56 protein-coding genes, 1 rRNA gene and 2 pseudogenes are annotated in these 99,544 nt (G+C 59.8%); 46 read left to right on the top strand and 13 right to left on the bottom strand.

The window, feature by feature from the left end; all coding sequences use genetic code 11:
- Nucleotides 1–189 precede the first annotated feature (189 nt).
- Nucleotides 190–305 (top strand): 5S ribosomal RNA (rrf, locus tag HBO41_RS28625).
- A gap of 181 nt (nucleotides 306–486) precedes the next feature.
- On the opposite strand, the pseudogene HBO41_RS28620 reads toward rrf, so the two are convergent.
- A pseudogene (locus HBO41_RS28620) lies at nucleotides 487–669 on the bottom strand (hypothetical protein); the annotation flags it as partial.
- Between the two features lie 136 nt (nucleotides 670–805).
- Nucleotides 806–1,483 (bottom strand): annotated as a pseudogene (locus HBO41_RS28615) (FecR domain-containing protein); the annotation flags it as partial.
- Between the two features lie 382 nt (nucleotides 1,484–1,865).
- On the opposite strand from HBO41_RS28615, the gene HBO41_RS28610 reads away from it, so the two are divergent.
- Nucleotides 1,866–3,746 carry a methyl-accepting chemotaxis protein gene (locus tag HBO41_RS28610; RefSeq protein ID WP_017134438.1) on the top strand — a complete coding sequence of 627 codons (1,881 nt, stop codon included), beginning with the start codon at nucleotides 1,866–1,868 and terminating at the stop codon, nucleotides 3,744–3,746.
- Between the two features lie 38 nt (nucleotides 3,747–3,784).
- On the opposite strand, the gene HBO41_RS28605 is transcribed toward HBO41_RS28610, so the two are convergent.
- From HBO41_RS28605 to HBO41_RS28585, 5 genes are all read right to left on the bottom strand, one after another.
- Nucleotides 3,785–4,243, bottom strand: coding sequence for an SRPBCC family protein (locus tag HBO41_RS28605; RefSeq protein WP_017134437.1), 459 nt, complete (start codon nucleotides 4,241–4,243; stop codon nucleotides 3,785–3,787).
- An 11-nt stretch (nucleotides 4,244–4,254) separates the two neighbouring features.
- Entirely contained in the window at nucleotides 4,255–7,629 is a 3,375-nt protein-coding gene (locus HBO41_RS28600) for an amino acid adenylation domain-containing protein (RefSeq protein WP_169988656.1), read from the bottom strand.
- A complete protein-coding gene (locus tag HBO41_RS28595) occupies nucleotides 7,617–8,573 on the bottom strand; it encodes a diiron oxygenase (RefSeq protein WP_169988654.1) in 957 nt (318 codons plus the stop codon). The genes HBO41_RS28600 and HBO41_RS28595 overlap by 13 nt, the downstream gene beginning before the upstream one ends.
- On the bottom strand, nucleotides 8,570–9,328 hold the full coding sequence (locus tag HBO41_RS28590) for a DUF3050 domain-containing protein (RefSeq protein ID WP_017134434.1): 759 nt from the start codon (nucleotides 9,326–9,328) through the stop codon (nucleotides 8,570–8,572). The genes HBO41_RS28595 and HBO41_RS28590 overlap by 4 nt, the downstream gene beginning before the upstream one ends.
- 378 nt (nucleotides 9,329–9,706) lie before the next feature.
- Nucleotides 9,707–10,417 (bottom strand): GntR family transcriptional regulator, encoded by a 711-nt coding sequence (locus HBO41_RS28585; RefSeq protein ID WP_017134433.1) that lies wholly within the window; start codon nucleotides 10,415–10,417, stop codon nucleotides 9,707–9,709.
- Between the two features lie 318 nt (nucleotides 10,418–10,735).
- On the opposite strand from HBO41_RS28585, the gene lapG reads away from it, so the two are divergent.
- Together lapG and lapD are read left to right on the top strand one after the other, a co-directional pair.
- On the top strand, nucleotides 10,736–11,359 hold the full coding sequence (gene lapG, locus HBO41_RS28580; protein ID WP_370589355.1) for a cysteine protease LapG: 624 nt from the start codon (nucleotides 10,736–10,738) through the stop codon (nucleotides 11,357–11,359).
- Nucleotides 11,360–11,373: 14 nt separating this feature from the next.
- Nucleotides 11,374–13,320 (top strand): cyclic di-GMP receptor LapD, encoded by a 1,947-nt coding sequence (lapD, locus tag HBO41_RS28575; RefSeq protein ID WP_017134431.1) that lies wholly within the window; start codon nucleotides 11,374–11,376, stop codon nucleotides 13,318–13,320.
- Between the two features lie 81 nt (nucleotides 13,321–13,401).
- Here the strand turns inward: lapD and HBO41_RS28570 are convergent, their stop codons facing one another.
- Nucleotides 13,402–13,740: a hypothetical protein gene (locus tag HBO41_RS28570; RefSeq protein WP_017134430.1), complete on the bottom strand. Its 339-nt coding sequence runs from the start codon at nucleotides 13,738–13,740 to the stop codon at nucleotides 13,402–13,404.
- A gap of 152 nt (nucleotides 13,741–13,892) precedes the next feature.
- On the bottom strand, nucleotides 13,893–30,329 hold the full coding sequence (locus tag HBO41_RS28565) for a LapA family giant adhesin (RefSeq protein ID WP_169988652.1): 16,437 nt from the start codon (nucleotides 30,327–30,329) through the stop codon (nucleotides 13,893–13,895).
- Between the two features lie 345 nt (nucleotides 30,330–30,674).
- Here HBO41_RS28565 and HBO41_RS28560 point away from each other — a divergent pair, with 345 nt between their 5' ends.
- From HBO41_RS28560 to HBO41_RS28515, 10 genes are all read left to right on the top strand, one after another.
- Complete coding sequence (locus tag HBO41_RS28560) at nucleotides 30,675–32,033, top strand: TolC family outer membrane protein (RefSeq protein WP_017136621.1); 1,359 nt, start codon at nucleotides 30,675–30,677, stop codon at nucleotides 32,031–32,033.
- A 41-nt stretch (nucleotides 32,034–32,074) separates the two neighbouring features.
- The gene (locus tag HBO41_RS28555) at nucleotides 32,075–34,231 is read left to right on the top strand and encodes a type I secretion system permease/ATPase (RefSeq protein WP_026013663.1); all 2,157 of its coding nucleotides are present in this window, start codon (nucleotides 32,075–32,077) and stop codon (nucleotides 34,229–34,231) included.
- Nucleotides 34,221–35,585 (top strand): HlyD family type I secretion periplasmic adaptor subunit, encoded by a 1,365-nt coding sequence (locus HBO41_RS28550; RefSeq protein ID WP_017136619.1) that lies wholly within the window; start codon nucleotides 34,221–34,223, stop codon nucleotides 35,583–35,585. The genes HBO41_RS28555 and HBO41_RS28550 overlap by 11 nt, the downstream gene beginning before the upstream one ends.
- Before the next feature lie 214 nt (nucleotides 35,586–35,799).
- Complete coding sequence (locus HBO41_RS28545) at nucleotides 35,800–36,693, top strand: TauD/TfdA family dioxygenase (RefSeq protein ID WP_017136618.1); 894 nt, start codon at nucleotides 35,800–35,802, stop codon at nucleotides 36,691–36,693.
- A gap of 20 nt (nucleotides 36,694–36,713) precedes the next feature.
- Nucleotides 36,714–37,565 carry an ABC transporter ATP-binding protein gene (locus HBO41_RS28540; RefSeq protein WP_017136617.1) on the top strand — a complete coding sequence of 284 codons (852 nt, stop codon included), beginning with the start codon at nucleotides 36,714–36,716 and terminating at the stop codon, nucleotides 37,563–37,565.
- An 11-nt stretch (nucleotides 37,566–37,576) separates the two neighbouring features.
- Nucleotides 37,577–38,425 carry an ABC transporter permease gene (locus HBO41_RS28535; protein ID WP_017136616.1) on the top strand — a complete coding sequence of 283 codons (849 nt, stop codon included), beginning with the start codon at nucleotides 37,577–37,579 and terminating at the stop codon, nucleotides 38,423–38,425.
- Nucleotides 38,426–38,485: 60 nt separating this feature from the next.
- Complete coding sequence (locus HBO41_RS28530) at nucleotides 38,486–39,406, top strand: LysR family transcriptional regulator (protein ID WP_017136615.1); 921 nt, start codon at nucleotides 38,486–38,488, stop codon at nucleotides 39,404–39,406.
- Nucleotides 39,407–39,798: 392 nt separating this feature from the next.
- A complete protein-coding gene (locus HBO41_RS28525) occupies nucleotides 39,799–41,334 on the top strand; it encodes an MFS transporter (protein ID WP_017136614.1) in 1,536 nt (511 codons plus the stop codon).
- Nucleotides 41,335–41,349: 15 nt separating this feature from the next.
- Nucleotides 41,350–42,408, top strand: a complete 1,059-nt coding sequence (locus HBO41_RS28520; RefSeq protein WP_169988650.1) for an HlyD family secretion protein — start codon at nucleotides 41,350–41,352, stop codon at nucleotides 42,406–42,408.
- Nucleotides 42,405–43,856 (top strand): efflux transporter outer membrane subunit, encoded by a 1,452-nt coding sequence (locus tag HBO41_RS28515; RefSeq protein ID WP_169988648.1) that lies wholly within the window; start codon nucleotides 42,405–42,407, stop codon nucleotides 43,854–43,856. Before HBO41_RS28520 ends, HBO41_RS28515 begins: the two co-directional genes overlap by 4 nt.
- 116 nt (nucleotides 43,857–43,972) lie before the next feature.
- On the opposite strand, the gene HBO41_RS28510 is transcribed toward HBO41_RS28515, so the two are convergent.
- Entirely contained in the window at nucleotides 43,973–44,677 is a 705-nt protein-coding gene (locus tag HBO41_RS28510) for a DUF3142 domain-containing protein (RefSeq protein ID WP_099549584.1), read from the bottom strand.
- Entirely contained in the window at nucleotides 44,674–46,830 is a 2,157-nt protein-coding gene (locus HBO41_RS28505) for an outer membrane assembly lipoprotein YfiO (protein ID WP_169988646.1), read from the bottom strand. Before HBO41_RS28505 ends, HBO41_RS28510 begins: the two co-directional genes overlap by 4 nt.
- Nucleotides 46,831–46,994: 164 nt before the next feature.
- Between HBO41_RS28505 and HBO41_RS28500 the strand changes: the two genes are divergently transcribed.
- Genes HBO41_RS28500 through HBO41_RS28485 form a run of 4 tightly spaced genes read left to right on the top strand, consistent with a single transcriptional unit; the run spans nucleotide 46,995 to nucleotide 51,711 of the window.
- Nucleotides 46,995–47,768, top strand: coding sequence for an efflux RND transporter periplasmic adaptor subunit (locus HBO41_RS28500; RefSeq protein WP_026013662.1), 774 nt, complete (start codon nucleotides 46,995–46,997; stop codon nucleotides 47,766–47,768).
- A complete protein-coding gene (locus HBO41_RS28495; RefSeq protein WP_017136608.1) occupies nucleotides 47,765–49,084 on the top strand; it encodes an efflux RND transporter periplasmic adaptor subunit in 1,320 nt (439 codons plus the stop codon). The genes HBO41_RS28500 and HBO41_RS28495 overlap by 4 nt, the downstream gene beginning before the upstream one ends.
- Nucleotides 49,084–51,180, top strand: coding sequence for an HlyD family efflux transporter periplasmic adaptor subunit (locus HBO41_RS28490; protein WP_017136607.1), 2,097 nt, complete (start codon nucleotides 49,084–49,086; stop codon nucleotides 51,178–51,180). Before HBO41_RS28495 ends, HBO41_RS28490 begins: the two co-directional genes overlap by 1 nt.
- Nucleotides 51,181–51,195: 15 nt before the next feature.
- Nucleotides 51,196–51,711: a GNAT family N-acetyltransferase gene (locus HBO41_RS28485; protein ID WP_169988644.1), complete on the top strand. Its 516-nt coding sequence runs from the start codon at nucleotides 51,196–51,198 to the stop codon at nucleotides 51,709–51,711.
- Here the strand turns inward: HBO41_RS28485 and HBO41_RS28480 are convergent.
- Together HBO41_RS28480 and HBO41_RS28475 are read right to left on the bottom strand one after the other, a co-directional pair.
- Complete coding sequence (locus HBO41_RS28480; protein WP_017136605.1) at nucleotides 51,687–51,995, bottom strand: hypothetical protein; 309 nt, start codon at nucleotides 51,993–51,995, stop codon at nucleotides 51,687–51,689. The two genes, HBO41_RS28485 and HBO41_RS28480, sit on opposite strands and share 25 nt — an antisense overlap.
- A 49-nt stretch (nucleotides 51,996–52,044) precedes the next feature.
- The gene (locus HBO41_RS28475) at nucleotides 52,045–52,635 is read right to left on the bottom strand and encodes a phage tail protein (protein ID WP_017136604.1); all 591 of its coding nucleotides are present in this window, start codon (nucleotides 52,633–52,635) and stop codon (nucleotides 52,045–52,047) included.
- A 199-nt stretch (nucleotides 52,636–52,834) separates the two neighbouring features.
- On the opposite strand from HBO41_RS28475, the gene HBO41_RS28470 reads away from it, so the two are divergent.
- The 28 genes from HBO41_RS28470 to HBO41_RS28335 all read left to right on the top strand — a co-directional run.
- On the top strand, nucleotides 52,835–54,448 hold the full coding sequence (locus tag HBO41_RS28470; RefSeq protein ID WP_138449634.1) for a glycosyltransferase family 39 protein: 1,614 nt from the start codon (nucleotides 52,835–52,837) through the stop codon (nucleotides 54,446–54,448).
- Nucleotides 54,449–54,559: 111 nt separating this feature from the next.
- Nucleotides 54,560–55,399 (top strand): sulfotransferase, encoded by an 840-nt coding sequence (locus tag HBO41_RS28465; protein ID WP_017136602.1) that lies wholly within the window; start codon nucleotides 54,560–54,562, stop codon nucleotides 55,397–55,399.
- Between the two features lie 47 nt (nucleotides 55,400–55,446).
- On the top strand, nucleotides 55,447–63,348 hold the full coding sequence (locus tag HBO41_RS28460) for an Ig-like domain-containing protein (protein ID WP_169988642.1): 7,902 nt from the start codon (nucleotides 55,447–55,449) through the stop codon (nucleotides 63,346–63,348).
- Between the two features lie 40 nt (nucleotides 63,349–63,388).
- Nucleotides 63,389–64,903, top strand: a complete 1,515-nt coding sequence (locus HBO41_RS28455) for a TolC family protein (RefSeq protein ID WP_017136601.1) — start codon at nucleotides 63,389–63,391, stop codon at nucleotides 64,901–64,903.
- Nucleotides 64,904–64,993: 90 nt separating this feature from the next.
- Nucleotides 64,994–65,239 (top strand): DUF2789 domain-containing protein, encoded by a 246-nt coding sequence (locus HBO41_RS28450; RefSeq protein WP_017136600.1) that lies wholly within the window; start codon nucleotides 64,994–64,996, stop codon nucleotides 65,237–65,239.
- 392 nt (nucleotides 65,240–65,631) lie between these two features.
- On the top strand, nucleotides 65,632–66,048 hold the full coding sequence (locus HBO41_RS28445) for a MarR family winged helix-turn-helix transcriptional regulator (RefSeq protein WP_017136599.1): 417 nt from the start codon (nucleotides 65,632–65,634) through the stop codon (nucleotides 66,046–66,048).
- Nucleotides 66,045–68,123, top strand: coding sequence for an FUSC family protein (locus HBO41_RS28440; RefSeq protein WP_169988640.1), 2,079 nt, complete (start codon nucleotides 66,045–66,047; stop codon nucleotides 68,121–68,123). Before HBO41_RS28445 ends, HBO41_RS28440 begins: the two co-directional genes overlap by 4 nt.
- Nucleotides 68,120–68,329 carry a DUF1656 domain-containing protein gene (locus HBO41_RS28435; RefSeq protein WP_016969155.1) on the top strand — a complete coding sequence of 70 codons (210 nt, stop codon included), beginning with the start codon at nucleotides 68,120–68,122 and terminating at the stop codon, nucleotides 68,327–68,329. Before HBO41_RS28440 ends, HBO41_RS28435 begins: the two co-directional genes overlap by 4 nt.
- Nucleotides 68,326–69,216 carry an efflux RND transporter periplasmic adaptor subunit gene (locus HBO41_RS28430; protein ID WP_017136597.1) on the top strand — a complete coding sequence of 297 codons (891 nt, stop codon included), beginning with the start codon at nucleotides 68,326–68,328 and terminating at the stop codon, nucleotides 69,214–69,216. Before HBO41_RS28435 ends, HBO41_RS28430 begins: the two co-directional genes overlap by 4 nt.
- Nucleotides 69,213–70,655, top strand: a complete 1,443-nt coding sequence (locus tag HBO41_RS28425; RefSeq protein ID WP_099549575.1) for an efflux transporter outer membrane subunit — start codon at nucleotides 69,213–69,215, stop codon at nucleotides 70,653–70,655. The genes HBO41_RS28430 and HBO41_RS28425 overlap by 4 nt, the downstream gene beginning before the upstream one ends.
- Nucleotides 70,656–70,735: 80 nt before the next feature.
- Nucleotides 70,736–71,368 carry a hypothetical protein gene (locus HBO41_RS28420; protein ID WP_026013660.1) on the top strand — a complete coding sequence of 211 codons (633 nt, stop codon included), beginning with the start codon at nucleotides 70,736–70,738 and terminating at the stop codon, nucleotides 71,366–71,368.
- Between the two features lie 147 nt (nucleotides 71,369–71,515).
- Nucleotides 71,516–73,012 (top strand): YdgA family protein, encoded by a 1,497-nt coding sequence (locus HBO41_RS28415; RefSeq protein ID WP_017136594.1) that lies wholly within the window; start codon nucleotides 71,516–71,518, stop codon nucleotides 73,010–73,012.
- A gap of 297 nt (nucleotides 73,013–73,309) precedes the next feature.
- A complete protein-coding gene (gene pgaA / locus HBO41_RS28410; RefSeq protein WP_169988638.1) occupies nucleotides 73,310–75,790 on the top strand; it encodes a poly-beta-1,6 N-acetyl-D-glucosamine export porin PgaA in 2,481 nt (826 codons plus the stop codon).
- A 12-nt stretch (nucleotides 75,791–75,802) separates the two neighbouring features.
- Nucleotides 75,803–77,800: a poly-beta-1,6-N-acetyl-D-glucosamine N-deacetylase PgaB gene (gene pgaB / locus HBO41_RS28405; RefSeq protein WP_138449396.1), complete on the top strand. Its 1,998-nt coding sequence runs from the start codon at nucleotides 75,803–75,805 to the stop codon at nucleotides 77,798–77,800.
- A 2-nt stretch (nucleotides 77,801–77,802) separates the two neighbouring features.
- On the top strand, nucleotides 77,803–79,143 hold the full coding sequence (pgaC, locus tag HBO41_RS28400) for a poly-beta-1,6-N-acetyl-D-glucosamine synthase (protein ID WP_169988636.1): 1,341 nt from the start codon (nucleotides 77,803–77,805) through the stop codon (nucleotides 79,141–79,143).
- A 2-nt stretch (nucleotides 79,144–79,145) separates the two neighbouring features.
- The gene (gene pgaD, locus HBO41_RS28395) at nucleotides 79,146–79,628 is read left to right on the top strand and encodes a poly-beta-1,6-N-acetyl-D-glucosamine biosynthesis protein PgaD (RefSeq protein WP_099549572.1); all 483 of its coding nucleotides are present in this window, start codon (nucleotides 79,146–79,148) and stop codon (nucleotides 79,626–79,628) included.
- Between the two features lie 450 nt (nucleotides 79,629–80,078).
- Nucleotides 80,079–81,803 carry a ShlB/FhaC/HecB family hemolysin secretion/activation protein gene (locus HBO41_RS28390; protein ID WP_169988634.1) on the top strand — a complete coding sequence of 575 codons (1,725 nt, stop codon included), beginning with the start codon at nucleotides 80,079–80,081 and terminating at the stop codon, nucleotides 81,801–81,803.
- Nucleotides 81,804–81,834: 31 nt separating this feature from the next.
- Complete coding sequence (locus tag HBO41_RS28385; protein ID WP_169988632.1) at nucleotides 81,835–92,727, top strand: hemagglutinin repeat-containing protein; 10,893 nt, start codon at nucleotides 81,835–81,837, stop codon at nucleotides 92,725–92,727.
- 2 nt (nucleotides 92,728–92,729) lie between these two features.
- The gene (locus HBO41_RS28380; protein WP_169988630.1) at nucleotides 92,730–93,128 is read left to right on the top strand and encodes a hypothetical protein; all 399 of its coding nucleotides are present in this window, start codon (nucleotides 92,730–92,732) and stop codon (nucleotides 93,126–93,128) included.
- Between the two features lie 186 nt (nucleotides 93,129–93,314).
- On the top strand, nucleotides 93,315–94,013 hold the full coding sequence (locus HBO41_RS28375; RefSeq protein WP_169988628.1) for a transposase: 699 nt from the start codon (nucleotides 93,315–93,317) through the stop codon (nucleotides 94,011–94,013).
- An 88-nt stretch (nucleotides 94,014–94,101) separates the two neighbouring features.
- Complete coding sequence (locus HBO41_RS28370) at nucleotides 94,102–94,698, top strand: hypothetical protein (RefSeq protein ID WP_262380555.1); 597 nt, start codon at nucleotides 94,102–94,104, stop codon at nucleotides 94,696–94,698.
- A 465-nt stretch (nucleotides 94,699–95,163) separates the two neighbouring features.
- Nucleotides 95,164–95,742 (top strand): hypothetical protein, encoded by a 579-nt coding sequence (locus HBO41_RS28365; protein WP_169988624.1) that lies wholly within the window; start codon nucleotides 95,164–95,166, stop codon nucleotides 95,740–95,742.
- Nucleotides 95,743–96,027: 285 nt separating this feature from the next.
- Nucleotides 96,028–96,414, top strand: a complete 387-nt coding sequence (locus tag HBO41_RS29715; protein ID WP_346342995.1) for a DNA/RNA non-specific endonuclease — start codon at nucleotides 96,028–96,030, stop codon at nucleotides 96,412–96,414.
- Complete coding sequence (locus HBO41_RS28355) at nucleotides 96,414–96,743, top strand: hypothetical protein (protein WP_017135223.1); 330 nt, start codon at nucleotides 96,414–96,416, stop codon at nucleotides 96,741–96,743. The genes HBO41_RS29715 and HBO41_RS28355 overlap by 1 nt, the downstream gene beginning before the upstream one ends.
- 349 nt (nucleotides 96,744–97,092) lie before the next feature.
- Nucleotides 97,093–97,533, top strand: coding sequence for a transposase (locus HBO41_RS29620; protein WP_256349324.1), 441 nt, complete (start codon nucleotides 97,093–97,095; stop codon nucleotides 97,531–97,533).
- Nucleotides 97,534–97,887: 354 nt separating this feature from the next.
- Complete coding sequence (locus HBO41_RS28345) at nucleotides 97,888–98,667, top strand: DUF4225 domain-containing protein (RefSeq protein WP_017135224.1); 780 nt, start codon at nucleotides 97,888–97,890, stop codon at nucleotides 98,665–98,667.
- Between the two features lie 261 nt (nucleotides 98,668–98,928).
- Entirely contained in the window at nucleotides 98,929–99,126 is a 198-nt protein-coding gene (locus HBO41_RS28340) for a hypothetical protein (RefSeq protein ID WP_156526240.1), read from the top strand.
- A 215-nt stretch (nucleotides 99,127–99,341) separates the two neighbouring features.
- Nucleotides 99,342–99,544: transposase (locus HBO41_RS28335; protein ID WP_169988622.1), on the top strand; the 203-nt coding region annotated here is incomplete at its 3' end.

Below are 99,544 nucleotides of genomic sequence, written 5' to 3'. Positions count from 1 at the left end.
ATCCCGAACTCAGTAGTGAAACGATGCATCGCCGATGGTAGTGTGGGGTTTCCCCATGTGAGAGTAGGTCATCGTCAAGATTAAATTCCGAAACCCCTGATTGCTAACGCAATCAGGGGTTTTGTTTATGTAGAAGTCCATGAATTTCACCGGCACGTTGCAAGCGCAACGGGCTGGTACACAGAATTTCTTGACGACCATAGAGCATTGGAACCACCTGATCCCATCCCGAACTCAGCAGTGAAACGATGCATCGCCGATGGTAGTGTGGGGTTTCCCCATGTGAGAGTAGGTCATCGTCAAGATTAAATTCCAAAACCCCTGTCTGCTAACGCAGACAGGGGTTTTGTCGTTTAGGGGGGATGATAATGCCCCGGCTGCAGATCGCCCACATATACGTCTGGGCCGGACAAAGGCAACCTGACGACACCCACAAAAAAGCCGGCACCAGGAATCAGGCGCCGGCTTGTTAGAAGCTTTAACGGATCAGAACTGATAGCTGACCGTCGCACTGACATTACGCTCTTCACCCAGATAGCAAAAGTTCAGGCTGGCACAGGACGCCACATAACTCTCATTGGTCAGGTTGTTGGCATTGAGCCTTACATCCACACCCTTCAAGCCCACTTTGCCCAAGTCGTATCCTCCTGAAGCGTCAAACAACGTATGGTAGGAGGAGTCTGGTGAGTCGTTGAGAAAGCGCACAGTCATGATCAAGGTCCGTAGAGGCCGGTCAAGGCAGATAAAGAGGCTTACTGTCTAAGCCGGACTCACGGAAAAAAGCCGCCAACAAAAACTGAAAAAGTCAGGCCAGGCGTTCCAGGCTCACCCACCAACGTGTGCGATAGCGCACTTGAACTGGCAGTGTTTGCGCAACGATCGTCAGCAACTTGTCGGTGTCGTCCAAGCGGAAAACCCCTGATAGCCGCAAGTCGCCGATATCCGCCGCACAGCCCAGGTAACCCTGACGGTAGCGCTCCACATCCGACACCAAGTCAGCCTGGCGCATGTCTCGCGTCACAATCAGCCCATCGGCCGTCTGCGGTGAATGGATGACCACATTGCCGCTGACCACGCTCAAGCGTGTGCACTCGCTGTCTTGGCTAACGGTAAAACGCCCATCGATGCCTTCGAGCAAGCCGTGGCGAGTGTGTACCAGCAAAGGTGCTGACGATGGCGAACCGCAGGTCACCAGGATTTTCCCGCGCACCAATGTGATCAGGCGCTGTTGCGGATTGAAGGTGAGGTACACCGTACTGTCGGAGTTGAGTTGCAGGCGTGTGCCGTCCGGTAATTGCACGCTGCGCCGCTCGCCGGTGGCGGTTGCGAAATCGGAGGTCCAGCGCTGCCAGCCGGTCATGTCCCGGCTTATCCACGCCGCGGACCCCACCAACACCACACTCGACAACACCTTCAGTGCCCGTCGTCGGCCCAAGCCTTGTGCGACGTTTTCCAGTGCCGCATGCGCCCCAGGAATCGCCGCCCTTGCCCAAGCGACTGCGCAGACAAGTGTTGAGCCAGTTGTGGTGGGTGCTGCAAAGCGTGTGTACAACCCTTTCGCGCGCAATGTAGTCAGTAGAGGGCACTCACACAGGCCTGGCCAAGTGTCACAAATGACAATTAGTCGCATTGTCGCGAGGGCAGAAAAAATTTGCAGCGCCGAACCCTGAGCGTCTACCGCTGGTCGGTTTCCTACTCAAAATCAGGATGCTTCTCACAAATCTCTAAGATTTCTCCTGAAGTGGCCGAAAGCCTGACGAGCCATGCGTGCACCGAAATAGAGCGGCCGAAGAGTCCGCCTATCCCGTTACATGGAATGTTCCACTCGGCACGCTCACCCCCCTTTGGCAAAAGAAGTCGATGAAATGAATCTCAAGTTCAGTCATAAAATTCTACTGGCCGCGTCAGGCGTCGTGGTTCTGGCCTTCGCGCTATTTACCCTCTACAACGATTACCTGCAGCGCAGCACCATCAAACAAAACCTTGAGTCGTCCATTCAACAATCGGGCGAACTCACGGCCAGCAGCGTGCAGAACTGGCTCAGTGGCCGCATCCTGGTCCTCGAAAGCCTGGCGCAAAACGTTGCTCACCAGGGCAGCGGTGCTGACCTGCCAGGGCTGGTCGACCAGCCCGCGCTCACCTCGAACTTCCAGTTCACCTATGTCGGCCAAACCAACGGCGTATTTACGCAGCGCCCTGACGCCAAAATGCCCGACGATTACGACCCTCGTCAGCGCCCTTGGTACAAGCAGGCGGTCGCGGCCGATAAAACCATGCTCACTCCGCCTTATATGGCGGCGGTTGGCGGGCAAATCGTGACCATCGCCCTGCCGGTCAAAAAGAACGGCGAGCTGCTCGGCGTAGTCGGCGGTGACCTGAGTCTGCAAACCCTGGTGAAGATCATCAATTCGGTGGACTTCGGGGGTATTGGCCATGCGTTCCTGGTCAGCGCCGATGGCCAGGTCATCGTCAGTCCTGACCAGGACCAGGTGATGAAGAACCTCAAGGACATCTACCCGGGCACCAGCCTGCGTATCGAGAAGGTCAGCCAGGACGTTGTGCTCAACGGCCAGGACCGTATTCTGTCATTTACCCCGATCAGCGGTTTGCCGGGCGCGGATTGGTACATCGGCCTGTCGATCGACAAAGACAAAGCCTACGCACCACTGAGTAAATTCCGTACATCGGCACTGATCGCCATGTTGATCGCCGTGGTGGCGATCGCCGTGCTGCTCAGCCTGCTGATTCAAGTGCTGTTGCGCCCGCTGACCACTATGGGCGTGGCCATGCAGGACATCGCCCAGGGCGAAGGCGATTTGACCCGCCGCCTGGACGTGACCAGCAAAGATGAGTTCGGCGAAGTGGGCAGTGCGTTCAACCAGTTCGTCGAGCGCATCCATGCCTCGATTTCCGAAGTGTCTTCGGCTACGCGTCAGGTGCACGACCTGTCGCAGCGCGTCATGGCGTCCTCCAACGCTTCGATCATCGGCTCGGACGAGCAAAGCGCGCGCACCAACAGCGTGGCAGCCGCCATCAACGAGCTGGGCGCCGCCACCCAGGAAATCGCCCGCAACGCAGCCGACGCATCGCAACATGCCAGCGGTGCCAGCGAGCAAGCAGATGACGGGCGCAAGGTCGTGGAGCAAACCATCCTGGCCATGTCGGAACTGTCGCAAAAGATCAGCTTGTCCTGTACGCAGATCGAAACCCTCAACGCCAGCACCGATAACATTGGGCACATCCTGGATGTGATCAAAGGCATCTCTCAGCAAACCAACTTGCTGGCGCTCAACGCGGCGATCGAGGCTGCGCGTGCCGGTGAAGCCGGGCGCGGATTTGCCGTGGTTGCCGATGAAGTGCGCAACCTGGCGCACCGTACCCAGGAATCGGCCGAAGAGATCCACAAGATGATCACTTCGCTGCAAGTGGGCTCGCGTGAAGCCGTGACCACCATGAACGCCAGCCAGGTCTCCAGCGAAGAAAGCGTTGAAGTGGCCAACCAGGCGGGTGAGCGCCTGGTCAGCGTGACGCAGCGAATCGTCGAGATCGATGGCATGAACCAATCGGTTGCGGCGGCTACCGAAGAGCAGACCGCAGTGGTTGAAACCCTCAACGTTGATATCAACCAGATCAATCTGTTGAACCAGCAAGGTGTCGTCAACCTCAACGAAACGCTCAAGGACTGCGATGCGTTGTCGCAGCAGGCCAGTCGATTGAAGCAACTGGTCGACAGCTTCAAGATCTGACCCGGCTTGGCAGGAGCGAGGCCTCTCGCTCCTGCTGATCAGTCGAACATCCGGCGCACATTCTCCAAGGCGCTATCGGCAAAAGCCTGCGCAAACTGCTCGAACGCCGCCTGCGGTGTATCAACCGGTTCGCCAATCAGCGTCCAGGTCGCCCTGGCGTGTTTGGCGCCAAGTGCTTCCACACGCATGGCGGCCCATAGCCGCGCGACCCCCAAGGTGTTGTAGAGGGTGGTCCACGTCATGCACATCGCTTCGTCGTCACGGCTGTTGAGTTGCTCAACGACGCGATGCCCATCATGGAAAAATTTGGTGCGTAATGCGCCTACGCCGGTTCCCGTCATTTCGATGTGCGACAGGGCAGGAATGAAGGCATCAAAGCCTGCAAAATTTCCCACCACACTCCACAGGCTTGCGGCATCGCACGCGACGTCAACACACGCTATCAGCGGCGCGCCATTCGGGTTACGGATCAATGTATCGGGTTGCAGCGGTTCCATAAGGAGTCCTGTCAAAGAAAGCCAATAGCCTTGAGGTGGTCGCAGCCTTTGCGCAACAGCGCAGGGTCCTTTCGCGGGTACTGTTCGCCCATCGCTGCCACACCCTGGCGTGCGTTGTCGTGACAAATCATCGAGACGTCGCTGATATCTTCCGCGAGGTCATCCAGGTAAAAACCCAGTACGCCAAACAGCGCGTTATCAGGCCCCACCGTTGGCAGCATCTTTTGCCACTGCGCGATGCTCACCCGTTCGAAAAGATGGCCGGCCTGGCTGAACGCATCCAGGTAATGGTCCCAGCTCAAAGGCTGCGGGTTATGCAGGTTGAAGACGTTTCGCCGTGCCGCGAATTGACTGCAGTGAAACGCGACGAAACGTGCGAGAAAGTCCACCGGCATCAAGTCAAAATTCACTTCCAGGCTGGGCGCGAAGCCCAACTGCAGCGACCCCTTGAGCATCAGCATCAGGCGGTTGTTTTGCGGCTGGCAAACACCGTTGTGGCTGTTGAACGCAATATTCCCCGGTCGATGAATATTCACCCAGGCACCTTGTTCGACCGCACGCCCCAGCAGCCGCTCGGCAACCCACTTGGAAAGGTTGTAGCCATTCTTGAGGTAGAGCGGCAACGTGGCCACGGCCGGTGCTTCGAGGACGTGACCCTGAGCGTCGATGCTGCTGCAGGCTGACAGCGTCGAGATGAAGTTGAAGACTTTCTTGCTGTGGGTTTCACACAGGCGCAGGCACTCAAGCACGGGTTCGACGTTATCCCGGGCAAGTGAGGCATAGTCCAGCACATGGTTGACCCTGGCTGCGTTGTGCACCAACACACCATGGTTTCGGGCGAGGTGGTCATAGACATCGCAGGCCAGGCCCAGACGAGGCTGGCTCATGTCAGCGGCATAAACCTGCACACGGCTCAGGTCCAGATGCTCCAGGTGGTACTCGCGCAGTGCCTGTGCAAACCGCGCTGGCGCCGAGTGCCCCGGGCGTTCACGCACCAGGCATGCCACCTCCTGTGCTCCACCCGCCAACAACGCTTCGACCAGATGCACACCCACGAAGCTGTTTGCACCCGTGACGATCACCTTGCGCGGATCCCCAGCGGACCGCTCTGGCAGGATTTCTACATTCAGCGCCTGGCATGCGTCCTTTTCCATCTGGCATGACGGTGTGTAAGACGGTGCGGCGTCTTCCATCAGCAAGGCAAGCGAACGAATCGTCGGTGCTTCAAAAAAACGGTTCAAAGAAAGGCTGCGGCCAAACTGTTCGCGCAATCGCAGCAGCAAGGTCGACAGCAAGATGGAATGGCCGCCCAGATTGAAAAAACTCTCATCAATGCAAAGATCAACGCCAGGCACGCCCAACAACTCGCTCCACAGGGTCACCAGTTGCGTTTGCAGCGGCGTTTGCGCCGAGGCGCGGGCGGTGCGCGGCGTCGCGTGCCCGAGCACCGTCAGCAACGCCTGGCGGTCAATTTTGCCATTGCCGGTGCAGGGCATGCCCGGCAGCTCTGTCCAGCGCTCGGGTTGCATGTAAGCCGGCAACCACTGCTCTGCATGCTGCTTCAGATCCGTCACCGTTGTGTCGGCCTCGGGCTGGGCGGCAAAAGCTAAAATCCGTCGGTCACGGTCGATCACCACCGCCACTTGGCGAAATAGCCGACTGCTGCGCAGGCACTGTTCGATCTCCTGGGGTTCGACGCGAAAGCCCCGGATTTTCACCTGATCGTCCCGTCGTCCGCCCAGCTCTATACCGTCCGCCGTCCATTTGGCCCGGTCACCGCTGCGGTAGGCCCTCAGCGCTTGGCCGCCCGGCAACGTAAGCTCAACGAACGGGTTGCCCCCGGGCGGCGGCGTGGTCACATACCCCAGCCCTACGCCAGGGCCTGTGATGTAAAGGTCGCCCATGACCTGCTCATCCACCGGTTGCAGCGCGTCATCGAGGATCAGCACCTGGCTGTTGGCAATGGGGCGCCCCACGTTGCGATTGCTGTCACCGGGGCGCAACGTCCGGTGGCTGACCAGCACCGTGGTCTCGGTAGGGCCGTAGAGGTTGTGCAACTGGCACTGGCCCGCCAGCCGTTCGATCACATAGGGTTCGCAGGCATCGCCGCCGGTCACCAGATGGGTCAGGCCCAGGGGCTGATCCAACGGCAGGATGCTCAGTAGCGCCGGCGGCAAAAAACCATGGCTGATGCGCTGTTGGCGAATCAACTCGACCAGTTGCTGAGGGTCGCGCCGCTGCTCTTCGGTTGGGACGATCAACTCGGCACCGGCGATCAGGGCCGGGAAGATATCGATCAGTGATGAGTCGAAACTCAGTGGCGAAAACTGCAGGACACGGCTGTGTTCATCCAACGCCAGGCTGGCGCCGGTCCAGCTGGTGAAATGCGCAAGATTGCCCTGGCTCAGTAGTACGCCTTTGGGCTGGCCGGTGGTGCCCGAGGTGAACAGCACCATGCACGGAGCGTCGATGTCGGGGCGGCGTTGTATCAATGGCTGCGTGATGTCGGCGTGGTTGGAGTCAATATTGCCGACACTCAGTGTCGTGAACTGCTCGCGCAAAGGGTGTCGGCCGTCATCCAGCAATACCTTGGCGCCGCTGTGTTCCAGCATGGCCTGCTGGCGTTGCGGCGGATGATCCGGAGCCAGTGGCAGATACACCGCGCCGCAACCGAGTACTGCGAGAATACTGGCATACAACTCGACGGACTTTTCCAGGCACACGCCAACCACCGGCGTCTCAACGCCTTCCAGTAGAGGGTGCAGGCGTTGCTGGATCGACAAGGCGCGAAGCTGCAATTGGCGGTAGGTCAACACGCTACCCGCGATGTTCAGCGCCGGGCGCTCGGCGAAGGCGTGCAGACCGGCCTGCAATCGCTCGATCATCGGCACCTGGGCAGCCAGCAACAAGGCTGGCTGGTCGGTGCGATTGAACCGGTGCATAAACGCAAGGGCATCCAGTCCGTGCAAGCTTTGTTCAGGCCAGAGGTTAATGGTGCTGCTGGCGGCAAAAAAGCCCGCGTCCCTCGAGAAGCCGCTGACCAGCGAGGTGGCCCACTCCACGAGTGAGCTTGTCGCCTGCCGGCGCAATCGCTGGCCGTTGCCGCTGGGCTCCTCGGCAACGTTATGTACCGCCAGCACGCGTTGGTCACGGTCATAGCAGCGTAACTGCAGTGAGGGCAGGCCGCCTTCGTACACCGGGCCGATACCCAACCGCAGGCTTAACCATCGGGTTGCGGCACAGTATGCGAGCGGCGCTTGAGTGCCGTCCTCGATAAACAGGTCGAAGGCTTGTGTCACGCTGGCGTGTCCGTATTCTTCGAGCACTTGCTTCAGCGCAATCAGGGCGTGGCTGGTGCCGGCCCATCCGATACTCAGACGTCGCATGTCTGCCTCCCCGACTCGGGCAGGTAGTCGCTCAACGCGCGGGCGACGCTTGGTGTGTGCAGCACGCCGCTGTTATGCAGGAACCCCATGATATTGCCGAGCAGCGGGTGCTGGCGGGTGATGGGAAAGTGCAGGGCCGTGACTTCGTCGCGTAGTGCCTGGCGGATGTCGGTGCCTACGTCCAGGTGCTCGACAAGCTGAAGGTCGAAGCCTTTGTGCAGCGTGTTGGTCAGGTAGTGGGTCAAGAAGGTCGGCAGGACTGCGGCGATGCTGTCGCGGTCTGCCGGGCTAGCCGCCTGCCAGTAGAGACGCACCAGCTGCGTCCAGAACTGGGCGTGACGCCCCTCGTCAAACAAGTGGTCGGCCATCAAGCCGCGAATCGAAGGTTTGACGCTATCGTCCTTGGCAAACGCCGCTACATCGTGGGTGACGGTGTTCTCGGCGATGGCCACGCCAATCAACGCTACAGCGTCGTGCAGGTGTTGCGGGGCAAGCGCCTGGGCGGCCGGCAAGGCCCGGCTCAGTTCGATTTGCGTGGGCAGCTCGAGCGGTTGTATGCCGGTCAGTTCAATGGTCTGTTGCAGGAAGTCCAACGCGACCAGCGCGTGGTAATCCTCATCGACCACGACCGTCATCGCATCAATGCGACAGGCAAGGGGGAAGGGCAGTGTGAAGCGATTCTTGGCAATGCTGCGGGCGGTCTTGTCGACGATCTCGGTTTCGAAGATCACCACGTCATTAATGAATTTGTAGAAACTTTGCGTCAACACGAAGTCGCGCCACTGCGGGCAATGCTCGACAAAAGTTGCGTTTAGCACCAGGGGTTGGCGGCAGAGCGGAAAGATCAAGCGATCGTCGTTTTCCAGCAGGCGCCGGGGGCGCGTGCGGATGGTGGCGCGACGTTCCCAATCTTCGGCAAACGAGCGGTAGTCTGCGGAGTTCATGGTCGCACCTCGTGTAGGGAGGCATGTACGTCGTCCCAGAAACCGAGGCGGTTTTCTATGGCGCTGATGGCGGTTTCATCCGCCTCGCGTTGGCGCTTGGGGTCGGCACCGATCAAGCGCTGGAGTAACTGCTCTGCGCCTGGGCCATGATCCTCGGTGTCCAGTTCGATGTGACGGCTGAGGTAGTGACAGAACAACGGTGCCTGACGCGCCATGAAGGCGTCGCCCTGCAGAATACGTTCGAACATCGATGGGATGACGCTCTCGCGGCCGTGCAGGAACGTCGCTGCCACACAGTGGGCGGGCGCGTTCAGCGCGATCTGCAAGGTGCTGCTGACGAAGCGCGTTACGCCAGGGCGTACATTGACCCTTTGCATCGCAGCATCTGCCTGGACGCCTTGGCGCTGCAGTTCAATGAAGCGTTGGATGGCTGAGGTATCTGCGCCGGTCTCGGTCATCGCCTCCAGATATAGCTCGAAGTGGCTGCAGTGGCCACGCGTTGGATGTTCGTCTGACTCTTCGCCAAGCACTATTTCATTGATCAGCCGTGCGCTCTGCGGGTCAACGGGTGGCAGCCACGGCAATTGCATGCATGTCAGATCCTGCTGCAGGCGTTTAGCCAAGCTCATGAAGTCCCAAACAGCAAATACATGCTGCTCCATAAAAATTTGTAACTTGTTAAGTGAAGTTATTTCTGCAAATAACGGATGGCTGCATAGCTGTAGTTTTTTTTGTTCAAGCAAATGTTGATGCATGGTTGACGCCTATAAGTTGTTGCGACTGCTCTGGAAACAGTAATGGGGTTTTGTAATGAAAAGCGGATGGCCTGCGTTTAGGCAAGCCACGCGTACAGCGCTAACCTGACATAGGTTGGCACTGCCGAATGAAGTGTTCTTTTATGGGTGAAAGATAATAATCCGATTAAACGTTTGGATAAACTGATGAAAGTATTAAATGTTTTTGCGGGAAGCAACTAGTCGTGATCAAGTAGTGTGCAAGTGTGTGAGAAGTTTCTTTAACAAGCGTGGGCTTATTTGAATGTTAATCTCAACGTGGCGCATAAACGTGGGGCACTTCCTGAGAGGATAGATACCCCATAGCGTTAACGTGGCAAGAAAGGGCGGTGTAAACCCTTACTGTGAAGTTTTTTTTGCGGTGCCCTCAAGGCTATCGAGGTAGGTATTGATCACTTCCATGCCGCGCATCAGGTGATTGCGTAGCGTCAGGATGCTTTCGTCGACTTTCTTGTGCACCACCAGGTTCAGCAATTCACGGTGATCTTCCTGGGATGTCTCGCCCAGGCCCATCGCTTCGAGGTTGAAGCGCAGAAAGCGTTCCTCCTCATTCAAGCCGTGCGCAACCAGATTGAGCAACCGCTGGTTGGGCGCCTTGCCATACAACGCCATGTGGAACAGACGATTGAGCCGGCCAATCTCGGCATAGTCACGCTCTTGTTCCAACGCATTGATGCAGGCTTCAGCCTCGGCAATGTCTGCGTCGGTGAGCAACGGAATTGACAGGCGCAGCGCTTCGGATTCCAGCAACATGCGCAGGGCATAGGTCTCGGCCGAATTGTCTTGGATCAACGGCGCAACCACAGCACCTTTGTGGGTTACCACATGGAGCAAGGACTGGGCTTCCAGCTGGCGCAAGGCTTCGCGCACGGGCATGCGGCTGACGCCGAACAGGCTGGCCAATTCTTGCTGGCGCATCGCGGTACCACAGGGCAACCTGCCGTCGAGAATGGCATTGCGCAACGTTTCTTCAATAACGGCGCGTGCAAGATGGGCGGGAATAGGCCCGCTGATTTTGATGCTGCTTAATGGGTTCGGCTTCTGCGTCACGGTTACGCTATCCTCCCTTCTTGAATGGAGTGTGTTTAATTGGATCCAAAGCACACTAGAGATGGGTCGCGCGCTTGTCAAACAGCCAAAGTTTCAGTTTGTAAGGGCTTACAGGCGGAACTTTGTGAGTCCCACAAGCGGTGTTTATAAACTCGAACCCCTCATGAATGATTGCACTGTGCCATTGTTTTTTGTTGATCGAAGCTTCACCATCCCTGAAATTCCGTCTCCCTTCACGGACTGAACGCCTTGGCGGTAAGTTTTATTCCCTCTCGAATAGTCGGCTGGCTACTTTCAGCGACTTTGCTCGCTGGCCTGATGCCCGGCGGGCTGCATGCCGATTGGGATTTCTCGCAGATCAGCCGCAAAGCCACGGCTCTGTACGGGCCGCTCGGCGAGGGCCAACAGCGCATCGACGCCTGGCAGCGCCTGTTGGCGACTGAAAAGAAGGTCGATGAACAGGAGCAGCTCAAGGTCGTCAACCTGTTCTTCAACAAGCAAATGAGCTACGTAGAAGACATCGACCTCTGGCACGTGGTCGACTATTGGGAAACCCCCATCGAAGCGCTGTGGAAGGGTGCAGGAGATTGCGAGGACTACGCAATCGCCAAGTATTTCAGCCTGCGCCACCTGGGCGTCTCCAGCGACAAATTGCGCATTACTTACGTTAAGGCTTTGCGTCAGAATCGCGCGCACATGGTGCTGACGTATTACCCGACGCCCGATGCCATCCCGCTGGTGCTCGACAGCCTGATGGATGAGATCCTGCCGGCCACCCGCCGTACCGACCTGGTGCCGGTGTACTCATTCAACGCCGAGGGCTTGTACCTGCCCGGCGCCAAGGGCAACAAGAAAGTCGGTGATACCAAACGCTTGTCGCGTTGGCAGGATGTGTTGAAAAAAATGCGTGCGGAAGGCTTCCCGGCCGAGCCTGCCAACTAGGAGTAACTGATCGGATGTCACTGTTCAAACAACTATTGATCGCAATCTGTCTGTTCCTGGTGGTCGCCTTCAGCGGCAGCTTCATGGTCAGCCTGGAAAGCTCGCGCACCCAATACGTCAACCAATTGCGCTCCCATGCACAGGACGCGGCTACTGCGCTGGCATTGTCGCTGACGCCCAATATCGACGACCCGGCGATGGTGGAGTTGCTGGTCAGCTCGATTTTCGACAGTGGCTATTACGCCAGCATCCGCGTGGTGGATTTAGCCACCGACAAAACCATCGTCGAACGCAGCGGCATCCCGGACAACAACGGCGTGCCCAACTGGTTCGTCAAGCTGATCGGCCTTGAACCGGCCGGTGGCGATGCACTGGTCAACCGCGGCTGGGAGCAGGCGGCGCGCGTGGAGGTGGTCAGCCACCCGATGTTCGCCCTGGCCAAGCTCTGGCAAAGCGCCTTGGGCAGCCTGGGCTGGTTGCTGCTGTGCGGCGCGGTGAGTGCGGTGCTCGGTGCATTGCTGCTTCGTCGGCAGTTGAAGCCGTTGGACTACATGGTCAAACAGTCCCACGCCATCGCCCGCCGCGAGTTTCTCAGCCTGCCGGATCTGCCCCGCACGCCGGAACTGCGGCGCGTAGTGCAGGCCATGAACCAGATGGTGGAGAAGCTCAAGGCGCTGTTCCAGGAGCAGGCCGAGCGCAGTGAAAAATTGCGCATCGAATCCTATCAAGACAACCTGACCGGCCTCGCCAACCGGCGTTATTTCGAGATGCAGCTCAACGCCCGCGTCAGTAACCCGGAAGACACCAACTCCGGTTACCTGCTGCTGCTGCGAGTCAAGGACCTGGCCGGCCTTAACCAACGCCTGGGTGGTCAGCGCACCGACCAGTTGCTGCAAGCGGTTGGCGAACAATTATTGCGCCAGTGTGAGCCTTACCCGGAAACCCACAACCTCGTCACCCGTATTCGTGGTGGCGAGTTCGCGGTTCTGGCGCCGGGGCTGGTGCGTGAAGAAGCGCTGCAATTGGCACAAAACCTTGAAAGCACCCTGCTCAGCTTGCAGGCCACCAGTGCCAGTGACGTCACGCCGGTGGCCTACATTGGCCTTGCGCCATTCAACCACGGTGATTCGCCCCAGGCATTGCTGACCCTGGCTGACCAGGCTCTGGCCCAGGCCGAAGGGCAGGGCGACAGCAGTTGGGTGTGCCTGGACCACAGCGCCGCCGCCAGTGTCGGTGACGATCACCATGCCTGGCACACGCTGTTGGACCAGGCCCTTACCCACCAGCGTTTTGAGCTGTACTTCCAGCCGGTTGTCGCCAGCCAGGACCCGCAATTGGTGCTGCACTACAAAGTGCTGTCGCGTTTGCAGGATGACGACGGCCACACCATCCCGGCCGGGCGTTTCCTGCCGTGGCTTGAGCGTTTCGGCTGGACTGCACGCCTGGACCGACTGATGCTCGAACACGTGCTCAAGCAGATGGCCAGCCATACGCACAGCCTGGCGCTGAACCTCTCGGCGGCCACCTTGCAGGATGCCCAGGCGTTGAACCGGATTGTCGAGTTGCTGCGCCAGCACAGCAACCTCGGCCCGCGCTTGACCCTGGAGATTGGCGAAGAACAATTACCCGAGCAGGCTCTGCTGGAGCAGTTGACCCAGCGCCTGCGCGAGTTGGGCTTCTCCCTCAGTCTGCAGCGTTTTGGTGGGCGCTTCAGCATGATCGGCAACCTGGCACGCCTGGGCCTGGCGTACCTGAAGATCGACGGCAGCTACATCCGCGCCATCGACCAGGAAAGCGACAAACGCCTGTTTATCGAAGCGATCCAGCGCGCGGCCCACAGCATCGACTTGCCGTTGATTGCCGAGCGCGTGGAGACCGAAGGTGAATTGAAGGTGATTCGCGAGATGGGGATTTTCGGTGTGCAGGGGCAGTTGATTGGTGAGCCTGCTCCCTGGAAGTGATGCAAATCCAATGTGTGTGCGGGCTTGTGTGGGAGCAGGCAAGCCAGCTCCCACATTTCGATCCGGTTCGACTTTAAGAAATCAGATCAACCCAGTCTCTTCATCATTGATCAGATGGCTCAACCCACCCAGCGCTTCCCGTGCATGGTTACGGTCCATCAGCTTGGCCTGGGCCGCCGGGGGCAGGTCGGTGACGCTGATCACGCCCTTGCGGGTCAGTACCTGAATCAAGTCGTCCAGTACCCGGATCATCTCCATGTCACTTTGTTTGAGCTGGGCCAGGCTGGTTTCCACCACTTCGTTGGCGTACCAGGCCTGGATCTCATGGTGATCGGCCGGCAGGGTTTCGGTCGAATCGGCAAAGGCGGCGGCCTCCACGCGACTCAGCACTCCCTGTGCATCACGTTGCACGTAAAACATAAGAATCCCTCGAAAATGAGCCACACGCGTTCACCAGCATAGGTCAATGCTGTGTTTATGGTCGCGAGTATGCGATGCAACCGGCCGCCAGGGCCAGCGACGTATCGCCCAAGCAAATCGACCGCCCTTGCGGGCGGCCGATAAATCACAGCTTAGGAGGTGTGGTCGATCTTGATGGTCGGGTCGGCGCCTGTGATCAGCGAGTTGATGCTGGTGTGCGACCAATCGTTGCCTTCCAGCTTGATGGTCACATCGGCATTGGCCAGGCCGCCGGCGGCGTTGAGCTTGCCTTCACTGCTGATTTGCAGGGTCGACACACCTTCTACCGTGGTGATCTTGAGGTAGTTGTCGATGGTGCTGTCCGTCTCACCTTTCAACAGATCCTTGAGATCGATCCGGTCACCTTCCGAGGCCTTGAAGTCCTTGATCACGTCGTTGCCGAAGTCGCCCGCCTTCCAGACGAAGGTGTCGGCACCCGAGCCGCCGATCAGGATGTCGTTGCCCGGCCCACCGATCAGGGTGTCGTTACCGGTGCCACCCAACAGGATGTCATTGCCTTTGCCGCCGTCCAGCAGGTCGTTGCCGCCCTGGCCGAACAGGATGTCATCACCTGCGCCGCCCAACAGCGTGTCGTTGCCGTCCTTGGCGCCGGAGACGTCGAAGTCCGCGTAGTGCTCGGTGACGTACTGGTGCACGTTCGAGGTGGTTACCGCGGAGACGGCCACACCGGTTTTCTGTGCCACAAAGGCCTGCAGTGCGTTGTAGCCCTCACCGGTAATCCCGCTGAAGCTCACCAGGTCGCCGAAGAGGATGTCGTTGCCGTCGCCACCGCTGATGGTGTCGGCGCCTGGCAGCGTGGCTTCGGTGTGGCCGAGGATCGCGTTGGCCAGGTCCTTCGGATCGATGTTGCTTTGCGGCTTGCCATCGGTGTCGTAAGGCTTGAGGTCGTTGAGGCTGACGTCGCCGTTGATACCGATCGCTTCCACTTGCGACAACCCACCCAGCAGGGCAAAGGCGCTTTTGGCATTGCTCAGCGTCGCCGAGTTAGTGCTGTTGCCCGTGCCGTCCAGGTTAGACAACTCAAAGGTACCGTCACCTTGGGCATGTACGGTGCCCAGGTCGGTGACGACCCATCGCCAGCCATTGTAGATCTGCAGCTGAGCGGCACCCGAATTGTCGATGGACAAATAGTGCGTATTGTCGATGTAGGTGGAGAACGTTGTGCCAGGCGTGTAGTTGGCAGTCGTGACCACGTTGTCGAACTTGACGGTGCCGTACAGCGTCGGGTTGGTCTGCTCGCCGCTCTGGTAGTACGTCGGCTGGCCGTCGGTGATGAAGTAAGTCAGGTTCGTGGCGCCGGTGTTGCTGGTGGCCAGGCCGCTCTGGAAGAAGTTGGCCGTGGTCTTGAACACGTCTTCGTAGTTGGTGCCGCCACCGGACTTCATCGAGTCCAGCACCGTACTGAGCAAGGTCAGCGCGTTTGGATCGTTGAGGTTGATCGCAACCGACTTGTTCACCTGGGTATCGAAGTCCGCCACAAAGATGTTCACGGTGCCGGAGGTGTTGGCGCCCAGGCTGTCTTTGAGCGACTTGAACACTGAGGTCAGCGAAGCCTTCGCCGCGTTGATCGAGTCGACGCTCATACTGCCGGAACTGTCGACCATGAACGCGATGTTGTAGTTCTTGCCTTGCACCACGTTCAGGCCGCCGATATCGGCCACGACGATGTCATTGCCGTCAGTGCCGACAATGTTGTCGCTGCCCGAAGTACCCGTCACCGAGTTGTAGGTTGCCGGGTACACGGTGACTGGCAATTGCGCCGTGGTAGACGCCGAACCGCCGAGGCTTTCGGTGGAGGTCGACGTCACGGTCAGGTTGAACTGGCCGCTGTAATAGGTCGGTGGCTTGATGGACAGGGTGTTCAGGTCCCAGCCCGTGACGTTCACTTCGCCCACGCCTTTGGTCGCAGTGAAGGTGTGCCCGGACGCGTCGGTGAGGACCGAGCCTGCCGGTACGCCGCTGATCTTCACGCTCAGGGTTTCCGAACCGTCGGTATCAGTCAGCGCGGTGGTTACCTTGGACAGCTTCACAGTGCCGTTTTCCTGGGCTTCGTTAAGCTTGTAGCCCACGTAATAACCGTCACCGTTGCTGCCATGCAGGTCGGACACGGTCACGCCGGCGTTGGTCAGGTCAGTGATGCCGGTGTACAGCGGCACGGTGCCGGTGCTCAAGTTCTGCGTCGCCCCGCCGTTGATCGACAGATTGACGTCAAAGCTGCCAGGCCCCGATTGGTTGGCTTGGTAGATCTCGAGGCTGTAGTAACCGCTGACCGTTGGCGTAAACGAGCCGCTGAATTTGCCGCTGTTGGTCGCCCATAGCCCGCTGGCAATGTCTTTACCGCCAACGTTGACCACCACACTGTCATCGGCGACGCCGCTGAAGGTGTAGCTCTTGCCAGCTTCCATGTAGATCAGGCCGGAGATCTTGGAGCCAGAGCCGGCGTTGACATTGTCGACTGACTCGACATTGGTGACGACACTGGTGTTGTTCGGCGTACCTGCGTTGTCGATGGCTTTTTTCAGTACGTCTGGTGCCGCGCCGTTCCCGTTGGTGCCGAGGCCGGCAATGCTGTTCCAGCCCTGTTTGATCAGACCGGTCGAGGCGACATTGTTATCGGCCACGTTCAGCGTAGGTGCATCGGCCACGGGTGTGATATCGACTTTCACCGTGGCGCTGTTGCCCAGGTCCTTGCCGTCGGTAGGCTGGAACTTGAACTGCGCATAATCAGCCTGCTTGTTGCCAATGCCGGTGCCGCCATAACCGTCGGCGCCGGACTCGTTGGCGTTAGGCATAAAGCGCAACTGGCCGCCGTCGATCTGGGCCTTGGTGAAGGTCTGGTTGGCAGTCACGTTGGTCCAGGTGGTGCCATCCGTTGCCAGGTATTGCAGCTTGCCGGCCACCGGCAGGTCGGTGATTTTCACGCCCAGGCTGGCTTGTGGCGAATCCACATCGGTCACGCCGAAGTTGGCCCAGGTCAGCGCCAGCGGCGTGTCTTCGGTGCCGGTCACGGCGCTGCCGGTGGCGACTGGCGGATCGTTGACTGCCACCACGTTAACGGTGGTGGTGGCAACGTTGGAATAGTTGCCGCCATCGGTCACGGTCACGGTGATGGTCCGCGGCGTGGTGCTTGGGTCGTGACTGTTGTTGGTGAACGTGATGTTCTGGATACGCTGCATGTAATCAGCCAGCGTCGCGCTGCCCGACAACGTCAGGGTGATGGTGCCCGTCTGGTTGTTGGTGCTGACGATGATGCCATTGACGCTGTTGCCCAGGTTCAGTGCATCACCGGCCTGTGCGTTGGTCAGGGTGACCGTCGCACCGGTCAGCATCGTGCTGTCCGGATCGGTGATCTTGATATCGGTGTCGGCAATCGACACACCCGGCCCGGCGGTGCCTTCGGTGAACGTGGTTCTGTAGTCGGCACCGGTCGCGCCGCTGGAGTTGTTGGCGTCCAGGTCGATGACCGGCGGCGCATCGTTATCGATGATATTGGTGCTGACGCTGCCGTTGCCGACCACCAGGTTCTCGAAGTTGCCGCCGGTGGTCTTGTCGATAGTGATGACAATCTGTTCGGTCGGCTCGGTGATCCTGTCGTCGATCGTGGCGATGTTAAACGGCACGCTGCTGGCACCCGCCGGGATCTTCACGGTGTACACGCCGTTGAAGTCCGAACCGTCGGTGGCGGTGCCGCTGTACTTGAGCGTCACGGTCACATCGGTTTGCGCCGGGTTGCTCAGGGTCAGCGTGTAATGCGCAGTACCGCCTTCCGTCACCGAGGCGTCGCCGGTGATGCTGATGGTGGTGTTGTTGACCACATCCGTCACTTTGGTGGTGACGGTGCTGCCGTCGACGATCAGGTGTTCGTACTTGTCGCCGCCGCTGACTACGCCGGTAATCTTGTTGTTCACATCGTTGGCGCCGACATACGCGTCGTTAGGCGCAACAGCCGTGGTGGTGCTGCTGGACTTGCCGTTGCCGATGGTAATGGTCGAGCCGTTATCCAGCCTTACCACCAAGTCGGAACCGACGTTGGTCACTGCCGCGCCGTTCTTGTCGACCAGCGATGCGGTGTAGGTAATCTGACCGCCTTCAGCGACCGAGCCGGTGGCTTTGAGTACCACGGTCACATCATCGATGGTGTCGTTGATGGTGGTGGTCGCGCCGCCCGGAGTGATGGTCACGCCTTCGAAGTTACCGCCGGTAGTGCCGGTGATCTTGACGGTTTGGGTGCTCTTGTCGATGAACACGTCATCGCCAGGCGCGGCAACGGTCACAGAGCCTACGGTCGCACCTTGCTTGATGGTGATGCTCGAACCGTTATCCAGCGTGACTACCATGTCGGTGCCAGCCTTGTTGCTCAAGGTGGCGGTGTAGGTGATGGTGCCGCCTTCGTTGACGGCACTTGGTGCGGTCAGCGTGACGCTGGTGAGATCGGTGGTGCCTGGGGTATCCGTCACTGTGGTGTTAACAGGCGTAGTGCCTGGCACCAGATTCTCGAAGTGCGCGCCGCCGGTCACGTTAGTGATGGCGGTGGTAACGGTTTGGTCGCCTTTGTACACGTCGTTGGGTGCTACGACGGTGACGGTGCCGCTGGACTGGTTCACACCGATGGTGATGGTTTTGCCGTTGTCCAGGGTCACGGTCAGCGGGCTGGTGATGTTAGTCACTGCCGCGCCGTTTTTATCCACAAGGCTGGCGGTGTAGATGATGTTGCCGCCTTCGCCGACGGTGGTGGTGGCGGTGAGGACTACATCAACCTTGTCGATGGTGTCGTTGATCGTGGTGGTCGCACCGTTACCAGCAACTTCCAGTTTCTCGAAGTTGCCGCCAGCAGTGTCGGTGATCTTGACCGTCTGGGTGCTCTTGTCGATGAACACGTCATCGCTTGGCGCAGGGACGGTTACGGTGCCGACGGTGTCACCCGCTTTGATGGTGATGGTCGAGCCGTTATCCAACTTCAGCGTGACGTCAGTGCCCGCTTTATTGGAGAGCGTAGCGGTGTAGGTGATCTGACCACCTTCGTTCACTTCAGACGGAGCCGTCAGTGTCACAGTGGTGGTGTTATCGGTACCCGGAGTATCGGTGACGGTGGTGCTAACCGGCGTGGTGCCTGGCACCAGATTCTCGAAGTGCGCGCCGCCGGTCACGTTGGTGATGGCGGTAGTGACAGTCTGGTCGCCCTTGTACACGTCATCTGGAGCTACAACGGTCACGCTGCCGTTCGACTGGTTCACACCGATGGTAATGGTCTGGCCATTGTCCAAAGTCACGGTCAGCGGGTTGGTGATGTTGGTCACTGCCGCGCCGTTTTTATCCACAAGGCTGGCGGTGTAGACGATGTTGCCGCCTTCACCGACGGTGGTGGTGGCGGTCAGAACCACATCCACTTTGTCGATGGTGTCGTTGATGGTGGTGGTTGCGCCGTTACCTGCAACTTCCAGTTTTTCGAAGTTGCCGCCAGCAGTGTCGGTGATCTTCACCGTCTGGGTGCTCTTGTCGATGAACACGTCATCGCTAGGCGCAGGGACGGTCACGGTGCCGACGGTGTCGCCCGCTTTGATGGTGATGGTCGAGCCGTTATCCAACTTCAGCGTGACGTCAGTACCCGCTTTGTTGCTCAAGGTTGCCGTGTAAGTGATCTGGCCACCTTCGTTGACGGCACTTGGCGCGGTCAGCGTGACGGTCGTGGTGTCTGCAGTGCCAGGTGTGTCCGTGACGGTGGTATTCACCGGCGTTGTGCCCGGCACCAGGTTTTCGAAGTGCTCGCCTCCAGTTACACCCTTAATTGCGGTGGTAACGGTCTGGTCGCCTTTGTATACGTCGTTAGGCGCAACAGTGGTGACGGTGCCGCTGGACTGGTTCACACCGATGGTGATGGTTTTGCCGTTGTCCAGGGTGACGGTCAGCGGGCTGGTGATGTTGGTCACCAGCGCGCCGTTTTTATCCACAAGGCTGGCGGTGTAGACGATGTTGCCGCCTTCGCCAACGGTGGTGGTGGCGGTGAGGACCACATCGACTTTGTCGATGGTGTCGTTGATCGTGGTGGTTGCGCCGTTACCTGCAACTTCCAGTTTTTCGAAGTTGCCGCCAGCAGTGTCAGTGATCTTGACGGTCTGGGTGCTCTTATCGATGAACACGTCATCGCTAGGCGCAGGGACGGTCACGGTGCCGACGGTGTCGCCAGCCTTGATGGTGATGGTCGAGCCGTTATCCAACTTCAGCGTGACGTCAGTACCCGCTTTATTGGAGAGCGTCGCGGTGTAGGTGATCTGACCACCTTCGTTGACGGCACTTGGCGCGGTCAACGTGACGGTCGTGGTGTCCGCAGTGCCAGGTGTGTCCGTGACGGTGGTGTTCACCGGCGTTGTGCCCGGCACCAGGTTTTCGAAGTGCTCGCCGCCAGTTACACCCTTAATTGCGGTGGTAACGGTCTGGTCGCCTTTGTATACGTCGTTAGGTGCAACAGTGGTGACGGTACCGCTGGACTGATTCACACCGATGGTGATGGTTTTGCCGTTGTCCAGGGTGACGGTCAGCGGGCTGGTGATGTTGGTCACCGGATTGCCCGACTTGTCGACCAGCGACGCGGTGTAAACGATGTTGCCGCCTTCACCAACGGTGGTAGTGGCGGTCAGGACCACATCGACTTTGTCGATGGTGTCGTTGATCGTGGTGGTCGCACCGTTACCAGCCACTTCCAGTTTCTCGAAGTTGCCGCCAGCGGTGTCGGTGATCTTGACGGTCTGGGTGCTCTTATCGATGAACACGTCATCGCTAGGCGCAGGGACGGTCACGGTGCCGACGGTGTCGCCCGCTTTGATGGTGATGGTCGAGCCGTTATCCAGTTTCAGGGTTACGTCAGTGCCAGCCTTGTTGCTCAAGGTCGCGGTGTACGTAATTTGACCGCCTTCATTGACTGCGCTTGGCGCGGTCAGCGTGACAGTAGTTGTGTTATCAGTACCCGGAGTGTCGGTGACAGTGGTGCTAACCGGCGTGGTGCCTGGAACCAGATTTTCGAAGTGCTCGCCACCGGTGACGCCTTTAATAGCGGTAGTGACAGTCTGGTCGCCCTTGTACACGTCATCTGGAGCTACAACGGTCACGCTGCCGTTCGACTGATTAACGCCGATGGTGATGGTCTGGCCATTATCGAGAGTGACGGTTAACGGGTTGGTGATGTTAGTCACCGGCGCGCCGTTTTTATCCACAAGGCTGGCGGTATAGACGATGTTGCCGCCTTCACCAACGGTAGTGGTGGCAGTCAGAACTACATCCACTTTGTCGATGGTGTCGTTTATCGTGGTGGTTGCGCCGTTACCTGCAACTTCCAGTTTCTCGAAGTTGCCGCCAGCAGTGTCGGTGATCTTGACGGTTTGGGTGCTCTTGTCGATGAACACGTCATCGCTAGGCGCAGGGACGGTTACGGTGCCGACGGTGTCACCAGCTTTGATGGTGATGGTCGAGCCGTTATCCAGTTTCAGGGTTACGTCAGTACCGGCCTTGTTGCTCAAGGTCGCGGTGTACGTAATCTGACCACCTTCATTGACTGCGCTTGGCGCGGTCAGCGTGACGGTCGTGGTGTCCGCAGTGCCAGGTGTATCCGTGACGGTGGTATTCACCGGCGTTGTGCCCGGCACCAGGTTTTCGAAGTGCTCGCCGCCAGTTACACCCTTAATTGCGGTGGTAACGGTCTGGTCGCCTTTGTATACGTCGTTAGGCGCAACAGTGGTGACGGTACCGCTGGACTGATTCACACCGATGGTGATGGTTTTGCCGTTGTCCAGGGTGACGGTCAGCGGGCTGGTGATGTTGGTCACCGGATTGCCCGACTTGTCGACCAGCGACGCGGTGTAAACGATGTTGCCGCCTTCACCAACGGTGGTAGTGGCGGTCAGGACCACATCGACTTTGTCGATGGTGTCGTTGATCGTGGTGGTCGCACCGTTACCAGCAACTTCCAGTTTCTCGAAGTTGCCGCCAGCGGTGTCGGTGATCTTGACGGTCTGGGTGCTCTTATCGATGAACACGTCATCGCTAGGCGCAGGGACGGTCACGGTGCCGACGGTGTCGCCCGCTTTGATGGTGATGGTCGAGCCGTTATCCAGTTTCAGGGTTACGTCAGTGCCAGCCTTGTTGCTCAAGGTCGCGGTGTACGTAATTTGACCGCCTTCATTGACTGCGCTTGGCGCGGTCAGCGTGACAGTAGTTGTGTTATCAGTACCCGGAGTGTCGGTGACAGTGGTGCTAACCGGCGTGGTGCCTGGCACCAGATTTTCGAAGTGCTCGCCACCGGTGACGCCTTTAATAGCGGTAGTGACAGTCTGGTCGCCCTTGTACACGTCATCTGGAGCTACAACGGTCACGCTGCCGTTCGACTGATTAACGCCGATGGTGATGGTCTGGCCATTATCGAGAGTGACGGTTAACGGGTTGGTGATGTTAGTCACCGGCGCGCCGTTTTTATCCACAAGGCTGGCGGTATAGACGATGTTGCCGCCTTCACCAACGGTAGTGGTGGCAGTCAGAACTACATCCACTTTGTCGATGGTGTCGTTTATCGTGGTGGTTGCGCCGTTACCTGCAACTTCCAGTTTCTCGAAGTTGCCGCCAGCAGTGTCGGTGATCTTGACGGTTTGGGTGCTCTTGTCGATGAACACGTCATCGCTAGGCGCAGGGACGGTTACGGAGCCAACGGTGTCGCCCGCTTTGATGGTGATAGTCGAGCCGTTATCCAACTTCAGGGTTACGTCAGTACCGGCCTTGTTGCTCAAGGTCGCGGTGTACGTAATCTGACCACCTTCATTGACTGCGCTTGGCGCGGTCAACGTGACGGTAGTGGTGTTATCAGTACCCGGAGTATCGGTGACAGTGGTGCTGACAGGCGTAGTACCTGGCACCAGGTTTTCGAAGTGCTCACCGCCAGTCACGTTAGTAATAGCGGTAGTGACGGTCTGGTCGCCCTTGTAAACGTCATCCGGAGCGACAACGGTCACGCTGCCATTCGACTGATTAACGCCGATGGTAATGGTTTGGCCATTGTCCAACGTCACGGTCAGCGGACTGGTGATGTTGGTCACTGCCGCGCCGTTTTTATCCACAAGGCTGGCGGTGTAGACGATGTTGCCGCCTTCGCCGACGGTGGTGGTGGCGGTCAGAACGACATCGACTTTGTCGATGGTGTCGTTAATGGTGGTGGTTGCGCCGTCGCCTGCGACTTCCAGTTTTTCGAAGTTGCCGCCAGTGGTGTCAGTGATCTTGACCGTCTGGGTGCTCTTATCGATGAACACGTCATCGCCAGGCGCCGCAACAGTCACGGAGCCAACGGTATCGCCAGCCTTGATGGTGATAGTCGAACCGTTATCCAACTTCAGCGTTACATCAGTACCCGCTTTATTGGAAAGCGTAGCGGTATACGTAATCTGACCGCCTTCGTTGACGGCACTTGGCGCGGTCAGCGTGACAGTAGTGGTGTTATCAGTACCCGGAGTGTCGGTGACGGTAGTGCTGACCGGCGTAGTACCTGGAACCAGATTTTCGAAGTGCTCACCGCCGGCCACATTAGTGATAGCGGTAGTGACGGTCTGGTCGCCCTTGTACACGTCATCTGGAGCTACAACAGTGACGTTGCCGCTGGACTGATTAACGCCGATGGTGATGGTCTGGCCATTATCGAGAGTGACGGTCAACGGGTTGGTGATGTTAGTCACCGGCGCGCCGTTTTTATCCACAAGGCTGGCGGTGTAGACGATGTTGCCGCCTTCGCCAACGGTGGTTGTTGCGGTCAGCACCACATCGACTTTGTCGATGGTGTCGTTGATCGTGGTGGTTGCGCCGTTACCTGCAACTTCCAGTTTCTCGAAGTTACCGCCAGCAGTGTCAGTGATCTTGACGGTTTGAGTGCTCTTATCGATGAACACGTCATCGCTAGGCGCAGGGACGGTTACGGAGCCAACGGTGTCGCCAGCTTTGATGGTGATGGAAGAGCCGTTATCGAGTTTAAGGGTTACGTCAGTACCGGCCTTGTTGCTCAAGGTCGCGGTGTACGTAATCTGACCACCTTCATTGACTGCGCTTGGCGCGGTCAACGTGACGGTAGTGGTGTTATCAGTACCCGGAGTGTCGGTGACGGTAGTGCTAACCGGCGTGGTGCCTGGCACCAGATTCTCGAAGTGCGCGCCGCCGGTCACGTTGGTGATGGCGGTAGTGACAGTCTGGTCGCCCTTGTACACGTCATCTGGAGCTACAACGGTGACGCTGCCATTCGACTGATTAACGCCGATGGTAATGGTCTGGCCATTATCCAGGGTCACGGTCAACGGATTGGTGATGTTGGTCACTGCCGCGCCGTTTTTATCCACAAGGCTGGCGGTGTAAACGATATTGCCGCCTTCACCAACGGTGGTGGTGGCGGTCAACACGACATCCACCTTATCGATAGTGTCGTTGATAGTCGTGGTCGCGCCGTCGCCCGCCACTTCCAGCTTCTCGAAGTTGCCGCCAGCGGTGTCAGTGATCTTGACGGTCTGAGTGCTCTTATCGATGAATACGTCATCGCTTGGCGCAGGGACAGTCACGGTGCCGACGGTGTCGCCAGCCTTGATAGTGATGGTCGAGCCGTTATCCAACTTCAGCGTGACGTCAGTGCCCGCTTTATTGGAGAGCGTAGCGGTGTAGGTGATCTGACCACCCTCGTTCACTGCAGAGGGAGCCGTCAGCGTGACGGTTGTGGTGTTATCAGTACCCGGAGTGTCGGTGACGGTAGTGCTGACCGGCGTAGTACCTGGAACCAGATTTTCGAAGTGCTCACCGCCGGCCACATTAGTGATAGCGGTAGTGACGGTCTGGTCGCCCTTGTACACGTCATCTGGAGCTACAACAGTGACGTTGCCGCTGGACTGATTAACGCCGATGGTGATGGTCTGGCCGTTATCGAGAGTGACGGTCAACGGGTTGGTGATGTTAGTCACCGGCGCGCCGTTTTTATCCACAAGGCTGGCGGTGTAGACGATGTTGCCGCCTTCGCCAACGGTGGTTGTTGCGGTCAGCACCACATCGACTTTGTCGATGGTGTCGTTGATCGTGGTGGTTGCGCCGTTACCTGCAACTTCCAGTTTCTCGAAGTTACCGCCAGCAGTGTCAGTGATCTTGACGGTCTGGGTGCTCTTGTCGATGAACACGTCATCGCTAGGCGCAGGGACGGTTACGGTGCCGACGGTGTCACCAGCTTTGATGGTGATGGTCGAGCCGTTATCGAGTTTCAGGGTTACGTCAGTACCGGCCTTGTTGCTCAAGGTGGCGGTGTACGTAATCTGACCACCTTCATTGACTGCGCTTGGCGCGGTCAACGTGACGGTAGTGGTGTTATCAGTACCCGGAGTATCGGTGACGGTGGTGCTAACAGGCGTAGTGCCTGGCACCAGATTCTCGAAGTGCGCGCCGCCGGTCACGTTGGTGATGGCGGTAGTGACAGTCTGGTCGCCCTTGTACACGTCATCTGGAGCTACAACGGTCACGTTGCCATTCGACTGATTCACACCGATGGTGATGGTCTGGCCATTATCGAGAGTGACGGTCAACGGGTTGGTGATGTTAGTCACCGGCGCGCCGTTTTTATCCACAAGGCTGGCGGTGTAGACGATATTGCCGCCTTCGCCGACTGTGGTGGTTGCGGTCAGCACCACATCCACTTTGTCGATGGTGTCGTTGATAGTCGTGGTCGCGCCGTCGCCCGCCACTTCCAGCTTCTCGAAGTTGCCGCCAGCGGTGTCAGTGATCTTGACGGTCTGAGTGCTCTTATCGATGAATACGTCATCGCTTGGCGCAGGGACAGTCACGGTGCCGACGGTGTCGCCAGCCTTGATAGTGATGGTCGAGCCGTTATCCAACTTCAGCGTGACGTCAGTGCCCGCTTTATTGGAGAGCGTAGCGGTGTAGGTGATCTGACCACCCTCGTTCACTGCAGAGGGAGCCGTCAGCGTGACGGTTGTGGTGTTATCGGTACCCGGAGTGTCGGTGACGGTAGTGTTGACCGGCGTGGTACCTGGCACCAAGTTTTCGAAGTGCTCACCGCCGGTCACATTAGTGATAGCGGTTGTGACGGTCTGGTCGCCCTTGTACACGTCATCCGGAGCTACAACTGTGACGTTGCCGCTGGACTGATTCACGCCGATGGTGATGGTCTGGCCATTATCCAAAGTCACGGTCAGCGGGTTGGTGATGTTGGTCACTGCCGCGCCGTTTTTATCCACAAGGCTGGCGGTGTAAACGATGTTGCCGCCTTCACCGACGGTGGTGGTGGCGGTCAGAACCACATCGACCTTGTCGATGGTGTCGTTAATGGTCGTAGTTGCACCATCACCAGCCACTTCCAACTTTTCGAAGTTACCGCCAGTGGTGTCGGTGATCTTGACGGTCTGAGTGCTCTTGTCGATGAACACGTCATCGCCTGGCGCTGCAACAGTCACGGAGCCAACGGTATCGCCAGCTTTGATGGTGATAGACGAACCGTTATCCAACTTCAGCGTTACGTCAGTGCCTGCTTTATTGGAAAGCGTAGCGGTGTACGTAATCTGACCGCCTTCGTTGACGTCGCTTGGCGCGGTCAGTGTCACGGTGGTGGTGTTATCAGTGCCCGGAGTATCGGTGACAGTGGTGCTAACCGGCGTAGTACCCGGCACCAGATTCTCGAAGTGCTCACCGCCAGTCACATTAGTGATAGCAGTAGTGACGGTCTGGTCGCCCTTGTACACATCATCTGGAGCTACAACGGTCACGCTGCCGTTCGACTGGTTCACACCGATGGTGATGGTCTGGCCGTTATCCAAGGTCACGGTCAGCGGGTTGGTGATGTTGGTCACTGCCGCGCCGTTTTTATCCACAAGGCTGGCGGTGTAGACGATGTTGCCGCCTTCGCCGACGGTGGTGGTGGCGGTCAGAACCACATCGACCTTGTCGATGGTGTCGTTGATCGTGGTGGTTGCGCCGTCGCCTGCAACTTCCAGCTTCTCGAAGTTACCGCCAGTGGTGTCAGTGATCTTGACCGTCTGAGTGCTCTTATCGATGAACACGTCATCGCTTGGTGCCGCAACAGTCACGGAGCCAACGGTGTCACCAGCTTTGATGGTGATAGATGAACCGTTATCCAACTTCAGCGTTACGTCAGTACCGGCCTTGTTGCTCAAGGTGGCGGTGTAGGTGATTTGACCACCTTCATTGACTTCACTTGGCGCGGTTAACGTGACGGTGGTGGTGTTATCGGTACCCGGAGTGTCGGTGACGGTGGTGCTGACCGGTGTGGTACCGGGCACCAAATTTTCGAAGTGCTCGCCGCCAGTCACATTAGTAATAGCGGTAGTGACGGTCTGGTCGCCCTTGTACACGTCATCCGGAGCTACAACTGTGGCGTTGCCGCTGGACTGGTTCACACCGATGGTAATGGTCTGGCCATTATCCAAGGTCACGGTCAGCGGGTTGGTGATGTTAGTCACCGCATTACCCGACTTGTCGACCAGCGACGCGGTGTAAACGATGTTGCCGCCTTCACCAACGGTGGTGGTGGCGGTCAACACGACATCCACCTTATCGATAGTGTCGTTGATGGTCGTAGTTGCACCATCACCAGCCACTTCCAGCTTCTCGAAGTTGCCGCCAGCAGTGTCAGTGATCTTGACCGTCTGGGTGCTCTTATCGATGAACACGTCATCGCCAGGCGCCGCAACAGTCACGGAGCCAACGGTGTCGCCAGCCTTGATGGTGATAGTCGAACCGTTATCCAACTTCAGCGTTACATCAGTACCCGCTTTATTGGAAAGCGTAGCGGTATAGGTGATCTGACCACCCTCGTTCACTGCAGAGGGCGCCGTCAGCGTCACGGTAGTGGTGTTGTCGGTGTCCGGAGTGTCGGTGACAGTAGTGCTAACCGGCGTAGTACCTGGCACCAGGTTTTCGAAGTGCTCACCGCCAGTCACGTTAGTGATAGCGGTAGTAACGGTCTGGTCGCCCTTGTACACGTCATCTGGAGCTACAACGGTCACGCTGCCGTTCGATTGGTTCACACCGATGGTAATGGTCTGGCCATTGTCCAGAGTCACGGTCAACGGATTGGTGATGTTAGTCACCGCATTACCCGACTTGTCGACCAGCGACGCGGTGTAAACGATGTTGCCGCCTTCACCAACGGTGGTGGTGGCGGTCAGAACCACATCGACCTTGTCGATGGTGTCGTTAATGGTGGTGGTTGCGCCGTCGCCTGCGACTTCCAACTTCTCGAAGTTGCCGCCAGCGGTGTCAGTGATCTTGACGGTCTGAGTGCTCTTATCGATGAACACGTCATCGCCAGGCGCCGCAACAGTCACGGAGCCAACGGTATCGCCAGCCTTGATGGTGATGGTCGAGCCGTTATCCAACTTCAGCGTTACATCAGTGCCCGCTTTATTGGAAAGCGTAGCGGTGTACGTAATCTGACCACCTTCGTTCGCCTCGGACGGAGCCGTCAAGGTGACCGTCGTGGTGTCAATCGAGTCGGTAATCGTGGTGACCGCAGGCGTAGTGTTCGGCACCAGGTTTTCAAAGTTGCCGCCGGTCGCGCCAGTAATGGTGGTGCTCACCGTACTGCCATTCACGTAAACGTCGTTCGGTGGAGTGTCGACCACCACACTGCCGACAGATTCGCCAGCTTTGATAGTGATCACCGAGCCATCGCTCAAGGTGACAGTTACCGGGGTTTGCGCCGGGTTGGTCAGGGTGGCGGTGTAGGTAATCTGCCCACCTTCGGTAACGGTATTGGTAGCCGTCAGCGAAACAGTGGTGGTGTCGATCGAATCGGTGATCGTGGTGACCGCAGGCGTAGTGCTCGGTACCAGGTTTTCAAAGTTGCCGCCGGTTGCCCCGGTGATGGTGGTGCTGACGGTCGAACCGTTGTTGTAAACGTCGTTCGCCGGGGTATCCACGACGACGGTGCCAACCGACTCCCCAGCCTTGATGGTAATCACCGAGCCATTGCTCAAGGTGACAGTCACCGGCGTCTGCGCCGGGTTGGTCACGGTGGCGGTGTAGGTAATCTGGCCGCCTTCAGTCACGGTACTGCCCGCCGTCAGTGTGACGGTGGTGGTATCGATCGAATCAGTAATCGTAGTAACCGCAGGCGTCGTGCTCGGTACCAGATTTTCAAAGTTGCCGCCGGTCGCACCAGTAATAGTGGTGCTGACAGTCGAACCATTGTTGTAGACATCGTTCGCCGGAGTGTCCACGACGACGGTGCCAACCGACTCCCCAGCCTTGATCGTGATCACCGAGCCATTGCTCAAGGTGACAGTCACCGGCGTCTGCGCCGGATTGGTCAGGGTAGCGGTGTAAGTGATCTGACCGCCTTCGGTCACGGTGTTACCCGCCGTCAGCGTGACGGTGGTGGTGTCGATCGAATCAGTGATCGTAGTAACCGCAGGCGTAGTGCTCGGCACCAGGTTTTCGAAGTTGCCGCCGGTCGCACCGGTAATAGTAGTGCTGACAGTCGAGCCATTGTTGTAAACGTCGTTCGCCGGAGTATCGGCAACAACAGTGCCAACCGACTCCCCAGCCTTGATCGTGATCACCGAGCCATTGCTCAAGGTGACAGTCACCGGGGTTTGCGCCGGGTTGGTCAGGGTGGCGGTATAGGTAATCTGACCGCCTTCAGTCACGGTATTGCCCGCCGTCAACGTGACGGTGGTGGTGTCGATGGTGTCGGTAATCTGCGTAACGGCCGGGTTCGGGTCAATCGTCAGCACCAGGTTGTTGCCGCCGGTGGTGCCGGTGACGTTCACGTTGATCTGGCTTGGGTCGATGTACGGGCTGTCATTCGGTGCCAGCGGCACGTTAACGGTGCCGGTCAGTTGGCCGGCGGTGATGGTGATCACGGCACCGTTGGACAGGGTGATGCTCAGGTCATTGATCGGCGGCTGCGTGACGGTGGCGGTGTAGGTCAGCACACCACCAGCTTCAGTGATGGTCGGCGTTGCGCTCAGCGTCAGGGTCGACGTCTGCAAGACCAGGTTGCCATTGCCACCGGCGCCCTGGGCGCCCGTGAGTTGGGTCGTTGTTGCGGCGCCCTGGCCCAGTGGGCCGGTCGGGAACCCGATCGTCGGGTCGACACGGCCAGCCGTCGCGTCCAGTACAACAAAGCTGTGGCCCCCGCCCGCAGCACCATTACCGGCAGCCGTCGCGCCGGCGGCGGTAGCATCCAGGTCGGTGGTCGGGTCGGCGCCCGCAACGATGGCTTGCTGCAGTTCAGCAACCGACGGCGCGGCGTTCTCGGCGGCAGCGGCCAAATCGAGGCTGGAGTCCGGCAGGTCGGCGCTCCACTGGGTTTCACGGCCCAGGTCCAGGGTGCGGCCGTCGGCCAACTCAAGGCTCACAGCGCCGGACATGCCGGTGTCGATCTGGTCGCCTGCGAACAGACGGTCACCTTCTACTAAAACACGACGCGTCCCTTCCGGAGAAATAACGAAAACTTGACCAACAATGCTTTTGACGATGGCAACTACACTGCTCATTAAAGATTTCTCCGGCGATCCGTTACTGATGAATTCCATGTGGCCGCTCGCGGGGGGGGGGGGAGGGCCAAACAGGAGGGGTGTAGTATAAGTAGTTACTGGCGTCAAATAATTGGCTAGATTTATTCGTTATCTAGTTTATGCCAAAGTATTGACCTTATGGTCGCCATCCTAAACAATTGGCCCCGTAATGTCACATTGATATTTATGCGGCGAACCGTCCTACATGTGTGAAGCAGTTCCGCTTTTTGAACTTTCCGACGTACGGTCATTACGGTAGCCATTATCCGACGCAGCGGTATCAATCGCTGTGATTTGAGACAAGAAGTCCTGGGGAATTTTTAAATGCGTTTGAACCTGTTCAAGGCAATACCGTTCGTACTCGCCGCCGGTTTCGTACAAGCCCAAACATTGCCCCAGGCCATGCAGCAGGCGCTGGATGTGCACCCGGAAATCCAGGCCGGCGTGAACAGCCGTATCGCCGCCGATTACCAATTGCGCGCCGCTCAAGGTGGTTACTTGCCGCGCGTTGACCTGAACGCCGGTTACGGTCGCGAAGGCACCGATAACTCCACCACCCGCGCCGCCAACGGCCCAAACGGCAACCACTGGGACACGCTCAACCGCGGCGAGTCCAGCCTGCGCCTGCAACAGATGATTTTTGACGGTTTCGCCACGTCCAGCGAAGTTGGGCGTCAACAAGCCAACGTCAACTCCCGTGCTTATTCCTTGCTCGGCACCTCCGAGCGCACCGGTTTGACCGTGGCCCAGGTCTACCTGGACGTGTTGACCCGCCGCGAATTCGTGCGCCTGGCCGAAGAGAACCTGCGCAACCACGAACGCATCTACGACCAGATCAAATTGCGCACCCAGCGCGGTGTCGGCAACGGTGCCGACCAGGACCAGGCCGAAGCGCGTCTGGCCCAGGCTCGCAACAACCTGATCACCGAGCAGACCAACCTGGCCGACTCCCAGGTCAACTACCTCAGCGCCGTCGGCCAGATGCCCGACCAGCTTGAGCGCCCAGCGCCATTTATGGCCATGCTGCCGGCGGACCTGAATGAAGCCCGTCGCCAGATGCTCGATAACAGCCCGATCCTGCGCTCGGCCGAGTCGGATATCTCCGCCGCCGAGAGCCAGTACGAAGCTGCCAAGTCGACCTTCTACCCACGCTTTGATGCCGAGCTTGGCACCAACGCCGATAACAACGTAGCCGGCGACGCCAGCCATAACAACGGCTGGGAAGCCATGGTGCGCATGCGCTTCAACCTGTTCGCCGGTGGCAGCAACAAGGCCGACTTGCAGTCCAAGTCGTACCAGACCAGCCAAGCCCTGGATATCCGTAACAACGCCTTGCGCCAACTCAATGAAGAACTGGGCCTGGCCTGGAACGCCTTGAACAACGCCAATGCGCAGTTGCCGGTTGCCCAGCAATACGTCGACCACAGCACCCGCGTGCGTACTTCGTACCAGCAGCAGTTCAGCCTCGGCCAACGAACCCTGCTCGACTTGCTCGACAGCGAGAACGAATTGTTCACCGCTTCCCGTCGTCTGGAAGAGATCAAGAACATTCAGTTATTTACTCAGTATCGAATCAAGGCGACCATGGGTGAATTGCTCAAAAGCCAGGGAGTGGTCGCACCGATGGCGTCCGTCGTACAGAACGACGTGAAACCTAAAGTTCAACTGCCTGGGATGAATTGAGCCACCCCAATAGCCCCATCTGTTAGTCGAGAGTGCGCCGCGTGGAATCCGAAGTCAGTCGAGTTCATCTCAGTCATGATCCACGCACGCTCCACGACGACCCGTTACTGGACGGGTTGTTGGCGCTCTGTGCCCTGCATCAAAAACCTGCCAGCGCGGCCATGCTCACCACCGGTTTGCCGCTGCCGTCGCAGCGACTGAGTGCCGAGTTGCTGCCGCGTGCAGCCGCGCGTGCCGGGCTGCAAGGCCGGGTGTTGCAGCGCAAGCTGGAGCAGATCCCGACGATTGCACTGCCGGCGCTGCTGTTGCTCAAGGACGGCCGCAGTACCGTGCTGGTGGGTTGGCAAGGTGAAGACGAAGCACGCATCCTGCTCAGCGAAAGCGACGGCGGTGAAGTACTGATCAAGCGTGAGCTGCTGGCCAATGACTACATCGGCAAAGTCTTCTTCGCCCAGCCTCAGCACAAATTCGACGTCAACCACGGCACCCTGATCCCTCGGGCGCGTTCGTGGTTTCGCGACACGCTCAAACGTTCGCGCTGGCTCTACACCGACGCCATCGCCGCGAGCTTCCTGATCAACATCATCGCCATGGCCGCGCCGCTGTTTGTGATGAACGTGTACGACCGTGTCGTGCCAAACCAGGCCACCGCGACCCTCTGGGTGCTGGCCGTGGGTATCTGCGGCGCCTACCTGTTCGACTTGGTTCTCAAAAGCCTGCGCAGTTTGTGCCTGGACCTGGCGGGTAAAAAAACCGACCTGATCATCTCGGCCACGCTGTTCGAGCGCATTGTTGGCATGTCCATGAAGTACCGCCCGGCACGGGTTGGCAGCTTCGCGCAGAACATCCATGAGTTTCAGAGCCTGCGTGATTTCCTCGCATCCTTGACCCTCACCAGCCTGATCGACCTGCCGTTTACCCTGCTGATTTTCCTGGTGATCGCCATCCTGGGCGGGCACCTGGTGTGGATCCCGGTATTGGCCTTCCCGCTGGCCCTGGGCATCGGCTATGCCCTGCAAAAACCGCTGGTGGCGACTATGGAGCGGACCATGGCCCTGGCCGCCGAGCGCCAGTCCAGCCTGATCGAAACCCTCGCCGGGCTTGATGCGGTCAAGGTCAACAACGCCGAGAGCGAGCGCCAGTACGGCTGGGAACAGACCATCGGCACCCTCAGCCGCCTCGAGCTGCGCGTGAAGTTGCTGTCGGGCCTGTCGATGAACATGACCTTGCTCATACAGCAACTGGCCGGCGTGATCATGATCGTGTTCGGCGTTTACCAGATCATCGACGGCAACCTCAGCATGGGCGGCCTGATTGCCTGCTACATGCTCAGTGGCCGCGCCCTGAGCCCGCTGGCCTCGCTGTCGGGCCTGCTGACCCGTTACCAGCAAGCCAAGGTCACCATGACCTCGGTGGACCAGATGATGGAACTGCCCCAGGAGCGCAATTTCGAAGAGCGGCCCATGAGCCGCCGCACCCTGCAAGGTGCCATTGAGTGCCGTGGCCTGAACTTCACGTATCCGAACCAGCAGAACGCCGCGCTGAGAAATATCAATCTGGTGATCAAACCGGGCGAGAAAATCGGCATCATCGGCCGCAGTGGCTCGGGCAAAAGCTCCCTGGCCAAACTGATCGTCGGCCTGTACCAGCCCGACTCCGGCGCCTTGCTGGTGGACGGTGTGGACGTACGCCAGATCGACGTGAGCGAGTTGCGCCACAACATCGGCTACGTCGCTCAGGACATTCAATTGCTGGCCGGCACCCTGCGCGACAACCTGGTTTCCGGTGCGCGCTATGTAGAAGACGAAATGGTCCTGCAAGCCGCGGAATTGGCCGGCGTGCACGAATTCGCCCGCCTGCACCCACAAGGTTATGAACTGCAAGTGGGCGAGCGTGGGCAGAACCTGTCCGGCGGCCAGCGCCAGAACGTCGCCCTGGCACGCGCGCTGCTGCTCAACCCGCCCATCCTGCTGCTGGACGAACCCACCAGCGCCATGGACAACACCGGTGAAGAACGCTTGAAACAACGCCTGCAAGCCGTGGTGCAAAGCAAGACCGTGGTGCTGGTGACGCACCGTGCCTCACTGCTCTCGCTGGTGGACCGCCTGTTGGTGGTCGACCGTGGGCAGATCCTCGCAGACGGCCCGAAAGCCGTGGTTATGGAAGCGTTGAAAAAGGGGCAGATCAGTGTTGCTTAACTCCATCAAAAGCGCGGTCGGCCGCTACTTCAAAGGCACCGACTCGCTGCAGGGCCAGCCCCTGCCTGAAGTCAACAAAGCGCTGATCGAAGATGCGCCGAGGGTGATCCGCCTGACCATCTGGGCCATCATCGCGTTCTTCATATTCCTGGTGACCTGGGCCGGTTTTTCCAGCATCGACGAAGTCACCCGTGGCGACGGCAAGGCGATTCCGTCGTCCAAGCTGCAGAAAATCCAGAACCTGGAAGGCGGCATCGTCTCCGAGCTGTATGTGAAGGAAGGCCAGATCGTCGAAGCCGGTGCGCCGTTGATTCGCCTCGACGACACCCGGTTTGTCTCCAATGCCGGCGAAACCGAAGCCTTGCGCCTGGCCATGCAACTGCGCGTCGAGCGCCTGAGTGCGCAGGTGGATGACCGTCCGCTGAACATCCCGGATGACGTGCTCAAGGCTGCGCCCAGCCAGGCCGCTAACGAGCGCTCGCTGTATGAAAGCCGCCGTCAGCAATTAAAAGACGAAGTCGGTGGTTTGCAGGAGCAACTGGTGCAGCGCCAGCAGGAACTGCGCGAATTCAGCTCCAAGCAAGGCCAGTACCGCAGCCAGTTGTCCCTGCAACGCCAGGAAATCAACATGTCCGAGCCGTTGGTGGCCCAGGGCGCGGTATCGCCGGTGGAAGTATTGCGCCTCAAGCGCGCCGAGATGGAAACCCGCGGTCAATTGGACGCCACCACCCTGGCGATCCCTCGCGCCGAGTCGGCGATCAAGGAAGTGCAGCGCAAGATCGACGAAACCCGTGGCAAATTCCGCAGCGAAGCCCTGACCCAACTCAATGAAGCCCGCACCGAGCTGAACAAGGCCGAGTCCACCGGCCGTGCCCTGGAAGACCGCGTCAGCCGTACCTTGGTCACCTCGCCGGTGCGCGGCATCGTCAAGCAGCTGTTGGTCAACACCGTGGGCGGCGTGATCCAGCCGGGCAGCGACATGGTCGAAATCGTGCCGCTCAATGACACCCTGCTGGTGGAAGCCAAGATCCGCCCGCAAGACATCGCCTTCCTGCACCCTGGGCAAGAAGCGATCGTCAAATTCACCGCCTATGACTACACCATCTATGGCGGCCTCAAGGCCAAGCTTGAACGCATCGGTGCCGACACCATCACCGATGAAGACAAGAAAACCACCTACTACATGATCACCCTGCGCACTGATCGCAGCCACTTGGGCACCGACGAGAAGCCGTTGCTGATCATTCCTGGCATGGTGGCTTCGGTGGATATCATTACCGGCAAGAAAAGCATCCTCAGCTACCTGCTCAAGCCGATCATCAAGGCGCGGGCCGAGGCGTTGCACGAGCGCTGATCTTCGGCGCCTGTTGTGACCTCATCGCAGGCAAGCCAGCTCCCACATTTGAATGTGTTCACATATCAAAATGTGGGAGCTGGCTTGCCTGCGATGGCGACACCCGCCCCACCGCAGATCCCAACCCTAAAGCATATCGATATTCGCTAACGGTATTTAAGCTTCCATTCTTATACCTATAAATTCACTCCCCTGTCCGACCGGGAGTGCCCTCATGTCCGCCACCTCTACTGTTCCAACAGCGACCCCAACCGCCCAATCCTTCGAGATTCGCCCACTGCCCGGCAGCGTCGGCGCCGAGATCGTTGGCCTGGACTTGTCCCGCCCGGTCAACGACACAGACTTCGCGCGCATCCACCGCGCGCATGTGGATCACCACGTCGTGGTGTTCCGCGACCAACGCATCACCCCCGAACAACAGATCGCCTTCAGCCGCCGCTTCGGCGTGCTGCAGATCCACGTGCTCAAACAGTTCCTGCTGGCCAACCACCCGGAAATCCTGATCGTCTCCAACATCATCGAGAACGGCCAATCCATCGGCCTGGGTGATGCGGGTAAATTCTGGCATTCGGACCTCTCCTATAAAGAGCTGCCCAGCCTGGGCTCGATGCTGCACGCTCAGGAGCTGCCCTCCGAAGGCGGCGACACCCTGTTCGCCGACATGCACAAAGCCTGGGACCAACTGCCCGAGCACCTGCGCAAAGCCGTGGAAGGCCGCAGCGCCGCGCACTCCTACACGGCGCGCTACAGCGAAACCAAATTCGAAGGTAATTGGCGCCCAACCCTCACGCCCGAGCAGCTCGCTCAGGTGGCGGAAGTGGTCCACCCGATTGTGCGCACCCACCCGGAAAACGGCCGCAAAGCCCTGTTCGTCAGCGAAGGTTTCACCACCCGCATCGTCGGCCTGCCGGAAGACGAAAGCCGCGACCTGCTGGCCCAGCTCTACGCTCACAGCGTGCTGCCGCAGAACATCTATCGCCACCAGTGGCAGCCCCACGACATGGTGTTCTGGGACAACCGCTCGCTGATCCACCTGGCTGCCGGTTGCCCGAGCCACCTGCGCCGCAAACTGTTTCGCACCACCATCCAGGGCGATGCGCCTTTCTGATTCCCGGCAAGAGAGTTGACATGAACGCGCCCCTGCAAGGCCACGCGGCCAGCACCCTGAGTACCGCCAAACCGCTGTTGGCGGTGGACAACGTCAGCCTCGAATACCGCACGCCCGAGCGTGTGGTGCGGGCCACGCACCAGGTCAGTTTCGAAATCGACCCGGCCGACCGTTACGTGCTGCTCGGCCCTTCGGGGTGCGGCAAATCCACCTTGCTCAAGTCCATCGCCGGGTTTATCAAACCCTGCGAAGGCGAGATTCGCCTGCTGGGGCAAAAGGTCGACGAACCCGGGCCGGATCGCATCGTGGTGTTCCAGGAATTCGACCAACTGCCACCGTGGAAAACCGTCAAACAGAACGTGATGTTCCCGCTGCTGGCCTCCAAGACCCTCAAGCGCCGCGAAGCCGAAGAACGCGCGCTGCACTACCTGGAAAAAGTCGGCCTCAGTGCCTTTGCCGACGCCTACCCGCACACCCTGTCCGGCGGCATGAAAGCCCGGGTGGCTATCGCCCGCGCGCTGGCCATGCAACCGAAAATCCTGCTGATGGACGAACCCTTCGCCGCCCTCGATGCCCTGACCCGGCGCAAGATGCAGGAAGAACTGCTGCTGCTGTGGGAAGAAGTGCGCTTCACCCTGTTGTTCGTCACCCATTCCATCGAAGAAGCGCTGGTGGTGGGCAACCGCATCCTGTTGTTATCGCCGCATCCCGGGCGCGTGCGGGCAGAAATCCACAGCCATCAATACGACCTGCACAGCCTCGGCGGTGTGGAATTCCAGGCGTCGGCGCGGCGCATTCATCGCCTGCTGTTCGATGAAGCGCCCGAAGCCGAACGTGAGTTGGGTTTCGCCGATATCCGCATTGCTTACTAAGGGGCCGAACCATGCGCCAGGAATTTGAAGTCACCCTCGAACCACTGCTCAGCGTCCCTGTCGAGCGCGAACTGCCCCTGCGCCAACGCCTGTGGCAGCAAGGCTGGCTGCGCAAGGGCTTGATCCTGATCGTGCTTGCGATTCTCTGGGAGGCGGTCGCCCGCTACCAGAACAACGACCTGCTGCTGCCGAGCTTTTTGCAGACCTCCCAAGCACTGTTCGACGGCTTGCTCAGCGGTGAGCTGTTGAGCAAGGTCTGGATCTCGCTGGCGGTGCTGATCAAGGGCTACCTGATCGGCATCGTGCTGGCGTTTGCCCTCACCACGCTGGCGGTCTCGACCCAACTGGGCCGCGACCTGCTCAGTACCCTGACCTCAATGTTCAACCCGCTGCCGGCGATTGCCCTGCTGCCGCTGGCGCTGCTGTGGTTTGGCCTGGGGCAGAACAGCCTGATCTTTGTGCTCGTGCATTCGGTGCTGTGGGCCTTGGCGCTAAACACCTATTCGGGGTTTCTCGGCGTGTCCGAAACCCTGCGCATGGCCGGTCGCAACTACGGCCTCAAGGGCATGCGTTTTGTGTTGTTCATCCTGATTCCGGCGGCGCTGCCGTCGATCCTGGCCGGCCTGAAAATTGGCTGGGCCTTTGCCTGGCGCACACTGATCGCCGCTGAACTGGTGTTCGGCGCCACCAGCGGCAAAGGCGGGCTGGGTTGGTACATCTTCCAGAACCGCAACGAGCTGTACACCGACAAAGTGTTTGCCGGCTTGGCCGTGGTGATCCTGATCGGCCTGCTGGTGGAAAACCTGGTGTTTGATACTTTCGAGCGGCTCACCGTAAAGCGCTGGGGCATGCAGCGCTGAGCCACTGATCCCTGCTAGGATTGCGTGCAATTCACTCCCCACTGCTCACGAGTGCTTGGCATGCAACTACCGGACATGAACCTGTTGGTCGCCCTCGACGCCTTGCTCGACGAGGGCAGTGTGGTCGGCGCGGCGCGGCGGATGAACCTCAGCCCGGCGGCCATGAGCCGCACGCTCACGCGGATTCGCGAGGCGGTGGGCGACCCGATCCTGGTGCGGGCCGGTCGCGGCCTGGTGCCGACGCCCAAGGCTTTGCAGCTGCAAGGCCAGGTGCGCAACGTGGTGGAACAGGCGGCGTTGCTGTTTCGCTCCGCGGACCAGGTAGACCTCAGCACCTTGCGCCGCCGCTTCAGCGTGAGGGCCAATGACTTTTTTGTTGGCGTGTACGGCGGTCGGTTGTTCGACACCATGGAGCGCATGGCGCCGCTGTGCGAGCTGTGCTTTGTGCCCGAAGGTGATACCGACGACGACGCGCTGCGCGAAGGGCGCCTGGACCTGCGCGTGAGCAATACGTTGCCGGCCAGCCCGGAGGTGAAGGTACAGAATTTGTTTTCCACCACCTTTGTTGGCCTGGCGCGGCAAGATCACCCGCTGTTCGACGAAGAAATCACCGCCGCACGGTTTGCCAGCTATTCCCATATCAGCATTTCGCGACGCGGCATCGCCCGTGGCCCGATTGACACTGCGCTGAATGCCCAAGGCCTGGAGCGCCGCGTGGCAATGATCGCCCCAGGCTTTCACGGCGCGATGTTCATGCTGCCCGACTCTGATCTACTGCTGCCGGTGCCAAAGGAAGCGTTGCTGAGCGCCAACCGCCTGAACCTGCCATTGCGCGCCTTCCCGTTGCCTATCTCCTTGCCGACGTTGGTATTGGCCCAATCCTGGCACCCACGCTTCGACAAAGACCCGGCCCATAAATGGCTGCGCGAAACCATGCGCGAGAGCTGCCATGCCACCTGGCTCGAAGCCCAGCCCAGCTGAAGTGCACTCGATCAATGTGGGAGCTGGCTTGCCTGCGATGGCGGTCTGACTGTGTAGGGATTCATTGCCTGACCCACCGCTTACACAACTTTTAAAGGCAGCCAATTACCCTTGTGGCGAGCAGGCTTGTCGAATCGTCGCACCGCCTGCGTTGGGCTGCGAAGCGGCCCCAAACCCAGACGCTGAGTAGTTTCAGGAAAAACTGCAGTGCCTTTACTGGGGCTGCTTCGCAGCCCAACGCAGGGCAAGCCTGCTCGCCACAACAGGGCAGTTGCCCCTAACCCCATGAGGATTGCGTCTGGCGCACTTATAAGCTTCCAACAAGTAACTTTTTTGTCATGTGTGCGCCCTATTAAACTGCTCGGGTATTTCTAATTCCGAGTTGCGCGTTCATGACATCCCTCGCTGCCCCCGCTCTCCAGGCTGCAGCCAAACCTACCGCCCTGAGCCCACCTGTGTTCGGCCCGCGCATCATCATCGGCCTGGTCGGTGTGTTGTTGGCGGTGCTGGTCTCTGGTCTCAACGAGATGGTCACCAAGGTAGCCCTCGCCGATATTCGCGGTGCACTGTTCATTGGTTTTGACGAAGGCACCTGGCTGGTTGCGGCCTACACGGCCACCTCCGTGGCGGCCATGGCCTTTGCGCCGTGGTGTTCGGTGACGTTTTCGCTGCGCCGCTTCACCCTGTGCGCCATCGGCCTGTTTACCTTGCTGGGCATCCTGTGCCCGTTTGCGCCGAACTACGAAAGCCTGCTGGTGCTGCGAACCGTGCAAGGCCTGGCCGGCGGCGCATTGCCGCCGATGCTGATGACGGTGGCGCTGCGTTTCCTGCCGGCCCACGTCAAGCTCTACGGCCTGGCCGGTTACGCACTCACCGCCACCTTCGGCCCGAGCCTGGGCACGCCGCTGGCGGCGTTGTGGACCGAATACGTCGGCTGGCAATGGGCGTTCTGGCAAATCGTCGGGCCGTGCCTGCTGGCGATGGCCGCGGTGGCTTACGGCTTGCCGCAAGACCCGCTGCGCCTGGAGCGCTTCAAGCAGTTCAACTGGCGCGGCCTGCTGCTGGGTTTTCCGGCGATCTGCATGTTGGTGATCGGCCTGTTGCAGGGCAATCGCCTGGACTGGTTCGAATCCGGCCTGATCACCTTTTTGCTGATCGGCGGCGGCGTATTGCTGGTGCTGTTCATGCTCAATGAATGGTCGCACCCCGTGCCGTTTTTCAAGTTGCAGATGCTCGGCCTGCGCAACCTGGCGTTCGCCCTGATCGTACTGGCGGGCGTGCTGATGGTACTGACCTCGGTGATCATCATTCCGTCGAGTTTTCTCGCCCAAGTGCAGGGTTACCGACCACTGCAAACCGCGCCGGTGATGCTGTTGATGGCGTTGCCGCAATTGATCGCGCTGCCGCTGGTGGCGGCGCTGTGCAACCTGCGTTGGGTCGACTGCCGCTGGGTGCTGGGCATTGGTTTGAGCATGCTGGTGCTGTGCTGCATCGGCAGCTCGCACCTCACCTCGGCGTGGATACGCGACGATTTTTATGGCTGGTACCTGCTGCAGATTTTCGGGCAACCCATGGCCGTATTGCCGTTGCTGATGCTCTCTACCGGCAGCATCCAGCCGATGGACGGGCCGTTCGCCTCGGCCTGGTTCAACACCGTCAAAGGCCTCGCTGCGGTCATCGCCACGGCCGTGCTGGACACGCTGACCACCCAGCGTGAGCACTTCCATTCGACCATGCTGGTGGACCACCTGGGCAACTCGCCCCTGGCCGACGGCGACGCGCCGGGCCTTGCCCAGCGCCTGCACCAGCAGGCCGTGGTGCTGACTTCTTCGGACCTCTATTACGTCATGGCCGGTGTCGCGGTGGCGTTAATCCTGCTGATTTTCTGGATGCCCACGCGGATCTTTCCGCCTCGCGCTCCGACCTAGCCTCAAGGACTTCTCATGAAACGCAAAGACAAAATTGCCGTCTCCGTTATCGCTGTGTTTGCCGTCGGCGTCCTGGTTTATCTGGTTGCGCCGGGCGTGCTGGGCAACCAGCGCCAGACCACTAACGACGCCTTCGTCGCCGCCGACTTCACGCTGGTGGCGCCGCGCGTGGCCGGTTTTATCAAGGAAGTGCTGGTGGAAGACAACCAGCGGGTCAAGGCCGGCCAGCTATTGGCGTTGATCGACGACCGCGATTTTCGTGCTGCCGCCCAGGCCGCCGACGCCGACACCTTGGTCGCCCAGGCCCAGCTGAAGAACGCCACTGCGACCCTGGAGCGCCAAAGCTCGGTGATCGCCCAGGCTCAGGCCACCGTCGCGGCCGACCGTGCCGAAGTGGCGTTCGCCGAGCACGAACTGAACCGCTACAACCACCTCGCCGGCGTGGGCGCAGGCACGGTGCAGAACGCCCAGCAAGCCAAGACGCGCATCGACCAGGCAACGGCAAACCTGGCCAAAGCCACGGCCGTACTGGCGGCCGAACGCAAGCAAGTGGAAATCCTCACCGCCCAGCGAGACGCAGCGGAAGGTGGGCTAAAACGCGCCCAGGCAGCGTTGGAAATGGCCAGTTATCAGCTGTCCTACACGCGCATTGTCGCGCCAGTGGACGGCATGGTCGGTGAACGTGCCGTGCGGGTCGGCGCCTATGTGACGCCGGGCAGCAAGATCCTCGCGGTCGTGCCGTTGGCCCAGGCCTATGTGGTGGCCAATTACCAGGAGACGCAACTGTCGCATATGCATGCCGGCCAAGCCGTAGAACTCAGCGTCGACAGCCTCGACGGCGAGTTGCTCAAGGGCCATCTGGAGAGCCTGGCGCCTGCCACCGGCGTGACCTTTGCGTCGGTCAGGCCGGACAACGCCACCGGCAACTTCACCAAGGTGGTACAGCGCATTCCGGTGAAGATCATCCTGGAGCCGAACCAGCCCCATATTGAACGCCTGCGCGTGGGCATGTCGGTGCAAGCCACAGTCGACACCCGGCCCGTCGCGCAGTCGCGTGAGGTGGCCCAGCAATGAAGTCATTTGCCTGGCTCACCTTGAGCCTGATCAGCCTCAGCGCCTGCACGGTCGGCCCGGATTTCCAGCGGCCCCAAGGCCAGCAAGTCACCCAATGGCGCGAACCCCAGGGCCGTCAGGCAGCCAGCCACGCGGTGACCGACCCTTTGCAGGAGCGTTGGTGGGACGTGTTTCACGATGCAGAGCTCTCGGCCCTCACGCGTCGTGCGCTCACTGATAACCTCGACCTGAAACTGGCCAGCAGCCGCCTGCAACAAAGCCGCGCCGTGCGTCAGGTGACCACAGCCGAGCGTTATCCCAACGTCAACGCCAGCGGGGATTACGTACGCCAGCGCAACAGTGGCAAAGGCTTGAGCGACCCGTCCAAAAACAACGGTCAATCTGCTTACAACCAATGGGACATGGGCTTCTCCGCCGCCTGGGAGCTGGACTTCTGGGGCCGCGTCAAACGCGAAACCGAAGCCGCCGACGCCACCCTGCAAGTCGCCGAAGACGACCGCCGCGCCGTGTTGCTGTCGGTACTCGCCGAAACCGCCCAGGACTACATCCAGCTGCGCGGCGTGCAGAATACGCGCGCTGTCACCGAGCAAAACCTCGAGGTCGCTCGCCACAGCCTCAAACTCTCGCAACTGCGCCTGGCCGACGGCGTGGCCACTGACCTGGATGTGGCCGAAGCTGCCGCCCAGGTCGCCGCCATCGAAGCGCGTTTACCGGATTTGCAGCAGCGTCAGGACCAACTGATCAACGCCCTGAGCCTGCTGATGGGCGAGCCGCCGCAAGCGCTGCATGCGCAATTGTCCAAGGACGCCGCCGTGCCGCAAACCCCGCGCCAGGTCGCCATCGGCTTGCCCTCGGAGCTGGCCGAACGCCGGCCCGATATTCGCCAGGCGCAAGCGCGCCTGCATGCGGCCACCGCCAGTATCGGCGTGGCAAAAGGTGATTTTTACCCGCGTATCACCTTGTCCGGCAGCCTGGGCTCCCAGGCCCTGCAACTCTCGGATTTCGGCTCCTGGGGCTCGCGCGCGTTTGCCTTCGGCCCGCAGTTCAGCCTGCCGCTGTTCAGTGGCGGGCGCCTGCAAGGCATGTTGAATTTGCGTGAAGCCCAGCAACAGGAAGCGGCGCTGGCGTACCAGCAAACCGTACTGCGTGCCTGGCATGAGATCGATGACCAACTGACCCGCTACAACGCCAGCCAACTGCGCCGCGACAGCCTCGCTGAAGCGGTGCGCCAGAACCAGATCGCGTTGAGCACCGCACAACAGCAGTACGTCGAAGGCGTGGTGGATTTCGTCAACGTGCTCACCGTGCAAAGCGCGCTGCTGGCCACGCAGGAGCAGTGGGTAGAAAGCTCCACCGGCGTGTCGCTGGCGATGGTGGGGCTGTACAAGGCGTTGGGCGGTGGCTGGGAGTCGGTCTACCCCGCGACAGCCTCCATTCCCGCAGGCTGAACATAACCCACTGTGGGAGCGGGCTTGCCCGCGATAGCGGTAGTTCAGCCAACGTTATGTTGACTGACGCACCCTCATCGCGGGCAAGCCCGCTCCCACATGGAATATTGCGTGATTTAAGGGTTCTGCAAAAACACCACATACCCTCTAAACCATTCACTCCCCTTCAAATACCCCGGCTCTTCCCATACGCCACCCTGAATCAGCCCCACCTTGAACGGCAGCCCCAGCCGGTTCATGCGTGGCAAATACGCTGCGTAATCCGGGATGCTGTGGCGCCCTTGGTAGGTCTGTACCACCACTTCATCCACCACGCCTTTGAGCTGGGCGATGGCGTGCGGGTCGGCGTTGCTGCTCCAGTCCATCAGGCCGGTAATGCTCAGCCGCAGGTCAGCAGGCAGGCGTTGGCGCAAGTCGCGCAGGAAGCCTGTGTATTCGTGCAGGTACTGGGTGCGGGCGTCGAAATCGATCTGGATGCCGACCACCGGGTTGCCCGCGTCGCGCCAGCGTTGCACCTGGCCGAGCAGTTGGGTGTAGACGCGCTCGGGCCAGTGCAGGGTGTGGGCGCGGTACACCACCCAGACCTCGCCTTGGGTGATGCGCGGTACGCTGATGCCTTGGGCGATAAACTGCACACCCAATTGCGGCGCACGGCGCGTGGAGTTGATCTGGCCCTGGAGGATGTACAGGGTTTTCGCCTGTTTGAGCACCGGCTGCGGCGTGACCCCGCTCCACAGCCAGAAGGCGTCGTAGTCGCGAGCGTCAACGCCGGCAAAGGCCGGGCTTGCCAGGAGCAGCAAGCCTAGCCACAGGTGTTTCACCAGTAGTACTTCAGCGACTGCGCCCACTCGGTGTCGGCAAACCCGGTTTTGAGCTGGCGGAACCAGCCTTTACGCACGGATTTATCCACGTCTACACCGCCGCAGCCGTTATAGCCGGCCCGCGCATAGCAGTTGATCGCACGGAACAACGCGTAGGCCTTGTCGTTGTGTGGCGCCTTGGGGTTGGCGATGACCTGGCGGTAACCGTCGAGCCGCGAGAAGGTCTCGCCCTTGAACAGCGAGGCGGTGCTGCCCAGGCTGCCGGCGGCGCGCACTTGGTCCAGTGGCATGCCATCGAGGTTATTGCGCAGGATGAACTCACCCAGGCAGTTCAAGCCCTTGGGGTTTTTCCCATCGGCCTGCAGGGTGCTGGCGATTTGCGCAATGCTCGGGCAGGCGTAGCCGGACTCCGCCTTATCACCGTTCCACTGGAACAACTGCAGCGAGCGGCCATCGCCATAGACATAACCCAGGCTGGTGCCGAGCTTGTCGGCGGGCGCCGATGCCGGCAGTTGCTTGAGGTCGTCGGCGAAGGTGGCGTACTGGCCGCGCATCAGGTCTTTGTACAGCAACACAAACTGGGCGGTGGCACGTTCCACCGGGTCGCTGGCCTGGGTGATCTGTTGGCGTAGCAGTTCCTGGCCTGCGATGTTGCGCAGCAAGATGTAGCGCACCTGTTTGGCGCTGATCGGCGAATCGCTGGCGAACACGTTGGCCAGTTGGTCGTTGCGCTCGTAATTCATCGCCAGCGCCAGTTCCAACTGGTCGCGCTGCAAGGGTTGCTTGGCCATGGGCAGCAGCTTCAGCCACAGCGCTTGCGCGCCTTGCCAATCCTTCTTGGCTTCCAGGGCAAGGCCGCGCAGGGTTTGCTGGCTGAAGGCGAAGTAGTCGAGGCTGGCGGGCACGTCCTGAGGCAGCAACTTCAAAGTGTTATCGGGCTGATGTTCGACGTACAAGGCAAACGCCGCTTGCACGTAGTCGTACAGCGCCGGCTCTTGGGCAAACACCGGCTTTTGCGCGTCCAGGGCCGCGCGGCTCAGCTGCGGCGGGTTGCCGGCGCGCATCCACATCAAGTCGTTGACGGCCAGCATCAGTGGGTTGGCCGAAGGTTTTTGGGTGGCACTGAGCAGCTTGTTGTCGGCTTCCTGCACCAGGTCGTCCAGCGACACATTGCGCTGTTTGGCGCTCAACTGCGCGGCCAGGTCGTTGGCCAGCTTGTCGGTATCGCCCGCCAGCCAATGCACCCGGCGCAGCAGGCCCTGGGCAGAGATAGCGTATTTGCCCTGTGGATAGGTTTTCAGGTAGAGGTTGAAGCTGGTGTCGGCATTCGCCAACACCGACTTATCCACATGCTCCAATTGCGGCATGCCGTATTCGTCGAAGGCGTTTTCCTGGGCCTGGTTCAACTCGGTGCGGGCGATCATGTAGGACGCCGTTTCCTTGACCCACGGCAGGCTGCCGGTGGCGGCGGCAACAAAACCGCGCTGCGCATCAGCGAAACGGCCACTGTAGAAGTCACCGGCGGCTTGCAGGTAAGTGCGCAGTTCGCGGCCGGCGGTGGACTGGATCTGCTCCGGGTCGCCCAGGCTTGCGCCGTCCCAGGTGCAGGCGCCGAGCATCTGTACACGTCCCTTGGCCAGCAGCTGGCGCTCCGCGTCGGGCACGTCGGCTTTAACCACTTGGCTGATAAACGCCGTGGCACTGCTTTCATCATTGCTGCGGCAACGGCTGCCTTCGCCGGTCAGGAAGGCGTCACCCGCCGCCTTGTCGCCTTCACGCTGAATGCCCAACGGCGCAAGCAGCTCATCGAGTTTGCTGGGCGTAGGTGCCACGTCGGTTTTTTCATCGGCGGCGTCGGCTACCGGGGTCAGGCGGTACACCGGGAACGGCACCGGGCCGAAGCCCTCTTCAAGGTCCGTCTCGCCCAATGCGTTGGGCGTCAGCGGTGCCACCTGTTTATCCGCCAGCAACAGGCGCAGGTTGACCCGGCTGTCATTGCCCGGGCTCAAGAAGGGCAGGTTGCTGCAGCCTTCAAGGCTGTCGCGTGAGACCCGCCAGTCGGGGTAGCACGAGTCATCGCCGCTGGCCTGGGCCTGGAAGGAAAGGCTGGCGAGCAATGCCAGGGTCAGTGGTGACAGAAAACCGATGCGCATGACGTGTCCTTGATCCTGAGTCCTTTGAAGGACGCAATAATAACGCACGCCTGCAAATACGTCGGCGGCCCCCTACAATAAATTCAGATTTGTCGGCTGTGGGGTAGTGGCAATTTGATCTTGCTGCCCTAGACTGCCCGGCATCATCAGGGAGTTGTAAACGTATGGTGCAGTTGCGGAGCTGGGTGTTAGGGATATCGTGTCTGATGGGCGTGGCGCAACTGGCGGCGGCGGACGATCCGCTGTTGGATCACCCACCGGCGGCAACCGCCGGCAACGGCAGTGAAGCACGCGGTGTGTTACGGGCTCGCGACCAGGCGATGCTGGCCAGCGAGTTGTCCGGGCGAATCGTCGAGTTGCCGTTCAGCGAAGGCGAGTCGTTCAAAAAGGGCGAGACTCTGGCGCGTTTCGATTGCTCCGCCTATCAGGCCCAGTTGAATGCTGCCCAGGCCGCCAGCCGAGGGGCCGGTGAGGAATTGGCTCACAACAAACAACTGGCGGCGCTTAATTCGGTGGGGCGCTTTGAAGTGGCTCGCGCCGAAGCCAAGCTCACCGAAACCCAGGCCCAGTCGCAGGTGTACCAAGTGCAGGTCAAGCGCTGCAGCGTGCTGGCGCCGTTTGATGGCCAAGTGGTGCAGCGCAAGGTCCAGCGTTATGAAAGCGTGTCGGCCGGGGCGCCACTGCTGGAGATCGTCGACAACCATAGCCTCGAAATTCACCTGCTGGTGCCGTCGCGCTGGATGGGTAAACTCAAGCCCGGCCAGACCTTCGACTTCACCCCTGACGAAACCGGCCAAGCGTTCAGTGCCACGGTTAAACGCCTCGGCGCGCGCATTGACGAGGGTAGCCAAACCCTGTTGCTGGTCGCCACCTTGCCCAATGCATCTGGCTTGATGGCTGGCATGAGCGGCACCGCTCACTTTGCGCAATTGCAATGAACGCACCGATACCGGGGCACCTCGAGCGGGTGTTCGCGCAGTTTCTGGAGCTGGAGCGCCAGACCCGCGCGGCGCGCACCACCGAGCAACTGGCCTACAGCCTGGTCAATGACGGCCAGCCACTGTTTGGCTATCGGCATGCGGCGCTGTTGATCGCTGGCAAAGTGCAGGCGGTGACGGCGGTGAGCAGCGTCGACCCGAACGCGCCATTCGTGGCGTTCGTCGAGCAAGCGGTGGCGCAGTTGCACAAGCAGGCGCTGGGCCAGACGGCACGCATGGTCCCGGCTGAACAGTTGAGCGGCGCGATACAGGCCGATTGGCAAAGCCTGTCCGCCGGGCATGTGTTCTGGTTGCCGTTGATCGACCCGCAGGGCCGGGTGTTTGGCGGCCTGTGGCTGGCGCGTGATACACCGTGGAGCCCGGCTGAGCAAGTCTTGCTGGCGCAGTTGGGCGACACCTATAGCCACGCCTGGCACGCGCTGCAACCGCGTCAGCCGTGGCGGTTGCGCCTGACCCGCAAGCGTCAAGTGCTGGTGGTGATCGGGTTGCTGCTGATGCTGCTGATTCCAGTGCGCCAATCAGTATTGGCGCCGGCTGAAGTAGTGCCACTGGCCGGGCAAGTGGTGGCGGCGCCGTTGGATGGGGTGATCGCCGAGTTTCTGGTCAAGCCCAACCAAACGGTGAAGACCGGCGACCTGCTGCTGCGTTTTGAAAGCACCACGCTCACCGCCCAGGCGGATGTGGCGGCGCGCGCCTTGGGCGTGGCCGAAGCCGAGCTCAAGGCCAATTCCCAACGTGCCTTTGCCGATGCTGAATCCAACTCGCGCATTGACCTGCTGGCGGCCCGGGTCGAGCAAAAACGCGCCGAACGTGATTACGCCCGCGAACTGCTCAAACGCAGCGAAGTACGCGCCGAGCGCGACGGCATCGCCGTGTTTGCCGACGCCGAGCGCTGGACCGGCAAACCCGTGCAGACCGGCGAGCGCCTGCTGCAGATTGCAGACCCGGCCCAAGCCGAGTTGCGCATCGAATTGGCGGTGGGCGATGCGATTGCCCTGGAGCCGAATGCGCAGGTCGCGCTGTTCCTCGACAGTGACCCGTTGCAACGCCACCTGGCGACTCTGCAGCGGGCGGCCTACGAAGCGCAGCCCTCGCCGGGCGGCCAGTTGGCTTATCGCCTGGATGCGCAGTTCGATGAAGCCCCGCCGCGTATCGGCCTGCGTGGTACGGCTAAGATCTATGGCGACCGCGCGCCACTGGCGCTGTACCTGTTACGCCGGCCGCTGGCGGGCCTGCGCCAGAGCGTGGGCCTCTGATGAGCCTGCCCAAACTGCGTGAAGACCTGCAACTGTCCAGCGCCGGCGCGGCCCTGGACGGCTCGCCGCGCTGGACCTTGGCCGACCCGGTGCGCGGGCGCTATTTCAAACTCGGCGCCACCGCCATTCGCCTGCTGCGTCACTGGTCTCTGGGCGACCCGGAACGCGTCCTGCAAGCGGCCAATCGTGAGCCGGGCTTGCCGTTGGGTGGCAGTGAATTGGAGGAGCTGCTGAGTTTCCTTCGCGCCCACGACCTGATCGCCGCCCTCGACCCGCAGCAGCGCGACAGTTACCTCTACAAGGCCGCCGCCCGCAAGCAAAGCCTGTGGCAGATAGCGCTGCACCAGTACCTGTTTTTTCGCATTCCGCTGTGGCGCCCAGACGCGTTTCTCAACCGAGCGTGGCCGTGGCTCGCGCGTTTCGGGCCGGGTTTGTTGCGCTATGGCTTGCCGATCATCCTCGGCCTGGGCGTGTTTCTGGTGGCGCGTGACTGGCAGCGCTTCCTGGCGACCTTCCCGCACCTGTTCAGCCTCGGCGGTGCCTTGGCGTTCGGCGTGGCGCTGTTCTTTGCCAAACTGTGCCATGAATTCGGCCATGCCTTCATGGCCAAGCGCGCCGGTTGCCGAGTGCAAAGCATGGGCGTGGCGTTCATGGTGTTGCTGCCGATGTTCTACACCGACGTGAGCGATGCCTGGCGGGTCAACGACCGCCGCTCGCGCTTGATGATCGGCGCCGGCGGGGTGATGGCCGAGTTGCTGCTGGCCTGCATCGCCTTGCTGGCCTGGTCGCTGCTGCCCGACGGGCCGGCGCGCACGGCGGCGTTCATGCTGGCCAGCGCGACCTGGCTGACCACCTTGGCGATCAACCTCAACCCCTTTATGCGCTTTGATGGTTACTTTTTGATCAGTGACTTGTGGGGCGTCGACAACCTGCAAGGCCGTGCCTTTGCGCTGTGCCGTTGGCGCCTGCGTGAGTGGCTGTTCGGCTACGGCGAACCGGCGCCGGAGCCTTGGTCGCCGAAGATGCAGCGGCGGCTGTTGAGTTGGGGTTACCTGGCCTGGCTGTGGCGCGCGGCGCTGTTTTTGGGAATTGCGCTGGCGGTGTATCACCTGTTCTTCAAGCTGCTCGGGATCTTCCTGATGCTGGTGGAGTTGGTGTGGTTTATCTTCCTGCCGATCTTCAAGGAATGGCGCGAATGGTGGAGCCGCCGCAGCCAGGCTCACGCGCCACGCGTGTTGCTCAGCGGCTTGGCTTTGCTGTTGATCGTGCTGGCGCTGGTGCTGCCGTGGCGCAGCGCTGTGGAGTTGCCGGCCATGCTCGAAGCGGGGCGCTCGAGTGCCTTGCATGCGCCGGTGGCCGCGCGGGTCAAGGCCTTGTCGGTGGTGGACGGGCAGGTGGTAAGCCAGGGCCAGGTGTTGATCGAATTGGAGTCACCGGACCTGGACGCGCGGCAAAGCATCGTGCGCCGCGAAGTCGACATCCTGCAGTTGCAGATGCGCCGCCAGGCCGGGCGCAGCGAAACCGCAGCGGATGCCGGGATCAACGATCAGCGCCTGTCCCAGGCGCTGGCCGAATACCGGGGTTTGGCTGCCCAGCGCGAACGCCTGCTGTTACGCGCGCCACATGCCGGCACCGTGCGCGACCTGCTGCCGCAATTAAGCGTGGGCCGTTGGTTGTCGCCTAAAGACCCATTGGCGCAAGTGGTGGAAGACGGCGCACGGCTGCGCGGTTACCTCGCCGAAGCCGAGTTGTGGCGGGTGGCGCCGGGGGCGACCGGGCGGTTTATCGCTGATGACCCGATGCATGCGGCGATCGCGGTGGAGTTGACCGATATTGACGCCAATGGCGTGGCCTACCTGGACCAGGAGGCACTGGCGTCCGACCACCACGGGCCGATTGCCGTGCGCCGCGATGAAAACCAGCGCCCGGAGCCGGTGCAGGCTCAGTACGGTGCGCGATTGCAAAGCCTGCAGCCTATCGACACGCCGCATCAGCCGTTGCGCGGCATGGTGGTGTTGCAAGGGCGCAGCGAGTCAGTGCTGGGTGTAGCCTGGCGGCGCGCCGCGGCGTTGGGTGTGAGGGAAAGCGGTTTCTGACAGGAGTGCAGCGCAATGTTGAACAAGGATGGTGCCTTGGCCCAGGGCTTGGAGGTGCGCCCGTCACGCAGCAGTGACGGGCCGTTTTTACACAGCCTCTACCGCTCGGCGCGGGCGGATTTGCAGTGGATCGACGGCGAGCAGGCGCTGGTGAACGAAGTGATTGCCCAGCAATTTCACGTACAGGAGAAGGGCATGGACGAACAATTTCCTGGCGCCCTGCATTACGTGGTCGAAAAACTCGGCACTCCTATCGGCGCGTTGAGTGCCGATTTTGGTCCCAATGAAATCCGCGTGTTGTACCTGGCCTTTATCCCCGCGGCCCGTGGCCAAGGCTTCGGCCGTGCAGTGCTGCAAGGCGTGCAACAGGCTGCCACCCAAGTGGTGTGCCCGGTGACGACGGTGGTCTGGGCGAGCAACCCCCATGCGCGCCAGCATTACCTGGCGCTGGGGTTTCGGGTGGAGGAAGCCACGCCCGCCGCGCAGCGGTTGGTGTGGTATCCGTCTCAGTTGAACACGATGCAGAAGTAACCACGCTGGCCGTCGCGGCCCATGGCCGGTTCGCGGGACACAAACACCTGCTCCAGGCAGGTGCCCTCCAGTGGCAAGCGGCATAAACCGTCGACAAACGTGGTAGGCGCAAGGCTTTCGAGCAACACCCTGAAGGCTCCGCGCGGGCTGCCCGGCAGGCTGGCTTTGGGCGCATCGGTCAGGCTTTGGACCTGAATCGGCAGCGCCGAACCATCCGGCAAGTACAGCACACTGGTGCGATTGAGCAATGGCCGGAAATGTTCCGGAGTGACCAGGTTCAACATAACAGGCTCCGCGTCAGAAGTGCCGGGACGCAGGAGCCCCGGCCAAAGGTTAACCGCGAGACGGAAAGATCCCGTTTAAGGCAATGCTGAAGTTGATCGCCAGGTAGGGGTTCATGGTTGCCATGGGCTGGCCTTGGCCGGCGGGGCTGATCGCGCCGCCTGTCACGGCGGTGCTTACGCCCTGCAGTGCGACCGGGGTGGCGCCTTGCTGGTCTGAATAGATCGAAGCACTGCCCGGCCCACCGCCGGAAGCGCCGATAAAGGCGTTGGTGGCGCTGGGCGTCGTCACTGGGTTGCTGGCGGTAATGGCCAGTTGTACTGAAGTGGTGGCATTGAACGGTGTGGTGGCGTGGGTGTGGGCCGGGAGGTTAATCAGGGTGGCGGTCACGGATTCGGTACCGGAGAACTCGCCGATGACGCGCGGCGTCAGGCCCGCGCCGTTGCCTTGACCAATCGGCATGCGGCCTTGCAGGTTCGGCAGCATGAAGTTTTGCACGCCATTGCCGCCGTAAATCGTGCCGAGCAACGAGAACAGTGCCTGGTATTGGTTGAGGGGCAGGGTTTGGCCGGCGCACAAGGCCCAGTCTCTGGGCGCGAAGTCAAACGCAAAGGGTTGGATAGTGCCGATGAATACTTCCATGGATCGTTCATCCTTGTAGTGGCTTTACGGTGTGTGACGCCAATCGATCTGGTGTCATCGCACAGCGTAGTCGCAGGTTTTGCGCGCCGCCCGACGGTTGCAAAACAGCGAGCGAAACCGGGGCTTTTGTCCTAGAGTGGCGCTTGTTTGCATATGTGCAGGTTTCGCCTCGGTAACGGGCGGTCTTAGGGGAATTGAGGTGCGACGGTCTGTGGTAGAGCAAGACGACAAAGTGGGCGCATTTCCCACAGCCAATCGCCTCTGGGCCGCCTGGGAAGGCGCCGGTTGGTTGAGCCGGTTATGGTGGGTGCCAATCCTGGCGCTGGCTATGGCCGCGCGTTTCTATGGCTTGACGGCTTCGGCAATCTGGGGCGATGAAGGCTCGAGCTTGTTGCTCAGCGAATACGCCATGGACGACCTGTGGTTTCACGCGGCCCACGACGTGCACCCGCCGTTGTACTTCTTTATGCTGCGCGGCTGGATCGGGTTGTTTGGCGATGGCATCTGGTCGATTCGCGGCATGAGCGCCCTGCCCGGTGTGTTAGCGGTGGGCCTGGGTATCTCACTCACGCGGCAACTGTCCACCCGTCGCGCGGCGGTGCTGGCGGGCGTGTTGCTGGCGCTATTCCCAACGGCGGTGCGCTACAGCCAGGAAGTGCGCATGTACTCGTTGCTCGCCGTGTGGCTGTTGGGCGCCACGCTGGCGTTGGTGTACTGGGTGCGTCAGCCTGAGCGCACGCGTTACCTGGCGGCCTATGTGCTGTTGATGGCGGCCGGTTTCTACACTCATTACTTCACTGCCCTGTGTGTGTTGGTGCATTGGGTATGGCTGGCAGTGCTGTGGCCTTCTCAAACGCGTGGCCAGCGGCTGGTCCTTCGCCCGTCGTGGTGGGGCGCCAATGCGTTGATTGTGGCGTTGTACCTGCCTTGGCTACCGAACCTCCTGGGTCTGGTGCAGCACGTCGAACAACTCAAGACCGGGGGGGATATCGGCTGGGAAGACCCGGTTTCACTGATGTCCGTGCCCTCGATGATCTGGCAGTTCGTACTCCAGGATGAAGGCATCGGTTTCTGGCAGCCGCTGTTCTGGCTGTTCCCTTTGCTCTTGATCGCCGTGGTGGGCTTCACCACCTGGCGCGACCGCGAGCGTTATCGCCCGGCGTGCCTGCTGGCCTTGTTCTTTTTGCTGCCGCTGCTGCTGGTGTACGGCGTTTCGTTTATCTCATCGGTGTTTATCGAACGCTACCTCACGGTCTACGCGCTGGGCCTGCCGATTCTGGTGGCGCTGGCCATCGACCGCCTGCCGGCGCGCCTGGCGTGGCTAGGCGCGGCGTTGTTTGTGTTGTTTATTGGGGTTGAGTTGCTGGGGCTCAAGAACAACGCCACGGTGGATGTGCATGATCAATTCAACGTGCCGGTGGAGTTCGTCAACCGCAATTACCAGGAAGACGATCGCATCGTGCTCAGCGACATGTTGTGGTACCTCAGCTACGTGTATTACGACCAGACCGACGCCCAATTGCAGCTCTATACGCCGCCCAAACCCGACGGCACTTCAACCCGGCCGAATGCTTATGGTTTTGGTACGTTGGTGGACCAGGACGGTGGGCGTATTTACCTCGACCGTCTATCGGCCATACCCGCCGATACGCACCGTGTGTGGTTGATCAGCAGCACCGAGCCACCGGATGATTTTGCACCGCTTCCCGAAGGCTGGCGCGAGCTTTTGCGTCAGGACGGCGGTGGCGCTCGGGCGCGGCTGTTCGTGGTATGCGCTGGTCCAGAGTCCTCGCAACCAGAGGGCTGCCGTTAATATCCAATTGGCATTAACGGAATATCCAAATAGTGGCAAATGACCACTAGTCGGCACTGCAATCCTCAGCTACGCTTCGCGCATAAATGGACTTTATCCGCCTAAGTGGTGATGGGATTGCAGTATCACTTTATCTCCGGGTTGCCGCGTTCCGGCTCAACCCTGCTCTCTGCCATCCTGCTGCAGAACCCGCGTTTTCACGCCGGTATGAGCAGCCCTGTAGGCACCTTGTTCAACGGTGTGCTGGGGCAATGCAGCGCCGGCAGTGAGTTTGGTTCAGTAATCGACCCCAATACCCGGCGCCGTTTGCTGCGCGGGTTGTTCGATTCCTACTACGCCGACAAGGCCTCTACCCCGGTAGTCTTCGACACCAACCGCCAGTGGTGCGCGCGCATGCCCGCGCTGCATGACCTGTTTCCTCAAGCCAAAGTGATTGCCTGCGTGCGCAACGTCGCCTGGGTCATGGACAGCCTGGAGCGCCTGTACCGCGCCAACCCCTTTGAGAACACCCGGCTGTTCAACGACGACGTTGAACGCAACACCGTCTACAGCCGTGTTGAGACCCTGGGCCAGCGCAACCGCCTGGTGGGCTATGCCTGGTCGGCGCTCAAAGAGGCGTACTACGGCGAAAACGCCGACGCTATGCTGGTCGTCGACTACGAACTGCTGTCCCAGGCGCCTGAACGGGTGATGCGGCTGGTCTACGAATTTATCGGCGAACCGTGGTTCGAGCACGACTTCGACAACCTCAGTTACGATGCGCCGGACTTCGACGAGGCCTTGGGCATGAGCGGCTTGCATCGGGTCAAACCCAAGGTCGCGCTGCAGCCGCGCCGCACCATCCTGCCGCCTGATCTCTTCGAGCAGTACGCACACATGGAATTCTGGCGCGACGGCTCTTTGAGCGCCGCCAATGTCATTCGCACCAAAGCCGACGCCGCGATCAACTGATCGCGTTTTTTCTACGGGTAACCGCTTTCGACTCACGGGTGAGCAGCATGTGGTGGAGCAAAGGAAAGGCACGTAACACAACACCAGGCGCTAAAACCCTGGCGACACCCATGATCATGTTCCTCGAACCGCGCATGCTGTTTGACGGCGCGGTCGCCGCCACCGTGGCCGATGCGGCCCAGGCCGACAGCCATGCCACCGCCGACGCGGCGGCCAAGGCGCCGACGGCCGAGCATGCCACCGCCAGCAAAGACACCCATGCACAATCCGAAGCGCCCGCTACGCTGGCGCCCGTGGCCGTGCCAGGGCAGACCGTGGTGTTTGTCGATGCGCGCGTCAAAGACTCCGCCGACTTGCTCAAAGGCGTCGCTCCCGGCACCCAGGTGGTGCAACTGGACGCCAGCAAAGACGGCCTGCAACAGATCGCCGACTACCTGGGCAGCCACCAGGGCGTGAGTTCGGTGCAGATCATCGCCCACGGTAATTCGGGCGATTTGTGGTTGGGCAGCACCTACCTGTCGGCCGATAACGTCACGGCCCGCAGCGCGGTACTGGCGCAGATCGGCCAGGACATGAACGCCGGCGGCGATATTCTGATTTATGCCTGCAACACCGCCGAGGGCGACAAAGGCATCAGCTTTGTCGACTCGTTGGCCAGCCTGACCGGGCGCGATATTGCCGCCTCCAGCAACCGCACTGGCACGGGCGGCGACTGGACACTGGAGGTTGCCACCGGCTCGATCGAGAGCCACACGGCGCTGTCGTACCAGGGGATGTCGGGTTATCAGTACAGCCTGGCGACGATCACCGTGACCACCGGCGCCGACAGTGGCGTCGGCTCGCTGCGCGCGGCCCTGAGCAGTGCAGTGGCGGGCGATACTGTCACGTTCAGCACCGCAGGCATGACGGTCAACCTCAACACGCAGTTGGTGATTTCCAAGAACCTCACCATCGAAGGCGATCTGGACCATAACGGCACGCCCGATGTGACCATCAGCGGGCAGTACAAGACCCAGGTGTTCACGGTCAATTCGGGGGTTACTGCGACCCTGGACGGCCTGGTCATTACCAAGGGACTGATGGCGGGTAACGGCGGCAATGGCGGTAGCGGGACTACTGCAAGCAATTTGCTGGGCGCGGGGATCAGTAACTTCGGCAACCTGACCTTAAATAACGTCAGCGTGACCGCGAATGCCGCCTCGGGTGGCGGCGGCGGTGGTGGCGTGGCCGGTGGCGACGTCGGCGGTGCCGGTGGCGGTGGTGGTGCTGTAGGCGGCGGCAACGGCGGGCACGGTGGTATTACCGGCAGCGGAACCGGTGTCTACGCCGGCACGGCAGGCACCGCCAACCAGGGTGGCGCGGGCGGTGGCTATCGCACCATGGGCGGCAACGGCGGCTCGAGCACCGGCGGTGCCGGCTCTACTGGCATCTACGGTTACACCAACGGTTCCGTAGGCGGCACGGCGGCCTCTGGCGGCTTGTCGATCGGCGGTGGTGGTGGTGGCTCCGGCTGGAATGGTGCCGGTGGCAGGGGCGGCGCAGCGGCCGGCGGTATCTACAACGCCAGCGGCGCCACCTTGACCATCGTCGGCACCAGTTCGATTACCGGCAACATCGGCGCCGGCGGCGGTGGTGGCGGCGGCTCGGCGAGTGGCAGCGGCACGGCGCTGAACGGCGGTGACGGTGGCCTGGGTGTCGGTGCCATCTGGAACAAAGGCAATGTATTGATCACGGCGAGCAACTTCGCAGCCTTAGGTGGCGCGGCCAACAGCGGCGCCAGTGGCAACGGTGGCTCGTCCACCGCCGCCGTGGCCGGCAATAAACCGACAGCAGTCAACGGCCTGTACAACGATATTGGCGGGACCGCGAACACTGCTTACGACCCGGCACCGACTGCCACCATCGTGGTCAGCAACGCCGCCCAGCACATCGGCAGCACCTCACTGGTGACCATTACCTTCAGCCAGGCGGTGACGGGCTTTACCAACGCCGACCTGACAGTTGCCAACGGTACTCTGGGCCTGGTCAACACCAGCGACGGCGGTATCACCTACACGGCAACTTTTACACCTAATGCCAGCGTCACCAGCGCCACCAACCACATCGTGCTCGACAACACCGGTATCAACAGTGTGGCGACAGGCATGGCGGGCACTGGCACCACCTCGTCCAACAACTACACCGTCGACACCACACGGCCGACCGCGACTGTCGCAGTGGTCGCGCCTACCCTGAGCACCACGGTCAACTCAACGGTCAATATTACTTTCAGCGAAGCTGTATCCGGTTTCAGCCTGGCCGACATGACGGCCACCAACGGTACATTGAGCAACCTGGCCACCAGCGACAATATTCACTGGACCGCTACCCTGACGCCGAACGCCGGCAACACCAGCAGTGGCAACGTGGTGACGCTGGACAACGCTCTCTATACCGACGTTGCAACCAACGCAGGCACCGGCACTACCACCTCCAATACTTATGGCATCGACACGTTGCGGCCGACCGCCAGTATCGTGGTGGCCACTACCGCGCTGAACATCGGCGGTACATCCCTGGTGACCGTCACCTTCAGCGAGGCCGTCACCGGCCTTACCTCGGCTGATTTTACTGTTGCCAACGGCACCGTCAGCGGGCTTGCCAGCAGCGATGGCGGCGTAACCTGGACCGGCACACTTGCGGCCACCGCCGGCATCACCGACACCACCAACGTGATCACCCTGGCCAACAACGGCGTCAGCGACGCGGCCGGTAACACCGGCACCGGCACCACCGACTCCAACAACTACGTCATCGACACGCAGCGGCCTACCGCAACCATTGTGGTCGCTGACAACGCATTGAAGCTCGGCGAAACCTCGCTGGTGACCATTACCTTTTCCGAAGCGGTCACAGGTTTCACCAATACCGACCTGACCATCGCCAACGGCACCTTGACCGCCGTGAGCAGCAGCAACGGTGGCATCACCTGGACCGCGACCTTTACGCCAACCAGCAACATTACCGATACCACCAACCTGATCACCCTGGATAACACCGGCGTCAGCGACGGGGCCAGCAACATCGGCACGGGCAGCACTAACTCCAACAACTACGCGATCGACACGCAACGGCCGACGGCAACGATTGTGCTGGCCGACAATGTGCTGAAAATCGGCGCTACCTCGCAGGTGACCATCACTTTCAGCGAAGCGATCACCGGCTTCACCAACGCCGACCTGATCATCGCCAACGGCACCTTGACGGCTGTGAGCAGCGCCGACGGCGGCGTCACCTGGACTGCGACCTTTACGCCAAACAGCAACATCACCGACAGTACCAACCTCATCACCTTGGACAATACCGGTATCTCTGACCTGGCGGGCAACGCCGGCAGCGGCACTACCGACTCCAACAATTACGCCATCGATACCCAGCGCCCGACCGCGACCATCGTGGTTGCCGAACCGACCTTGAGTGCCGGTGAAACCAGCCTGGTCACGGTGACCTTCTCTGAAGCGGTGACGGGTTTCGACAACAGCGACTTAAGCGTTGCCAACGGCACCTTGAGTGCGGTGAGCAGCAGCAATGGCGGCATCACTTGGGCCGCGACTTTCACACCGACGGTTGGCGTGCGGGATACCACCAACCTGATCACCTTGAACAACAGCGGCGTCAGCGACATTGCGGGAAACGCCGGCACCGGCATGACCAACTCCGGCAACTACACCATCGATACCCTCTTGCCGACCGCCGTCATCATCGTCTCCGACGCCACCCTCAAAGCGGGCGAGACGTCACCGGTGACCATCACCTTCAGCGAAGCGGTGAGCGGTTTCACCAACGCCGACCTGACCGTTGCCAACGGCACCTTGAGCGCGGTCAGCAGCAGCGACGGTGGTATCACCTGGACGGCGATTTTCACGCCGACCAGCAATATCACCGGCACCACCAACCTGATCACGCTGGATAACAGCGGCGTACAAAACGCCTCGGGCAATGCGGGCGCTGGCACCACTGACTCCAACAACTACGCCATTGATACGGCACGCCCGACCGCCACCCTCGTGGTCGCGGATGCGGCCCTCGGCGTCGGCCAGACGTCGCTGGTGACCATTACTTTCAGCGAAGCCGTGACCGGTTTCACCAATGCCGACCTGACGGTCGCCAACGGCACCTTGAGCGCAGTCAGCAGCAGCGATGGCGGCGTGACCTGGACCGCGACCCTCACGCCGACCGCCGGCATCACCGATACCAGCAACGTCGTGCGCCTGGACAATACCGGCGTGCAAGACCTGGCCGGCAACACCGGCAGCGGCACCACCGACTCCAACAACTATGTAATCGACAGCCAGCGGCCCACCGCGACCATCGTGATAGCCGACCCGACCTTGAGTGCCGGTGAAACCAGCCTGGTCACGGTGACCTTCTCCGAAGCGGTGACGGGTTTCGACAACAGCGACCTGAGCGTCGCCAACGGAGCTTTGAGTGCAGTCAGCAGCAGCGATGGCGGCATCATCTGGACCGCGACCTTCACGCCGACGGTCGGCGTTCGGGACACAACCAACCTGATCACCCTGAACAACAGCGGCGTCAGCGATATTGCGGGTAACGCAGGCACCGGTACGACCAGCTCCGGCAACTACACCATCGATACGGTATTGCCGACCGCCAGCATCGTGGTTGCCAATAACGTTCTCAAAGCCGGCGAGACATCCCTGGTGACCATCACCTTCAGCGAAGCGGTCACCGGCTTCAACAACGCCGACCTGACCATTGCGAACGGCACCTTGAGCGCGGTCAGCAGCAGCGATGGCGGTATCACATGGACGGCAAGCTTCACCCCGACCAGCAATATCTCCGACACCACTAACCTGATCACGCTGGATAACAGTGGCGTACAAAACGCTTCGGGTAATGCCGGTGCTGGCACCACCGACTCCAACAACTACGCGATTGATTCCCAGCGCCCAACCGCCTCTATCGTGGTCGCACAACCGACGCTTGCCGTCGGCCAGTCGACTCAGGTGACGGTGACGTTCTCCGAGGCGGTCACAGGCTTTACCAATGCCGACTTGACCCTCGCCAACGGCACCTTGAGCGCGGTGAGCAGCAGCGACGGCGGCATCACCTGGACCGCAATGTTCACGCCGGCTGCCGGTGTCACCGCCACCCGCAACCTGATCACGCTGAACAACAACGGCGTCAACGATCTGGCGGGCAACGCGGGCACGGGCACCACCGACTCCAACAGCTACAGCATCGACACCCAGCCGCCAACCGCCACCATCGTGATTGGCAACCCGCTCTTGACCGCCGGTGGCACCAGCCTCGTTACCGTAACTTTCTCGGAGCCAGTGACGGGGTTCAACAACAGTGACCTGATGGTGGGCAACGGTAGCCTCAGCACAATGACGTCCAGCGATGGCGGGCGCACCTGGACTGGGGTATTTACACCCATCGATGGCATCCAGGCCAACAGCAATGTAATTGCCCTGAATAACTACGGCGTGAAGGACCTTGCCGGCAACGACGGTTCGGGTTGGACCAACTCCAATGTGTTCAACATCCAGACTTCACATCCTACGGCGACGCTCGAGCTCTACGACACGGTCATCGGTAAGGGCGAAATACAGATTGTAACGGTGCGATTCTCCGAGGCGGTGTACGGGTTCAACCTGAGCAGCCTGCAGGCCCCCAATGGCACCTTCAGCCAATTTATCCGTTACAGCGACTCGCTTTACACCGCGGTATTCACGCCGAATGCAAACGTGACAGCCCCCAATAATGTGGTCACCCTGGACACCAGCAACGTTCAAAACGCCGCTGGCAATAGAGGGATTGTGAACGCGGTGTCGCCGGTTTTTGCAGTCGATACAGTTATACCCACGTATACCTGGACGCTGTCCGATAAGTTGCTGGAACCGGGCGAGACCGCCACCGTCACCGTAACCTTCTCCGAGCCGGTCACCGGCTTCGACAACCGCGCAATCGTCAACCTGCAAGCGGCCACATTGAGTCCGTTCTACAGCCTCGACGGTGGCGTGACCTGGCAGGCTACATTGACGCCGACGCCGGGCGCGGGTTCCTCGGGAAGCTACCTGATTGGTTTGTCCCTGGCTTACGTCAAAGACTTGGCCGGCAATACCAACTACTCGTTCGATACCAGCTCAATGATCGCTTACACGGTCGACCACACACCGCTCAGTTCCAATGTTTACCTGAGCTCCGAGCGTTTGGCGGTCGGTGGAACGAGCACGGTGTCTATCTACTTCAACAAGGCGGTCAGCAACTTTGACCTGAGCGACCTTAGCGCCGACAACGGCGTGCTCTCCAACCTGCGCACCAATGACGGCGGTATCAGCTGGCAGGCCACGCTGACGCCATTTGCCAATACCACCAGTGCCCAGAACGTGGTGCGGCTCGACAACGCCGGCGTGACCTACTACGGCGGCAGCACCGGCGCAGGTATCACCACTTCGCGCAACTACACGGTCGATACCCAACGCCCGACCTCCACCATCGTGGTCGACAAGACCAGCCTGGGCGGCAGCGAGAAGGCCACAGTGACCATTACCTTCAGTGAAGCCGTTGAGTTCTACAACAGCCCACAGGCGCAGAACGCCTGGCTCAGCGGCCTGAAAAGCGTGGACGGCGGCATCACCTGGACCGCTACGCTCACACCGCAGCGCTATATCGAAGACACCAGCAACGTGGTGAGCCTGGACAATACCCAGGTGCATGACCTCAGCGGCAACGCGGGCCTGGGGACCAGTACGTCGAACAGCTACGCGATCGATACCCGCCCGGCCACCGCCACGATTGTGTTCGACAAGGCCGAACTCGCCAGCGGCGAAACGGCCAACGTCACGATCACATTCAATGAGGCAGTGTCGGGCCTCAAGCTGGATAACCTGAGTGTCGCCAGCGGCGTGTTGAGCAACCTGAAAAGTGTCGATGGCGGCATCACCTGGACCGCCACGCTGACGCCCAAAGATCATCTGCAGAACTGGTATGACACGGTGGTACTGGATGGCAAAGGGGTAACGGATGCGGCAGGCAACTCGTCAGCCAACACGTATGCCTACTCGAGCTATTTTGCCGTCGATACCCAAGGCCCGCAGGTGTACATCGAAGTGTCGGATACCCAGCTCAAGGCCGGGCAGGGCACGCAGGTGTTCATCTGGTTCAGCGAACCCGTGCGCGGCTTCGACCTGTCCAGCCTGAAGGTGCAGAACGGTAGCCTGTCCAACCTGCAAAGTGGTGAGGGCGGCTACTACTGGACCGCGACCCTGACACCAAACAACAACGTCAATGACAGCAGCAATGTCATCAGTGTCGACAACAGCACGATCCGTGACCTGGCTGGCAACGCCGGTGAGGGCATCAGCCAGTCCAATGCCTATGCCATCAACAGCGTTACGGTCACGGCCGATCCGCTGACCTTGACCGGCGGCGTTACAAGGCCTGTGCTCAACACGACGTACCTGCCGCTGCAACCGGGCATCTTCACCCCGCCCACCGGCAACCTCGGCTCACCGCTGACGTTCGCGCCGCTGTTTGAGCAGCGCGTACTGGGCGACGGCATGCGCCCGCTGGGCGATATATTCATCAACAGCGGCGCCACCAGCCCGAGTTTTATTGCGCAGGTGTTCACCAGCAGCGATAACGTCGGCGACGGTTCCGGCAAAGGCTTTTTAGGCTTTGGCGGCGGCGATGGCGGGGTGTTCGGGTCCAGCACCTTGTCGAGCCTGTTCAACCGTGAAACTGGCGGTGACGACAGCTCACTCAAGGCGTTCGACAGCCAATCGATCAAAGGCCAGGGCGATCCGGCGCATGGGCTGCGCGGCGTCTTTGGCGCGCCAACCCTCGGCCAGCAATTGCAGCAGATCAAAGACACCGAGCAACGCCAGGTGATTGACCTGGCGCACGCACTGCAACAAGTCGGCATCAGCGAAATGCAGGCTTGAACACACTAAATCAAGGCGCAGGAACAGGGGCAGTCCACGGATGAAAACAGGTCATAAGTTGTTCGGCGCCAGCTTGCTGGCGCTGGCGATCAGCGGTTGCGCGGTCACCAGTGAGCCGATTGAACGCAGTGTCAGCGAGCAGCGAGCCCGCAGCGATCTGCAAGGCATGTACAAGGACCAGGAGCCGTTGAGTGGCCCGTTGACGCTGCACCAGGCCATGGCCCGTGCAGTGAAATACAACCTCGAAGGCCGTTTGAAAGTGATGGAAGAGGCCCTAGCCAAACGCCAATCGGACCTCTCAAGTTTTGACATGTTGCCGCGCATGGCGTTGTCGGCAGGCTATGCCGGGCGCAACAACACCAACGCCTCCAGCAGCCAGAGCGTGCTCACCGGCACGCAGTCCCTGGAACCTTCGACCTCCCAGGACCGCGACCGTCGCGTAGCCGATTTGACCATGGTGTGGAACGTGCTCGACTTCGGCGTCAGCTACATCAGCGCCAAGCAGCAAGGCGACCAGCGCCTGATCATCCAGGAGCGCCGGCGCAAGGTGATCAACACCATTGTCCAGGACGTGCGCTCTGCGTATTGGCGCGCCGTGGCGGCCGAGCGGTTGCTGGGCCAGATCGACAGCTTGATGGCCCGCGTCGACCAAGCCCAGAGCAACAGCCAGAGCATGAGCGAACAGCGCATTGGCGACCCGGTGCAGGCCCTCGGTTACCAGCGCTCGCTGATCGAAGCCACGCGCCAATTGCAGGAACAGCGCCGCGCTCTTTCCCTGGCCAAGACTGAACTGGCCACCTTGATCAACCTGCCCATGGGCACCGACCTCAAGCTGGCGACGCCGGATAACTACAGCGTGCCTGAGCTGAAGGTCAACCTGGCAAGCCTGGAGCAGGAAGCCCTGGCCAACCGCCCCGAACTGCGCGAGCAGGACTACCAAACCCGCATCAGCGCCGCCGAAACCCGCAAAGCCATGCTGCGCCTGCTGCCTGGCCTGGAGTTCTCGGCCGGTGGGCATTACGACAGCAACTCGTTCCTCACCGACAACCGCTGGGCCGATTACGGCGCCAAGATCACCTGGAACCTGTTCAACGTGATCTCCGCACCCGCCGCCATCGACGTCGCCAAGGCCGGTGAAGAAGTCGCCACCGCCCGGCGCCAGGCGATGTCCATCGCCGTATTGGCGCAAATCTACGTAGCCAACGCCAACTACCAGGACGCCGTGCGCCAGTTCAAGACCAACGACCAGTTGGCCAACATCGACGGGCAAATCCTCACCCAACTGCGTAATCGCCACGAAGCTGCCGGCCTGGGCGAACTCGACCTGATCCAGGGCGAACTCAACACCCTGCAAGCCGACCTGCGCCGCGACCTGGCCTATGCCGACCTGCGCAACGCCTACGGCCAGATCTTCGCCAGCGCCGGGCTCGACCCACTGCCCGAACAACTGGATTCGGACCGCGTACAAGCCATCGCCACCGCCCTGGCCAGCCGCGAGTCGGCGTGGGCTGCCGGCAACATCACCACGCCGGTGCCACGCGCGGTCGTCAAGTAAGCGAGCGGCACTGACGGCGAGTTCCCCTCGCCGTCAGCCTGGCGGGCGCGTGGGCTAGACTCAGGAAAACCACCTTCCAAGGAGCCTGCCATGGAATCGCCTGTGCATAGCTTGCCGTCACTGTTCAAACAGCTCGGCCTGCCGCATGACCCGGTAAGTATCGAGAGGTTTGTGGCGGTGCATTCGCCGCTGAAGCCCGAGTTACACCTCGCGGATGCGTTCTTTTGGACGCCCGGCCAGAAGGCGTTTTTACGCGAAGAAATTCTCGACGATGCGGATTGGGCTGAAGTGGTGGATGAGCTGAATCTGTTACTGCGGGAAGGGCGCGGGGTGTAAGGGCCGATCGTTCCCACGCTCCGCGTGGGAATGCCTCCTGTGACGCTCTGCGTCACCCCTTCAATAGCGGACGCGGAGCGTCCTGGGCTGCATTCCCACGCAGAGCGTGGGAACGATCAAAATCCAGCGCCGCCTGGATGCTCAGGCCGAACAGCCAGCCTGAAGACAACACTGAACTAAATGTGGGAGCTGGCAAGCCAGCTCCCACAAGTGTTTTGTTCTGCCGCAAATCTAACGTTCTCGCTCAAACGCGCTTTACTTACCCACAAACCCACCATCCATCACAAAAGTGTTTCAAAACTTGACGGCTTTGGATCCATCCACCATATTGATAGTTAGCAAACTAACTGTATGCGAACAATCCAGTGTCCCAAACCCTCGAACAGCTCCATATGAACCTCAGCAGCAGCATGGTGGTGGGCGCCCGTAACTGGCGCAAAATCTGCCAGACCACGCTGGTGAGCTATGGTATTTCCGAAGCCTGCGCCGTGCCGCTGTTGATGATCGGCCGCTTGGGCGACGGTGTGCACCAGGTGAAAGTAGCCCAGGCATCCGGCATGGAAAGCCCGTCGTTGGTGCGCCTGCTTGATCGTCTGTGCCATGACGGTTACGTGTGCCGTACCGAAGACGTCCATGACCGTCGCGCCAAGGCCTTGAGCCTCACCGAGCGCGGCCGCGAGTTGGTGCAGGCGGTGGAAGTGCAACTGGTGCGCCTGCGCCAGGAAGTGCTGGCGGACATCGCCCACGGTGACCTTGAAGCGGCGTTGCGTGTACTGCAGGCCTTCGAGGCGGCTGAGGCGACCTCTTGAACGGATTTTTTACCGGCATGCCGCCGGCCCGCGACTGGTTCTACGGCGTGCGCACCTTCGCCGCTTCGATGATCGCCCTGTACATCGCCATGCTTATGCAAATGCCGCGTCCGTATTGGGCGATGGCCACGGTGTATATCGTCTCCAGCCCGTTTGTCGGCCCTACCAGCTCCAAAGCGTTGTACCGCGCCATCGGCACCTTCATGGGCGCGGCGGCGGCGGTGTTTTTTGTGCCGATGTTTATTCAGACGCCGTACCTGCTGGTGGTGATCATTGCGCTGTGGACCGGCACCTTGTTGTTTTTGTCTTTGCACCTGCGTACCGCCAACAGCTACGCGCTGATGTTGGCCGGCTACACCTTGCCGCTGATCGCCTTGCCGGTAGTGGATAACCCGCTGGCGGTGTGGGATGTGGCCGAGGCGCGTACCGAAGAGATTTTCCTCGGCATTGCTGTGGCCGCCGTAGTAGGCGCAATGTTCTGGCCGCGGCGCCTGATGCCAGTGTTTGATGGCTCGGTGGCCAAGTGGTTTGCCGATGCCCAGGTCTATAGCCAGCGCTTTCTGATCCGTAACGTTGCGCCCGAAGAAATCAGCACCTTGCGCGGCGGCATGGTCGCCACCTTCAACACCCTGGAACTGATGATCGGCCAGTTGCCCCACGAAGGCGCTCGGCCACAGACGGTGCGCAACACCAAGGAACTGCGCGGGCGCATGATTCACCTGCTGCCGGTGATCGACGCGCTGGACGATGCGGTCTACGCGATCGAACACCGCGCCCCCGAGTTTCTCGACCGGTTCACGCCGTTGCTGCAAGACGCCAACGCCTGGCTGGAGAGCACCACCGAGCAAGCACCGCTGGAACGCTGGCGCGTGTTGCGCGACAAGATCGACGCCGCGCAGCCACAGGGCGAAGCACTGGACGACCGCCACACGCTGCTGTTCTCCAACGCCCTGTATCGCCTCGGCGAATGGGTCGACCTGTGGCAAGACTGCCGCAGCCTGCAGGCCGCCATCCAGTGCGAAAGCCAGGACACCTGGCGCGCCGTCTACCGCCATTGGCGCCTGGGCCGGCTCACGCCGTTCCTCGACCGTGGCCTGATGTTCTACTCGGCGTTTTCCACCGTTACCGCGATCATTGTCGCCTCGGTGCTGTGGATTCTCCTGGGCTGGACCGACGGCGGCAGCGCAGTGATTCTGGCTGCCGTGGCCTGCAGCTTTTTTGCCTCGATGGACGACCCGGCGCCGCAGATCTACCGGTTCTTTTTCTGGACCGCCATGTCGGTATTGTTCGCCAGCCTTTACCTGTTTCTGGTGCTGCCCAACCTGCATGATTTCCCCATGCTGGTGTTGGCGTTTGCGGTGCCGTTTATCTGCATCGGCACGCTCACGGTGCAGCCGCGTTTTTACCTGGGCATGCTGCTGACGCTGGTGAACACCTCCTCGTTTATCAGCATCCAGGGCGCCTACGACGCGGACTTCCTCAACTTCGCCAACGTCAACCTGGCCGGGCCGGTGGGCTTGCTGTTCGCCTTTGTGTGGACGCTGGTCGCACGGCCGTTCGGCGCCGAACTGGCGGCCAAGCGCCTGACGCGTTTCAGCTGGCGCGACATCGTAACGCTCACCGAGCCTGCAACCCTGGCCGAACACCGCCACATGGCTGTTCAAATGCTCGACCGCCTGATGCAGCACCTGCCGCGCCTGGGCCTGATCGGCCAGGACACCGGCAGCGCCCTGCGCGATTTGCGCGTGGCGCTGAACCTGCTTGACCTGTTGGCCTACGCGCCACGCATCTACGGCGTGCCACGGGTGCTGCTCAACCAAGTGGTGGAAGGCGTGGGCGGTTACTTCAAGGCCTGCCTTAAAGCCGGTGAACGCTTGCCCGCGCCCAGCGGTCTGCTGATGACCCTCGACCGCACGCGCCGCGCCCTCAACGGGCAAGGCCTGCAAGACGAAGATGACACCCGCCTGCATCTGCTGCACGCACTGGCCGGCCTGCGCCTGTCGTTGCTGCCCGGCGTGGAATTTATTGGCGGCACCGAAATGCAAGCGCCGCTGCCTGATGGAGCGCCTTTATGATCGGTGATCTGGATATCAGCGGGGTGTTCCTGCCCACGCTGCTGGTGCTGATGGGCATTACGTATGTGTTGTTTCTGGTGGTGCACGGGTTGTTGACGCGCATTCACTTCTATCGCCTGGTCTGGCACCGGGCATTGTTCAATGTGGGGCTCTACGCGCTGTTACTGGGCGCCGTGGACTCACTCAGTCGATACCTCATGACATGAAAAAACCTTTTTTGACCATCGGCCGTGTCGTCCTGACGTTATTGATAGTGACCTTCGCTGTCGTCGTTGTGTGGCGCATGGTCATGTACTACATGTTTGCGCCCTGGACCCGTGACGGGCATATCCGTGCCGACATCGTGCAGATCGCCCCGGACGTGTCCGGGCTGATCCAGCAAGTCGACGTGCGCGACAACCAGTTGGTGACCAAGGGCCAGGTGCTGTTCGCCGTCGACCAGGACCGCTTTAAGCTGGCGCTGCGTCAAGCCCAGGCCGCCGTGGCCGACCGCCAGGAAACCCTGGCCCAGGCCAACCGCGAGTACAAGCGCAACCGTGGTTTGGGCAACCTGGTGCCGAGCGAACAACTGGAAGAAAGCCAGTCGCGCGTGGCCCGTGCCCAATCGGCCCTGGCCGAGGCGCAAGTGGCCGTGGACGCCGCCCAGCTCAACCTTGACCGCTCGGTGATCCGCAGCCCCGTGGACGGTTACGTCAACGACCGTGCACCGCGCAACCAGGAATTCGTCACCGCCGGGCGCCCGGTGCTGTCGGTGGTGGACAGCAACTCCTTCCACATCGACGGTTATTTCGAAGAGACCAAGCTCGACGGTATCCACGTCGGCATGGCCGTGGATATCCGCGTGATCGGCGACAACGCCCGTCTGCGTGGCCATGTGCAGAGCATCGTCGCCGGTATCGAAGACCGCGACCGCACCAGCGGCTCCAACCTGCTGCCTAACGTCAACCCGGCGTTCAGCTGGGTGCGCCTGGCCCAGCGGATTCCGGTGCGTATTGCCTTTGATGATGTGCCGGCGGACTTTCGTATGATCGCCGGACGCACGGCCACGGTGTCGATCATCGGCGATAAGGTCAAAGACGGAGAAAAACCATGAAGCAGCTGCTGGCAACCGCTGCGCTGGGTTTGCTGCTGTCGGCCTGCCAAGTGGTAGGCCCGGATTACAAGCTGCCGGACACGTCCGCCATCAACCGTGGCGACCTGCAAGGGCAGCTCGCGGGCGAGGGCAACAACGTGGTGTCGGCGCCGGTGCCGGCCGATTGGTGGAAGCTGTACAACGACCCGCGCCTGGATGAGCTGGTGCGCCAGGCCATGGCCTCCAACACCGATTTGCGCGTGGCTGCCGCCAACCTGCAACGCGCGCGTTTCCAGACCCAAGAGGCTGAATCCGCAGGCGGTTGGAGTGCTGGCGCCAAGGCGGAAGCCCAGCGCCTGCAGGAATCGGGCGAAGCGTTTTTGCTGACGGAAAAAGTCCCGGTGGCCAACATCGGCAGCGCCAGCATCAGCACGTCCTACCAGTTTGACCTGTTCGGCACCTTGCAGCGTGGCATCGAGAGTGCCCAGGCCAGCACCGACGCGGCCCAGGCCGCCGCCGATATTGCGCGCATCACCCTGGTGGCAGATGTGGTGCGCTCCTACACCCAGGTGTGCGCGGCCAATGAAGAGCTGGCGATTGCCAATGAGTCGCTCGACCTGCAAGGCCAGAGCACCAAGCTCACCCAGCGCCTGCGCGACGCCGGGCGCGGTGACGAAACCCAGGTGACCCGCTCGCAGACCCAATACAAATCCTTGCGCGCCGAGATCCCGCGCTATCAAGCATCGCGTCAGGCGGGTTTGTTCCGCTTGTCGATGCTGCTGGCCAAACCGGTGGACCAACTGCCCGCAGGCACCGGCACCTGCGCCGAGCTGCCGCATATCGCCCAATTGCTGCCCGTGGGCGACGGCGCAGCACTGCTCAAGCGCCGCCCCGACGTGCGCCAGGCCGAACGCCAACTGGCGGCTGCCACCGCCCGTATCGGCGTGGCCACCGGTGCGTTGTACCCGGACATCAGCATCGGCGCCACGGTGGGCACGGTCGGCATTCTTGACGACCTCGGCACGCCAGCGACCAATCGCTGGGGCTTTGGCCCGCTGATCAGTTGGACAGTGCCGACCAACGGTGCCCGCGCACGTATCCACGAAGCCGAAGCCGCGACCCAGGGCGCCCTGGCGCACTTTGATGGTGTGGTGCTCAATGCTATCCGCGAAACCCAGACCGGCCTTGCGCAATACACCGCGCAACTGCAACGCCGCGACGCCCTGGCCGACGCCGGTGCGTCCGCCAAGGAAGCCTCGGAGCAGACGCACCGCTTCTTCCAGGCCGGCCGTGCCTCGTTCCTGGCCGACCTGCAGGCCACTCGCACCTACACCGATGTACGTGCACAGCTGGCAGCGGCCAACACGCAAGTTGCCATGAGCCAGATCGATCTGTTCCTGGCCTTGGGCGGCGGTTGGGAAAGCGGACGAACGCAGGCGTCACAACCCGGCAAACCCTGAGCGAAAAGCTATGCTTTGACAGGCGGGCCACCGTGAGGCCCGTCTGACAAAGTTCGCGTTTGCTCATGGGGATTCCAATAATGAAAAACCCTTATGCTCCCGCTTTCTGGTGCGTGCTTTTCGCACTGGTGTTGCTATCGGCTGCCTATTTCTACGGCGTCATGCTTGCCCACCAACTCGACAAGGCCATGGTGTTTCTCGATAGCGCCTGTCTGGTGATCGGCACGTTGTCCATCGGCGTGGTGGCCTGGGCGTCCTATCAAAATCAACGGGTGAAGAAAAAGCTGCTTCAACAAGGCAAGACCCGCGTGGCGATCTGGGACACCAAGGTTGCTCTGCGCCGCGTCGAAACTGTGTTCGACCGCTATTTCTGGGGCAGCTACTGGCAGCCCGGGCGTACTTTCCAGGAAGTCATGGGCGAGCTCACCGGCACGCCGCTGGAAAAAAGCCTCGAGGCCCTGAAAAAACAATGTGTGCTGCTCGACCAGCAGGTCGCCGACGGTAGGCATTGGCTCAATAACGCCCGGGAATTGTCCGACGTGGCCACGCAAATGGCGCGGGAACGCTACCAGCTGGACTTCTGCGACCCCAAGGCCGATACCCCCAGCAACACAGTGATACACCGCGAGTTTGAGGTGTTGGTGTACACCTGGACCGCACGCTTGAAGAGTTTCGATCACCAACTCGATGAGGTTGAATTGGAATACTCGTGAACCAACCGCTGACCTGACCTCTCTGAAAAGCTGGGCCGTTATCGGCCGCCAGTGCTAATCTTCCCCCGTTTTCGGCGGGCTTGAGCCAACCCCTTCGGGGTTCAAGGAAGACAGCCCACTTCTCACAGGATTTGATCAGGTCACTTCATGAATAAGCCAGCAGTTGTTTTCTTGGGTTTCGTTGTCGCCGTCGGCGCCATTAGTGCAGGCGGCGCCTGGTACACCGGTAAGCAACTGGAGCCGGTGCTGCAAACCGCCATCCAGAACGCCAACAAAGAACTGCAGACCTCTATGGCCGGCGTCGATGGCACGGTGAACCTGGAGCTGGTGTCCCTGGATCGTGGCCTGTTCAGCAGCACCGCGCACTACCGCCTCAAAGGCCAAGGCAGCGTGTTCGGTGAAGAAAACCCGAACCCTGAACTGCTGTTCGTCGACCATATCGAACACGGCCCGCTGCCGTTCTCGCGCCTGGTGACGCTGAAGTGGCTGCCGGTCATGGCCACCAGTCACTATGCGCTGGAAAAGAACGCCACCACCGAAAAATGGTTCGCCGCCAGCAAAGACGTGTCGCCGCTCAAGGGCGTGGCCAATATCGGCTACAACCGCTCGGTCGACGGCAACGTCGAATTGCTGCCGCTGGACATCAAGGACGACAAGTCTTCGGTGAGCTTCTCGGGCGCCAACCTGGACTTCGACAGCAGCGCCGAAGGCCAGAAGGTCAAGGCCAGCGGCTACATGAACAGCCTCAAGGTTGCAGTGATCGACGCCAATGGCCAGCCGCTTGAAGCCGAACTGTCCGGCCTGACCGTGGCCAGCAACCTGGAAAAATCCACCTTCGGTTTCTACACCGGGCAAAACACCGTTGAGCTGACCGACACAAAAGTCACCTTCGGCCCGCAGAAAGCCGTGCTGACCCTCAAGGGCTTCGAGCAAAAAGACACCAGCGAAACCAAGGACAACAACCTGGCAGGCCGCGTTGACTACAAGATCGACGAAATCGGCTACCAGGGTAAACCTGTAGGTTCGGCCGCCATGGCCCTGAGCATGAAGAACATCGACATCCCGGCGATGCTGGTGCTGACCAAGCTCTACCAGGACAAGATGCAGCCGGTGCAAGCCGCCGCGGCTGCCGGCCAACCGGTGCCTGAGCTGCAACTGACCGAAGCCGAGCAGACCCTGGCCGAGGCCAACGTCAACCAGGTGCTGGCCGCCAAGCCGCAAGTGGCAGTGGAAAACCTGTCGCTGAAAACCACCCACGGTGAAAGCAAATTCAACCTGGTGGTAGACCTGACCAAACCCACCTCGATGGAATTGCCACCGGTTGAGCTGGGCAAGCAGGTTATCGCGCTGCTGGATGCCAACCTGACCCTGTCCAAGCCGATGATCGGCGACGTCGCTGCCCTGCAAGCGGAAGTGGGCGGTGTGACCGACCCTAAAGCCATCGAACAGCAATCACAGATGGCGGCCGAGATGGTCAGTGGCATGGCCGTTGGTACTCAGTTGGCAACCCTGGTGGGTACTGACGTGGTTTCCAAGCTGCACTACGCCAACAACGAAGTGACGTTTAATGGCCAGAAGATGACCGTGGAGCAATTCATTGGCTTTGTGATGGCCAAAGCGGGTGCGGTCAGCGGCGCGCAGTAAGATTTCTTACATCGGTAAGAAATAAATATTGGAGGCGTGGGTTTACCTGAAGCGGCAGTCAAACAACCGGCATACAGGCCGGCTGTGGCTGCTTAGCTCAGGCAAGCCTTGGCCTCCATTGGTTTTTCTGCGGTTGGATAATTCTGAACAATTGTTCTGATTTGGGCATTTCCCTACTTTCCTAAGAGATAGTTCCTACAGGAAAGCTAGGCCGGGTCACGAGACGCCGGCACCCTGATGCGTTTTGCTCAGGACCACCTATCGTTATAGCTTTCCGTGTGTAAGGAAGCTCACGATATGCTGCGAACACTACCCACCAGTGCTTCAGGCCGGTTGCGCCTGCTCGTTGGGGCCGCCTTATGCAGCCAATTGCTGACGCCCAGCCTTGCCTTCGCCGACCCAGCCTATGACGCGCTGATTATCCAGGCGCGTAACGGCAACTTCACTCCCGCGCTGACCCAATTGCGCCAACTGCCGCCTGAACGCCAGACACCTGGCCAGATCAGCGATCATCTGGTGATTGCCGGTTGGGCAGGGCAAGACGCCGAAGTGTTGAAGGTCTACGAGGCCCAAGGCAAAAATCGCAACCTCACCACCCAGGCGCTGGCCACGGTGGCGCGCACTTATCGCAACCAAAAGCAGTGGCCGCAGGCTCTGGCGGTTTACCAGCAAGCGCTGGTGCGTGAACCGGGCAATGTCGACCTGCAGCTGGGCCAGGCGCTGACCCAGGCCGACGGCGGCCAGGCCACGACGGCCGTGCAGCGCTTGCGCGCACTGGTGGCGGCGCAACCCAATGACCCCAACCGCCGCATGGCCCTGGGTTATGCGCTGACCCGCGCAGGCTTGAACTACGACGCCTTGTTCGAGTTCGACCAAGCCTTTACTCGCGCCGGTGACAAGCCTGAAGTGGTCCGCGAATACATCGTCGCCCTGCAAAAGGCCCGCCTGCCGGAGCCGGCGCTGCGCCTGTCGGCCAAACATCCGGGCCTGCTCGACGCGGTGACCCAGCGCCGCCTCGAAGGTGACCTCGCCGCCGAGCGCGTGCGGATGGCCGAGTTCGCCACCCGCACCGAAAAAGAACGCTACGTGGTTGCCGACCGCGCCCTCAATGACTACGACAAACTGCTCGCGCGCTGGACCCCGGACCCAAGTGCCCATGATGATGTGGTGCGCTGGCGCATCGACCGCCTGGGTGCCCTCAAGGCGCGGGCACGCACCGCCGATGTGATCCGCGACTACGAAACCCTCAAGGGCGAAGGCGTGCAATTGCCGACCTATGCCCTGCGTTGGGTCGCCGCGTCTTACCTCGACCAGCGCTTGCCGGAAAAAGCCGAGCCGTTGTACCGCGAGGTGATCAGCGCTGCCGATGCCGAACCCGATGATCGGGTCGAAGACACCACGGCCTTGTTCTACACCTTGCAGGAAAGCGACAAAGGCGCCGACGCGCGCGAAGTCGCCAACAGCCTCGCCACCAGCCAGAAACCTCGAGTCGAACTCAAGGGCTTGCCCATTGGTAACCCCAACGACGCCTGGATGGACGCGCAACAGCTGTCGGCCCAGGCCGGCGTCTACGGCGGTGACCTGCCGGGCAGCGAAGCCGGCCTGGACGCGTTGGTGGCCAAAGCTCCCGGCAATGTCGGCTTGCGCCTGGCCCAGGCCGACATGTACCGCGCCCGCGACCTGCCACGCCGCGCCGAGGGCATCCTCAAGGAAACCGAAGCCCAGACCCCGCGGGATATCGGCCTGGAAGTCAGCCAGGCCTACACTGCCATGGACCTGCAGGAATGGCGGCAAATGGACGTGCTCACCGATGACGTGCTGGCCCGCAACCCGGACAGCCGCCAAGTGCAGCGCCTGAGCCGTCTGCGGGATGTACACGACATGGCCGAGCTGCGCGTGGAGGCCTACACCGGAAAAAGCTACGGCGGCGGCAATAACAACAACGCCGGCGCAGTGGCCGGCAGCCGTGACTGGGGCATCGAAAGCGTGCTCTACACGCCGCCTATCGATGAAGACTGGCGCCTGTTCGCCGGTGCCGGCTACGCCACCGCCGATTTCAGTGAAGGCACCGGCCAACACCGTTGGCAGCGCGTCGGTGTGGAGCGTCGCACCCGCGACATGACCCTGGAAGCCGAAGTGTCCAACCACTCCTACGGCTATGGCTCCAAGCAGGGTGCGGCCGTGTCGATTGCCCGCGACATCAACGACAACTGGCAGTACGGCGGCAGCCTCGGCTACCTGCTGACTACCACGCCGCTGCGAGCGTTGAATGCCGATGTCACCGCCAACGGCGGCAGTGGCTTTATTCGCTGGCGCGCGAATGAAAGCCGCGAGTGGAAACTGGCCCTGAGCCCGTCCCACTTCAGCGATGGCAACAACCGCTTCGAAGCCGTACTGACTGGCCGCGAGGGCGTCTACAGCGCGCCCGGCGTGCAGGTAGACCTGGGCCTGGAAGTCGGCACCAGCCACAACACCAAAGAAGACACGGTGTACTTCAACCCCAAATCCGACTTCACCGTGTTGCCCACGGTCACGGTCAATCATGTGCTCTATCACCGCTACGAGACTCAGTGGAGTCAGCAGTTCCAGCTCGGTGCAGGTACGTACAGCCAACGGGATTATTCCACCGGTGGCGTCGGTTTGATCGGCTATGGCCAACGTTTTCGCTGGAACGATGTACTGGACGTGGGCGCCAACCTGAGCCTGATCAGCCGACCTTATGACGGTGATCGCGAACGCGATCTGCGCTTGCTCGTCGACCTCACTTACCGTTTCTAAAAGAGCCTGACCATGACCGTCCTTTGCCGTTGCTTGTTGGTCCTGGGTGTAATGCTGGCCAGTGCCTGTGCCCAGCAACCCGCGCCTTTCACTCCACCCGCCGAGCGGCCGATACTGGCCAACGAAGCGCCGTGGCCGAAAAACCATTTCCTGGGCATTGCCTACCACGATGTCGAGGATCGCGACCCCGACCAGGCGGTGGTGGCGGTGCGCACCGAGCGTTTGATTGAACAACTGGCGTGGTTGCGCGAGAACGGCTACCAGGCGGTCAGCGTCGACCAGATCCTGGCGGCACGCAACGGCGGCCCCGAGTTGCCGCCCAAAGCCATCATGCTCAGTTTCGATGACGGCTATTCCAGCTTCTACACCCGCGTGATGCCGATTCTGCGTGCCTATCACTGGCCAGCCTTGCTGGCGCCGGTGGGGTATTGGATCGATACGCCGCTCAATCAACCGGTGGACTTCGCCGGCTCGCCGCGCCCGCGTGGGGAATTCCTCACCTGGCAGCAGATTCGTGAAGTGTCGCAGTCGGGCCTGGTGGAAATCGCCGCACACACCGACAACAACCACAAAGGGATTTTGGCCAACCCCCAGGGCAACCTGGAGCCGGCGGCGACCAGCCTGCGCTTTGACCCGGCCACCGGGCGTTATGAAGACCAAGCCAAATTCGATGCGCGCATGCGGGCTGATGTCGCGGCGATCACTAACAAGATCCGCAGCGTGACCGGCAAGGCGCCTCGGGTGTGGGTGTGGCCTTACGGCGCCGCCAAAGGCACCTCGCTGGCGATTGTCGGCGAGCAGGGCTACCAGATGGCGCTGACCCTGGAAGACGGCCTCGACAGCCTCGGCAACCTGATGAACAGCCCGCGCTTCCTGGTGGCTTCGGACCCGGACGGCGAGCATTTCGCCAATAGCATGGTGGCCGTGCAAACCCAGGCACCGCTGCGGGTGCTGCACGTGGACCTCGACAACGTCTACGACCCCGACCCGGCCCAACAAGCGCGCAACCTCGACCAGCTTGTACAACGTGTGGTGGACATGGGCGCGGGCACTGTATTCCTGCAAGCCTTCGCCGACCCCAAAGGCGACGGCCTGGTGCATTCGCTGTACTTCCCTAACCGCCACTTGCCGGTGCGCGCCGACCTGTTCAACCGCGTCTCCTGGCAGTTGCACACCCGTGCCCACGCGGCTGTGTATGCCTGGATGCCGGTGCTGAGTTTCGCCCTCGACCCCAAGCTGCCGCGTGTGACCCGCTGGGACCCGCAAACCGGCCAGGTCGGCACCGACCCGGACCAATACAAACGCTTGTCGCCGTTCGACCCGCAGGTGCGCAAGATCATCGGCGAGATCTATGAAGACCTGGCGCGCAACAATGCCATCGACGGTGTGCTGTACCACGACGACGCCGTGCTTTCCGACTTCGAAGACGCCAGCCCCGCTGCGCTCAAGGCTTATGCTGCCAACGGCCTGCCGGGCAGCATTGCCGCGCTGCGTGCAGACCCTGCAGTGATGCAACGCTGGACGCGCTTCAAGAGCCGCTACCTGATCGACTTCACCAACGAGCTGACCGCCAAGGTTCGCGCCATCGGTGGTCCACAAGTGGCGACCGCACGCAATATCTTTGCCGAGCCGATGCTCAACCCGGCCAGCGAAGCCTGGTTCGCGCAGAACCTCGACGACTTCCTCCAGGCCTACGACTGGACTGCGCCCATGGCCATGCCATTGATGGAAGGCCAGGAGCTGAAAACCTCCAACGCCTGGCTGGAAAAACTCGTCGCCACGGTCAAGGCGCGCCCCGGCGCGCTGGAAAAAACCGTGTTCGAGCTGCAAGCCAAAGACTGGCGGACCAAAGAAGCGCCGGATATCAAGGGCGCGCAGATGGCCGAATGGATGGGCGTGCTCAAACGCCAGGGGGTCAAGAGCTTTGGCTACTACCCGGATAACTTCCTGGAAAATTCGCCGGACCTGAAGACAGTTCGTCCGGCCCTTTCCAACCAGTGGAACCCTTGATCATGTTCGACAGAATCCTGGCTTTATTCGTGTTGGCGTTGGTGTTGGGTGTGCCCCTGGGCCTGATCTTCCTGGTCACCGGGCAGTTCCTGATGGACTTCGTGTTTTTCTACCCGCTGTTCATGTCGGCGCTCTGGATCGCCGGCGGGCTGTACTTCTGGCTGCACTGGGAGCGGCATTGGCCGTGGAAGGAAGACACGCCGGCGCCGACCCTGGCCGGCAACCAGCTGATCTCGATCATCATCCCTTGCTACAACGAGGGCGATAACGCCGCCGACACCATTCATGCGGCCCTGAACCAGCTGTACCCGAATATCGAAGTCATCGCCGTCAACGACGGTTCCAAAGACAACACCGCTGCCGTGCTCGACGCCCTGGCCTTGCAACACCCACGCCTGCGTGTGCTGCACCTGGCGCAAAACCAGGGCAAGGCCGTGGCCTTGCGCATGGGCGCCGTGGCGGCGCGCAGTGAGTACCTGGTGTGCATCGACGGCGATGCCTTGCTCGACAAAAACGCAGCGGCCTACATGGTCGCGCCGATGCTCGACAACCCGCGCCTGGGCGCCGTGACCGGCAACCCACGCATCCGCACGCGTTCAACCTTGATCGGCCGGGTGCAGGTGGGCGAGTTCTCCTCGATTATCGGCTTGATCAAGCGCACCCAGCGCGTGTTCGGGCGGATCTTCACGGTGTCGGGTGTGGTGGTGGCGTTTCGCAAGAAGGCGCTGGACCGCATCGACTACTGGTCCACCGACATGATCACCGAAGACATCGACGTGAGTTGGAAGCTGCAACTGGACCACTGGGCGATCTTCTACGAGCCCCGTGCCCTGTGCTGGATCCTCATGCCCGAAACCGTAGGCGGCCTGTGGAAACAGCGCCTGCGTTGGGCCCAGGGCGGCGCCGAGGTGCTGTTCAAGAACATCCGAGGCATCTGGCAATGGCGCCATCGCTACCTGTGGCCACTGCTGTTCGAGTACTGCCTGTCCACCGGCTGGGCCTTCACCTTCCTGCTCTCGGTGATCTTCTGGGGCGTGGGCAAGTTCGTGGTACTGCCGCAGGCGATTGCCGTGGATTCCCTGGTGCCACCGGCCTTTACCGGGCTGGTGCTGGCGATGGTGTGCCTGCTGCAGTTCGCGGTGAGTATCCTGATCGACCGGCGCTATGAAAAGGACCTGTGGAAAACCCTGTTCTGGACCGTGTGGTACCCGATGGTGTTCTGGCTGGTCAGCCTGCTCACCACCCTGGTCAGCTTTCCCAAGGTGCTGTTCAACCAGCACCAGAAACGCGCGCGCTGGGTCAGCCCGGACCGCGGCATCAAACCCAGTGAAGAGGAGGCGTGACCATGAAGCTGGTCAGAACTCGCCAAAACACCGTGATGTGGATCATCGACGTGCTGCTGACGCTGCTGGCGTGGGGCGGCCTGATCTGGCTGCTCGCACGTGGTATCGGCGCCATGCTGGAAACCCACGGCGGCCCACGTATTGAGGCGCCGATTTTCGCCGCGCTCAACACCTTGCAGATCTACCTGTGGATCGCCTTGTTCAACGCGGTGATCCTGATCAGTTGGGCGCGCTATCAGCAACGCCGTGGGCGCAAGTTCGCCCAGCGCCGCGCCGAAGCCAATGCGCTGAGCGACAAAAACCTGAGTGAGAGTTTCAATTTGGGCGACGGCCACCTGGAGCAGTTTCGCAAGCCGGGCGTGCTGGTGATCCACAACGACGAAGACGGCGGTGTCGAGGATGTGAAGTCCCACGTCTCCCGCGACGTGGAGCGCCCCGGCCTGACCCTGGTGCCCGGCGCGGAAAAAGGCAAAGACGCCGGCTAGAAATTCCGAAAGACACCAAAGACCCCTGTGGGAGCTGGCTTGCCTGCGATAGCGGTGGGCCAGCAACCAATCAATACCTGACACGCCGCCATCGCAGGCAAGCCAGCTCCCACATTCCATCTGCGTCGCTTGGAATTCCGATAAATGGGATCCAATTCACAAAAACACCGCGAACTTTTCGCTATTTCCCTGCACTAACCTAACTCGGCAAGTAGTTGATGGCTAAATAATGGCATTTGCTAAATTGTTTGCCGAATTAATATCAAAAGAGTTGCCGCTGGTCGGAATAAAACTTCTAACGGCCGCCATTATCTCTTTGTGATAACTCTTTATTGTTAACAATCAATGTGTTGCGGATGTAATAAGCACGAATGTGCAACTGTCCCGGTTTCTTGGGCCAGCGCTAGTTCGATGGTAGTTTGCCGCCCCTTGATTTTCGATGGATCGAACATGTCTTTTTTATCGCCACGGACTCGGTACTTGCTGTGCACTTTCATGCTCACCTGCCTGAGCCTGAATACGGCCATCGCCGCCCCTACGCCAGGGGATCAAGACCTGATCCGCGATCGGCAGAACCGCCTGCTGGAAGAGCAAAGCCGGCGCCTGCAAGAGCTTCAGGACCTGCCCGGCAAAGAAGCCAAGCCACAGGCACCGGCTACGCCTGCCGACACCCGCTGCTTCCCGATCAAAGACATCGAACTCAAAGGCGCCGACAGCCTGCCTGCCGGCGACCGCACGCTGCTGCTCAAACCCTATGTAGGCCAATGCCTGGGCGTCTCGCAGCTCAATGAGTTGCTCAAGGTCATCACCGACTATTACATCGCCAAAGGCCGCGTCACTAGCCGCGCCTACTTGCCGCAACAAGACCTCTCCAGTGGCCATCTGCAGGTGTTGGTGGTCGAAGGCAAACTCGAAGCGGTGCGCAGCGCCGAAGGCAGCAACGTCACCGAGCGTGAACTGGCCATGGCGTTTCCCGGCAAGGTCGGTGAGGCGCTGAACCTGCGCGAGGTCGAGCAACTGGTGGACCAGCTCAACCGGTTGCCGTCCAAACAGGCGCAAATGGAGCTGACGCCCGGCAAGCAAGTGGGCGGCAGCGACGTGGTGGTCAAGAACACCCCGCAAAAGCCCTGGCGCGCCAGCCTGTCGCGCAACAACGACGGGCAACGCAGCACCGGCGAGCAGCAATGGGGCGCGGGCCTGGAGTGGGACAGCCCGCTGGGCCTGGCTGACCAGTTGGTATTGCGTGGCGGCCACGACGCCATCAGCGACCACCAGAAAACCTCGAAAAACACCCTGCTCTATTACAACGTGCCGTGGGGCTGGTGGAACTTCACCTACACCTACAGCGAGAGCGATTACCGCGCGCTGGGTTACACCGACACCTTCAAGTTCAAGCAGTCGGGCGACAGCCAGAACCACCAACTGCGCGCAGAGCGCGTGATTCACCGCGATGACGTAAGCAAAACCTCGGTCAACGTGGGTGTGGCTCACCTGCGCACCAACAACTACGTCAACGACGCCCAGCTCGAAATCAGCAGCAACCGCCTCAGTGAGTTGCAGTTTGGTATCAACCACGGCCGACGCATCGGCAATGCCTTCGTCAACATCGACCTCGGCGTACAGAACGGCATCGGCGCCTTTGACGCCCAGCGCGACGACCAGCACCGCGACCAGTTCGGCAACCTCACGCCCACCCCGGATTACCGCAAATACACTGCCACGGTCAGCTATTTGCAGCCGTTTCGCCTGTGGGGTGAGTCGTTCAGCTTCACCAGCCTGGCCACCGGGCAACGCAGTGAAGACGTGCTGTTCTCGCCGCAGCGCATCAGCCTCGGCGGCTCGTCGTCGGTGCGCGGTTTCAAGGATCAGCAACTGTCCGGCGACAGCGGCGGCTACTGGCGCAACGAAGTGCGCTGGGCGCGCCCGGTCACCCTCGAATGGCTGCGCCCGGCCTTCGCCGAATACGGCACCAGCCTCGGTTACGACCAGGGCGTGATCCGCAACGACCGTTACAACGGCGACAACCACGGCCGCGTTTCAAGCAACTCCGTGGAACTGTTCGCCCGGGGCAAATACGTCAGCACCAGCGTGACGTTTGCCCACTCGTTAGAAAGACCTGGAGTGGTGACGGAGCGTGAAGCGCCGATCTACTTCCGCATGGATTTCTTCCTGTAATTCAACGCCCCGCTGCAACGAGAATTTGACCATGGATGTTCGCCACTTTGCCTTTCTGGCCCGCCAACCTTCTGCTGCCTTGAAGCGCCGCGACGCGTTCTTCGGCCTGCCCAAGCGCGGCCTGGTGCTGATCCTGGTCAACGCGCTGTTCTGGCAGCCGTTGCTGGCCCAGGCCGAAGGCATTGTGGTGAGCAACCCGGCCACCAGCGTCGGCCAGGCCGGCAATGGCGTGCCGGTGGTGAACATCGCCACCCCCAATGGCAGTGGCTTGTCCCACAACCAGTTCAAGGACTACAACGTCGGCCCCAACGGCGTGATCCTCAACAACGCCACTGGCGCGCTGCAGAACACCCAGCTGGGCGGTTACATCGTCGGCAACCCCAACCTCAAGGGCGGCGCGGCCAACGTTATCCTCAACGAAGTCAACGGCGGCAGCCCGAGCCAGCTGCGCGGTTACACCGAAGTAGCGGGGCAGTCGGCCAAAGTCATCGTCGCCAACCCTTACGGCATCACGTGCAGCGGCTGCGGGTTTATCAACACGCCCAACGTGACCCTGACCACCGGCAAGCCGATGATGGACAACGTCGGTCGCCTGGACCACTACCAAGTGGACGGCGGCGCCGTGACCATCGACGGCGAAGGCCTGAACGCCAGCAACGTCGACCGCTTCGAAATCATTACCCGCTCGGCCAAGATCAACGCGCAAATCAACGCCCGTGAACTGGCCGTGGTCGCCGGGCGCAACGACGTCGACGCCAAAAGCCTGAAAGCCACCGCCCGTGCCGACGACGGCAGCGCCAAGCCCGAGCTGGCCATCGACTCCAGCGCCTTGGGCGGCATGTACGCCGGTGCGATCAAACTGGTGGGCACCGAAGCCGGTGTGGGCGTGAAGCTCGACGGCACGCTGGCGGCCAGTGGTGGTGATATCCAGCTCGATGCCAATGGGCATTTGAGCATGGCGCAAACCGCCGCCAGCGGCGCGGTCAACATCAACGCCGCAAGCCTGGACGCCAAAGGGCCGGTGTATGCCGGTACAGCCCTTAACGTGAACACCCAGGGCGACCTCACTAACCGCCAGAGCCTGGCCGCCCGTGACCGCATTGCGCTGTCCAGCGGCGGCACGCTGACCAATGGCGACATCATCGAAGCCGGCGTCAACGCCGACAACACTCGCAACGCCACAGGCGATGTGAGCCTGCGCGGCAAGGCCGTCACCAACACCGGCGCCAGTGTGATTGCCAGCCGCGCGTTGAGCGTGGATGCCCAAGCGTTGAACAACCAGGGCGGCACACTGGGTGCCAAACAACACACCCAAATTACCGCTGCCACAGTCGATAACCAGAACAAAGGCCGCATTCTCAGCAACGGCGGCCTGGCCATCACCGCTGATCGCCTGCAGAACACCCAAGGTGGGTTGGTCACCAGCAACGGGCCGCTGACCGTCGTCGTCGGTGAGCTGCATAACCAGGGCGGTGAGCTCTCAAGCCTCGACACTGCAGCGCTGACGGTCGCGACCCTCGATAACGTCGCAGGCCTGATCACGGCGGGCAATGCGCTCAGCCTCAACGTCGGCAGCCTCAACAACCAAGCCGGGTTGGTCACCAGCCAAGGCACGGTGAGCGTGGCCGGTAATAGCCTCGACAACCGCCAAAAAGGCTTGGTCGCAGGCGTGGGTGGTGTGCAGGTCAATGTCGCCAACATCGACAACCGCAACGGCGAGCTGTCCAGCCGTGCGGGCGTTGTGGTGACCGCTACGCAACTGGATAACAGCGACGGCGGGCTGCTGATTGCTGGCGCCGGTGCAGGTTTGAATGTCGACCAACTGCTTAACCGCAACCAGGGTTTGATCAGCAGCGAAGGGCTGCTGAGCATCACCGCGCGCACGCTGGCCAACGGCGGCGGCACGCTCTCCAGCGCCGGGCCGCTGACCCTCAGCGCACTCGGCGCGGTGGACAACCGAGGCGGGCGGCTGGTCACCGATGGCAGCCTGATACTCAACGCCGCAAGCGTCGACAACAGCCAGAACGGCACCCTGAGTGCGCGCCAGGCCCTGTCCCTTGGCACTGCCGACCTCAACAACCAGCAAGGCGGCCAGATCACCAGCGCCGAGGCGCTGACGCTGGACCTGCACCGTGGCGAGTTCAATAACCAGGGCGGGCTGATCAACGCGCCGCTGTTGATGCTCAACAACCTCAAGAACGTGCATAACCAGGGCGGCGAAATCTCCGGCAGCCAGGCGTTCACACTCACCGCCGACAACCTCGACAACAGCAGCGGCAAACTGCTGAGCAACGCCGCGCTGACCCTGCGCATCGGCCAGGCCCTGGCCAACGTCAAAGGCATGATTGCCGCCGCCTCGGTTGACGCCCACGCCACCGACCTCGACAACAGCGGCGGCACCCTCACCAGCCGTGGCGACACGCTGCTCAACGTGGCTGGCCGCCTCACCAACCGCGACCAGGGCCTGCTCAACGCGAGCAATACGCTGACGCTCAACAGCGCCGCGCTGGACAACCAGAACGGCTCGCTGCTGGGCAGCGCGATTGCCCTGGACTTCGGCACCGCCACCGGCGACCTGAACAACGCGGGTGGCCTGATCACCACCGCTGGCAACCTCTCCATCAACCACCTGCGTGACCTCAGCAACCAGGGAGGCGAACTCTCCAGCGCGCAAACTCTGAACCTCAGCGGCCGCACGTTGAACAACAGCAACGGCAAACTGATCAGCAATAACCTGCTGGTGCTCAATGCCGAAAACCTGATCAACCAGAATGGCCTGATGTCCGGCTGGCAGGGTTTGACGGTCAGCGGCGCGAACCTGGACAACCGCAACGGCGGCACCTTGTCCAGCCGTTACGGCGACCTTAATGCCACGCTGACCGCCAGCCTGCTCAACAGCGCAGGCGGGGCACTGGTGAGCCAGAAAGCGCTGACCGTTAATGCCGGCGAACTGGATAACAGCAACAAAGGCGTACTCTCCAGCGCGGCCGGGCAGACGCTTACCGTCGGCGGCTTGCTGAACAACGCCCAGGGCGGCGTGATCGACAGCGGCGCGGCCCTGAGCCTGACTACGCAAAACCTGGACAACAGCGCCGGCAGCATCAGTGGCGGCACCGCCACCACCCTCGACCTGCTCGCGACCCTGACCAACACCAACGGCAAACTGGCCAGCGGCGGCCCGCTGCTGATCAGCCGCGCGGCGCAGATCAACAACCAGGGCGGCCAGATTGCCAGCCAGGGCCTGTTGACCCTGCTGGCCGGCGGCCTGGATAACCGCAACCGTGGCACCCTGGCCGCCAACGACCGCTTGAGCCTCACCGCCAGCGGCCTGGTGCAGAACGGCAACGACGGCTTGATCTACAGCCAGAACGCCGACCTCAGCCTCACGGCCAACCGTTTGGACAATGGCAAAGGCACCGTGCAAAGCCAGGGCGGCATGACCGCCAACGTGGCCGACACGCTGGATAACCAGAGCGGCAAACTGATCGCCCAGGCCGGTGACCTGAATATCAACGCGGCCAGCCTCGACAACCGTGGCGGCACCCTCGCCAGCCTCAAGGCCGCGCTGCAAACCCAAGTGGTCGGCGTGCTGCGCAACGGTTACGACCTCAACAACAACCGCCAGGGCGGCGTGATGCAGGGGCAAAGCCTCAACCTGCAAGCCGGCAGCGTAGACAACTATGGCGGGCGCATCGCGGCGCAGGGCGGCAACGCACTGGTCACCACCCGCAATTTCGACAACCGCAACGGCGGGCTGTATGCCAAAGGCCTGATGCGCGTGGTCGGGCATGACTTCGATAACAGCGGCGACAACGACGGCCAGATTGCTGGCCAACAGATCGACCTGGACCTCAGCGGCGCGCTCAACAACCGCCTGGGCATCATCGAAAGCGAAAGCACCCTCAAGGTGCGTGCCGCGAGCCTCGATAACCAGACCGGGCGCCTGCGTGCGCTGGGCACGGCGGGCACCACCGAATTCGCCATCGGTGGCCTGTTCGACAACCGCAACGGCGTGCTGGAAACCGCCAACAACGACCTGACCCTCAACGCCGGTAGCTTCCAGAACCTGGGCGGCAACGTACTGCACGTGGGCACCGGCAACTTCGGCATTGCCCCGGCCAACCTCAACGACGTGGGCGGCAGCCTGGTCACCCGTGGCGACCTGACCATCACCCAGGGCAACTGGACCAACAGCAGCGTGATCCAGGCCGGGCAACTCACCGTTAACGTCGACAGCCTCGACCAGACCGCCACCGGCCAACTGCTCGGCGCGCGACGCTTTATCGGCAATGGCGCCAACTGGACCACCCACGGCCTGATCGCCAGCGACGGCGCGCTCGACCTGACCTTGAGCGGCGCCCTCAACAGCAGCGGGCGCATCAGCAGCCTGGGCAACCTCAACCTCAATGCCGCACAAGCCAGCCTGAGCGACACGGCCAGCATTGCCGGCGGCGGCGTCACCACCGCCAACATCGCCGGCACGCTCAACAACCGCGGGCGCCTCACCGCCGCTACCGACCTGGTGGTCAACGCCGGCACACTCAACAACTACGCGACCCTGGGCAGCGGCCAGCGACTGGTCGCCACCACCGGCGCCTTGCTCAATGACCACGGCCTGATCTTCAGCGGCGGCGACATGAGCCTGCGTGTGGACGCGTTGAACAACAGCTACGCCGACGTCTACAGCCTGGGCAACCTCAGCGTCGACCGCGACGGCAAGGGCGGCCTGGCAAGCAGCATCCTCAACAGCTCATCCACGATCCAGAGTGACGGCAACCTCAGCTTGTCCGCCAACTCGATCAAAAACGAACGGGCGGTACTCGACGTCAACGATGCGGGTGTCTACACAGCCTCGGCCACCCAAGGCACGTGCATCGAGTACGTCAACGCCGGTGACTGCCACGCCGGTGGCACACCGCGCAACTACGTGTGGGAACTGGTGACACGCGACAAACTGGAAGTGACCGCCGCCAGTGCCGGTTCGAGCATCACCTCGGGCGGTAACATGACCCTGGCGGGCGGCGACCTGCTCAACAGCAGCAGCTCGATCGCGGCCGGCGGTAACTTCACCGCGCGCCTGAACAACCTGGTCAACACCGGCATCGAAACCGGCGAGACCGAGACCTATCGTCTTTTCACGTCAAAGCGCACCAAGCACCCTGAAGGCTGGTTCAGTGCCGCCGCCGCACTCACCAACAAATACTGGTACAAAAGCGCCGGTTACAATCCCAATGACCTCGGCGGCCTTGAAGCTACCGTGGCCAACTTCATCGGCATGATGGAGATCGAGCGCACCCAGTTCGGCAAAGTCACCAAAATCGCCAGCGATGACCAACGTTACGCCGCCGTGATTCAGGCAGGCGGCGCGGTAGACGTCAAAGCGCAAGCCGGCATCGACAACAGCGTGGTACGCCTGGGCTATAGCTACATCGGCGCAGGTGCCAAAACCACCACCGACGCCACCGGTGCCAGTGGCGCAGCCGGTTACTCCACCCGCGTGACCCTCAACCAGCAACTGCCGCCGGACCTGGCCCAACAGCAGATCAACCCGCTGAGCCTGCCCGGCTTCACCTTGCCCACCGGCCAGGGCGGGCTGTTCCGCCTCAGTGGCCAGAGCGCCAGCGCGCCTGCCAGCACCGGCCCGCAAGGCTGGACCTTGGGCGGCGGCAGCGTCGACCGCACGCCGGTTACCGGCCCGGTCGTGCCCGGCAGCGGCACCTCGGCCGACGGCGTGGTGATTAACCGCGTGCAAGGCCTGCCAGACAGCCAGTTCGTCTCCAACCCACAGAAATACCTGATCGAAACCAACCCGCTGCTGACCAACCTCAGCCAGTTCTTAAGCTCCGATTACATGCTGTCCAAACTGGGCTACGACCCGGACCAGGCACAAAAGCGCCTGGGTGACGGCCTGTATGAACAGCGCCTGATCCAGCAAGCCGTGATCGCCCGTACCGGCCAGCGCTTCATCGATGGCCAGACCAGCGACACAGCGATGTTCAAGTACCTGATGGACAACGCCATCGGCACCAAACAGGCGCTAAACCTGGCCGTAGGCGTGAGCCTCACCGCCGAGCAAGTGGCGGCCCTGACCCACGACATCGTGTGGATGGAAAACGCCACCGTCGCCGGCCAGCAAGTGCTGGTGCCCGTGCTCTACCTGGCCCAGGCCAACAACCGCCTGGCGCCCAACGGCGCACTCATCACCGGCAGCGACCTGAACCTGGTCAGCGGCACCGACCTCAACAACGTCGGCACCCTGCGCGCCACCAACAACCTGGCGGCCAGCGCCGGGCGCAACATGGTCAACGGCGGCCTCGTGCAAGCGGGCAACCGCCTCGACCTGCTCGCCGGCAACACCCTCACCAACCGCGCCGGCGGCATCATCGCCGGGCGCGACGTCAGCGTGCGCGCGGTAAATGGCGATGTGCTCAACGAACGCACCGTCACCAGCCACCAGAGCAGCAGCGGCTACCGCACCGAGCGCACCGACTTCGTTGACAACGCTGCGCGCATCGAGGCCGCCAACAGCCTGACCCTGCAAGCCGGCCGCGACGTCAACAGCACCGGCGGCGCCTTCAAAAGCGGCGCCGACCTGGGCGTTCAAGCCGGGCGCGATGTAAACCTGGCCACCGCCGAACAACGCAACGCCAATGCCGTCAGCACCTACATGCGCAGCAGCAGCGCAAACCAGTACGGCACCGTGATCGAGGCCGGTCGCGACTTCCAGGTGGTGGCTGCGCGGGACATCAGCGCCATCGGCAGCCAGTTGAATGCCACGCGTGATCTGGCGCTGGTAGCCAAGGGCAATGTGAACCTGGCGTCGGCGGCGAATGAACAGCATTCGGCGTTTAATTCCAAGAAGGTCACCAGTGTTGAAGACCATGTTCAGCAGGTATCGACCGTGCTCAAGGCTGGCGGTGACGCCACCCTGAGCGCCGGGCAGAACCTGCAACTGGTGGCCAGCCAAGTGGACGCGGGCAAAGAAGCGTACCTGGTTGCGGGTAACGACCTTGCCCTCAAGGCGGCTGAAAATCAGGACTACAGCTTCTACAGCAAAACCAAGAAGACCTCGTCCGGGAAGAAATTCCGTCTGGATGAGACATCCGCCATCAACAATGTCGGCAGCCTGGTCAGCGCGGGCACCAACAGCACCGTCGTGGCGGGTGCAAACCTGTTGCTGGCCGGCAGCGCCGTCACTGCCGACAAAGGCGCTGCGCAACTGGTCGCAGGCCAGGACGTCAGCATTCTTGCGGTCACTAACTCCGACAACGCCCGTCACGAACGCAAAGAAAGCAAAAGCAGTTGGGGCGGGTTCAAGTCGAGCAAGGTTGAAGACAAAGTCGACGAGAAACGCACTACCGCCGTCGGCAGTATGGTGTCCGGCGATACGGTAAGCGTTGCCAGCGGACGGGACGTCAAAGTCACTGGTTCATCCTTGGTGAGCACGGGTGATCTGGCTGTGCAGGCCGGGCGTGATTTGACTATTGATGCCGCGCAGAACACGTTCTCGCGCACCGACATGCACAAAGAAAAAAATCGCGACCTCACGGGTGTGTTGACTGGCAACAAGCTGGGTCTGGATGACGCCACCGGCAATCAACATTTGTTCATCAATAGCCAGAAACACAACGGCACAGCCAACGAAACGACGTTGACGGGCAGCACCGTCGGGTCCAGCGCCGGCAATGTAAGTCTGGTCGCCGGGCGTGAACTGAAGGTGATTGCCAGTGATCTGGTGAGCACCAAAGATATGTCGCTCAATGGCTCTAATGTCACCATTGCGGCCGGAACAGAAACGGCTAACCAAACGAGTCAGGACAGCTCCAAGAACTTGGCGGTAGGGAGGGTGATCGGTGGTGTGGTGGTCGACACCTACAAGAGTATTCGTAACGATGTGCAGGCCGTTCAAAAGGCCGACGACAGCCGTCTGAAGGCCGTCAAAGGGGCTCAAGCGGCGCTCTCGGTCTACGATGCTTTGGGTGGCGGCAATGAAGCGGCCAACGATTCAGACGGCAAGCCCGCCAACAGCAAAGGGTCGGTGTTCAAGATTGGTACTGAACTCGCGAATACCCGCAAGAAAAGCACCAGCGAGTACAACGCCGAGACGGTGAAGCAATCGACTCTCAACAGTGGTGGTGGCCTGGCGATCGTGGCAACCGGCGATGCACCGGGCACCGCAGGTGACCTGCATGTGATCGGCAGCAGCATCAAAGCCAAAGACACGCTGTTGCAGGCTAAGAACGACGTCATCCTGGAAAGCGCTCAGGACCGTAAGAACTGGGACAACCAGAATAAAAACAACAAGACCAGCATCGGTGTGAGCCTCAGTTTCGGTGAACAGAGCGGCTTCGTGCTGGACCTGGGTGCGCAGATGGCCAAGGGTATGGGAACCGGCCATGAAGTCACCCAAGTCAATAGTACGGTGGAGACGGGTCTTCTCGTCCTCAAGAGTGGCCAGGACACAACACTGGCAGGCGCGCAGGTGCATGCCGATGCTATTAAGGCGCAGGTTGGCGGCAACTTGAACATCGCCTCTCGCCAGGACGAAGCGAGCCAGAAGAACAAGCAAACCAGTGGCGGTGTTGGCGTGAGCATTTGCGTGCCACCTTTCTGCCTGGGCTCCATGGTTTCAGGCTCCGCGAATATCGCCGGCAACAAAATGAACAGCGATTACAACGCGGTGACCCAGCAAACCGGCCTTTATGCCGGCAAGGGTGGCTATGACATCAATGTGGGTAAAAACACCACGCTTCAGGGCGCGGTAATCGCCAGCGAAGCCAGCAACGACAAGAACTACCTGAGTACTGATCGCCTGCTGGTCAGCGATATCAAAAACAACAGTGACATCAAAAGCCAAGCCGCGAGCTTGAGCTATTCCGGCGCGACAGCAGGGTTCACCGATGCGCGCTCGGGCGTGGGCGGCACGATTCCGTTGCTGCTCAAGGAATCCGACAGCAACAAAACCCGCAGCGCCGTCAGCCCGGGAACAATCGAGGTAAGGAACGCGGCGGGGGCCAATGACCTGGTCGGCTTGAACCGTGACACCGCCAACGCCAACAAGGCGCTCGACCGGCCCGACGAAAAGGCCATGCAAGAGCGGATCGACTTGATCCAAAGCTCGGCGCAACTGTCGAGCACCGTGATCAACAAAGTTGCCGAAGCCAAGGCGAACAAAGCCGCAGCATTGAGCAAGCAGGCAGATGATCAGGCCAAGGCGGGCTCACCCGATGCTGAGCAAACCGCACTGGCGGCAAACGCGGCATATCTGGATGCCAAGGGCTGGCAGGTGGGTGGTGACAAACGTGTGATGGCCGATATCGCCACCGGTTTGATCGCAGCAGGGTTAGGCGGAGCGACGGGAACTACAGCCGTAGGGATTGTTGCCAATACGTCCTCCAGTGACATCTTTAAAAAGATAGGCGACTACGCTCAGGCCAGATCCATAGATCCGAAATCTGATGCGGCCACGCGTGCCGCGTGGGCCGAGGGTGGTGCGGCGCGCGTGATGTTGCATGCGTTGGCTGGCGCGGCAATTGGGCTGTCCAGCGGTAGCCCTCAAAGCGGTGCACTAGGTGCAGGTGCATCAGCCGCGTTGATACCGGCGATCACAGATGCTTTGGAAAAAAACCAAATCAAGGGCACGGATCAAGATGCGCTGGCGTCTTTGATTGCGGCGGGTGTGGGCACTGTTGTAGGTGCTGGCAATGGCGTAAACGGTTCGATAGTGGCTGGTGGAACGGCTAATAGTGTTGAAGTATTCAACCGCCGCCTGCACAAGACCCAGGAAGTGCCAATTCTGGAGAAGAAGGCCGAAGAGCTGGAAACGCGGGGCAAGGCTGAGTCCAGTACACGTTGGATTGATTTGCTGATGATTGCCGCAGGCGGTGCGGTCGATAAAGCTGACGAAGCACGCTTGAATGCACTGGTGCAGCAATCCAAGGGCAAGGACACCGAGTCCGAGCGATTCATGGAGGATTTGAACACTGCCAAGGGAATTGTTGCCCAGTTAGCCGCACAGGAAATTCCGCTGACCTGGAAAGATGGCACGCCCATCATGGTCAAGGGCGAGAAGGTCTATGCCTTCGGTGCTACAGAGAGTCAGAAAAACGACCCGACCCTTTTTAATGCGGCAAATGTTTACGGCCCCGGGGCGGTCTACGATCAATGGCGGCAGTACGGTCAAGAGCAGACGGCTCAGCACCAAAACGAACTATCGGGGTTGTCGACGTATGAGTCGAGTGTTGCGGATGCATCGCAGCGGTTGGCGGATATTGCGATCAAGGGGACTAAAGACGTCACGCCTGAACTCGACATTCTGGCGGCTGTGGTGCCGGCGGCACGGGGTGCCAAGACTGTTTTCGAACTTATTTTAGAGAGCATTGCGATTAAGAGGCTTGCATCAGGTGCCGAGTTAAACGGTGCGGCTAAGTCCGGTGAGCTAATTGCGGGCAAAAATTGGGCTGGCGCAGCTGATAACGAAGCTGGGTTAGCCGGGAGACCTATTACGGTTGTTCCAGGAAGATTTGATAATGAAATTGACTTGGCACTTAAATCAGATGTCACGGGAGAGGTTTTAGAGGGGCAAGTTGGAAGGGCATTGAGCGAAAAAGGGATGCTTTTGGATTATCAAAGCAAATTCAGATCTGGTTTTGTTGATGGGAAGCCTGTGGGGATTGGCGAGATTGACGCTGAAACACCTCGTTTTATCATTGAGGTTGCCAGCAGTCCGAAGCCTGGAAAAATCGAACAGTTACAGAAGTTACAAAATAACACTATGCTTAACCCTGATCGTAAAGAAGTCATACTTTTTGCTCCGAACGTGGTTAAGCCGCAGCAGATCAAAGCTTATGAAAAGGTAGGGGTTAAAGTAATTAATAGCGTCGACGAGTTATTCGAGTATGGAGCCAAAAAAGGGGGGTTATAGCTGTGAGCAACTCAGCATCAATTATATCGGACGTGGCAATTGATGAAGACGCGTTCGCTGATTTTCTCCACGCTATAGGTGGAGTCGTCAGCGCGGGTAAACGTAGTCGTGGAGTATTGAGCTGGGGTGAGGCCACTTTGTATGTGTCATTACTCACCTCCGAAAAGTTCATAGGTTTTTATGATGCGCAAGATATTCTCGATTGGGAAACTTTGTTGGGTGCCACACCGAGGACAATGATTGAAATGCAGTTGGGACACTCAAAAGGGTCGATGGAAATGTATTTATGGTTGGCGTACGAGTTTGGTAAAAAATGGAATTGTGTTGTTGATGATGTTAATTCTGTGACCATTAAGTACTCTGAAATCTGTGACAGGTATACAAGATCGAGCGTGAAATAGTGGCAGGCCATTTTCTGTTTGATTGTGGGGGAAATAGTTGGAAATAGGGGTCAGACCACGGTTTTGTTTTTTAGAGTTAAGCAGAGTTGCTCTTTAAAAATGTGATTTATTTTTTGTAATTATTCCAATCTGTTGGCCTGTTGAAGGGCGGCTAAGCTGTAAGCTCTTATCCAGTTAGGGGTTTATATGGCTCGCCGTCCTAGGGTTTTACTGCCGGATATCCCGTTGCATGTTATTCAGCGGGGAAACAATCGGTCTGCGTGTTTTTACTCAGATGAAGACTATATTTTTTACATTGATACATTAGCCGTGCTTGCTGAATTGTATGGCTGTAAAGTTCACGCATTGTGCTTGATGACAAATCATGTTCATTTGTTGTTGACTCCCACCTGCTGCGCAGGGGCCGGCCTGCTTATGAAGGGGCTGGGGCAGCGCTACGTTCAATATGTCAATCGAACATGTCAACGTACGGGCACGTTGTGGGAAGGCCGTTTCCGCTCCTGTTTGGTTCAACAAGACAACTATGTTTTAGCTTGCTATCGATATATCGAAATGAACCCGGTCAGAGCGGGTATGGTTGCTCATCCGGGCGACTACCGTTGGACCAGTTATAGAACAAACGCACAGGGCGAGCTATCAGGCTTTATAAGCCCGCATGCAGTTTATAGCGACTTAGGTAGCGGCGCCGCGCAACGAGCCGAAGCTTACCGGTCAACATTCCTGGATCGGCTCTCACCTGAGTTGATAGAAAAAATCCGATCTTCTACAAACGGCAATTATGTTTTGGGCGATCAGAAGTTTGCGTCAGAGATTGCGCAGATAGTAGGTGAAAGAGTTTCACCGAGCGTGTCGGGACGCCCGAAAAAGTGTGTGTTAAAAGTTTAAGAATAGTGGTCTGACCCCTATTTCCCACCCCTAAAGCAATTATAGAAACATGCCCGAATTGTAAGGTGACTTGGCCGGGGAATAAATGATGGTTATTGATGAACAATGGGTTCCAGGATTTGGAGAAATTGTTACTTGGTTTGCGATGGACAAAGCCGGTGCTATTGCCGTCATGGTGAATAACTGTTTTGGATCGTTACCAAAGGTTTTGTTGGAAGTTACAGCTGTGGAGCAGAAGCTTGATAGCTTAAGTGAGTACTTGTGGGAAGAGTCTGGTGATTACGAAGAATATTCGAAAGCTAAAAACGGTAAAACAATTCTTGATTTGTACTCTGCCTGTGCATATCGTCACCTAGACTCTAGGGCTGAAGTGGAACGATGGATAGCGGATCGATCTTCACTTCAAGCCAGGCTGACAGAATATAACCTTCCAGCAATTAAAGGTGTCTATATATACCATGCTATAGAAGGTAGTGTGCCTGGGGAGGACTTCCCTTCCGGTTATGATGGAGAGTCTAAAATGGGAGACTATTTTCGCTACTTAGTCCCTAGCGTTAAGGCTGGTATAGAAGATATTCCTTTTGAGCTTAGGGGGATAGTTGTTGTTTCTGATAGTCTGGAATTTTCAGATGTGAGTTTTTGGTCTGGAAGTTCTATTGATGAGCATTTCTCTCGTATGTATTGACGTAAAGTGACTTAAAAGGTACAGATTTATTTAAATATTAAATTTAAAAAAACCCCAGATGGGTCGATTAAATAAATCCGTCCCCTTTGACCCCGGATATCGTCCAACCCTATCCCTAAAGTGGATTGGGAGCAGCATATTAAAAATATCAACCCAAGCGGAGTGTCAATCTTTGATAAGTTGAAGGGGTTAAAGTAATGGGTGTGACTAGGATTTTAGACTCGGAAGGCGAGCTGCTAAATATTCTTCATGACTTGGATGCACTTGAGTGGCGGAAGTATAGGCAGCGTAACCCAGAGGTCTGGATGGGGGGTCTTTTTGAAAGAGAGGATCGTTCAAGATTTCCTCCATATATGGGGAATAAGGGGGCAGATTTATTTAATTTTCCGAGTTTGTTGTTAATTAAATAAATCTGTCCCCTCTTCACCTGATCAAGGCGGGCATTAAGATAAAGGTGCATTAATAGTGAAATTCACAACAGCCTATACGCCAGTTACAACAGCCTTTGCGTCTATGAGCACGAAGGAACTCAATGGTTTTTATGAGGGGTTCATGCTTAACAAACCCTACTGCTTAGATGAATTAATTCAAGCAGTGCGGCAGACGCCTGGGTATGAGGATTGGCGTGCAGATTTCTCCCCGGAGTCTCTGGATCTATTAGCAGAGTGGTTGACTTCTCAAGTGACAAAAGTCAACCGGTCGTCAAATGGCGGCACACTCGCTGAGGACTCAGTGGCCAGTGCGACGTGCGTTGAGGTATCTGATATGTCCGATGAAGAAAGGTCTTTGGCTGTTTTAGTGGGTATGTATTATGGTGAGGTCGCCGTCAGAAATAATCCATTACTTACGTGGGCTCAGTTGAAAGGGAATAAAAAGCAAGCGGATTATGGCCAGCCTGTTATCTCCGCCTCCGGGAGACTCCCCACCAATCCGGTGCGCGTGGTTAACGCATTCGCATGTGGCCTTGCTGACGGCTCAAGAACGAGCGCTCGACTTCGAGAAACGTACGATTATTGGATGGCGCTGATAAGTCAAAGGACATAGAGTGGAGGCCGCAGGTTTGCAGTAGGAAAAAGCGGACGGATTTATTTAACTCACCGAGTGCTTTGTTACTTAAATAAATATGTCCCTTTTCACGATGCTTTTCGCGCAGCGCCAAGGCTGCATAGGCGACAGGCCACTTTTACTGCCCAAGCGTGGCCCGCACCTACTCACTGCCTCACCGTTAACAGGGCAACTCGTCAGCCGCCCTGTCGCGGTCAGTTGACGCTGTTAAGCCTGGAAAAAGGGGCCGGATTTATTTAAATTTTTGAGTTCTTTTTTACTTAAATAAATCTGTCCCCTTTTTTTCTCGTTGAGAAAGTCGAGTCAAATCTTTCATTGACTAAAAATGATCGGAATACATATCAGCAATGTGTGGCAGGAAAGTGCGGTGTCACTGGGGAGGAGGGTGGGCACTTGATTGCTAGTATATTCAACGGACCTGGGGAGAGATTGAACCTCCTTCCCATGAATGGAAACTTGAATAAAGGTACTTGGAAAACTATGGAGAATACATGGGCGTCCGCACTTAAGGAGGGCAAACAGGTTAGCGTGAAGATTGAGCCTGTGTATTCTGGTAAAAGTGTTCGGCCAGATAGCTTTAATGTGAAGTATTCAATAGGCGGTGCTCGTCCAAAAGAGATTGTATTTAAAAACTCACCGGGTGGAAATTGATGCGTAGTGATGATGATATCTACAATGACATTGGGAGCATTTTATTTCAGATTGCTCCCGATGGAGCATGTAAAATTATAATGCGTGCACAGCTATCCCAAGAGCTAGATAGCTGTGAGTATGAGTATGACTACATTGATAAACAAGGTAACGTTGCCTGGTTCACGGCAGGCGGGCGAGCCAATACAGATATTTTAGCTCTTTTAACAGAGCTGCGTAGTTGGTATGTTGAGAATAAACTTACAGGAGGGCTGCCAGCGTGGAGTGGCTGTGAGGTGACCTTGGATTTAGTTGAAGTTAAAATTAGTATAGACTTTGTTTATCCTTGATAATTAAGCGGCAAGTTTGAAGGGAAATAGGGGGCAGACCCTGAGGGATCCCCAAAAATTTACCCTAAGCTCTGCGCTTGATGGCACACCTCATTAAAAGAATAGTGGTCTGACCCCTATTTTCTTAATTAAAACTACTGCCAAAGGTTAAACAATGATTATGCGTTTAGAAATGGTTGAGAAAGGACTTGTAGAGAAATAGGGAAATAGGGGTCAGACCACGGTTTTGTTTTTTAGAGTTAAGCAGAGTTGCTCTTTAAAAATGTGATTTATTTTTTGTAATTATTCCAATCTGTTGGCCTGTTGAAGGGCGGCTAAGCTGTAAGCTCTTATCCAGTTAGGGGTTTATATGGCTCGCCGTCCTAGGGTTTTACTGCCGGATATCCCGTTGCATATTATTCAGCGGGGAAACAATCGGTCTGCGTGTTTTTATTCAGATGAAGACTATATTTTTTACATTGATACATTAGCCGTGCTTGCTGAATTGTATGGCTGTAAAGTTCACGCATTGTGCTTGATGACAAATCATGTTCATTTGTTGTTGACTCCCAGCTGCTGCGCAGGGGCTGGCTTGCTTATGAAGGGACTGGGGCAGCGCTACGTTCAATATGTCAATCGAACATATCAACGAACGGGCACGTTGTGGGAAGGCCGTTTCCGCTCCTGTTTGGTTCAACAAGACAACTATGTTTTAGCTTGCTATCGATATATCGAAATGAACCCGGTCAGAGCCGGTATGGTTGCTCATCCGGGCGACTATCGCTGGACCAGCTATAGGGCAAACGCATAGGGCGAGCTATCAGGCTTTATAAGTCCGCATGCTGTTTATAACGAATTCTGTAGCGGCACCGCGCAACGAGCCGAAGCTTACCGGTCTATATTCAATGATCGACTTTCACTTGGGCTGATAGAACAAATTCGATCTTCTATAAACGGTAATTACGTTTTGGGCGATCAGAAGTTTGCGTCCGAGATCGCGCAGGCATTAGGTAAAAGAGTTTCGCAGGGCGTGTCAGGACGCCCAAAAAAGTATGAGTTAAAAGAATAGTGGTCTGCCCCCTATTTCTTAATCGCGGCAGGCGCCGGGGCCGTGGTTGGCTCTGGGCGAGGTACCTCAGGTGCTGCTGTCGCGGGAGGAAACGCGATGTCGGTGGAAGTCTATAATCGAGCAGCTCATGAGGCGGAGGTGGCGGCGATCAAGGCTGAGGCTCAGAAAGGTGACTTCACGGAAGCGAACCTGGAAAAGGCCATGTGTTACATCATCAAGTGCTGGGCTCATCTGGAGCGAGGGACCAAGGAGTATCACGATGCATACTTGAGTGAAGCCGATATGGTCGGGCTGAGTAATGAGCTTGAATGGGCAGATGCGCAAAGGGATAAAGGCCTGTTTAACTATTCGCTCACTGACTCGGTTTTTGATGCGGGAACGCGTGATGTCATTCCTGTGGTAGCTAACACCGCCAAGACTGTCACGGGAGGGGCAAGTGTTTACTCGGGGGGCACTCTATGCGGCACAGTGGCCGGGTGCTTTTTCGGTGGGCCTATGATTGTATTCGGATTAGGGAATATTGAGGAGGGCACCTCAGCCCTTTATAACCATGTTAATAATGAAGAGGGCAGTTATAATCATGTTAAACAAACTTTTGATCAGATTCCTGGCGGATATGGGCCGGTGATATATAGTGCCGCAGATTTCGCGTTATCAATTGGTTCGGGGTTTGTAAAGGTGCCTCTGAAGATGGGGTTGGCTGATGGTTTGAACAAGAAAAAATCAATATTTGATGTGACGGTCAGAAAGTTTGATAATAACCAATTTATTCTTGGTAAAAAGGCGCCGTATGGCGGTGCAATGTTGCTATATTTTCTGTCCGTGGGCGCGAAAGGCAATAGCCTTTACAATGAGGCGGTCGATGCGAGCAAGTAAACTTATAAATACCCTGCTGCTGATAGTTTCATTGTTGGCGGTGGTGTGTGGGGTGAGTACGTTTTTCGGCATGATGGTCGCCATAGTGGTTGGTATACTGCTTCGCACAGATTCGAACTGGGTGTTCATCTGGATTGGATTTCCCTTGTCAGGAATATTTGCTGTGTACTGGATAGTTACACGGTGGGATTATGTGAAATCCTTTATGTCCGGGCGTGGTGGGTGGTAGAGCGGGTAATCGAGGTCAGATCACGTTTGTATGTGGTCTTACTCCTGGCTGCGCTACTCAATGGCTTTCTACGATTTGACGGTAGCTGGAAGCGCTTTTTCCTCATGGTGCTGGTGCAGTTGTGGTTTGGCCAGGCGGTCTACAGCTATGCGCGAGGCGCCAGGGTGGCCATCGCGCCGGGCGGCATGAGTAAGGATGCCGACCCGGAAGAAATAGGGGTCAGACCCTGAGGGATCCTGACCCCTATTTTCTCTATTTTATCCTAGAGCTCGGTAGAGGTAGTAATGTCTGAATTCAAGGAAATAGGGGTCAGACCACGGTTTTGTTTTTTAGAGTTAAGCAGAGTTGCTCTTTAAAAATGTGATTTATTTTTTGTAATTATTCCAATCTGTTGGCCTGTTGAATGGCGGTTAAGCTGTAAGCTCTTATCCAGTTAGGGGTTTATATGGCTCGCCGTCCTAGGGTTTTACTGCCGGATATCCCGTTGCACATTATTCAGCGGGGAAACAATCGGTCTGCGTGTTTTTATTCAGATGAAGACTATATTTTTTACATTGATACATTAGCCGTGCTTGCTGAATTGTATGGCTGTAAAGTTCACGCATTGTGCTTGATGACAAATCATGTTCATTTGTTGTTGACTCCCAG

Origin of the sequence: Pseudomonas sp. WS 5146 (assembly GCF_012985495.1) — a bacterium.
In the GTDB taxonomy this organism is placed as follows: Bacteria; Pseudomonadota; Gammaproteobacteria; order Pseudomonadales; family Pseudomonadaceae; genus Aquipseudomonas; species Aquipseudomonas edaphica.
This window is presented reverse-complemented; position numbering and strand designations above follow the sequence as displayed.

What these genes read in the sequence shown, in the direction of transcription:
- HBO41_RS28610 (WP_017134438.1), top strand. Translation starts at nt 1,866, where the DNA reads ATGAATCTCAAGTTCAGTCATAAAATTCTACTGGCCGCGTCAGGCGTC.
- HBO41_RS28605 (WP_017134437.1), bottom strand. Translation starts at nt 4,243, where the DNA reads ATGGAACCGCTGCAACCCGATACATTGATCCGTAACCCGAATGGCGCG.
- HBO41_RS28600 (WP_169988656.1), bottom strand. Translation starts at nt 7,629, where the DNA reads ATGCGACGTCTGAGTATCGGATGGGCCGGCACCAGCCACGCCCTGATT.
- HBO41_RS28595 (WP_169988654.1), bottom strand. Translation starts at nt 8,573, where the DNA reads ATGAACTCCGCAGACTACCGCTCGTTTGCCGAAGATTGGGAACGTCGC.
- HBO41_RS28590 (WP_017134434.1), bottom strand. Translation starts at nt 9,328, where the DNA reads ATGCATCAACATTTGCTTGAACAAAAAAAACTACAGCTATGCAGCCAT.
- lapG (WP_370589355.1), top strand. Translation starts at nt 10,736, where the DNA reads ATGCCCGGCGGGCTGCATGCCGATTGGGATTTCTCGCAGATCAGCCGC.
- lapD (WP_017134431.1), top strand. Translation starts at nt 11,374, where the DNA reads ATGTCACTGTTCAAACAACTATTGATCGCAATCTGTCTGTTCCTGGTG.
- HBO41_RS28570 (WP_017134430.1), bottom strand. Translation starts at nt 13,740, where the DNA reads ATGTTTTACGTGCAACGTGATGCACAGGGAGTGCTGAGTCGCGTGGAG.
- HBO41_RS28565 (WP_169988652.1), bottom strand. Translation starts at nt 30,329, where the DNA reads ATGAGCAGTGTAGTTGCCATCGTCAAAAGCATTGTTGGTCAAGTTTTC.
- HBO41_RS28560 (WP_017136621.1), top strand. Translation starts at nt 30,675, where the DNA reads ATGCGTTTGAACCTGTTCAAGGCAATACCGTTCGTACTCGCCGCCGGT.
- HBO41_RS28545 (WP_017136618.1), top strand. Translation starts at nt 35,800, where the DNA reads ATGTCCGCCACCTCTACTGTTCCAACAGCGACCCCAACCGCCCAATCC.
- HBO41_RS28540 (WP_017136617.1), top strand. Translation starts at nt 36,714, where the DNA reads ATGAACGCGCCCCTGCAAGGCCACGCGGCCAGCACCCTGAGTACCGCC.
- HBO41_RS28535 (WP_017136616.1), top strand. Translation starts at nt 37,577, where the DNA reads ATGCGCCAGGAATTTGAAGTCACCCTCGAACCACTGCTCAGCGTCCCT.
- HBO41_RS28530 (WP_017136615.1), top strand. Translation starts at nt 38,486, where the DNA reads ATGCAACTACCGGACATGAACCTGTTGGTCGCCCTCGACGCCTTGCTC.
- HBO41_RS28525 (WP_017136614.1), top strand. Translation starts at nt 39,799, where the DNA reads ATGACATCCCTCGCTGCCCCCGCTCTCCAGGCTGCAGCCAAACCTACC.
- HBO41_RS28520 (WP_169988650.1), top strand. Translation starts at nt 41,350, where the DNA reads ATGAAACGCAAAGACAAAATTGCCGTCTCCGTTATCGCTGTGTTTGCC.
- HBO41_RS28515 (WP_169988648.1), top strand. Translation starts at nt 42,405, where the DNA reads ATGAAGTCATTTGCCTGGCTCACCTTGAGCCTGATCAGCCTCAGCGCC.
- HBO41_RS28505 (WP_169988646.1), bottom strand. Translation starts at nt 46,830, where the DNA reads ATGCGCATCGGTTTTCTGTCACCACTGACCCTGGCATTGCTCGCCAGC.
- HBO41_RS28500 (WP_026013662.1), top strand. Translation starts at nt 46,995, where the DNA reads ATGGTGCAGTTGCGGAGCTGGGTGTTAGGGATATCGTGTCTGATGGGC.
- HBO41_RS28495 (WP_017136608.1), top strand. Translation starts at nt 47,765, where the DNA reads ATGAACGCACCGATACCGGGGCACCTCGAGCGGGTGTTCGCGCAGTTT.
- HBO41_RS28490 (WP_017136607.1), top strand. Translation starts at nt 49,084, where the DNA reads ATGAGCCTGCCCAAACTGCGTGAAGACCTGCAACTGTCCAGCGCCGGC.
- HBO41_RS28485 (WP_169988644.1), top strand. Translation starts at nt 51,196, where the DNA reads ATGTTGAACAAGGATGGTGCCTTGGCCCAGGGCTTGGAGGTGCGCCCG.
- HBO41_RS28480 (WP_017136605.1), bottom strand. Translation starts at nt 51,995, where the DNA reads ATGTTGAACCTGGTCACTCCGGAACATTTCCGGCCATTGCTCAATCGC.
- HBO41_RS28475 (WP_017136604.1), bottom strand. Translation starts at nt 52,635, where the DNA reads ATGGAAGTATTCATCGGCACTATCCAACCCTTTGCGTTTGACTTCGCG.
- HBO41_RS28465 (WP_017136602.1), top strand. Translation starts at nt 54,560, where the DNA reads ATGGGATTGCAGTATCACTTTATCTCCGGGTTGCCGCGTTCCGGCTCA.
- HBO41_RS28460 (WP_169988642.1), top strand. Translation starts at nt 55,447, where the DNA reads ATGTGGTGGAGCAAAGGAAAGGCACGTAACACAACACCAGGCGCTAAA.
- HBO41_RS28455 (WP_017136601.1), top strand. Translation starts at nt 63,389, where the DNA reads ATGAAAACAGGTCATAAGTTGTTCGGCGCCAGCTTGCTGGCGCTGGCG.
- HBO41_RS28450 (WP_017136600.1), top strand. Translation starts at nt 64,994, where the DNA reads ATGGAATCGCCTGTGCATAGCTTGCCGTCACTGTTCAAACAGCTCGGC.
- HBO41_RS28445 (WP_017136599.1), top strand. Translation starts at nt 65,632, where the DNA reads ATGAACCTCAGCAGCAGCATGGTGGTGGGCGCCCGTAACTGGCGCAAA.
- HBO41_RS28435 (WP_016969155.1), top strand. Translation starts at nt 68,120, where the DNA reads ATGATCGGTGATCTGGATATCAGCGGGGTGTTCCTGCCCACGCTGCTG.
- HBO41_RS28430 (WP_017136597.1), top strand. Translation starts at nt 68,326, where the DNA reads ATGAAAAAACCTTTTTTGACCATCGGCCGTGTCGTCCTGACGTTATTG.
- HBO41_RS28425 (WP_099549575.1), top strand. Translation starts at nt 69,213, where the DNA reads ATGAAGCAGCTGCTGGCAACCGCTGCGCTGGGTTTGCTGCTGTCGGCC.
- HBO41_RS28420 (WP_026013660.1), top strand. Translation starts at nt 70,736, where the DNA reads ATGAAAAACCCTTATGCTCCCGCTTTCTGGTGCGTGCTTTTCGCACTG.
- HBO41_RS28415 (WP_017136594.1), top strand. Translation starts at nt 71,516, where the DNA reads ATGAATAAGCCAGCAGTTGTTTTCTTGGGTTTCGTTGTCGCCGTCGGC.
- pgaA (WP_169988638.1), top strand. Translation starts at nt 73,310, where the DNA reads ATGCTGCGAACACTACCCACCAGTGCTTCAGGCCGGTTGCGCCTGCTC.
- pgaB (WP_138449396.1), top strand. Translation starts at nt 75,803, where the DNA reads ATGACCGTCCTTTGCCGTTGCTTGTTGGTCCTGGGTGTAATGCTGGCC.
- pgaC (WP_169988636.1), top strand. Translation starts at nt 77,803, where the DNA reads ATGTTCGACAGAATCCTGGCTTTATTCGTGTTGGCGTTGGTGTTGGGT.
- pgaD (WP_099549572.1), top strand. Translation starts at nt 79,146, where the DNA reads ATGAAGCTGGTCAGAACTCGCCAAAACACCGTGATGTGGATCATCGAC.
- HBO41_RS28390 (WP_169988634.1), top strand. Translation starts at nt 80,079, where the DNA reads ATGTCTTTTTTATCGCCACGGACTCGGTACTTGCTGTGCACTTTCATG.
- HBO41_RS28385 (WP_169988632.1), top strand. Translation starts at nt 81,835, where the DNA reads ATGGATGTTCGCCACTTTGCCTTTCTGGCCCGCCAACCTTCTGCTGCC.
- HBO41_RS28375 (WP_169988628.1), top strand. Translation starts at nt 93,315, where the DNA reads ATGGCTCGCCGTCCTAGGGTTTTACTGCCGGATATCCCGTTGCATGTT.
- HBO41_RS28370 (WP_262380555.1), top strand. Translation starts at nt 94,102, where the DNA reads ATGGTTATTGATGAACAATGGGTTCCAGGATTTGGAGAAATTGTTACT.
- HBO41_RS28355 (WP_017135223.1), top strand. Translation starts at nt 96,414, where the DNA reads ATGCGTAGTGATGATGATATCTACAATGACATTGGGAGCATTTTATTT.
- HBO41_RS29620 (WP_256349324.1), top strand. Translation starts at nt 97,093, where the DNA reads ATGGCTCGCCGTCCTAGGGTTTTACTGCCGGATATCCCGTTGCATATT.
- HBO41_RS28345 (WP_017135224.1), top strand. Translation starts at nt 97,888, where the DNA reads ATGTCGGTGGAAGTCTATAATCGAGCAGCTCATGAGGCGGAGGTGGCG.